The sequence below is a fragment of the Arthrobacter sp. 10L424 genome, assembly GCF_056395325.1.
Map to the genome: position 1 here is coordinate 55,745 of NZ_JBFTJH010000009.1, position 87,304 is coordinate 143,048.

Annotated in this window: 84 protein-coding genes and 1 pseudogene (1 of these 85 only partly in view); 28 read left to right on the plus strand and 57 right to left on the minus strand. The window is 67.5% G+C overall.

Annotated features, from left to right (window positions below; all coding sequences use genetic code 11):
* A protein-coding gene (locus AC1DC5_RS15005; protein ID WP_476865680.1) for an MFS transporter crosses the window boundary here: on the minus strand, window positions 1-1,157 show its 5' portion. It extends 160 nt beyond the left edge of the window; only the first 1,157 of its 1,317 coding nucleotides appear in the window; its start codon is at window positions 1,155-1,157; its stop codon lies beyond the left edge, outside the window.
* Between the two features lie 188 nt (window positions 1,158-1,345).
* Here AC1DC5_RS15005 and AC1DC5_RS15010 point away from each other — a divergent pair, with 188 nt between their 5' ends.
* The 3 genes from AC1DC5_RS15010 (at window position 1,346) to AC1DC5_RS15020 (ending at window position 4,749) form a co-directional block, all read left to right on the plus strand.
* Window positions 1,346-2,440: a thermonuclease family protein gene (locus tag AC1DC5_RS15010; protein ID WP_476865681.1), complete on the plus strand. Its 1,095-nt coding sequence runs from the start codon at window positions 1,346-1,348 to the stop codon at window positions 2,438-2,440.
* Window positions 2,441-2,509: 69 nt separating this feature from the next.
* Window positions 2,510-2,986: a ribonuclease E activity regulator RraA gene (rraA, locus tag AC1DC5_RS15015; RefSeq protein ID WP_476865682.1), complete on the plus strand. Its 477-nt coding sequence runs from the start codon at window positions 2,510-2,512 to the stop codon at window positions 2,984-2,986.
* 275 nt (window positions 2,987-3,261) lie between these two features.
* Window positions 3,262-4,749, plus strand: a complete 1,488-nt coding sequence (locus tag AC1DC5_RS15020; RefSeq protein WP_476865683.1) for a sugar porter family MFS transporter — start codon at window positions 3,262-3,264, stop codon at window positions 4,747-4,749.
* 114 nt (window positions 4,750-4,863) lie between these two features.
* Here AC1DC5_RS15020 and AC1DC5_RS15025 read toward each other — a convergent pair whose 3' ends face one another.
* From AC1DC5_RS15025 to AC1DC5_RS15045, 5 genes are all read right to left on the minus strand, one after another.
* Window positions 4,864-6,090, minus strand: a complete 1,227-nt coding sequence (locus AC1DC5_RS15025) for an MFS transporter (RefSeq protein WP_476865684.1) — start codon at window positions 6,088-6,090, stop codon at window positions 4,864-4,866.
* Between the two features lie 38 nt (window positions 6,091-6,128).
* Complete coding sequence (locus tag AC1DC5_RS15030) at window positions 6,129-6,614, minus strand: MarR family winged helix-turn-helix transcriptional regulator (protein WP_476865685.1); 486 nt, start codon at window positions 6,612-6,614, stop codon at window positions 6,129-6,131.
* 183 nt (window positions 6,615-6,797) lie between these two features.
* Window positions 6,798-7,946: a mannitol-1-phosphate 5-dehydrogenase gene (locus AC1DC5_RS15035; protein ID WP_476865686.1), complete on the minus strand. Its 1,149-nt coding sequence runs from the start codon at window positions 7,944-7,946 to the stop codon at window positions 6,798-6,800.
* Window positions 7,946-9,940 (minus strand): PTS mannitol transporter subunit IICBA, encoded by a 1,995-nt coding sequence (locus AC1DC5_RS15040; protein ID WP_476865687.1) that lies wholly within the window; start codon window positions 9,938-9,940, stop codon window positions 7,946-7,948. The genes AC1DC5_RS15035 and AC1DC5_RS15040 overlap by 1 nt, the downstream gene beginning before the upstream one ends.
* Window positions 9,941-9,998: 58 nt before the next feature.
* The gene (locus tag AC1DC5_RS15045; RefSeq protein ID WP_441405211.1) at window positions 9,999-10,727 is read right to left on the minus strand and encodes a TetR/AcrR family transcriptional regulator; all 729 of its coding nucleotides are present in this window, start codon (window positions 10,725-10,727) and stop codon (window positions 9,999-10,001) included.
* 201 nt (window positions 10,728-10,928) lie between these two features.
* Here AC1DC5_RS15045 and ptsP point away from each other — a divergent pair, with 201 nt between their 5' ends.
* The 3 genes from ptsP to AC1DC5_RS15060 all read left to right on the plus strand — a co-directional run bounded on the left by ptsP (window position 10,929) and on the right by AC1DC5_RS15060 (window position 13,443).
* Window positions 10,929-12,614, plus strand: a complete 1,686-nt coding sequence (gene ptsP, locus AC1DC5_RS15050) for a phosphoenolpyruvate--protein phosphotransferase (protein WP_476865688.1) — start codon at window positions 10,929-10,931, stop codon at window positions 12,612-12,614.
* A 41-nt stretch (window positions 12,615-12,655) separates the two neighbouring features.
* The gene (locus AC1DC5_RS15055; RefSeq protein WP_476865689.1) at window positions 12,656-13,078 is read left to right on the plus strand and encodes a helix-turn-helix domain-containing protein; all 423 of its coding nucleotides are present in this window, start codon (window positions 12,656-12,658) and stop codon (window positions 13,076-13,078) included.
* Window positions 13,079-13,152: 74 nt separating this feature from the next.
* On the plus strand, window positions 13,153-13,443 hold the full coding sequence (locus tag AC1DC5_RS15060; protein ID WP_441405214.1) for a hypothetical protein: 291 nt from the start codon (window positions 13,153-13,155) through the stop codon (window positions 13,441-13,443).
* Between the two features lie 41 nt (window positions 13,444-13,484).
* On the opposite strand, the gene AC1DC5_RS15065 is transcribed toward AC1DC5_RS15060, so the two are convergent.
* A complete protein-coding gene (locus AC1DC5_RS15065) occupies window positions 13,485-14,705 on the minus strand; it encodes a PucR family transcriptional regulator (protein ID WP_476865690.1) in 1,221 nt (406 codons plus the stop codon).
* 256 nt (window positions 14,706-14,961) lie between these two features.
* On the opposite strand from AC1DC5_RS15065, the gene ald reads away from it, so the two are divergent.
* Window positions 14,962-16,080: an alanine dehydrogenase gene (gene ald, locus AC1DC5_RS15070; protein WP_476865691.1), complete on the plus strand. Its 1,119-nt coding sequence runs from the start codon at window positions 14,962-14,964 to the stop codon at window positions 16,078-16,080.
* A gap of 81 nt (window positions 16,081-16,161) precedes the next feature.
* Here ald and AC1DC5_RS15075 read toward each other — a convergent pair whose 3' ends face one another.
* The 6 genes from AC1DC5_RS15075 to AC1DC5_RS15100 all read right to left on the minus strand — a co-directional run bounded on the left by AC1DC5_RS15075 (window position 16,162) and on the right by AC1DC5_RS15100 (window position 24,280).
* The gene (locus tag AC1DC5_RS15075) at window positions 16,162-17,214 is read right to left on the minus strand and encodes a Gfo/Idh/MocA family protein (RefSeq protein ID WP_476865692.1); all 1,053 of its coding nucleotides are present in this window, start codon (window positions 17,212-17,214) and stop codon (window positions 16,162-16,164) included.
* 116 nt (window positions 17,215-17,330) lie between these two features.
* Entirely contained in the window at window positions 17,331-19,043 is a 1,713-nt protein-coding gene (locus AC1DC5_RS15080; protein ID WP_476865693.1) for an ABC transporter family substrate-binding protein, read from the minus strand.
* A 54-nt stretch (window positions 19,044-19,097) separates the two neighbouring features.
* Entirely contained in the window at window positions 19,098-21,350 is a 2,253-nt protein-coding gene (locus tag AC1DC5_RS15085; protein WP_476865694.1) for an ABC transporter ATP-binding protein, read from the minus strand.
* A complete protein-coding gene (locus AC1DC5_RS15090; protein ID WP_476865695.1) occupies window positions 21,347-22,333 on the minus strand; it encodes an ABC transporter permease in 987 nt (328 codons plus the stop codon). The genes AC1DC5_RS15085 and AC1DC5_RS15090 overlap by 4 nt, the downstream gene beginning before the upstream one ends.
* A gap of 2 nt (window positions 22,334-22,335) precedes the next feature.
* On the minus strand, window positions 22,336-23,322 hold the full coding sequence (locus AC1DC5_RS15095) for an ABC transporter permease (RefSeq protein WP_441405221.1): 987 nt from the start codon (window positions 23,320-23,322) through the stop codon (window positions 22,336-22,338).
* 361 nt (window positions 23,323-23,683) lie between these two features.
* A complete protein-coding gene (locus tag AC1DC5_RS15100) occupies window positions 23,684-24,280 on the minus strand; it encodes a TetR/AcrR family transcriptional regulator (protein ID WP_476865696.1) in 597 nt (198 codons plus the stop codon).
* A 125-nt stretch (window positions 24,281-24,405) separates the two neighbouring features.
* On the opposite strand from AC1DC5_RS15100, the gene AC1DC5_RS15105 reads away from it, so the two are divergent.
* From AC1DC5_RS15105 to AC1DC5_RS15115, 3 genes are all read left to right on the plus strand, one after another.
* Entirely contained in the window at window positions 24,406-24,969 is a 564-nt protein-coding gene (locus AC1DC5_RS15105; protein ID WP_476865697.1) for an NAD(P)H-dependent oxidoreductase, read from the plus strand.
* A 135-nt stretch (window positions 24,970-25,104) separates the two neighbouring features.
* Entirely contained in the window at window positions 25,105-26,397 is a 1,293-nt protein-coding gene (locus AC1DC5_RS15110; protein ID WP_476865698.1) for an aminotransferase-like domain-containing protein, read from the plus strand.
* A 51-nt stretch (window positions 26,398-26,448) separates the two neighbouring features.
* Window positions 26,449-26,880, plus strand: coding sequence for a universal stress protein (locus AC1DC5_RS15115; RefSeq protein ID WP_476865699.1), 432 nt, complete (start codon window positions 26,449-26,451; stop codon window positions 26,878-26,880).
* A gap of 42 nt (window positions 26,881-26,922) precedes the next feature.
* Here the strand turns inward: AC1DC5_RS15115 and AC1DC5_RS15120 are convergent, their stop codons facing one another.
* The 12 genes from AC1DC5_RS15120 to AC1DC5_RS15175 form a co-directional block, all read right to left on the minus strand.
* Window positions 26,923-28,521, minus strand: coding sequence for an AMP-binding protein (locus AC1DC5_RS15120; protein ID WP_476865700.1), 1,599 nt, complete (start codon window positions 28,519-28,521; stop codon window positions 26,923-26,925).
* 257 nt (window positions 28,522-28,778) lie between these two features.
* On the minus strand, window positions 28,779-29,363 hold the full coding sequence (locus AC1DC5_RS15125) for a flavin reductase family protein (protein ID WP_441405227.1): 585 nt from the start codon (window positions 29,361-29,363) through the stop codon (window positions 28,779-28,781).
* A gap of 39 nt (window positions 29,364-29,402) precedes the next feature.
* Window positions 29,403-30,176 carry a 1,6-dihydroxycyclohexa-2,4-diene-1-carboxylate dehydrogenase gene (locus tag AC1DC5_RS15130; RefSeq protein WP_476865701.1) on the minus strand — a complete coding sequence of 258 codons (774 nt, stop codon included), beginning with the start codon at window positions 30,174-30,176 and terminating at the stop codon, window positions 29,403-29,405.
* Window positions 30,177-30,286: 110 nt separating this feature from the next.
* Entirely contained in the window at window positions 30,287-31,651 is a 1,365-nt protein-coding gene (locus AC1DC5_RS15135; protein ID WP_476865702.1) for an MFS transporter, read from the minus strand.
* A 161-nt stretch (window positions 31,652-31,812) separates the two neighbouring features.
* A complete protein-coding gene (gene catA / locus AC1DC5_RS15140) occupies window positions 31,813-32,661 on the minus strand; it encodes a catechol 1,2-dioxygenase (RefSeq protein WP_476865703.1) in 849 nt (282 codons plus the stop codon).
* Window positions 32,662-32,834: 173 nt separating this feature from the next.
* Window positions 32,835-33,113, minus strand: coding sequence for a muconolactone Delta-isomerase (catC, locus tag AC1DC5_RS15145; protein WP_056429033.1), 279 nt, complete (start codon window positions 33,111-33,113; stop codon window positions 32,835-32,837).
* A 54-nt stretch (window positions 33,114-33,167) separates the two neighbouring features.
* On the minus strand, window positions 33,168-34,268 hold the full coding sequence (locus AC1DC5_RS15150; RefSeq protein ID WP_476865704.1) for a mandelate racemase/muconate lactonizing enzyme family protein: 1,101 nt from the start codon (window positions 34,266-34,268) through the stop codon (window positions 33,168-33,170).
* Window positions 34,258-35,163 carry a LysR family transcriptional regulator gene (locus tag AC1DC5_RS15155; protein ID WP_476865705.1) on the minus strand — a complete coding sequence of 302 codons (906 nt, stop codon included), beginning with the start codon at window positions 35,161-35,163 and terminating at the stop codon, window positions 34,258-34,260. Before AC1DC5_RS15155 ends, AC1DC5_RS15150 begins: the two co-directional genes overlap by 11 nt.
* Window positions 35,164-35,443: 280 nt before the next feature.
* Window positions 35,444-36,970, minus strand: coding sequence for a dihydrolipoamide acetyltransferase family protein (locus AC1DC5_RS15160; protein WP_476865706.1), 1,527 nt, complete (start codon window positions 36,968-36,970; stop codon window positions 35,444-35,446).
* A gap of 56 nt (window positions 36,971-37,026) precedes the next feature.
* The gene (locus AC1DC5_RS15165; RefSeq protein ID WP_476865707.1) at window positions 37,027-38,007 is read right to left on the minus strand and encodes an alpha-ketoacid dehydrogenase subunit beta; all 981 of its coding nucleotides are present in this window, start codon (window positions 38,005-38,007) and stop codon (window positions 37,027-37,029) included.
* Entirely contained in the window at window positions 38,007-39,254 is a 1,248-nt protein-coding gene (gene pdhA, locus AC1DC5_RS15170) for a pyruvate dehydrogenase (acetyl-transferring) E1 component subunit alpha (RefSeq protein WP_476865708.1), read from the minus strand. The genes AC1DC5_RS15165 and pdhA overlap by 1 nt, the downstream gene beginning before the upstream one ends.
* 147 nt (window positions 39,255-39,401) lie before the next feature.
* Window positions 39,402-40,520, minus strand: a complete 1,119-nt coding sequence (locus tag AC1DC5_RS15175; protein WP_476865709.1) for a histidinol-phosphate transaminase — start codon at window positions 40,518-40,520, stop codon at window positions 39,402-39,404.
* A gap of 97 nt (window positions 40,521-40,617) precedes the next feature.
* On the opposite strand from AC1DC5_RS15175, the gene AC1DC5_RS15180 reads away from it, so the two are divergent.
* On the plus strand, window positions 40,618-41,004 hold the full coding sequence (locus tag AC1DC5_RS15180; RefSeq protein ID WP_441405237.1) for a phage holin family protein: 387 nt from the start codon (window positions 40,618-40,620) through the stop codon (window positions 41,002-41,004).
* Between the two features lie 40 nt (window positions 41,005-41,044).
* Here AC1DC5_RS15180 and AC1DC5_RS15185 read toward each other — a convergent pair whose 3' ends face one another.
* Together AC1DC5_RS15185 and AC1DC5_RS15190 are read right to left on the minus strand one after the other, a co-directional pair.
* A complete protein-coding gene (locus tag AC1DC5_RS15185) occupies window positions 41,045-42,391 on the minus strand; it encodes a hypothetical protein (RefSeq protein WP_476865710.1) in 1,347 nt (448 codons plus the stop codon).
* Window positions 42,392-42,474: 83 nt separating this feature from the next.
* A complete protein-coding gene (locus AC1DC5_RS15190; RefSeq protein ID WP_476865711.1) occupies window positions 42,475-42,858 on the minus strand; it encodes a hypothetical protein in 384 nt (127 codons plus the stop codon).
* Between the two features lie 162 nt (window positions 42,859-43,020).
* On the opposite strand from AC1DC5_RS15190, the gene purB reads away from it, so the two are divergent.
* From purB to AC1DC5_RS15210, 4 genes are all read left to right on the plus strand, one after another.
* On the plus strand, window positions 43,021-44,463 hold the full coding sequence (gene purB, locus AC1DC5_RS15195) for an adenylosuccinate lyase (RefSeq protein WP_476865712.1): 1,443 nt from the start codon (window positions 43,021-43,023) through the stop codon (window positions 44,461-44,463).
* Complete coding sequence (locus AC1DC5_RS15200; protein ID WP_476865713.1) at window positions 44,460-45,146, plus strand: histidine phosphatase family protein; 687 nt, start codon at window positions 44,460-44,462, stop codon at window positions 45,144-45,146. The genes purB and AC1DC5_RS15200 overlap by 4 nt, the downstream gene beginning before the upstream one ends.
* Before the next feature lie 94 nt (window positions 45,147-45,240).
* A complete protein-coding gene (locus tag AC1DC5_RS15205) occupies window positions 45,241-45,744 on the plus strand; it encodes a GNAT family N-acetyltransferase (RefSeq protein ID WP_441405241.1) in 504 nt (167 codons plus the stop codon).
* A 116-nt stretch (window positions 45,745-45,860) separates the two neighbouring features.
* On the plus strand, window positions 45,861-46,295 hold the full coding sequence (locus AC1DC5_RS15210) for an acyl-CoA thioesterase (RefSeq protein ID WP_441405242.1): 435 nt from the start codon (window positions 45,861-45,863) through the stop codon (window positions 46,293-46,295).
* A gap of 55 nt (window positions 46,296-46,350) precedes the next feature.
* Here the strand turns inward: AC1DC5_RS15210 and AC1DC5_RS15215 are convergent, their stop codons facing one another.
* Window positions 46,351-46,743 (minus strand): nuclear transport factor 2 family protein, encoded by a 393-nt coding sequence (locus AC1DC5_RS15215; protein ID WP_441405243.1) that lies wholly within the window; start codon window positions 46,741-46,743, stop codon window positions 46,351-46,353.
* 277 nt (window positions 46,744-47,020) lie between these two features.
* Between AC1DC5_RS15215 and AC1DC5_RS15220 the strand changes: the two genes are divergently transcribed.
* The 3 genes from AC1DC5_RS15220 (at window position 47,021) to AC1DC5_RS15230 (ending at window position 51,074) form a co-directional block, all read left to right on the plus strand.
* Window positions 47,021-48,103 (plus strand): extracellular solute-binding protein, encoded by a 1,083-nt coding sequence (locus tag AC1DC5_RS15220; RefSeq protein ID WP_476865744.1) that lies wholly within the window; start codon window positions 47,021-47,023, stop codon window positions 48,101-48,103.
* A gap of 92 nt (window positions 48,104-48,195) precedes the next feature.
* The gene (locus AC1DC5_RS15225) at window positions 48,196-49,263 is read left to right on the plus strand and encodes an ABC transporter ATP-binding protein (RefSeq protein ID WP_476865714.1); all 1,068 of its coding nucleotides are present in this window, start codon (window positions 48,196-48,198) and stop codon (window positions 49,261-49,263) included.
* A gap of 38 nt (window positions 49,264-49,301) precedes the next feature.
* Window positions 49,302-51,074: an ABC transporter permease gene (locus AC1DC5_RS15230; protein WP_476865745.1), complete on the plus strand. Its 1,773-nt coding sequence runs from the start codon at window positions 49,302-49,304 to the stop codon at window positions 51,072-51,074.
* On the opposite strand, the gene AC1DC5_RS15235 is transcribed toward AC1DC5_RS15230, so the two are convergent.
* Window positions 51,071-52,135: an FUSC family protein gene (locus tag AC1DC5_RS15235; protein ID WP_441405245.1), complete on the minus strand. Its 1,065-nt coding sequence runs from the start codon at window positions 52,133-52,135 to the stop codon at window positions 51,071-51,073. The two genes, AC1DC5_RS15230 and AC1DC5_RS15235, sit on opposite strands and share 4 nt — an antisense overlap.
* 218 nt (window positions 52,136-52,353) lie before the next feature.
* On the opposite strand from AC1DC5_RS15235, the gene mscL reads away from it, so the two are divergent.
* On the plus strand, window positions 52,354-52,842 hold the full coding sequence (mscL, locus tag AC1DC5_RS15240) for a large conductance mechanosensitive channel protein MscL (RefSeq protein ID WP_441405246.1): 489 nt from the start codon (window positions 52,354-52,356) through the stop codon (window positions 52,840-52,842).
* 63 nt (window positions 52,843-52,905) lie between these two features.
* Window positions 52,906-53,814: an ACT domain-containing protein gene (locus tag AC1DC5_RS15245; protein WP_476865715.1), complete on the plus strand. Its 909-nt coding sequence runs from the start codon at window positions 52,906-52,908 to the stop codon at window positions 53,812-53,814.
* Window positions 53,815-53,850: 36 nt separating this feature from the next.
* On the opposite strand, the gene AC1DC5_RS15250 is transcribed toward AC1DC5_RS15245, so the two are convergent.
* The 10 genes and pseudogenes from AC1DC5_RS15250 to AC1DC5_RS15295 all read right to left on the minus strand — a co-directional run bounded on the left by AC1DC5_RS15250 (window position 53,851) and on the right by AC1DC5_RS15295 (window position 64,963).
* Window positions 53,851-55,743: a glycosyltransferase gene (locus AC1DC5_RS15250; RefSeq protein WP_476865716.1), complete on the minus strand. Its 1,893-nt coding sequence runs from the start codon at window positions 55,741-55,743 to the stop codon at window positions 53,851-53,853.
* Window positions 55,744-55,753: 10 nt separating this feature from the next.
* On the minus strand, window positions 55,754-56,350 hold the full coding sequence (locus AC1DC5_RS15255; RefSeq protein ID WP_476865746.1) for an acyltransferase: 597 nt from the start codon (window positions 56,348-56,350) through the stop codon (window positions 55,754-55,756).
* A gap of 90 nt (window positions 56,351-56,440) precedes the next feature.
* Window positions 56,441-56,830, minus strand: a pseudogene (locus AC1DC5_RS15260) (VanZ family protein); the annotation flags it as partial.
* Between the two features lie 2 nt (window positions 56,831-56,832).
* The gene (locus tag AC1DC5_RS15265) at window positions 56,833-57,966 is read right to left on the minus strand and encodes a DegT/DnrJ/EryC1/StrS family aminotransferase (protein ID WP_476865717.1); all 1,134 of its coding nucleotides are present in this window, start codon (window positions 57,964-57,966) and stop codon (window positions 56,833-56,835) included.
* Window positions 57,963-58,622 (minus strand): acetyltransferase, encoded by a 660-nt coding sequence (locus AC1DC5_RS15270; protein WP_476865718.1) that lies wholly within the window; start codon window positions 58,620-58,622, stop codon window positions 57,963-57,965. The genes AC1DC5_RS15265 and AC1DC5_RS15270 overlap by 4 nt, the downstream gene beginning before the upstream one ends.
* Complete coding sequence (locus tag AC1DC5_RS15275) at window positions 58,615-59,745, minus strand: DegT/DnrJ/EryC1/StrS family aminotransferase (RefSeq protein WP_476865747.1); 1,131 nt, start codon at window positions 59,743-59,745, stop codon at window positions 58,615-58,617. Before AC1DC5_RS15275 ends, AC1DC5_RS15270 begins: the two co-directional genes overlap by 8 nt.
* A gap of 38 nt (window positions 59,746-59,783) precedes the next feature.
* Window positions 59,784-60,779 (minus strand): NAD-dependent epimerase/dehydratase family protein, encoded by a 996-nt coding sequence (locus AC1DC5_RS15280; protein ID WP_476865719.1) that lies wholly within the window; start codon window positions 60,777-60,779, stop codon window positions 59,784-59,786.
* Window positions 60,776-61,888: a Gfo/Idh/MocA family protein gene (locus AC1DC5_RS15285; protein WP_476865720.1), complete on the minus strand. Its 1,113-nt coding sequence runs from the start codon at window positions 61,886-61,888 to the stop codon at window positions 60,776-60,778. The genes AC1DC5_RS15280 and AC1DC5_RS15285 overlap by 4 nt, the downstream gene beginning before the upstream one ends.
* A gap of 17 nt (window positions 61,889-61,905) precedes the next feature.
* On the minus strand, window positions 61,906-63,432 hold the full coding sequence (locus AC1DC5_RS15290) for a sugar transferase (RefSeq protein WP_476865748.1): 1,527 nt from the start codon (window positions 63,430-63,432) through the stop codon (window positions 61,906-61,908).
* Window positions 63,433-63,973: 541 nt separating this feature from the next.
* A complete protein-coding gene (locus AC1DC5_RS15295; RefSeq protein WP_476865721.1) occupies window positions 63,974-64,963 on the minus strand; it encodes a diacylglycerol/lipid kinase family protein in 990 nt (329 codons plus the stop codon).
* A gap of 221 nt (window positions 64,964-65,184) precedes the next feature.
* Here AC1DC5_RS15295 and AC1DC5_RS15300 point away from each other — a divergent pair, with 221 nt between their 5' ends.
* Window positions 65,185-65,424, plus strand: a complete 240-nt coding sequence (locus AC1DC5_RS15300) for a hypothetical protein (protein ID WP_441405255.1) — start codon at window positions 65,185-65,187, stop codon at window positions 65,422-65,424.
* Between the two features lie 6 nt (window positions 65,425-65,430).
* On the opposite strand, the gene AC1DC5_RS15305 is transcribed toward AC1DC5_RS15300, so the two are convergent.
* The 12 genes from AC1DC5_RS15305 to AC1DC5_RS15360 all read right to left on the minus strand — a co-directional run bounded on the left by AC1DC5_RS15305 (window position 65,431) and on the right by AC1DC5_RS15360 (window position 76,994).
* Window positions 65,431-66,246, minus strand: a complete 816-nt coding sequence (locus AC1DC5_RS15305; RefSeq protein WP_476865722.1) for an IclR family transcriptional regulator domain-containing protein — start codon at window positions 66,244-66,246, stop codon at window positions 65,431-65,433.
* Between the two features lie 47 nt (window positions 66,247-66,293).
* Window positions 66,294-66,974 (minus strand): 3-oxoacid CoA-transferase subunit B, encoded by a 681-nt coding sequence (locus tag AC1DC5_RS15310; RefSeq protein ID WP_476865723.1) that lies wholly within the window; start codon window positions 66,972-66,974, stop codon window positions 66,294-66,296.
* Between the two features lies 1 nt (window position 66,975).
* Window positions 66,976-67,635, minus strand: a complete 660-nt coding sequence (locus AC1DC5_RS15315) for a 3-oxoacid CoA-transferase subunit A (protein ID WP_476865724.1) — start codon at window positions 67,633-67,635, stop codon at window positions 66,976-66,978.
* 11 nt (window positions 67,636-67,646) lie between these two features.
* Window positions 67,647-68,870, minus strand: a complete 1,224-nt coding sequence (locus tag AC1DC5_RS15320) for a thiolase family protein (protein ID WP_476865725.1) — start codon at window positions 68,868-68,870, stop codon at window positions 67,647-67,649.
* Window positions 68,867-69,337, minus strand: coding sequence for a 4-carboxymuconolactone decarboxylase (gene pcaC, locus AC1DC5_RS15325; RefSeq protein ID WP_476865726.1), 471 nt, complete (start codon window positions 69,335-69,337; stop codon window positions 68,867-68,869). The genes AC1DC5_RS15320 and pcaC overlap by 4 nt, the downstream gene beginning before the upstream one ends.
* A complete protein-coding gene (locus tag AC1DC5_RS15330; protein ID WP_476865727.1) occupies window positions 69,334-70,152 on the minus strand; it encodes an alpha/beta fold hydrolase in 819 nt (272 codons plus the stop codon). Before AC1DC5_RS15330 ends, pcaC begins: the two co-directional genes overlap by 4 nt.
* Window positions 70,145-71,635, minus strand: coding sequence for a lyase family protein (locus AC1DC5_RS15335; RefSeq protein WP_476865749.1), 1,491 nt, complete (start codon window positions 71,633-71,635; stop codon window positions 70,145-70,147). Before AC1DC5_RS15335 ends, AC1DC5_RS15330 begins: the two co-directional genes overlap by 8 nt.
* Before the next feature lie 59 nt (window positions 71,636-71,694).
* A complete protein-coding gene (gene pcaG, locus AC1DC5_RS15340) occupies window positions 71,695-72,261 on the minus strand; it encodes a protocatechuate 3,4-dioxygenase subunit alpha (RefSeq protein WP_476865750.1) in 567 nt (188 codons plus the stop codon).
* A gap of 7 nt (window positions 72,262-72,268) precedes the next feature.
* On the minus strand, window positions 72,269-73,165 hold the full coding sequence (pcaH, locus tag AC1DC5_RS15345) for a protocatechuate 3,4-dioxygenase subunit beta (protein WP_476865728.1): 897 nt from the start codon (window positions 73,163-73,165) through the stop codon (window positions 72,269-72,271).
* 40 nt (window positions 73,166-73,205) lie between these two features.
* The gene (locus AC1DC5_RS15350) at window positions 73,206-75,119 is read right to left on the minus strand and encodes a bifunctional sugar phosphate isomerase/epimerase/4-hydroxyphenylpyruvate dioxygenase family protein (RefSeq protein WP_476865729.1); all 1,914 of its coding nucleotides are present in this window, start codon (window positions 75,117-75,119) and stop codon (window positions 73,206-73,208) included.
* A complete protein-coding gene (locus tag AC1DC5_RS15355) occupies window positions 75,119-76,000 on the minus strand; it encodes a shikimate dehydrogenase (protein ID WP_476865730.1) in 882 nt (293 codons plus the stop codon). The genes AC1DC5_RS15350 and AC1DC5_RS15355 overlap by 1 nt, the downstream gene beginning before the upstream one ends.
* A 148-nt stretch (window positions 76,001-76,148) precedes the next feature.
* Window positions 76,149-76,994, minus strand: a complete 846-nt coding sequence (locus AC1DC5_RS15360) for an IclR family transcriptional regulator (protein ID WP_476865731.1) — start codon at window positions 76,992-76,994, stop codon at window positions 76,149-76,151.
* Between the two features lie 225 nt (window positions 76,995-77,219).
* On the opposite strand from AC1DC5_RS15360, the gene AC1DC5_RS15365 reads away from it, so the two are divergent.
* Window positions 77,220-78,539, plus strand: coding sequence for an MFS transporter (locus tag AC1DC5_RS15365; RefSeq protein WP_441405266.1), 1,320 nt, complete (start codon window positions 77,220-77,222; stop codon window positions 78,537-78,539).
* 142 nt (window positions 78,540-78,681) lie between these two features.
* On the opposite strand, the gene AC1DC5_RS15370 is transcribed toward AC1DC5_RS15365, so the two are convergent.
* Complete coding sequence (locus AC1DC5_RS15370) at window positions 78,682-79,758, minus strand: ATP-dependent DNA ligase (RefSeq protein WP_476865732.1); 1,077 nt, start codon at window positions 79,756-79,758, stop codon at window positions 78,682-78,684.
* Window positions 79,759-79,964: 206 nt separating this feature from the next.
* On the opposite strand from AC1DC5_RS15370, the gene AC1DC5_RS15375 reads away from it, so the two are divergent.
* Window positions 79,965-80,201 (plus strand): hypothetical protein, encoded by a 237-nt coding sequence (locus AC1DC5_RS15375; protein ID WP_476865733.1) that lies wholly within the window; start codon window positions 79,965-79,967, stop codon window positions 80,199-80,201.
* 5 nt (window positions 80,202-80,206) lie between these two features.
* Here the strand turns inward: AC1DC5_RS15375 and AC1DC5_RS15380 are convergent, their stop codons facing one another.
* The 4 genes from AC1DC5_RS15380 to AC1DC5_RS15395 all read right to left on the minus strand — a co-directional run bounded on the left by AC1DC5_RS15380 (window position 80,207) and on the right by AC1DC5_RS15395 (window position 82,337).
* Window positions 80,207-80,494 (minus strand): MoaD/ThiS family protein, encoded by a 288-nt coding sequence (locus tag AC1DC5_RS15380; RefSeq protein WP_476865734.1) that lies wholly within the window; start codon window positions 80,492-80,494, stop codon window positions 80,207-80,209.
* Between the two features lie 6 nt (window positions 80,495-80,500).
* On the minus strand, window positions 80,501-81,649 hold the full coding sequence (locus AC1DC5_RS15385) for a WD40/YVTN/BNR-like repeat-containing protein (RefSeq protein ID WP_476865735.1): 1,149 nt from the start codon (window positions 81,647-81,649) through the stop codon (window positions 80,501-80,503).
* Window positions 81,650-81,711: 62 nt separating this feature from the next.
* Entirely contained in the window at window positions 81,712-81,912 is a 201-nt protein-coding gene (locus AC1DC5_RS15390) for a hypothetical protein (RefSeq protein ID WP_441405271.1), read from the minus strand.
* Window positions 81,913-81,989: 77 nt separating this feature from the next.
* A complete protein-coding gene (locus AC1DC5_RS15395; RefSeq protein ID WP_476865736.1) occupies window positions 81,990-82,337 on the minus strand; it encodes an ArsR/SmtB family transcription factor in 348 nt (115 codons plus the stop codon).
* 128 nt (window positions 82,338-82,465) lie between these two features.
* On the opposite strand from AC1DC5_RS15395, the gene AC1DC5_RS15400 reads away from it, so the two are divergent.
* From AC1DC5_RS15400 to AC1DC5_RS15420, 5 genes are all read left to right on the plus strand, one after another.
* On the plus strand, window positions 82,466-82,975 hold the full coding sequence (locus tag AC1DC5_RS15400; protein WP_476865737.1) for a universal stress protein: 510 nt from the start codon (window positions 82,466-82,468) through the stop codon (window positions 82,973-82,975).
* 23 nt (window positions 82,976-82,998) lie between these two features.
* Window positions 82,999-83,241: a hypothetical protein gene (locus tag AC1DC5_RS15405; RefSeq protein WP_476865738.1), complete on the plus strand. Its 243-nt coding sequence runs from the start codon at window positions 82,999-83,001 to the stop codon at window positions 83,239-83,241.
* A gap of 256 nt (window positions 83,242-83,497) precedes the next feature.
* A complete protein-coding gene (locus AC1DC5_RS15410; RefSeq protein ID WP_441405288.1) occupies window positions 83,498-83,821 on the plus strand; it encodes a metal-sensitive transcriptional regulator in 324 nt (107 codons plus the stop codon).
* 64 nt (window positions 83,822-83,885) lie between these two features.
* The gene (locus AC1DC5_RS15415) at window positions 83,886-84,116 is read left to right on the plus strand and encodes a heavy-metal-associated domain-containing protein (protein WP_476865739.1); all 231 of its coding nucleotides are present in this window, start codon (window positions 83,886-83,888) and stop codon (window positions 84,114-84,116) included.
* Between the two features lie 67 nt (window positions 84,117-84,183).
* Complete coding sequence (locus AC1DC5_RS15420) at window positions 84,184-86,685, plus strand: heavy metal translocating P-type ATPase (protein WP_476865740.1); 2,502 nt, start codon at window positions 84,184-84,186, stop codon at window positions 86,683-86,685.
* Window positions 86,686-86,706: 21 nt separating this feature from the next.
* Here AC1DC5_RS15420 and AC1DC5_RS15425 read toward each other — a convergent pair whose 3' ends face one another.
* Window positions 86,707-86,979, minus strand: a complete 273-nt coding sequence (locus tag AC1DC5_RS15425) for a DUF2277 domain-containing protein (RefSeq protein ID WP_441405277.1) — start codon at window positions 86,977-86,979, stop codon at window positions 86,707-86,709.
* Between the last annotated feature and the right edge of the window lie 325 nt (window positions 86,980-87,304).

The window sequence follows — 87,304 nt, forward strand, 5'->3', positions numbered from 1 at the left end:
CCCAGGTCCTTGCCCCGGTTTAGCGCCGCCGGGAGCACCTGCGTGATGAGGGCGAAGTCCACCGCTAGGTAGCAGCCGAAACCGATGCCCAGCACCGAGGCGCCCAGCAGGGCGCCGGTCCAGTTCGGCGCGAATGCGAGGATCAACGAGGCCACCGCAATGACCACCGAGGAGATGATCACGAGCGGCTTCCGCTTTCCCATCCGGTCGCTCAGCCGGCCGCCGATCACACTGGTGATGATCACCATCACCGCGTACAGCCCGGTCAGGATCAGCACGCCGAGCTCCGGCGCGATGCCTTGGGTCTCTTCGAGGTGGACGGCGTCCTTGAGGAAGAACAGCAGGTAGAGGGTGACCATGTGGTTGCCGATGTTCACCAGGAGCCGGGTCAGCCAGGCCCAGGCGAAGTCCGGGTAGAGCACCGGGGAAATCCAGAAGCCCCTGGCGAAGCCGGCCAGACTGAACGGCGGGCGCGCCCCCGCGGGGAGCGGGACGTCGTCGTTCCTGAAGAAATACAGCACGACGCCGGCCAGCAGCGCCACGGCGCAGACCAGATAGCCGACGGCGAAGTTCCCTGTCACCGCCGCGGCGATCACCGCGCCGGCAAGGATGCCGACCGTCTGTCCCATGGCGGCCAGGCCACCCACCGTGCCGCGCTGGGCCACCGGAACGCGGTCCGGGATGGCGGCGGTGATGGCGGCATAGGCCCCGTTGCAGCCGGCCTGGACGAGGCACCAGAGCAGGGTCATGACGGCCACGTTCGGCGCACCCGCCAGCGCAATCAGGGCCGCGGCGCCGAGGACGGCCCCGAAGAGGACCCACGGGACCCTGCGGCCCCGGCGGGACGTCGTGCGGTCGCTGAAAGCGCCGAACAGGGGGTTGGCCACGAGTGACACCGCCGCACCGGCACCCGTCACGAGGGCGAGGATCGCTTCCTTGTCGCCTTCGCTGAACGCTGCGGCCTGCTGGCCGAGGAGCACCTGGATCGGGCCGAAGAATGCCGCGTTGATGCCCAGGTTGACGAGGACGACGCCGGCAATCCAGACCGGGCGGACGGCCCGTTCGGGTTCGGCGAGCGCCACCGCCGTCGTGCTTTCGGCGGCGAGACTGGCGCGGGCAGGGTCCGGTGCTGCTCCGGGCGTATCGGACAGGCTCATGGAATTCGGTTCCCCCCGGAAACGGATGACGCAGACTGAAGATCAGTGTGGAGCCAGACTATCGTGGGGATCACGATCCGCCCCGTATGGATGGATAGGTTTCAGATCCGTCGCAGTATTGTCAGAGGCATCTGCGAAACTCCACTCGGTAGTGAACGCACATCATCCATTCCTGGGGGGAATAAATCTTGCTGTCAGAATCATCAGGCAACGCCACTCGTACGAAGGCCGTCGGGCTGGCAATTGCCACCGTCTTGGCGCTCTCCGGCTGCACCGCTGGATCGGCCAACGACGGGAAGAAAGTCGCCGAAGCAGCAACGGACTCCGCCGTCGACCAGGCAGTTGTTGTCCGCGTTATTGACGGAGACACCTTCGAGGCAGCCATCGACGGCGAGCAAAAGACAATCCGATTGTTGAATGTGGACACGCCAGAAACCAAGGATCCTAAGAGCCCTGTCGAATGCATGGGTCCGGAGGCCACGAAGGCTCTTGAGGAACTCCTGCCAGTCGGTTCCAAGGTCAGGCTGGAACTGGACAAAGAACCCCTGGATAAATACGGCCGCACTCTCGCCGGCGTGTTCGACTCAGGTGGAAAGCTGGTGAACGCAGAGATCGCCCGGTTGGGCTTTGGAGTTCCCGTTCTCTTCGAACCCAACAGGAAGTTCCATCCGCCGGTCGTCGCGGCCTTCGAAGATGCCCAGACTAGAGGTGTCGGCCTCAATTCGGCTGACGTTCCCTGCTTGCCCGCCCAACAAATCGAGCTGGCCGCCGAGGCTGTGGAAACGATCGTTGCGGCACCGCTTGCTGATGTTACCGCCGACCTCGACAAGAGCCACGCTGGGCTGGTCGTCGCGTTGGCCACGATTGCCGCGCTGAAAGCCGCAGCGAATGCCAAGAACCACGTCCAGTGGGCCGCTTACAAGCCGGCTCAACTGACGGCAATGGTGAGCAGGTTGGATTCGGCCACCAAGGACGGTACGGCACGGCAGACTGCAATCGGAGCTAAGAAGACAGCTCTCGCAGATGCCGCAGCCGCCGAGGCTGCCCGCCAGGCAGCGGAAGCCTCGGCTGCAGCTGCGGCCGCCGCCGAGGCTGAGCGGCTACGAAAACTGCCCGCTCCGGCCCCCTATGTTCCGCCAGCGTACGTCCCGCCTGCTTACGTGCCCCCGGCCTACGTACCCCCGGCGGCTCCGGCCCCCGCCCCCAACCCCTACCCGGGATACAACGGTCCTCGTTGCTATGCCCCGGGAGGCAAGAGCTGGACGCCATGTAGCAAGAAGTAGTTTGGACACGGGATTCCTAAAGAATCCCATTGTCCCCCTGACAGGGTCGCATAAGAACCAGGAGAACCGATGGCCGCATCCGCCGTTAATACCGCCGACCTCTTCGACGAACGCGGCGAGGAGCTTGACTCCGTGGCCCTGCAGTTCCAGTCGCTGGGCGGCCACACGCACTTCAGCGGCCCGGTGCGGACCATCCGCTGCTTCGAGGACAACGCCCTGGTGAAGTCCACCCTCGCCACACCCGGCGACGGCGCGGTCCTTGTCGTGGATGGCGGCGGATCGCTGCGCACGGCGCTGATGGGGGACCTGATCGCTGCGAGCGCCGCGGCTAACGGCTGGGCCGGCGTCGTCATTAACGGTGCCATCCGGGACCGGACGGCAATCGCCGGGCTGCCGCTCGGGGTGAAGGCGCTGGGGAGCAACCCGCGCAAGAGCGCCAAGACCGGTGCCGGCGAGGCCGACGTCGAACTGGAGATCGACGGCGTCGTCCTCCGGCCCGGCGCGATGATGTGGTGCGATCCGGACGGGATCCTGGTCGAGCGGTAAGTCCGTGGCGTCACGGCAGGCAGCTTTTCGATGTGCCTGCCGATGCGGATCTGCGGAGTCACGGGGAATGTGCGGGGTTGAGCGGCCAAAAGAGTGCGCCGCGTGACGTTCCCGGTTCACCTCGAAGCGGACGACGGCGGAGCCCGCGCGCCGCGCCCGGCAACTGTATGTTTCCTCTCACTTTTTGCGGCGTGTGACACGCGTCGCTTCGGCTCTGGTGTAAGACTGGATAGCTGCGGCGCAGGCCGCGGAACGCGAAATGCCGAGGGAGCCAGATGACCACCACCCAAGACCAGACCGCAGCCAAGATCCCCCAGCGGGTCATTTGGCTGGCCGTGGCGGGCGCCGTGGGCGGCTTCCTCTTCGGCTTCGACTCTTCGGTGGTCAACGGCGCCGTCGACGCCATCAAGGACGAGTTCGCGCTCAGCGAGGCCGTGACCGGCTTCGCCGTGGCCGTGGCCCTCCTCGGCTGCGCGGCGGGCGCCTACCTAGCCGGCAAGGTTGCAGACCGCTATGGCCGCATCCCCGCCATGAAGGTCGGTGCGCTGCTGTTTCTGGTCAGCGCGATCGGGACGGGCTTTGCCTTCAGCGTGTGGGACCTCATCTTCTGGCGTCTCATCGGCGGCCTGGGCATCGGCCTGGCCTCCGTGATCGCGCCGGCCTACATCTCCGAGATCTCCCCGCGCCACGTCCGCGGACGCCTGGCGTCGCTCCAGCAGCTCGCCATCACCACCGGTATTTTTGCCGCTCTGCTTTCGGACGCCCTGTTCGCGAACTTCGCCGGCGGTGCCGACCAGGTCCTCTGGTTCGGCATCGAGGCCTGGCGCTGGATGTTCCTCGCCGGCGCTGTGCCCGCCGTCGTGTACGGCTGGATTGCCTACACGCTGCCCGAGTCACCGCGGTTCCTGGTGTTCCAGGGCAAGGATGAGGAAGCCCTGAAGGTCTTCCAGTCCATCGCTCCGGACGAGGACACGGACCGCCACCTGCGCGACATCAAGAAGGCCATCGAGGAGGACAAGGTCTCGGGCCAGAAGGGTTCCCTGCGCGGCAAGGCCTTCGGCCTGCAGCCCGTGGTGTGGATCGGCATCATCCTGTCGGTGCTGCAGCAGTTCGTCGGCATCAACGTGATCTTCTACTACTCCACCACCCTGTGGAAGGCTGTCGGCTTCCAGGAGAAGGACTCCCTGACGATCTCCGTCGCCACCGCCGTCACGAACATTCTGGTTACCCTCGTCGCGATCGCCCTCGTGGACCGGATCGGCCGGCGGCCCATCATGCTCGCGGGTTCCATCGGCATGGCCGTCTCCCTCGGCACCATGGCCGTGGCCTTCGGATCCGCCACCGGGACCGGCGACGCGATTTCGCTGCCCGGCGCGTGGGGGCCGGCCGCCCTGGTGGCCGCCAACGTCTTTGTGATCAGCTTCGGCGCCTCCTGGGGACCGCTGGTCTGGGTGCTGCTGGGCGAGATCTTCCCGTCCCGGATCCGCGCCCGCGCCCTGGGCCTTGCCGCAGCCGCGCAGTGGATCGCCAACTTCGCCATCACGCTCAGCTTCCCGGTCATGGCGGCTGCCTCGCTGCCCCTGACGTATGCCATGTACGCGACGTTCGCGGCGGCCTCGTTCTTCTTTGTGAAGTTCAAGGTGCCGGAGACCAACGGAATGTCCCTGGAACAGGCCGAGACCCTGTTTGTGCCCAAGGGTTCGGCGAAGGGTTCGGCCAAGGGTTCCCCGAAAGACCCCTCGAAGGCAGCCTCGAAGGCCTGAGCCGGACCGCGTAAGGTCGCCCTGCACCCGGCGACACGACACGAACGCCCATGCTTCCCTGGAGGCATGGGCGTTCTTCGTCATGGCTGCGGCTTCTGCATGAAGCCAGGCTTGCTAAAGCACGTGCGGCTCGTGCGCCGTGAGGTAGCGCCTCCCGCCAAAGACCACAGCAATCGCGGCCACCATGGCCACGGCGCCGGCGAAGAAGGGCACCTGCGGGCCGAAGTGCTCGCCCAGCTGCGCGGCGGCAAAGGGTGCCAGGGCGCCGCCCATCCAGCGCACGAAGTTGTAGCCGGCGGAGGCCACCGGCCGCGGCGAATCGGAAACACCCATGGCCAGCTCTGTGTAGATGGTGTTGTTGACGCCCAGCAGCGCCCCCGAAATGACCACGAGGACGACGACGGCGGGAACCGAGTGCCCGGCGGCCAGGCCCAGCCCCACCAAATCCAGCATCAGGAGGACCAGGGTGCCGGTCAGGACCCGGACCGCTCCGAAGCGGTTCTGCAGCACAGGGGCGGCGAACACCGAGAAGACAGCGACCGCGACGCCCCAGCCGAAGAACACCCCGCCGATCCCGTAGGCGTCCATGCCCAGGATGAAGGGCGTGAAGGCGAGGACGGTAAAGAAGCCGTAGTTGTAGAACAGGCCGCTGGCCGCCGTCGTCCGCAGCCCCCTGTGCCCGAGGGCCAGCAGCGGATCACGGAGCCGGACTTTGCGTTCGGGCAGCGGGGTCTTGGGCAGCAGGGCAATGAGGGCGATGAACGCGGCGGCCATCAGCACGGCCGTGCCGAAGAACGGGGCACGCCACTGCCAGCCGCCCAGCAGGGCGCCCAGCAGCGGGCCGAGGGAAATCCCCAAGCCGAGGGCGGCCTCGTACAGGATGATCGCCGTGCCGGCCCCGCCGCTCGCGACGCCGACAATCACCGCCAGCGCCGTGGCCACGAACAAGGCGTTGCCCAGCCCCCAGCCGGCCCGGAAGCCGATGAGCTCAGCAACACTGCCTGAGGTGCCGGACAGCGAGGCGAACACAACGATCACTGCCAGTCCGATCAACAGCGTCCGCTTCCCGCCGATCCGGGAGGAGACGTAGCCGGTGATCAGCATGGCGACCGCGGTCACCAGGAAATAGCTCGTAAAGAGCAGCGACACCTGGCTCGGGGAGGCATCCAGGTTCTTGGCGATCGCCGGCAGGATGGGGTCCACCAGCCCGATGCCCATAAAGGCGAACACCGCCGCGAGGGCCGTCGCCCACACCGCCTTGGGCTGTTTGAGTAGCGAGGTCTTCTCGGCCTCGAGCGTGACTTTGGCTGCCGGCAGGGTGTCGGCGGGGTGGCCGTCCATGGGCGGAACTCCTAAATGATGGAAACTTCGGTTGGATATTAGGCCTGGAGCGTCGCGTTTATCCGGCCGATGACCGGAAGGGCGGCGGCCAGGGCGGCGCGGTCATCGTCCGAGAGGGACGAGAGGATGCCGGCCATGACGGCGTTGCGGCTCTCGTTGGCGGAGGCGACGGCGGCGAGGCCGGCTTCCGTAAGGGTCACACGGACGGCGCGGGAGTCGTCGGGGTCGGGTTCCCGCCGGGCTAGGCCGGCACGCTCGAGCTTGATGATCTGCTCGGTGGCGCTGGGCACTTTGACGCCGAGGTTCCGGGCGATTTCGCCCACCCGCACTCCGCCGGCGGAGGAAGCACTGCCATCTGGGCCGGGTGCGGCGTCCAGCAGCATCTTGAGCATGCTGAGCTGGGCGGCGCTGAGTTCGCCGTCGGCGTCGAGACGGCGGACGAGGTAGATGCTGTGGCGGAGGGCCTCGCGGAAGTCCTGGGCGAGGGCGAGGAGGCCGGGGTCAGCCGGTTCACTGGCGGTCATAGTTAGGTAGCCTAACAGTTAGGCTACCTAATGGTCAAGGATCCCCCGGGGTTGCCCTATCACTCTGAGTGGCCAAACCCGCCGGATGGCAACCCAGAGTGATAGCGCAACGGCTTAAAAACGCCGACGCCGGAACTCGGGGGAGCTCCGGCGTCGGCGGCATGCTTCGGCGATGGGAACAGACTAGACGGCGGCCTTGGCCTCCTCGACGAGAGTGGAGACGGCCGGGAACAGCGGGTGGTCCGGGGCCAGGCCCGTGATCTTCGCCGCTGCCTCGTCCGCGCCCGTGGAGGCCAGGATCTTCCCGAGCTCCACTGCCTCGTCGTCGGCCGGGTCGTTGAAGCGCAGGGCTGCGGCGATCGCGCCGAGCAGGGCCTCCGGGACGATCCCGCGCTCGGCCAATTCCGCCGCGGGCCCGATGAAGCGTTCATGCCTGCTGAGCTTGCGCAGCGGCGCCCGGCCGACCCGTAGCACGGTGTCCGGCAGGTGTGGGTTGGAGAAGCGGCCCAGGATCTTCTGGACGTACGCCTCCTGCTCCTCACGGTTGAACCCGTGCTTGGCCACCAGGAGCTCCTTGGTTTCGTCCAGGACGGCGCGCACGTCGGCAGCGACGTCCTGATCGGCCATGGCCTCGGAAATCTTGCCGAGGCCCGCCTCGAAACCGAAGTAGGCCGCCGCGGCATGCCCGGTGTTCACGGTGAACAGTTTCCGCTCGATGTACGGTCCCAGGTCATCGACGAAGGTCGCGCCCGGAATCACCGGTTCCTTGCCCGCGAACGGGGTCCGGTCGATGACCCATTCGTAGAAGGTCTCCACGGTAACGTCCAGGCCCTGCCCGGCCTCCTGGTTGGGCACGATCCGGTCCACCGCCGTGTTGGCGAACACGGCGGCGCCATCCAGGGCTCCGGCGGCCGGATCCCACTGGGCCGCCACTTCGGATTTCAGGATGTCGGTCGCGTTGATGGCGTTTTCGCACGCCATCACCTGCAGCGGGGCCAGCCCGGCGGCCCGGGCTGCGATCCCCTTGGCGATCACCGGCGCCACGAACTTGAGGATGTGCGGCCCCACGGCGGTGGTGACGATGTCCGCCGTCGCGATTTCCGCGATGACGTCCGCCTCCTGGGTGCTGGAGTTCAGCGCGCGGAAGTTCTCCACGGCGCGGACTGCGGGGTTGTCCCCCACCTCGTGGACCCGGTAGGAGTCCGCGGCGGCAAGCTGGTTGATGAGGGCCTCCGCGACGTCCGCGAAAACCACCTCGTACCCCGCCTCGTGCAGCAGCAGGCCTACGAAACCGCGGCCGATGTTGCCGGCTCCGAAATGGACAGCCTTCACTATGAATTGACCTTTCCGAAGAGGGCCAGGACTTCCTCGACCGTGGTGGCCGCCTCAAGCTGGGCCACCTGGGCCTTGTTGGTGAAGACCTTGGCGATCGAGGACAGGATGTGCAGGTGTTCGTTGTTGACGCCGGCCACGCCGACCACGAACTTCACTTCCTTGCCGTTCCAGTCGATGCCGTTCGGGTAGCGGATCACCGATACCGCGGACTTCATGATGTGGTCCTTCGCGGCGTTGGTGCCGTGCGGGATGGCGAGGAAGCTGCCCATGTAGGTGGAGACGGATTCCTCGCGTTCGTGCATGGCGTCGACGTAGCCGGAGTCCACGGCGCCGCGGTCCAGCAGGAGCCGGCCGGCCTCGTCGATCGCGGCGTCCCGCGTGGTGGCAGTGCCGCTGAGCACGACGCTCTCGGCCACCAGGATCCCCGCGGGACCCGTTTCCTCAGCAGCTTCCGGCGCCGGTGCGACGGCAGGTGCGCCAGTGGCCGAGTCGGTTTCCCCGTCCGTGTTGCTTGACCTGACCAGTTCCACGATCTCGTCGTACCGGGGGCTGTTCATGAAGTTGTCCACCGAGACGTGCACGGCGCTGGCGGTCACCGGCTTCGCGCGCTCCGTCAGGTCCTGGTGCGTGATGACGACGTCGTACGTGTCGCTGAGGTTGGCGATCGCGGAGTTGGTGACCTTGACGTCCGGGAAACCGGCCGCCTTGATCTTGTTCCGCAGCACCGAGGCGCCCATCGCGGACGAACCCATGCCGGCGTCGCACGCAAAGACGATGTTCTTGACCGGTCCGGCGAGGACCGCGACGCCGGACGCGGATGCACCGGACCCCGCGAGCATGGAGGACACCGAGCTCTTCTTGCCCTTCATTTCCTCCATCCGGTGCGTGGCCTCGTCGAGCTCTTCCTCGGCGGGCGCCTTACTGGCCTTCAGGATTACCGAAGCGATCAGGAAGGAGACCGTGCAGGCCAACAGCACGGAGAGCGTCACGCCGAAGTAGCTGTTCGCCGGCGTCGCGGCCCAGACAGCGATGATGCTGCCCGGAGCAGCCGGGGAGCGGAGGCCGGCGCCGGTGACCACCAGTGTGAAGATTCCGGTCATACCGCCGCCGATTGCGGCGAGGATCATGATCGGCTTCATCAGTACGTACGGGAAGTAGATTTCGTGGATGCCGCCGACGAACTGGATCAAGGCAGCGCCGGGCGCGGTTGCCTTAGCCAGGCCCTTGCCAAAGATCGAGTAGGCGAGCAGGATGCCCAAGCCCGGACCGGGGTTGGCCTCGAGCAGGAAGAGGACGGACTGTCCCTGTGCCAGCGCCTGCTGGATTCCCAGCGGGGTCAGCACGCCGTGGTTGATGGCGTTATTAAGGAAAAGGACCTTGGCGGGTTCGATGAAGATGCTGGTCAGTGGCAGGAGTCCGTTGTTGACCAGGAACTGGACCACGTTCCCGGCGGCTTGGCTGAATGCCGAGACCAATGGTGAGATGCCGAAGAAGCCCAGCATCGCCAGCAGCGCGCCCCAGATACCAGCGGAGAAATTGTTCACCAGCATCTCGAAGCCGGGACGGATCTTCCCTTCCCAGATGGAGTCGATCTTCTTCATGCTCCAGCCGCCGAGGGGACCCATGATCATGGCGCCAATGAACATTGGGATGCCGGCGCCAACGATGACGCCGGTGGTGCCGATCGCGCCGACTACGCCACCGCGGTGGCCGTAGACCATCTTGCCGCCGGTGTAGCCGATCAGGAGGGGCAGCAGGAACGTGATCATCGGACCGACGAGGCCCAGATTCGGCTCGCCCGCGGCGTTGGTGCCGTAGCCGCCAAGCTCGGGGACGGGTAGCCAACCTTTCTCGATGAAGAGCGACGTGATGATGCCCCAGGCGATGAACGCCCCGATGTTGGGCATGATCATGCCGGACAGGAAGGTCCCGAATTTCTGGACGTGTACCCGCGCGCTGGTGCGTGGTTTCGCAACTGTCTCTGTTGCCATGTGAGTTCCTAACCGTCGTTCCCGCAGCTTTGCAGGATGGTCCGATAATTTCGCCGAGCTAGCTGGTGGAGCTGGTGGAGATCCGGTGGAGCCATTCGAGGAAAAGCTTGAGTTCCGAGCTGGAGAGCTGGTCCGAGTGCGATGACTGCAGGGCCGCATTCAAGGCGATGGCCGCCACCACCACCGAGGATTTGCCGGAGTCCTCCGGGCCGCTGTTCTTGGCCTGGTCCGAGGACACCGCAAAGATCATGGCGTCCCGGGTCATGGTGGACAGCTCGAGGTTGCGCTCGGGCGCCTTCTCCGTGATCAGCATCAGTGTCACGCCCACGTTGGCAGCCAGGATGCTCCTGGCAGCTTCGCGCGGGGGGACGTTGAGCTGGCCGGCGACGGCGGCCTTGTTCAGCATCTCCTCCATAAGGCCCTCGGCGTCGGCGACGACGGCCGGGCGGCTCTCGGGGCGGATATTGCCAAACATAACCAGGTACAGTTCCGGCTGCTTGAGCCCGAACTGCACGTGGTTGTCCCACATCCGCCGGATGTCTTCCAGCGGTTGTCCGGACGGCGCGAAGTCGCGTTCGCCCGCCACATACTCTTCAAAACCTGCCGCGACGACTGCGTCGAACAGCCCCTCCTTGTCACCGAAGTGGTGGTAAAGGGTCGGTGCGGTGACGCCGGCCAGCTGCGTGATCTGGCGGGTGGAAACGGTACCCCCGGCGGAGCTGGCCAACAACTCGGCGGCTGCACGGAGCAGCCGCGTCTTAGGCGGAAGCTGGCCATCGAAACTCATAACCGCTACCCTAGCACCTATAGCAACGCTATATGAAGTGCATCACATACAATTTTTTCAGGTGCCGGATCCGTCTGCCGACGTAGCTGTCGGCGGGCGCCGCCGGACGATCCGGGAGGGAACCTCCGGCCCGGTTCGGACGGCTCCGGCGTCACCTGACTTAATGGCTTACCGGCCCACGGCAGAGAATGAGGACCTTCAATGCAGAACTTCCCAGGAGTAGGCGTCAGCCCCGGCCGCATCATCGGAACGATCCGCCAGATGCCCAAACCCGTCAGCGAACCGCCGGCCGGGGAACAGTTGCCGGCCGGCGTCACGGCCGAGGATGCGACGGCGGCCCTGAAGGCCGCCGCGAAGGCCGTCCACGATGAGCTGAAGGCCCGGGCCGAGACGGTCAGCGGCGACGGGAAGGCAGTCCTGGAGGCCACTGCACTCATGGCCACGGACACCATGCTCCTGAAATCGGCGGCCAAACTGATCGGCCGTGGCACGTCCGGCCAGCGGGCCATCTGGGAGGCCGGCGGCTCGGTCTCGGAAATGCTGCACAACCTGGGCGGCTACATGGCGGAGCGCGCCACCGACGTCCTGGACGTCCGGGCCCGGATCGTGGCCGAGCTCCGCGGCGTCCCGGCCCCGGGCATTCCCTCCTCCCCCACCCCGTTTATCCTGATCGCCGAAGACCTGGCTCCGGCGGACACGGCCACCCTGGATCCGGAGAAGATCCTGGCGCTGCTCACGGCCGGCGGCGGACCGCAGTCCCACACCGCCATCATTGCCCGCTCGCTGGGCCTCCCCGCCGTCGTGGCCGCCGCCGGAGTGGACCAGCTTCCGGACGGCACGGAAGTGTATGTGGACGGCGCCGCCGGCCTGATCACGGCGGACCCGGATGACTCCCAACGGGCCGCCGCCGAACACTGGGCCGCCACCGCCTCGCTACTGGCCGACTTTGACGGCACCGGCGCGACGGCGGACGGGCACCTCGTGCCGCTCCTCGCCAACGTCGGCGGGGCCAAGGACGCCGTGGCCGCCGCGAAGCTCAACGCGCAGGGCGTGGGGCTTTTCCGGACCGAATTCTGCTTCCTCGAGCGGGACACCGAGCCCACCGTGGACGAACAGGCCGCCGCGTACAAGGGCGTCTTCGACGCCTTTCCGGGCAAGAAGGTGGTGCTCCGGACGCTCGACGCCGGCGCGGACAAGCCGCTGCCCTTCCTCACCGACGCCACCGAACCGAACCCCGCCCTCGGCGTACGAGGTTACCGCACCGATTTCACGACGCCGGGCGTGCTGGAACGCCAGCTGCAGGCCATCGCCCGGGCGGAACAGGAATCCGAGGCGGACGTCTGGGTGATGGCGCCGATGATTTCCACCGCGGAGGAGGCCGCCCGGTTCGCCACATTGTGCGCCGAGGCCGGGATCAAGACCCCCGGAGTCATGGTGGAAGTACCGTCCGCGGCGCTCACCGCCGAGGCCATCCTCCGGGAGGTCGGGTTCGCGAGCCTGGGCACCAACGACCTCACCCAGTACGCCATGGCCGCCGACCGCCAGCTCGGCCCGCTCGCGGCCCTCAACACGCCGTGGCAGCCGGCCGTCCTGCGGCTGGTCGGGCTGACTGTCGAGGGTTCCGCCGCGGAAGGCTCCAGCAAGCCCGTCGGCGTGTGCGGTGAGGCCGCCGCGGACCCGGCCCTCGCCGTCGTCCTGACCGGGCTCGGCGTCTCGACGCTGTCCATGACGGCCCGGTCGCTCGCCGCCGTGGCCGCGGTGCTGAAGACCGTCACCCTGGCCGAGGCGCAGGAGCTGGCCAAACTGGCCCTCTCCGCACCGAGCGCCACCGAGGCCCGCGCCTGGGTCCGGGCCAAGCTGCCGGTCCTTGAGGAACTGGGCCTGTAACCGAAGCGCGGGCCCCCGCCCGGGGCGCTAGGATGCACTCCATGACACTGATTGCTCCCCGGGTGGCCGCCGCCCTTCCGGCCGAGGACGCACAGAAACTCCAGTACGCCCTCAACGGCAGCGACGACATCACGGTGTTCGTCGACGGGACCGTGCACCGGCTGCCAGCCCAGGCGCGGGACGCCGTCGTCGACCTGCTGGCGCGCTTCAGCCGGGGCGAGGCGGTCACGGTCAGCAGCGTGGAGGAAATGCTGACCACGTCCCGGGCCGCGGAGCTGGCGGGAATCTCGCACACCTATCTGCGGAACATGACGGACCGCGGCGAAATCCCGGTGGAGTACCGGGGCACGCACCGGCGGATCCGGCTCGCCGACATCATGGCCTGGCTGGAAAAGCAGAAAAAGAACAATTCCGCCGACGATGCACCGGGCCCCGGGGATGACGGTGCCGCCGATGCTTCGTGACGGCGTGATAAGGATCAAACAACGATCCCGGCCCGGCGCGGAGGAGCGCGGAGGGCCGGGGTTACGCTTGGATTGTGGGTAAGTTCAGAGGGTGGCACATCGTGGCAGGCATTGCCGCCATGGTGCTCACCGGCATCCTCGGAACCGCGATGGGGTTGAATAATACGGCGGCCTTTATGTCCAGCTGTGTGGCGTTTGTGGCTGTCGCGCTGTGGACGGACAGCCGGATCACGCTCCGCAGGAGACAAAGGGCGCGCGCACTGGCGCGTGAGACGGCGGAGGCCGCCGGCCGTGACGACGTCCGCCCCGAGCAGGACCGCCAGTTCGGCGCCGAACCTCCGAACCGCGAGGGCCGCGGCACCTGAAGCCGCCAGATCCAAAACCGCCGGACCCAAAGCCCATCGGGCTAGATCCGGGGCCGGTCCGCCCAGCGCCGCGCCTTCAAGGCCGCGTGGAGTTCCAGCCGCACCATTCCCTTGAGCGGATCGACGCCGAGCAGCTGCCGGATCCGGCCCAGCCGGTTGTAGATGCTGCTCCGGTGCAGATGCAGCTTGTCCGCCACTCCCTGGACTGAGCCGTCGTTGTCGTAGAAGAGTTCCAGGACGGGCAGCAGTTCGTGGTTCCGGTCGTGGTCCTCCAGAAGGCGGAAGTAGACCGAGCCGGCGTCCGCCCACGCCCCCGCTCCGCCGCCCGCCGAGGCCAGCAGCTGGTAGATTCCGGTGGCGCGGCAGTCCACGAGTTCCCCCAGTTGGGGATCCACCGCCGCCGCCTGGGCGGCCTGACGGGACTGCCGGTAGGCGTCGGCCAGTTCCCGCGGCCGGGCGAAGCCCTCGGAGGTTCCGAGGATGATCCGATGCACCGCCCGGCCGGAGCGTTTGGCCAGCTCCAGCTGGTAGTGGACCAGCACCTGGGCGTGGTCCGCCCGGCCGGTGGACTCCTTGAACAGGACGACGGAGTGGGTCTCCGTGCCGGCGCTGAACAGGGCGGCATCCACACCGATGGTGGCCTGCAGCGCCGCGGAGCGGTGGATCAGCGTGGAGGCGATCGGGTCCGATCCCTCCGCCCAGCCGTCGGCGTCGAGTACTGTCACGAGCTGCCAGGGACCGCGCCCCTGGACTTCCTTCCAACCGCCCACGGCCGCGACGGCGTTGGACTCGCCCCGGCAGGCGGCCAGGAATTCCTGCTCGCGGCGGCGGCGGAACTCGGATTCGGCGGTGTTGGATTCCAGCAGGAGGGTTGAGAGCTGTTCGAGTTCCGGTGCCACCTCGGGCAGCTGGGCGAGGACCGACGTCGCGTTTGGCTCGTCGGCTTCCAGCTGGACCCAGAGGTAGCCCACCCGGAAGCCGCGCAGCAGCAGGGGAACGCAGACGCGGCCCAGCATCCCGAGCTCCTCGTTGGCCGGCACCACCACAGGCCGAACGGCCGTCGCGATCCCGTGCGAGAGCTGCCAGGCGCTGACGTCCAACGCGACGCGTTTGGTGAGCAGGAAGTTCACCCGGACGCGGTCCGCGTGCGATTGGTTGGAGCTGTAGGCGAGCAGCAGACCGTCGAGATCCTCGAGGGAGAGGCCGCGGCCCAGTTTTAGTGCGACCTGCTCCACGAGCTGTTCGACGTCCTGCTGCTGCATCCTGCAACATTACTGCCGTTTCCTCCCCGGCTGGGAATGCGGCGGCTAACACCCCCTCAACGGACAGCAGGCGACACCTGACGTTTGGCGCTTCGACATTTGTCCAGCCCGCTAATTGGAAAACCCCGGAATTCCGCGAAATCCTCGTGCTGCCGTCCGGCCGGGCCTGTAGCCTGCCTCACAGTGGGATTTATTCTGGAAGTACGACTTCCCCCACACATCCAGGCCCACAAGGCCGCCAGCAATGGAGCCCCACATGATCATCGGTGTCCCCAAAGAGATCAAGAACAACGAATTCCGCGTCGCCATCACGGCTGCCGGCGTCCACGAATTCCGCACCCACGGCCACTCGGTCCTGGTGGAGCGCGGCGCTGGTCTGGGCTCGGGCATCACGGATGAGGAGTACGCCATCGCCGGCGCCGAGATCGTCGTCGAAGCCGATGACGTCTGGGCCCGCGCCGACATGGTCCTGAAGGTCAAGGAGCCGGTCAAGGCCGAATACCACCGCTTCCGCAAGGGCCTGGTCCTCTTCACCTACCTGCACCTGGCGGCCGAGCCCGAGCTGACCCAGGCGCTGATCAACAGCGGCGTCACCGCCATCGCCTACGAGACCGTCCAGGAAGGCCGCGCCCTGCCGCTGCTCGCCCCGATGTCCGAGGTCGCTGGCCGCCTGTCCGTCCAGGTCGGCGCCACCTCGCTGATGGCCCCGGCCGGCGGCAAGGGTGTGCTGCTCGGCGGCGTCCCGGGCGTCCGCCCGGCCAAGGTGGTTGTCCTCGGCGCCGGTGTTGCCGGCACCAACGCCGCCGCCATGGCCCTGGGCCTCGGCGCCGACGTCACCATCCTGGACATCAACATCAACCGCCTGCGCGAACTGGATGCCCAGTACCAGGGCCGCTTGAAGACCGTGGCGTCCAACGCCTACGAGATCGAGAAGTCCGTTGTCGACGCCGACCTCGTGATCGGTTCCGTGCTGATCCCCGGCGCCAAGGCCCCGAAGCTGGTCACCAACGAGCTCGTCTCCCGCATGAAGCCCGGCTCCGTGCTGGTGGACATCGCCGTGGACCAGGGCGGTTGCTTCGAGGACACGCACCCCACCACGCACCAGGAACCGACGTACAAGGTCCACAACACGATCTTCTACTGCGTTGCCAACATGCCGGGCGCCGTCCCGAACACCTCCACGTACGCGCTGACCAACGTCACCCTGCGCTACGCCGTCGCCCTGGCCAACCTCGGCGTCAAGGCCGCGTTCGAACGCGACGCCGCCCTCGCCGCCGGGCTCAACATCGCTGGCGGCAAGGTGGCGCACCGCTCGGTCTCCGAGGCGCACAACCTGCCCCTGGTTGCCGACTGGCACGAGCTCGTCTCCGCGTAACCAGCCGCCAAAACAGCATCGGCTGTTCCGTTACCGCCCTTTTGGACCCCAAAAGGGCGGTATGGGCCAGTCGATTGCTGTTTAAGCCAGAGACCGGGCCTGTTCGATCAGCTGCAGGACCTCCACGGGCCCGGCCGGGTCCACGGGGACGGGCAGTGACGATCCCGCCCCGCCGCCGATGATTTTCTCCGCCAGGATCCGGTAGAACTCCGGGTAGGCTCCGCGCTCGGTGGGCAGCCGGTCCAGGTGCCCGTCCCGGCCGAGGTGCCCGGCCCACTCGCGGTCTTCGACCCCGTAGTCCGGGTCAAGCGGGCTACCGCCGGCCACGATGAAGGGTTCCTGCGGGTCAATCCCGTGCTTGGTGAAGGCGCCGTCGCTGCCCAGCAGCCGGAAGCGCGGCGCCTGCTGGGCGCAGAGCATGTTCATCCACAGGTGGCTCGTGACGCCGGATTCGTGCCGCAGGGCGAGGAACACGTCGTCGTCGGTCTTCTCCCCCGCCCGGCGCGCCGCCAGCTCCGCGTGGGTGACCGTGGCGGGTCCGAAGAGCTGCACCGCCTGGTCCAGCAGGTGGGTGCCGAGGTCGAACAGGACGCCGCCGCCGTCGTCCGCCGTCGCGTCCGCTTTCCAGGCCTTGGCGACCGTCGGGGACCAGCGTTCGAAGCGGGATTCGAACCGGGCGACGGTTCCGAGGGCACCGCTGTCCAGCAGCCCGCGGACGGTCAGGTAATCGCCGTCCCAGCGCCGGTTCTGGAAGACCGTGAGCACGCGGCCCAGCTGCTTTGCGAGCCGGATGAGTTCCTCGCCTTCCGCGCTGCGCACCGTAAAAGGCTTGTCGACGACGACGTCAAGCCCGGCTTCCAGCGCTGCCTTCGCGAGCGGGTAGTGCGTGGCGGGCGGGGTTCCCAGGACCAGCAGGTCCAGTTCTCCGGCGAGCTCAAGGATGCCCGCAGGGGTGTCCACGATCCGGGCGCCCGGATACCGGTCGGAAGCGGCGGACTGCCGGCCGGCGTCGGAAGTGGAGATCACGTCGAGCGAGTACGCGGGGTTGGCCGCGAGGAGAGGCGCGTGGAAGACGCTGCCCGATAGGCCGAAGCCGGCCACGGCAGCTCGGATGGGCCGGGAGTCATTTGTCATGGCTCCCACGCTACTCCCGCGCGCCCAGTCACGCGGCGTGTTAAGCGGCGAAGGCCGGCACCCCTGGAAGCCACGGGTGCCGGCCTTGCTTTTTCAGCTGTTCCTACTTCTGGGTGTTACTTCTTTTCCCAGCCGATGGTGGTCCAGTCCGGAACCTGGGACAGGCTCTTGAACAGGGACGGGCCGTAGTTGGCCAGGCCGGTGCGCACGAAGGAGATCTGCGGACCGTTCATAACGACACCCATGGAGAAGTACTTCTCCATGTGCTTCTTTTCAACTTCCATGGCTGCCTTGTTGCGCTCGGCGTTGTCGGCAATGGTGGAGAGCTTCTTGATTTCGGCGTCCAGTTCGGCGTCGCCCAGTTCGTTCTCGTTCGTCTTGGAATCGTAGAACTGCTTGACGGCGTCGGTCGCGTCGGCGCCCACGGTGTAGCCGGAGACGCTCATGAAGAAGTCGCGGCTGCCCAGGACCTTGCCGAAGTCGGCGGAAGCCCGCTGGTCGATGCCGACATCCATGCCGCCGGCCTTGAGCTGGTTCTGCAGGGTCTGCGCGAAGGCCAGGGTGGTGGGATCGTCACCGAAGTTGCTGATCTTGAAGGCGGCGGGGACGCCGTCCTTCTCCATGACGCCTGCGGCGTTGGCTGTGTAGCCGGCGTCGGTGAGGACCTTCTTGGCGGCCTCGGCGCCGGTTTCCTTGACCGGGTAGTTGTCCTGGTAGTACTCGGAGAACGGCAGCAGCATCATCGATCCGGAGCTGGTTTCTTCCCAGTTCAGGCCGTTGAAGCGGACCTTGCGCAGCGCTTCGCGGTCGACGGCGGTGAAGATCGCCTTGCGGATCGCGACGTCGGTCATCGGCGCTTTCTGCGCGTTGAGGTTCAGGCCGCCTGCGAAGAGGCGCTGGCCGCGGCGGATTTCGGAGTTCTTGGTGCCGTCGAGCTGCTTGTACGGGGTGATGGTGTTTGCGGAAACGCCATCGATTTCGCCGTTCTTGAAAGCGGCGATTGCGGCGCTGCTCTCAAGCTGGCGGAAGACCACCTTTTCCAGGACCGGCTTGGTGCCCCACCACTTGTCGTTCTGGGCGAGGGTGACAGTCTTGGCGGCGCTGTCGTACTGGTCCAGCTTGAACGGGCCGGCCATCCATTCCGGGTGCATGTCCCCGGTGAAGCCTTCGTTGAAGATCGCCGGGGTGTTCACGGCCGGGTGGATCAGGCCGGTGAAGAGGGCGTCCAGCGGGTAGACCGGCTGGGTGGTGGTGACAACGACTTCCTTGGCGCTGGAACCGGCCTTGACGGAGTCAACGAACTCGTACGCGCCGGAGCTGACGATGTCGATGTCCTTGTTTTCACCCTTGAGCATGTTCCAGGTGTTCTCGAAGGCCTTGACGTCGATCGGCGTGCCGTCGTTGTAGGTGGCCTTCTCGTTCACCTTGATGGTGATGGTCTGCTTGCCGTCCTTGACCTCGCTCTTGACGTCTTCGCAGAAATCCTTGTTCGGCGTGGCGGTGCCGTCGAAATCGAAGTTCCAGCAGCCCCAGGTGCCGGCCTGGTCGATCGGGCGGTGCAGGGCGGTGTTGTCCGCGCTGTTGCCGTTGTTGGAGAAGCCGTTGAAGTCCGGACCGATGTTGCCCAGCGGCAGGGTGACGGTGCCGCCCGGCTGCAGGTCCTTGGCGTCCTTGGCGTTGATGCTGACGAGCTTGGCCAGGTCGCTTCCTGCGTCCTGGCCCTTGCCGGCGTCGGGACCTGTTGCGGCGCCGCCGCCACCGCCACAAGCGGTGAGCGCAAGCGCTGCCACGACGGCGGTAACGCCGCCGATCTTGGTCAGATTCTTCATGAGTTCCCCTTCATTCCATTTTTGGTGCGAGTTGTGCTGCGTGTGACTGGTAGGTCAGGTGGTTTCGTGGACAACGAGCATGTCCGCGTCCAGTTCGCCGTCCGGGTAGAAACAGGCGAATTGCTGGTCTGTGGGGGCTGCCGGGGCGGCCCGGCGGCCGGGGGCCTGCATGGTGGACGCCGCTGTTTCCAGCGACGGCTCCTGGGTCAGGCATTTCTCCTGCCGGGCCGGCGGCAGGGCCGCGAAGACGGGGCAGCGGGTGGCGAAGTTGCAGCCCTTGGGCGCCTCGAGCGGCGAGGGCAGGTCGCCCTGCAGGATGATGCGTTCGCGGGTGCGTTCCAGGACGGGGTCCGGGACGGGAATCGCGGAGAGCAGGGCCCGGGTGTACGGGTGGCGCGGGTTATCGAAGACGCTGTCCACGTCCCCGATCTCCACGATCTTGCCCAGGTACATGACGGCCACCCGGTTGGAGATGTGCCGCACCACGGACAGGTCGTGGGCCACCATGAGGTAGCTCAGCCCGAGTTCCGCGCGGAGCTGGTCCAGGAGGTTGATCACGCCGGCCTGGACGGACACGTCCAGGGCGGACACCGGCTCGTCGAGGACCACGAGTTTGGGGTTCACGGCGAGGGCGCGGGCAATGCCGATGCGCTGGCGCTGGCCGCCGGAGAACTGGTTGGGGAAGCGGTTCACGTGGTCCGGCTGGAGGCCCACGAGTTCCATCAGCTCCATGATCCGCTTCCGGATCTGGGCCTTTGGCATGCCCGCGTTCTCGAGCGGCTCGGACAGCACCTCAAAGACGGTGAAGCGCGGATCGAGGGCGCCGGTGGGGTCCTGGAACACCATCTGGAGTTCCTTGCGCATGGCGCTCTTGGTCCTGGCGTCCGAGGCTTCCTTGTTGCTGAGCCCGCCGATGACCACCTCGCCGTCCTGGTCCTTGTGGAACTCCATGATTTCCAGCAGGGTGGTGGTCTTGCCGCAGCCTGACTCGCCAACGATCGAGAAGCACTCGCCCTCGCGGATGTCGAAGCTCAGCCCGTCCACCGCCTTGACGGTGCCGATCCGGCGCTTGATCAGGGCACCCTTCAGCAGCGGGAAGTGCTTCTTCACGTCCCGTAGCTCCAGCACGGTCCGGCGTTCCGCGCGGGGGATCGCGTCAAAGCGCGACACCGGCACCGCCGGGGCCTTGAAGATTTCGCGGACGTCCACTTCCAGGCCGAGGGAGTCGGTCTTGATGCAGGCGGCCCGGTGCGGCAGGCCGCCGTCGAGGTTGTCCCCGGCGACGGGCCACAGCTCCGGTTCGCCCTGCAGGCAGGCGTCGCTGACCAGCGGGCAGCGCGGCGCGAAGGAGCAACCCGTGGGGGTGTGGATGAGGTTCGGCGGGATGCCCTCGATCGGCACCAGCGAGGACTTCTCTGCCACGTCGACCCGGGGCACAGCACCGAGCAGACCCATCGTGTAGGGCATCCGCGGGTTGTAGTAGATGTCGTCGACGCTGCCGGTCTCCACCGGCTTGCCGGCGTACATCACCATGATGTCGTCGGCCATGCCGGCCACCACGCCCAGGTCGTGGGTGATCATCACGACGGCGGCGCCGGTCTCCTCCTGCGCGGTGTGCAGCACCTCGAGGACCTGCGCCTGGATGGTGACGTCGAGCGCCGTCGTCGGTTCATCGGCGATCAGCACGCGCGGGTTGTTGGCGATCGCGATGGCGATCATGACACGCTGGCGCATGCCGCCGGAGAACTCGTGCGGGAAGGCCTTGAGCCGGTCCTTCGGGCTGGGGATGCCCACCATGCCGAGCAGTTCGGCGGCGCGCGCCTCCTTGGCCTGCTTGCTCATCGTGGGGTTGTGGACGGTGAGCGCCTCAATGATCTGGGTGCCCACCGTGTAGACCGGGGTCAGGGAGGACAGCGGATCCTGGAAGACCATGGCGATGTCGTTGCCGCGGTGCTGGCACATGGCCTTGTCGCTGAGGCCAAGGAGTTCCTTGCCTTGGAGCCGGACCGATCCGGTGATCTCCGCCGTCGGGGGGAGAAGGCCAAGGATGGCCAGGGAGGTGACGGATTTCCCGGACCCCGACTCCCCAACGATGCCCAGCGTCTTGCCGGCGCGGAGGTCGAAGTCGATGCCGCGGACAGCGTGCACCACGCCGTTCTCCGTGTTGAAGCGGACGTTCAGGTCCCGGACGGAGAGCACCGCATCGGTGGGGGCGTGCAGCCCGGCGACGTGCAGGCGCTCAGCGGTGGAGAGATCGGCGGCGGACAGCCCGGAAGATGCGGGGCTGGCGGTCATTTCGTGGCTCATGCGGCACTCCTCTGTGTCTTGCCGGTTCGGCCCTTCTTCTTGGCGCTGCCGACGGAGCTGGAGCTCGGGTCGAATGCGTCCCGCAGGCCGTCGTTCATCATGGCGAGCGAACCGGTCAGCAGGAACATGACGGTCAGCGGGACCCAGAACATCCACGGGAAGGTGGACACCTGGGAGGTGGCCTGGCCGATCAGCACACCCAGGCTGACATCCGGGACCTTGATGCCGATGCCGATGAAGGAGAACGCCACCTCGGCCAGGATCGCGCCGGTGATGCCGCGGGTGATGTCGAGGACCAGGAGCGAGCCGATGTTCGGGACGAGGTGCCGCCAGACGATGCGCCGCGGCGGGATGCCCATGTACTGGGCCGCCTTGACGAAGTCACGCGACATCAGGGACATCGAGAGCGAGCGGATGAGGCGGGCGGTGCCCATCCAGCTGAAGACCAGCAGGACGATGATCAGCAGCAGCCAGCTCGGCAGGCTCTTTTGCAGGCCGTCGCCGCCGCCGCTCGTGGCCACGGCGACCACCAGCAGGGCCGGCATCATGATCAGGGCTTCGAGGACGAACAACATGACCTTGTCCACCTTCCCGCCGAAGTAGGCCATGGTGCAGCCGTAGACGGCGGCGATCAGGACCGAGACGAGGCCGACGACGAGGCCGATCAGGATCGAGATCCGGGTGCCTTCGACCGTGAGGGCGTAGAGGTCGATTCCGGCCTGGGAGGTGCCCAGCAGGTGCTCGGTCGATGGCGGCATGCCGATGTTGAACGGGTCGATCGTCTCCTTGTCCCAGCTGGTGAAGAAGCCGCCCACGAAGGAGAACAGGGTCAGCGCCAGGAAGACGACCAGGCCGACGACGGCTGTCTTGTTGCGCAGGAAGCGGCGGAGGATGATCGAGGACTTCGCGATGACGACGTCGTTGTTCTCGATCTTGGCCTCGCCGGCGACGGCGGCCGGGTCGATGGTGTTGAGGTTTGTCATGGTTACTGCACCCGCACTCTCGGGTCGACCAGGGTGGTGGCGAAGTCAGCGAGGATCGCGCCGATCGCGAAGATCACGGAGCCGTAGGCGAGGGTCGCCGTCGCGGCGTTGACGTCCTGCAGGGCGATCGCGTCGATGCTCCAGGACCCGACACCGTGCCAGGCGAAGATCTTCTCGGCGAAGAAGCCGCCGGCAAAGATGGCCGGGATGGTGAAGGCGATGCTCTGCGCCACGGGGATGAAGGAAACGCGCAGGGCGTGGCGGCTGATGGCCTGGTTGCGGGTCAGCCCCTTGGCGCGCGCGGTCCGGACGAAGTCGGCGTTGACGTTGTCCAGGAGGTATTGGCGCTGGGCGATCTGGTAGGCCCCCCAGCCCACGATCGTGATGGCGAAGGTCGGCACCGCGTAGTGCGCCAGCATGTCGATGAATTGCGCCCAGCCGTCGCCGTCGAGCCCCGGTGTGGAGATCCCGGTGACAAAGAAGATACGTTCGCCGACCGTCTCGTTGATGTTGATGGCACCGAGCTGCACCAGGAAGTAGGCGATCGGTGCGGGCACAATGTACACGAGGTAGCTGTAGGAGGTGATGACCCGGTCCGAGGCCTTGTACTGCCGCGCCGCCGTGTAGACGCCCAGGGCGATGCCGATGATCAGGGTCAGGATGATGGATGCAATGAACAGCCGGGTGGAGATCCAGACCCGGTCGCCGAATTCGGCGTTGATGAACGCGCCGTTGGGGCTGCGTCCCCAGTCCCAGCGGGTGACGATTGCCGTGAGCCAATCGACGTAGCGTTCCCACGGGCTGAGCTCGGGATCGAGGCCCTTGAGCCGGAAGGAGTTGGCCACCTGCTCGGGGGTGGGCCGCGGGATCCGCTCCTGCTCCAGCAGCGCGGGCTGCAGCGTGTTCACAGCCAGGAAGTACCCGGCTGTGGTGGTCAGGAAGATCATGAAGACGTACGTGATGGCGCGCTTGGCGAGGTATCGGAGCATGGGATGACTAGTTCTGGATCGCCGTTGCCTGTGCGGTGCCTGCCGCGGCCGGACCGGCTGAAGCAGCCTCGACGCACGCAGGATTCTTGACAAGATTCACTACTTGATCCTTCCGTAGTCCCCATCCGGCAGGGGATTACCGCCGCCGATCCGGGATCTGGGCCAGCGGGTATCTGGCCGCCTGCAGGCCTTTCGGCGAGTCCTTGTGGACTATGTTGCAGGTCACATTCCAGAGGAAACTATCACATGGACACCGCCGCCGAATGCCGCACTCCCCGGCATTCCGCGAGTCAGGTATCAGATCGTTATGAATAATTCCGGGGAATGGATTAGGTGGGGCGCGGCCGGCGGCCGGATCGACCTAGGCGCCGCGCACTACGCGCGAGACGAGCTCGCCCCAGGACGCGACGAGGCGCTGCGGGTCGATGTGGTGGACGCGGACGGCATGCAGGATCCGCTCCGGCTCCAGGACCGCACTCAATGAGGTGGCCATCAGCCAGGGGTCCGTTGTGACACCAGCCTCCCGCAGCAGCATCTCCAGGTGCCGGTGCCAGAGCACGGCCGCCGGCACGTCGAACCGGTTGTAGGCCGACACGTCCGCGGCCCTGGCCAGCTCGCCATATTCGAGCACCCAGGCAATGCGCTCCTCGCCAAACGCGATGAGCCTCTCCCGCGGCGGGGCCCCGGGGCCGAGCGGCGGCGGGCCGAACATAAAACGCCCCTGGAACTGGGCCTCGGCGTCGCTCAACAGGGTCATCATGAGCCCCGCCCGGCTGCCGAACCGCCGGAACACCGTCCCCTTGCCCACGCCGGCCCGCTGCGCCAGCGTGCCCATGGTCAGCCCGTCCGCGCCGCATTCCTCGATGAGCTCGCGGGCAGCGAGCAGCAGCAGCTCGCGGTTCCGTGCGGCGTCGCGGCGCTCAGGCTCCAGGCCCGGTCGGATTGGGATGAGGCTCACACCGCACATTCTAGCCCGGGGGAATAGAACCGGACCGCAGTCCGTTTTGATCTGTGAAGGCCGGCAATGGCCTCCATGTCCAGCCAGCCGCAGGACCATCCGCGGCGCGACACCCAGGAGTTCACATGTCCAAGAACACCGTACTCACCCTGGTCGGCAGCCTGCGCGCCGGCTCCACCAACCAGAAGCTCGCCGAAGCCATCCAGCTGAACGCGCCGGAGCAGGTCGAGGTGCTCATCCACGACAGCCTCGGCAACATCCCGTTCTACAACGAGGACATCGACGTCGAGGGCCAGGTCCCGGCCGCCGCAGCCGCCCTGCGCGCCGCCGCGAACGACGCCGACACCCTGCTCCTGGTCACGCCGGAGCACAACGGCACGGTCCCGGCCTCGCTCAAGAACGCCATCGACTGGCTGTCACGCCCCTTCGGCGCAGGCGCCCTCAACGGCAAGCCGACCGCCGTCGTTGGCACCGCCTTCGGCCAGTTCGGCGGCGTGTGGGCCCAGGATGAGGCCCGCAAGGCCGTCGGCATCGCCGGCGCCCAGGTCCTGGAGGACGTCAAGCTGGCCGTCCCCGGTTCCATGGTCCGCTTCGCCGAGGTTCACCCGAAGGACGACGCCGAGGTCGTGGAGCAGATCAAGGGCGTCTTCGTCGCGCTGGAAGAATCCCGCACGGCTTCCGCAGCCTAGCTTTCCCGGCGATCTCGCGCCGATTTCAGACAGCCGCTACGTGGTTCCACGTGGCGGCTGTCCGTTTCCGCAGCGAAAAAGCTGCTTGGAAACAAAAGTTTCCCCCGCAGCAACAAGGGTTGTATTCTGGGAGATGTGACCCACGAAACACTTGATGCCGCCGTAGAAGTACTTCCGGCCGAGGCAATTGACGCTATCGAACGTGCGGCTACGTCCGCCCACCGCCACGAGAACCTGTTCTCGGAGCGCGCAGCAAACATCAAGCAGTCGGCAGTCCGCGATGTCTTCGACATCTCGATGCGCCCCGGCCTCGTGTCGCTGGCCGGCGGAAGCCCGTACCTCCAGTCCCTGCCGCTGGAACGGCTGGGCCAGACCGCCGCGAAGATCGTCGCCGAACAGGGCATGACCGCCCTGCAGTACGGCGGCGGGCAGGGCACCGAGGAGCTCCGGACCCAGATCTGCGAAGTGATGGCCGCCGAAGGGATCCTGGACGCCAAACCGGAAAACGTGGTGATCACCGCGGGTTCACAGTCCGCCCAGGATGTTGCGACCAAGGTCTTCTGTAACCCCGGCGACGTGGTGCTGGTCGAGGATCCGACGTACGTCGGTGCCCTCAACACCTTTGAGGCCTATCAGGTGGAGGTCGCCACCGTGCCGATGGACGAGGACGGCATTGTCCCGGACCTCCTCGAGGCCAAGATCGCCGCACTGCAGACGGCCGGCAGGAGCATCAAATTCCTGTATACGATCCCGAGCTTCAACAACCCCTCGGGCATCACCCTGTCGGCGGAGCGGCGGCAGCAGGTCGTGGATATATGCCGCAATGCGAATATCTTGGTTCTGGAGGACAACCCCTACGGGCTGCTCCGGTTCGACGGCAAGCCCCTCACCCCGCTGCGGGCCGACAATCCGGACGACGTGATCTACATGGGGTCCTTCTCAAAGATCTTCGCGCCGGGCCTGCGGATCGGCTGGGCCCTCGTCCCGGCACACCTCCAGCGCCGCTACTACCTGGCTTCGGAGGCGGTCACCCTGTGCCCGCCCACCCTCAACCAGATGCTGGTCTCCGCCTACCTCCGCGACTACGACTGGCGCGGCCAGATCGAGACGTACCGGGGGCTGTACAAGGAACGCTGCGATGCGATGCTGGCCGCCCTCGACGAGTACATGCCGGAGGGCCTGAGCTGGACCCGGCCGGAAGGCGGCTTCTTCGTCTGGGTCACCCTGCCCGAGGGCGTGGACACCTACCCGCTGCTGACGAAGGCAATCGACGCCGGGGTGGTCTTCATTCCGGGCGCGGCATTCACGCATTCCGACGACCCCTCCAACAAGATCCGGCTGGCGTTCAGCGCCGTCCCGCCGGAGTCCATCCGCGAGGGAGTCCGCCGGCTGGCACCGGTCCTGCGGGAAGCCATCGCCGCCCTGTAGCCTGAGTCAATGGTGTATGGCCAGCCGTTCGTTGACCTCAAGGAGTAATTCATGACCGGAATTGTTGTTGTCGGTGTTGATGGCAGCGAGACTGCCCTGAAGGCAGCGCACACCGCCCGTGACCTGGCCGCTTCGCTGGGGGCCACCCTTCACGTGGTCAGCGCCTTCGACAGCGACCGGACCGAGATCTACGGCAGCGGCAGCGACAAGTGGATCGTTTCCGACGCCGGCGACGCGGAGAAGGTCGCCCGAAGCGTCGCCGACAGCCTCCGTACCCCGGCGCTCCATGTCACGTACGCGGCCGCCCGCGGCAAACCCGCCGAGGCCCTGATCGACGAAGCGGCCCGCTCCGGCGCCCAGCTGATCGTGGTCGGCAACCGGCGGATGCAGGGACTGGGCCGCGTGCTGGGAAGCGTTGCCAACTCCGTGGCCCACAACGCACCCTGCGACGTTTACATCGCCAAGACCGACTCGTCCAGCTAGGCAGCGCCGGCGGCCCGGCGCTGCCTAGGGGTGGCTCCGTGCCTACCCGGCTGCCGCCCCTGCGGTCTTGAGCATCCGGCGCAGGATCTTGCCGGAGGCGGACTTCGGCACGGCGTCGATGAACTCCACCCGGCGGATCTTCTTGAAGGGCGCCACCTTGGCAGCCACGTAGTCCATCACCGCGGCCTCGTCGAGCGGCTCGCCGCCGTCCGCGGGCTGGAGCACCACGAACGCCATCGGCACTTCCTGGCCGTCGGCGTCGGGCGTTCCGATCACCGCGGCATCCGCGATGCCGGGGTGCGTCAGCAGCAGCGCCTCCAGCTCCGCCGGAGCGATCTGGTAGCCCTTGTACTTGATCAGTTCCTTGAGCCGGTCGACGATCGTAACCACGCCGTCGGCGTTCACGGTGGCGATGTCCCCGGTGTGCAGGAAGCCGTCGGCGTCGAGGGTGTCCGCCGTTTCCCCGGGCCGGTTGAGGTAGCCGAGCATCACGTTTGGTCCCCGGCAGAGCAGGTGGCCGGCCGCGCTGGTGCCCTCCGCCGGGACCTCAATTTCGTCCCCGGTGGCGGGATCCAGCAGCCGGCAGTCCATGTTGGGAACGGTGTAGCCGACCGAGCTGACGGGCAGGTCCGCGGCGTCCACCGGAATCAGGTGGGACACCGGGCTCATCTCCGTCATGCCGTAGCCCTGCAGGACGCGGCAGCCCAGGCGTTCGGCCAGCCTGCCGCCCAGTTCGCCGTCGAGCGGCGCCGCCCCGGACAGCGTGGTGTGCACGGAGCTGAGGTCGTACTCGGCCACCATCGGGTGCTTGGCCAGGGCCACGGCCACCGGCGGTGCGATGAACAGGTAGCTGCACTTCTGGTCCTGGATGATCCGCAGGAACTCGGCCAGCTCGAACTTCGGCATCGTGACCAAGCAGGCACGCTGGCGCAGGGCGAGGTTCAGCAGCACGGTCAGCCCGTAGATGTGGAAGAACGGCAGCAGTGCCAGCAGGCGGTCCTCCGGGGTGACTTTGAGCAGCCCGCGGGACTGCTCCGCGTTCGCCACGAGGTTCCGGTGGCTGAGCATCACGCCTTTGGGCCGGCCGGTGGTCCCGGAGGAGTACGGCAGCACGGCCACGTGGGTGGAAGGGTCGAAGCTTACCTCCGGTACCGGCGCACCGGAGGTCAGCAGGTCCCGCAGCGACGGGTGGCCGGCGGCGCCGTCGAGGACGACGAGCCTGCCGGCCGGGATCCCGGCCCGGGCGGCGGCTTCCTGGGCTGCGGGGAGCAGGGCCGAGACGGTGAACAACCACTCCGCGCCGGCGTCGGCGAGCTGGAGGGCGATCTCGTCCGCCGTGTACAGGGAGTTGACGGTGGTGACCGTCGCGCCAGCGCGCAGGAGCCCGTGGAAAACCACAGCAAAGGCCGGGATATTGGGGCAAAGCATCGCCGCGACGCCGTGGACACCCAGCCCCTGGGCCGCCACGGCTCCGGCGACGGCGTCGATCTGCCCCACCAGCGTCCGGTAGCTGGTCTCCGCACCACTCGTGCCGTCGACGACGGCGATCCGGTCCAGGTCCGCCTCCTCCAGGCCGCCAAAGAGGTAGTCGTAGAGGCTGACATCGGGAATTTCCACATCGGGGAACGGGCTGGAAAACACGCAACATCTCCTTTGATCCGCGTCCGCCGGGCTGGCGGGGGCTGGTGCCACTCTAGTGCCGGCGTGCCTGCGTGGACAGGACAGTGCCGCCGTGGACAGGACCGGCCGTTGACGCGGGTCACCACGCCCGGTGGCCGCGGGCAGGCGTGTCAGCCTGCCCGCACCGCGGAATTGCGCGGGCGCCGGGTGGGCAGGGCCGAGGTAACCGGGCAGGAGCGTCGCGCCCGGGCTATGGCAACCCTGCACGACCCGGCAGGCTAGGGGGACTTTGGGGCATGCAGCGGCGTGAAGGAGTTGGATCCCGCGAACCAGCCCGATTCGGAGTCATCTTCGGTGTGATGCCACCGGGCTCCCCCGACTGGGCGTCCCATCGTGCGGAGCTCACCGCCGAAGAACACGAGCGGTTCCCGCTGGGTGATCTCCATGGCAATGACCTCACCGACAACGATGATGTGGTCGCCGCCGTCGTAGATGTTCCAGGGCCGGCACTCAAGCGTGGCGGCATTCCCGGCCAGCACCGGTACGTTGCCGTCCAGAGTCCATTCCGGTTCCGCGTCGACGACTTTGCCGGCAAAGTGCCGGGCCGCATCGACTTGTTCGAGGGAGAGGATGTTGATGGCGAACGGGGCACCCTCCAGGTACCCTGCGGCGCGCGAGGCCCGGGTCAGCGTGACCTGGGCAAGCGGCGGGTCGAGGGAAACCGCCGCGAAGGCGTTGACCGTGGCGCCGTGCGGAACGCCGTCGTCCGTCCGGGTGGTGACTACGGTGACACCTGTAGCGAACGTGCCGAATACCTGGCGCAATTCCCGCTTTTCGATGCTTCCCATGACGTCCTGCGTCATCGATATCTCCTTCCTGCTGTTTCTTCGGACCGGGCGGAGTTATCCGAGGTCCCCTCCGCCCACCGGCAGGACAACACCAGTGATGTAACTGGCGTCGTCAGAGGCCATGAACAAGATCGGGGCGGCTTGCTCGTCAAGGGTGCCGTACCGCTTGAACAGGGTGCTTTCGGTGGTCTGGTCGACGATCTGCTGATACCAAATCGCTTCCTGGTCCGACTGCGCGTTGGGATTGCGGGGCACCTTGCGCGGCGGGGCCGCTGTGCCGCCGGGCGCCGTCGCCACTACGCGGATTCCGTGCGAAGCGGCTTCGAAGGCCAGTGACGCGGTCAGCGCGTTAACCCCGCCCTTTGCCGCCGCGTACGGCACGCGGTTGATGCTGCGCGTGGCTATCGAGGAGACGTTCACGATGACCCCGGCCGTCCGCTCGACCATGTGCGGCAGCACGGCACGGCAGCACCACAATGTGGGGAATAGGGAGCGCCGCACTTCGGCCTCGATTTCGTCTTCCTGATAGTGCTCGAAGGGCTTGGCCCAGATCGTGCCGCCAACATTGTTAATGAGGATGTCGATCCGTCCAAACTCCGCCAGCGCAAAGGCCATCAGGTCCGCGGCGCCCGCATAAGTTTCCAGATTGCAAAGGAAATACCGGGCGGGAGCACCACCGGCAGTCAGCTCGGCACACACCTCCGTGACCAGCTCCGACCGGTCCGCCAGCACCACGCTGCCGCCCTCGGCGGCAATCTTCCGGGCGACGACTGCGCCGATCCCTTGGGCGGCACCCGTAACTACTACAACCTTGTTGGTAAAACGCATTGCTGTGTGTCCTTGCTTGTCAGTTGCTGCCGATTCATGGCTGGCAGGTGCCCGCCGCGCGTATCCTGCTACCGCTGCGGCGGGCACTGCTCGTCGGTCTCCTGCCCGCGCTAGCTGACTGCTTCACGTTCCAGTGGCGTCGCCGTCGGTGCAGGATCGGCCTGGACAGCCGTGCTTCGCACCAGGAGAGTGGCCAGTCCGGCGAGGACCAGCGGAACAGCGAGAGCCATGAAGTATCCGGAGACGCCCAGTCCCGTAAGGATGACCCCTCCGAGGGCTGAGCCCACGATGGAACCAAGACGGCCAATGCCGATTCCCCAGCCGGTAGCCGTGGCACGAAGTTGAGTGGGGTAGGCGTTGGCGATCAGGTAGTTCAGGGCCAACTGCTGGCCGCCAATGCCGAAGCCGGCCAGCCCGATCAACACGAACACCAGCGCAAAGTTGGAGCCGGCCAATCCAAGTCCAATCGCGATGAGGATTCCCGCGCCAAACATGACCAGGAGCAGCTTCCGGGGGTTTACCTTGGGCAGGATGATGGACAGCGGGATGGCAAAGAGGATGAACGCGCCGTTGACGGTCACGGTCCCCATGGCGGCCTGGGAGCCTGCCAGCCCCAACATCTTGAGTGCGGTGGGCATCCAAAGCAGCAGCAGGAACCACGCGATCCAGTTGAGCAGGTAGGTGGCAAAGACTGCGATGGTAACCATCCGGTACTTGGCTGAGAAGAGTGCTGCAACGGAACTGCGCTCCTCGGCTTTGTCATTTGTCGTCAGTACGGCGTCAGGGCTGACCGGGCCGCCGGAGACCGCCGCCATGATCTGGCGCGCCTCTGCGTCGGCTGTGGGCGTGCCCTTGGCTGCCAGGAAGACCGGCGACTCGGAGAGCATCCTCATGCAGATCAGGACCATGATCAGGGGCAGCACGCCTCCGACCAGGAATATTCCGCGCCAGCCCAGGACGGGGAGCCAGGCCGCTGCCACAAGCCCGCCGAGCAGCGCGCCGCCAGGCAGGCCCAGCAGCACCAATGTCATGAACGTGCCGCGTCGGGATTTGGGGCTGTACTCTGCCGTCAAAGCCAGCAGGGCAGGCGTGGCGCCGCCCATGCCGAGGCCAATGAGGAAGCGCAGAATGACAATCTGCTCCAGCGATTGAGCGAAGGCGCCAGCAAGGGAGAACACGCCAAAAAGTGCAAGGGCGAGCAGGATGGTTTTCTTGCGACCGATTCGGTCCCCGAACGTGCCAAGGGACATGGCGCCCACGCACATGCCAACAGTGCTGGCGGTGATCACCCAGGTCATGTCAGTGGCCTTCAAGCCAAAGTCTTCGGCGATCGCCGGACCGATGAATGCGATGGACTGCGTGTCGAATCCGTCCAGCAATGCGATCACGAAACAGAGGACGACGATGGACCATCGTTTGAATCCCATGGGCGTGTTGTCGATAACGTCCTGGACGTTATAGGCGAGTTTTGTCACCGGTAACTCACTTTCGTGTAAATGTTCTGGCCCGACTGATCCGGGATCCGTGCGGCTGCGGCAACTGCATTTTGGGCAGGGGGCATCGCGGCGGGTGTTGGGAATGAATTTGGGTCGACCCCGGGGCGGGAACATTCCGGCCCCGGGATCGGGAAAGGGGCTTAGTCCTGGGGGTCGAGAACGAAGTTGTAAGTGACTTCGCGGCCCTTGCCGTCCGCCCGCTCAGTGGGCGCGAGGACGAGTTCAGGCTTCACGGCCGAGGCGATATCGTCAGCCACGTGTTCGTCGCCTTCGAAGTAGAGCTGGGTGGTGATGAGCTGGTACTCGGGGGCGGAGACCTTCAGGTGCAGGTGGGCGGGCCGCCATGCGTGCCAGCCGGCGGCCGCGATGAGGGCCCCGCATGCACCGTCGGTGGGGATCTGGTACGGCGCGGGCTGCATGGTGTTGATCTGGAAGTTGCCCTGGGCGTCGGCGGTGATGGAACCGCGGAGGTTCCATTCGGGCAGTCCGGGGGCGAACTGGGAGTAGAAGCCGAGGTCATCCGCGTGCCACAGCTCGATCAGGGCCCCGGCGAGCGGCTCGCCGTCGACGTTCGTGACCTGGCCCTGGAAAAGCAGCGGAGTGCCGGGTTCGTCGTCGCGCATGGGCAGGGTGGCCGGGGTGTTGAGCGAGGGGGCGTCCGGGATGTAGTAGGGCCCTTCGATGCTGCCCTTGGAGCCGTGGCGGCTGGAGTTGGCTACTTCCTCGACGGAGTGTTCCACCCAGACGTCCAGGAACAGCGGCCACTCGCCGTCCTCGCCGACCTGGATGAGCCAGGCTTTGAAGGCGTTGTACTCGTCGTAGGTGACTTTCTCGTCCAGGACGGTGTCGTTGATTGCCTTGATGACCCGGCCGGCGAGGGTGCTGACCCGCTCCTGGCCGGCGCTGGCGGCGATCTTCTTGTTCTCCCGGAAGCGGGCAGTTGCCCCCGCGCCCGAGGAGGCTGCTGTGGCTTCGGTTTCCGTGGTCATGGTGACTCCCTTGTCAAAAGAACGATGGTAAAAACGCTTGTCGATGGGCGCCGGACTGCGCGTCGTGCGGTGGATCACATCCGGTGTTGCTTCCACGGTAGGCCCGGAATTGATCGGGGGGAAATACCTATTTCGCTCTCATTGAAAGCTTTTGGATATGAATCCGGCGGGGCCTATTCGACGGCGGACGGGTGCTTGGCGAGCGGCGTCACCTTGATGTCCATGAACGGGAAGAGCGGCAGTCCGGAGAGCAGGGTGTGCAGCTCGTCGTTGTCCGCGACGTCGAACACCGAGTAATTGGAGTACTCGCCCACGACCCGCCACAAATGAGCCCAGCGTCCGTCGCGCTGAAGCTGCTGGGAGTACTCCCGTTCCTCCGCCTTGATAGCGTCTGCGCGCTCCTTGGGCATGTCCAGCGGAATGTTGACGTCCATGCGGACCAGGTAGAGCATGTGGTTCTCCTTGCGGTGTGGGGAAATCGGAGGGAAGGATGCGGGCAGGACGGCCTAGTCCTGGCGGTACTTTCGCAGTTTGTCGGCGTCGATGGCCGCGCCGACGCCGGGGACCTCACGGACCCGGATGGCGCCGTCGGCGATTTTCAGCGGCTCGGCAAGGAGGTCGTCGGTCATGTCCAGGTAGTTGGAGAGTTCCCCTGCACGCCGGGAGGTGGCTTCGAATGCCGCCCCAAAGGTGACCGTGGCGAGGCTGCCGACCTGGGTGTCGATCTGGTTGCCCATGGTGACGTCCACACCGAGCCCCTCACAGAGGCCGAGGATCTGCTGGGCTTCGGTGAAACCGCTGCGCGCGGTCTTGATGCAGATCGCGTTGCTGCCACCTGAAAGCAGCTCCCGGGAGACGTCGCCCAGGGTGGGAACACTTTCGTCGCCCACAATCGGGATGCTCGAGTTCTGCACCAGCCGGCGGCGGCCCAGGGCCTCTCCGGCGTCGCACGGTTCCTCCAGCATGGACAGGCCAAGGCCCTCGGTCCGGCGGAGGACCTCCATGGCCTCATTCGCCGTCCAGCCGCGGTTGGCGTCGAGGTAAATCTCTGTGTCCGTTCCGAGCCCTTCCCGCAGGACATGGCAGGCCTCCACGTCCAGGGAGAGCGGCCGCCGCCCGGTCTTCAGCTTGAACGTGTTGATGCCGTAGGTTTCGCGGAAGCGGAGCGCTTCTTCGAGGAGCTCTGCGGCGGGCTTGAAGCCAAGCATGTGGGAGACCCGCATGCTGTCCGTGAATCCGCCCAGCAGTTTGTGCACCGGCGTGCCCAGGGAGATTCCGATGAGATCCCAGAGCGCGATGTCCAGGGCGCCCTTGGCCGTGGGGTTATTGACCGTGCGGCGGAGCAGCTGCTGGACCTTTGAGCGGTCCAGTGGGTCCAGCCCGATGAGCTGCGGGGCAAAGACCTTGGTCACCACCGAGACGATAGAGTCCTGGGTTTCGCCGTACGTGTAGGGCCGCGGCGGGGTGTCGGCGACACCACAGATGCCGGTATCCGTGTAGATCCGGACCAGCACGTGGTCCGCGGAGGTCACCTCACCGCTGGCGAACTTCAGCGGGCGCGCGTAGGGAATCGAGTACGGGATGGCCTCAATACGTTCAATTTTCACGGCTGGGTTCCTTTGGCGCGGCTGTGGGCAGGGAGTCGAAAAGTTGCAGGAAACTGCGCAGGAGGGGCGTTTCGGTGTTGCGGTTCCACGCGACCGCGAGGTCGACCGGCGGCGGATTGCGCAGCGGGCGGAACACCACGCCCTGGAAGGAGAACATCCTGGACGTCATTGGCACCAGGGCGATCCCCATCCCGGCGGCAACGAGCGAGAGGAGAGTCGAGGTCTCCCTCGCTTCCTGGACAAGCCGGGGCTGGAACCCGGCCTTGCGGCAGGCGTCCACCACGATGCTGCTGACGGCGGAGTAGCTTGGATAGCCGATGAAGTCCTGGCCGGCGAGGTCCGCCAGCTCGAGGATCCCGGTGTCAGCCAGCGGTGAATCGGCCGGGAGTGCGGCAACAAGCTGATCCTGTTCCAGGAGTTTGAGCGCGACATCTCCGGAACGGACCGGCGGCCGGAGGACAGCGACGTCGATCCGGCCCTCCTCCAGCGCGGACTCCATTTGTGGTGTCAGCATCTCGCCCTGAACGGTGATGCGGAGGCCAGGAAGGGCGCGGCGGGCGGCCTGGACGATGCTGGGCATGAGCCGGTAGGTGGCGGTCCCGGTGAAGCCGACGCGGATGACGCCGGTGGCGCCGGCGCCGACCTGCTTGACGTCCTCCTCGAGAGACTCGAGTTCCTGGAGCAGCAGCCGCCCCCTGTCCAGGAGGACCTGCCCGGCAGGTGTGAGGTCAACCTTGCGGGTGGTGCGCAGCAGCAGGGTCGTGCCGAGCTGTTCCTCGAGCTGCCTGATCTGCTGGGACAGCGGCGGCTGGGCCATGTGCAGCCGCTGGGCCGCGCGGCCGAAATGGCGTTCCTCGGCCACGGCAATGAAGTACTTGAGGTGGCGCGTCTCCATTGAAGCTCCCGGGCAGCTCGGAGCAGGCGAAATGCCGTGCTCAGATCAGCTTAGGAGGACCTATTAGTAAGGGGAAATATCTATTTGGAAGCTATTGGGACGTTTTGCATATCAAATTAGCGGACCTCGCGACGTTCCTGCCCGGTTACCGGCCGCTGGTAAGCGTTCCAGCCCCGGCGCGCCGTGGAAATGCGCGGGCGCCGGGTGGGCAGGGCCGAGGTAACTGGGCAGGAGCGTTGCCGACGGGCCGAGGGCCGAGCAGCCAGCCCGGGCCCGCGGATCAGTCCAGGAGCAGGGCAGGCTCTTCCAGGATCGACGCGACGTCGGCCATGAACCGTGCCGAGAGGTCGCCGTCCACCACGCGGTGGTCGAAGGAGCCGCCGAGGGTGGTGATCCAGCGCGGAATCACTTCGCCGTCGAGGACCCAGGGCTTCTGCTTGATGGTGCCGAAGGCCACGATGGCGACCTCGCCCGGGTTGATGATCGGCGTGCCGGTATCGATCCCGAGGGCGCCGATGTTGGTGACGGTCAGGGTGCCGCCCTGCATCTGGGCGGGCTGGGTCTTGCCTGCCCTGGCGGTGGTGGCGAGGTCGTTCAAGGCCAGCGCCAGCTCCTTGAGCGAGAGGTCCTGGGCGTTCTTGATGTTGGGGACCATCAGGCCGCGGGGCGTAGCCGCAGCGATCCCGAGGTTCATGAAGTGCTTGACATGGATCTCGGCGGAGTCGGCGCCGTCCGGGTCGTCCACCCAGGTCGCGTTGACGCTGGGGTTACGGGCCGCTGCCCAGATCACCGCCTTGGCCAGGATCAGCAGCGGCGAAACCTTGATGCCTTCGAAATCGCGGGAGGCCTTGAGCCGCTTGACGAACTCCATAGTCCGGCTGGCGTCGACGTCAACGAAGATGCTCACGTGCGGGGCGGCGAAGGCCGACTCGACCATGGCCCTCGCGGTGGCTTTGCGGACGCCCTTGACCGGGATCCGTTCGATCCGCTGTTCCTGCGGCCGTCCGGTCTTGCCCCAGAAGCTGTCCGCCTTGTCCACCTCCGCGTCGCGCTGGGCCTGGTAGCTGACCAGGTCCTCGCGGGTCACTTCGCCGCGGGCGCCGGTGGGGATGACGTCCGACAGGTCGATGCCGAGGTCGCGGGCGATCTTCCGCACGGGCGGCTTGGCCAGGACCCTGCTGACGAGGCCGCTGATGGCGCCGCCGAGGGTGGGGCGCAGGTCGATGCTCTCCGCGGCTGCCGGGCGCTCCGCGTGGGCGACGGATTCCGGGCTGATCCGGATGTCGTGCGCCTCCACCGGCTCGGCCGGCGGGACGGGAGCGGCGACCGGGCCGGTCCCGGCCGCAGGCTTCGCCGCCGGGGCGGCGACCCGACGGCGGCGCTTGACAGCGTCGGCCTTGGGGCCCGAACCGACCAGCGGACCGCCGGCCGGGCGCCCGGCGGATTCCCCGGCGTCGGGCGTGTCCGCTTCCAGCTTCCCGTACATGGGTGCCTCAACCGGCGCAGTAGCGGGCTCGACGGCGGCAGCCGGGGCGGCGGGGGCGGCGGGGGTGGCGCCGGAGGGCGCTGCGTCGCTCACACTGATGATGGGGGTTCCGACGTCGACTGTCACCCCCTCCTTGACCAGCAGTTCCGTGACGGTTCCGGCAAACGGGGACGGCAGTTCGACGAGGGACTTGGCAGTCTCGATCTCACAGATGACGTCATTGACGGCCACAGTGTCGCCCGCCTTGACCTTCCAGGAGACGATTTCGGCCTCGGTCAGCCCCTCGCCCACGTCGGGGAGGTTGAACTTATGGAGAGTCATGGTGTCCTTGATTTGGGAGGCGTCTCATTACGGGGGCGTCAGCAGTAAAGGGCCGGTCAGTAGGAAAAAGCACGGTCCAGTGCCTCAAGGAGGCGGTCGATGTCCGGGAGGTAGTCTTCCTCCACCTTCGCCACCGGGTAGGGCATGTGGAAGCCGCCGACGCGGATGACGGGCGCCTCGAGTGAGTGGAAGGCACGCTCGCTGATCCGGGCAGCGATTTCGCCGCCGATTCCGCCGAAGGTCGGGGCCTCGTGGGCCACAATCAGCCGGCCCGTCTTTTTGACGGATTCGGTGACGGTGTCGAAGTCGATCGGCGAGATGGAACGCAGGTCGATCACCTCGACGCTGTGGCCGTCCTCGGCAGCGGCGTTGGCCGCGGCCAGGGCCACCGGTACCAGCGGGCCGTAGACCACCACAGTGGCGTCGGTGCCTTCGCGGAGCACGTGCGCCTTGAACGGGTCCGCGGAGTGTCCGGGGGCTTCCGTGTCCACCTCGCCCTTCAGCCAGTAGCGGCGTTTCGGCTCGAAGACGATCACGGGGTCCTGGCAGTTGACGGCCTGCTGGATCATCCAGTAGGCGTCGTGCGGGTTGGACGGGGTGATGATGCGCAGGCCGGCGGTGTGCGCGAACAGCGCTTCCGGGGACTCCGAGTGGTGTTCGATCGAACCGATTCCGCCGCCGTACGGGATCCGGATGACCACCGGCACGGTCAGGTTGCCGTTGCTGCGGGAGTGCATTTTGGCCAGCTGGGTGGTGATCTGGTTGAAGCCCGGGAACACGAAGCCGTCGAACTGGATCTCGCAGACGGGGAGGTAGCCGCGCAGCGACAATCCGATCGCGGTGCCGATGATGCCGGACTCCGCCAGCGGGGTATCAACGACGCGGTCGGCGCCGAACTCGGCGATGAGGCCGTCGGTGACCCGGTAGACCCCGCCCAGGGGTCCGATGTCCTCGCCCATCAGCAGGGCACGGGGGTTGTTGGTCAGCGTTGCGCGCAGGCCTTCGTTGATGGCCTTTGCAATGGTCATGGTGGTCATCAGTTGGCCGCCTCCGTGTCGGCAGGTTCCGTCTCGTCGGCGAATCCTGCGCTGTACTCCTCGAACCAGGCCAGCTCCTCGGCCACGAGCGGGTGGGCCTCAACGTAGGTGTTGGCGAAGGCCGTCCGGATGTCCGGAGTCTCCAGATCGTGGGTGGTCTTGCGGACATAGGCGGCGAGTTCGTCGCCGTCGGCCCTGACCTGTTCGAAGAAGGCGTCGTCGGCGAGACCTTCGGCGCGGAGGTACTTCTCGAGGCGCTCCAGCGGATCCTTGGCCCGCCAGCGGCCTTCCTCGGCGGATTCCCGGTACTTGGTGGGATCGTCGGCCGTGGTGTGCGCGCCGACGCGGTAGGTGAAGGCCTCGATCAGCACGGGTCCCTCGCCCTGGCGGGCACGTTCCAGCGCCCACTCGGTGACGGCGTGGACGGCGATCACGTCGTTGCCGTCCACCCGGATTCCGGGGAAACCGTATCCCTTGGCGCGGTTGGCGAGCGGGATGCGCGTCTGCACGGAACTGGGGACGGAGATCGCCCAGTGGTTGTTCTGGCAGAAGAACACCACGGGGGCCTTGTAGGAGGAGGCGAACACCATGGACTCATGGACGTCGCCTTCGGAGCTGGCCCCGTCGCCGAAGTAGACCATCACGGCAGCCTTGGGCTCCGCCGTCTGGCCGGCTGTTCCGTCGGCGAGTGCGGCGGACGCGGCGAACTTCTGGTCGCGTTGGATGCCCATGGCGTACCCCACGGCATGCGGGGTCTGGGCGGCGAGGACCAGGGTGTAGAGGTGGAAGTTGGTGTCCTTGGGGTTCCAGCCGCCGTTGGAGACCCCGCGGAACTGGCGCAGCAGCTCGGCCAGGTCCACGTTGCGGGTCAGCGCAACGCCGTGCTCGCGGTAGGTCGGAAAGATATAGTCCTGCGGCTGGCTGGCACGGCCGGAGCCGATCTGGGCGGCTTCCTGCCCGGTAAGCGGAACCCACAAGGCCAGCTGGCCCTGCCGCTGCAGGGCGGTTGCCTCCACGTCGAAGCGGCGGATTTTCGCCATGTCGGCGTAGAAACCGCGCAGTTTTGCCGGGTCGAGCCGCTCGGCGTATTCCGAGAAAACGGGATCGGAGCCGAGCGTGCCGTCGGGAGCAAGGAGCTGCACCATCGGCTCGGCGGGATCGCCCATGCGGGCTTCGGCTTCCGCCTCGCGCTGGTCCTCTATGTCGGTTCCGTCGAACTCGGTAGAGGGCAGATGTGTGGCGCCCATACCGTCTCCTTGCTTGCCGCATCCGAATGCGCCGCAATCGCTGGGATATATGCCGGACCGGTAATACATTCCCGGTCCGGCATATATTTTGGCTTACTCGTCCCTACTTTAGCCGCAGCGGGGCGGCCGCGGCCGTCATGTTAAGCGCTAGGAACGCCGCGGCGCTTTTGTATAGATCGCACAGAGTTCCAGGAAGCGGGTGTTGGCTTCGGCTTCGCCGATGCTGACCCGTACCCCCTCGTTGGCGAAGGCGCGCACGGACAGGGCCCGCTCCCCTGCAAGGGCGGCGAATTCCGCGCTGTCGGCGCCGAGGTTGAGCCACACGAAGTTGCCCTGGGCCTCGGGCACGAACCAGCCCAGGTCCCGCAGTCCGGCGGTGACACGGTCCCGTTCGTCCACGAGGCTTTGTACCCTTTCTACAACCTCGCCGAAGTGCTCCAGCGACGTCACGGCCGCGGTTTCGGCGATCTGGGAAACGGCGAAGGGCGTGGCTGCGACGCGCAGGTGCTGCGTGAGGTCGGGCTGGGAAACGCTGTAGCCGACCCGCAGCCCGGCAAGGCCGTGGGCCTTCGAGAAGGTCCGCAGGACAACAACGTTGGGGTACTTCCGGTACATTTCGATGCCGTCGACGGCGTGCTCGTCGCGGACGAACTCCTGGTACGCCTCGTCGATGACCACCACAACGTCGGAGGGGACCCGCTTGATGAAGGCCTCAGTTTCCTCGGTGGTGAGGATCGGACCGGTGGGGTTGTTGGGGGTGCACAGCAGGATCATCCGGGTGCGCGCGGTCACGGCTTCGGCCATGGCGTCGAGGTCGTGGCGGCCGTCGCCGGTCAGCGGGATCCGGACGCTCTCGGCGCCGGCCAGCCCGACGCAGATCGGGTATGCCTCGAAGGAGCGCCACGCGTAGATGACCTCGTCGGGCTTGCCGTCGTCGTTCTGCCCGGCAAAGGTGGTCAACAGCTGGTTGAGTGCCCCGAGGCTTCCGGCGCCCGTGACGATGTCCTCGGCGGGGACGTCCAGGAACTCGGCCAGCTTTCCGCGCAGCCTGCTGCTCAGCGGATCCGGGTAGCGGTTGAAGTCGGTCTGCGCCGCGATGGCCTGCTGCACTGCAGGGATCGGGGGGAGCGGGTTTTCGTTGGAGGAAAGCTTGTAGCTGGCCAGGCCCTCGACGGGGACGGGCGGCTTGCCGGCCGCGTAGCGGGGAAGAAGGTCTACCACCGGGCGGGGCCGGATGCCCCCGGCCGTGTTCTCTGATGAAGTCATGCCAACCAGCCTACTTCGGGACCGCCCCGCCGTAGTCGGCCGGAATAGGGGGACATGGTCCCTGCCGCTGCCGGTGGGGATATGACAGCATTGCCCCATGCGCTCATTCATCGTTCGCGTCATCATCAACGGGCTGGCCCTGGCAATCGCGTGCTGGATCCTCACCGGCCTGGATATAACCACTGCGGGCAATGGCACCATGAGCATCATCCTGGGCTACTTGTTCATCGGCCTGATCTTCGGCCTCGTCAATGCCTTCGTCAAACCCATCGTCAGCCTGTTGTCGCTGCCGATCACCATCCTTACCCTGGGCCTCTTCACGGTGGTCATCAACGCCGGCATGCTCTACCTGACGTCCTGGATCAGCAGCTACACCACCGTGCATTTCACGATTGACAGTTTCTTCTGGACCGCGGTGCTGGCGGCCCTCATTATCAGCGCCGTGTCTCTCGTGGCGAGCTTTCTTCCCGCGGTCGATCGCTAGGCCCCTCGAACGCCAGGCACAGAAACAGGACCAGCCCGGGCTACGCCACAGGCTTCTGCGTGCGGTCCGCGGGCGTCAAGCCCGGACTCCGCCGTGGGCCCGGTGCTTCGGGCCCTCCCCGCCCCGGCGGCATCGCTTCACGCCGCAGGGAAAACCGCGTCACGGTGGCCGCGCCGCCCGCCCCGACCACGGCAGCGAGCGCGGCGGTCGACGCCTCCAGGGATGGATCCCGGCTTGCCACGATGTCCCGGGCGCCGTCTGCGTACCGGCCCATGGCGTGGCCGGGACCCAGGCCCGGCCCCAGCCATTCCGGTCCGGGGATCGGATTGGTCAGAGTGACAGTCACGCGGTCCTTTGTGTCCGGGTTGGGCAGTCCGTCCGCCCCGGGCACCCAGTCCGCTTCATGCTCCAGGTGCAGGCTGCCGATGCCGCCCGCCGGCTCGATTCCGCCCACCGGGGACCCCGCGGTCAGCACGAACTTCAGGTTGTAGTCGGCCAGGAACGCCTTGTCCCGGCCCAGGTTCATGGCATGGATGCCGCCCTGGCTGTATCCGACGGCGGCCACCTGGTCCCCCGCCTCGGCGCCGGCTTCCGCCAGCGCCCGGCGGACGGCCGCGGCGGTCTCGGCCGAGTCGTAGCCGAGGCCCTCTGCGATGCCGCCGGCGTCGAAGGGGTTGGTGCCCTGCGGCAATCCGTCCAGCTGCGTTCCCGGGATAACCACCACCCAGGCGCGGCTGCCGGGCTCCCCCAGCCCGAGGACCTCGATATCCCCGCTGTTCCGGCCGACGGCTTCGGCACGCAGCAGCAGCCCGGCCGGTGAGACGTCGGCCTCCTCGCTCCAGCTTTCCTTGCCGATGATCCGGACCGGCCGGGGGCGCAGGAACTCCAGACCGGGAGCGTCCGCCAGCCCGCGGACCGCGCCCCTCACGCCGCCGTCGGGCCCTCCTGCCGCGGTCTGGCCGGGAGGCAGCCCGAGCAACAGCGCCAGCCTTGCCGGCGCCAGCCCTACCTCGTCCTCGACTGTGTCGCGCAGCGTCACCGGAGGCAGGCCGAAAAGCCCCCACAGCGGCCCGTACGCAGGTCCGGTCCGGCCGATCCGCAGAACCAGCGCGTTCCGCGCTTCCGCGAACTCGTACTCCCGGTGGCTCGCCCGGACTGCGCTGACCAGGCCCTCGAGCTCCATCCGGACGCGACGGACGTCCCGGGCCGCCTCCCCGACGGCGATAATCGCAGTGCTGCCGCTGGTGTACGAGTCGTACTGGTACGCAAACAGGGCACGGCGCACGGCTTCCGCCTCCTCGTCCACGGCCGTCAACTCCTGCACGATCCCGTCCAGGGCCGATGCCCCGGCGAGCAGTTCCTCGAACTGGAAACTGAGTCCGCCCACTCCACCCCGGATCCGCAACATCCCGTCCACGGCCGGGACTGGAACGGGCGCAGCACCGGAGCCCGCCGGCGTGGCTTCCGCCATCAGCCCGGCCGGCCCGGGAACTGCACCACGTTCTGGGCATGCCGGAGGACCAGGGTGACAGCCTCCTGCAGGGCCGTCCGGCTGCGGCGCAGGGATGCGGCTTGCAGGGACAGGGCAGTCCGGTAAGCCCGGCCCGCCGGGGACTGCCAGTTCCCCATTTCCACGCTGGCCAGCCGGGCCAACACGGCGTCGGCGTGGTCCGCACAGGCGGCCACACGGGCAGCCAACTGCTGGACCTCGTAGCTCCGCGATGCGCACGCCGCGGCGTCGGATGCCAATACGGCCCCGGCCGTTCCGCCACTGCCTGTGCCGGTACTGCCCGTGCCGGCGCTGCCGGTCGAGCTTCTTGCGGCGGCGCTGATACTAGCTACTCCGGTGGTCATACCAGCGACGCTAGGGCCCCTGCCGCGCAGGCTGAAGTACCCCGCTACCCCATGTGGACAACCCGGCAGGGCACCGCTTGGCGAACGGGGTACAAACCCGTCCCGAAGTCACATGGATCAGCGCACTTAAGGCCCGGCGGGACTTCGTGAAAGAATCGGGACATGCCTGAAACTGCCGCCACAGCTGACACCCGCACGCCGTCCGGACGCCTGGCCCTCGCCGCGTCCGCAGAACAGATCGCGCTCGGCCCGCTGGACGGCCGGTACCAGTCCGCCGTCGCGCCGCTGGTCGACTACCTCTCGGAGGCCGCCCTCAACCGCGACCGGGTCGCCGTCGAGGTCGAATGGCTCATCCACCTCACCAGCAACAATGTGCTGCCCGGCGCCGGACCGCTGACCGCGGAGCAGCAGGACAAACTCCGCGCCATCGTCACCGAGTTCGACGCCGGCTCGGTCGCCGAACTGGCCGACATCGAAGCCGTCACCGTGCACGACGTCAAAGCCGTCGAGTACTACATCGGCCGCCGCCTGCCGGGCATCGGCATCGAACACCTGACCGCACTGGTGCACTTCGGCTGCACGTCCGAGGACATCAACAACCTCTCCTACGCCCTGGGCGTCAAGGGCGCCGTGGAGGATGTCTGGCTCCCCGCCGCCCGCAAGCTCGTCGCGCAGATCAGCGCGATGGCGGAGGCCAACCGGGCTGTGCCGATGCTCTCCCGCACGCACGGCCAGCCGGCCACCCCCACCACGCTCGGCAAGGAACTGGCCGTCATCGCGCACCGCCTGACCCGCCAGCTGGACCGCATCGCCCGCACCGAATACCTCGGCAAGATCAACGGTGCCACCGGCACCTACGCCGCGCATGTGGCTTCCGTCCCCGGCGCCGACTGGGAGCAGGTCGCCCAGGGCTTCGTTGAAGGCCTGGGCCTGAGCTGGAACCCGCTGACCACGCAGATCGAAAGCCACGACTGGCAGGCGGAACTGTACGCCGACGTTGCGCGGTTTAACCGGATCCTGCACAACGTCTGCACCGACATCTGGAGCTACATCTCGATCGGCTACTTCGTGCAGATCCCGGTCGCGGGCGCCACCGGCTCCTCCACCATGCCGCACAAGGTGAACCCGATCCGCTTCGAAAACGCCGAGGCCAACCTGGAGATCTCGTCCGGCCTGCTGGACGTCCTGGGCTCCACCCTGGTCACCTCCCGCTGGCAGCGCGACCTCACCGACTCCTCCTCGCAGCGCAACATCGGCGTCGCGTTCGGCCACTCGCTGCTCGCCATCTCCAACGTCGCCAAGGGACTGGACCGGCTCAAGGTTGCGGAGGACGTGCTGGCCGCGGACCTCGACACCAACTGGGAAGTCCTGGGCGAGGCCATCCAGATGGTCATGCGCGCGGAGGCCATCGCCGGCGTCGAAGGCATGGAAAACCCGTACGAGCGGCTGAAGGACCTGACCCGCGGGCAGCGCGTTGACGCCGCCAGGATGCAGGAGTTTGTCCAGAGCCTGGGCCTGTCCGCGGACGCCGAAGCCCGGCTGCTGGCGCTCACCCCCGGCAAATACACCGGCATCGCGGACAAGCTGGTGGACCACCTCGCATGAGGCTCCTGCTCATCCGCCACGGCCAGACGCCCGGAAACGTCCTGGGCCAGCTGGACACCGCCCACCCGGGGCCCGGGCTGACCGAGCTCGGCGAGCGGCAGGCCGCCGCCCTGGCGCGGTCGCTGGCGAATGAGCAGATCGACTCCCTTTATGCCTCCACGCTGATCCGCACGCAGATCACGGCCGCGCCGCTCTCGAGCGTCCGGGGCCTGGAAATCGAGGTGCTGGATGGTCTGCACGAAATCGAAGCAGGGTCCCTGGAGAAGCTCACCGACAAGGCATCGCACCTGCGCTACCTGGGAACGGTGTTCGGGTGGGCGGACGGGGAACTGGATCGCAGGATGCCCGGCGGTCCCAGCGGGCACGAGTTCTTCGAGCGCTACGATGCCTCGATCGCCCGGATCGCGGCCGCAGCAGCGCCCGGCACAGGCGCGGCGTCCGGCACAGGCGGAACGGTGGCCGTGGTCAGCCACGGCGCCGCGATCCGCGTCTGGGCGGGCCTTCGGGTCCGCGACATGGAGGCGGGCTTCGCCGCCCGCCATGTCCTCGCCAATACCGGGATTGTCGCGCTGGAAGGGGATCCCGACGCCGGCTGGCGGCTCATCCACTGGGACGACAGCCCAGTGGGCGGCCTGGCGCTGGTGGATCCGACGGCGGAGGACCCCACCGGCCGCACGCTGTAGCCGAATTCTCCGAATCCTAACGCGCAGGAAACACGGCCGAAACCGGCGCTGCCTAGCCTTAATCTGCATAACCCTTCGGCAAAGCGAGGCAGCCATGCAGACGAATCCGCGGCTCAACATCCGGCAGGTCACCTGGGCCAACCCGGTGGGCGCGGACCTCCGCGCCGCCCAGCAGGCCGAACTCGATGCCCGCTTTGGCACGAACGACCACGAACCCGGCCCGCCGCCGTCGGAGGCTGACACGGCAGTGTTCCTCGTCGCCCACGACAAGGCGTCCGGGCAGCCCGTGGGCTGCGGCGGCCTGCGCATCTTGGACAAGCACACGGCCGAGATCAAACGGCTTTATGTGCTCCCGTACACCCGCGGCTCGGGCGTGGCCAGCTCCATCCTCGCGGCCCTGGAGGCGCATGCCCACTCGCTCGGCATCACGTCCATCACCGCGGAGGCCGGCTCGGTGCAGACCGACGGGCGGCAGTTCTACGAGAACTCGGGCTTTGTCACGGTGCCAAACTTCGGGCCGTACATCGGGGTGGAGCACTCCTACTGCTACGCGAAGGCCATCGACTCGCACAGCGCAGCGCACACCGCCATGGCCTGAGCGGCGTCAGCGTTCGACGGCGGCAGCGCCCCATGGTCTGTGGGACAGCCGCCGCCAGGTACCGCAGGGTCCCGTCACACAGGGCCCGCCGGGCCGCCGTCGGCTAACCTCGCACTATGGAACCGGCCGACATCACCTTCCGCACCCGCAAGTGGGTGCGGCCCGAAGACCTCAACGCGAACGGCACCCTGTTCGGCGGAAGCCTCCTGAAGTGGATCGACGAGGAAGCCGCGATCTACGCGATCCTGCAGCTCGGCAACGGCCGGGCCGTCACCAAGTACATTTCCGAAATCAACTTCGTGAGCTCGGCAGTCCAGGGCGATCTGATCGAGATGGGGCTGACCGCCACCCGCTTCGGGCGGACGTCACTGACCATGCGCGCCGAGGTCCGGAACATGATCACGCGCCAAAGCATCCTCACCATCGAGGAGATTGTCTTTGTGAACCTCGACCCGCACGGCAAGCCCACGCCGCACGGGTACACCGAGATCACCTATGACCGGGACCGGATCCCGACGCACCACCTCACCGAGACGCTCGAAGAGGACTAGGCAGGAAGCCGGGCGCTCCGATACCGCTCCGGTGCCCTGAACGCGGCCCGCGGGATTAGACCCAGAAATCGTCAGCCTTCGCCGAGTCTTCGAAGAACTCCCGGCCCTCGGCGATCTTCCCGTCGCGGACCACGAACGTGATGACGGTTCCCATGTCGAGGGTTTTGCCGTTGTTCTCGGCCTGGGTCTGCTGGATCGCGACCGTGTGGTTTTCCCCGGCGACGATTTCCTCGACATTGGCCCGGAAGTTGCCCTGGGTGCGCGCTCCCAGTTCGCCGAAGTACGCCAAGATGGCGTCACGGCCCGTTTTCGTCCCCGACAGCACGCCGCTTCCGGCCACGTGCCACACTGCGTCCTCCGCGAACAGCTCGCTGAGGGTCGCCATATCCCCCGCGTTAAAGGCCTCGTACCCCCGCCGGACCAGTTCTGCATTCTCTGCGGTTCCCATTTCGGGCACCTCCGTCTTCCTCGTCGGGTTTTTTTGGACGGCTTAAGGCTATTCCCGGCTCGTGGGCCTGTCGATGGCCCGGATGTTCACAGCGTGTTTGGACCCGGGGCGCACAACGTTTACCCGGACACACCAGACTCGACAGGCAAGGACAGCTATTTTATCGATTTGATAGTCATAACCCCTCGATTTGGGTGGCGTCCGCTATAGGCTGGCCGGACAAATGCCATCTGGCCCCGTTCAGAAATGAGTCTCACTCGTGCGCAGATTGAAAACCATGGTTGCCGGCGCCGTCGCCGTCGCCCTTCTTTCCGGTTGTGGAGCGGGCGCCGCGGCCCCCGCCCCGTCCGGAGCCGCTACCGGGCCGGCCGCCGTCGCCCCCTCGGGACCGCCGTCCGGCGAGACGCTGATCGTCTACACCAACTCCAACGGTGAAGGCCGGGGCGAGTGGCTGACGAAGAAGGCGGCGGAAGCCGGCTTCAAGATCGAAGTCGTCGGCGCCGGCGGCGCGGACGCCACCAACAAACTGATTGCCGAGAAGAACAACCCGATCGCGGACGTAGCCTTCGGCTTGAACAACATGTACTTCGAGCAGATCAAGGCCGCCGGCGCGATCGCGCCGTACACGCCGTCGTGGTCCGGGGACGTCGACACCGCCAAGGGCGACAAGTCGGACAGCAAGGCTTACTGGCCGCTGGTGCAGCAGGCCATCCTCCTCGGCTACAACTCCGAAAAGTTCAGCAAGGACGAGGCCCCCAAGGACTGGACCGACCTGTGGGCCCAGGACAAGTTCAAGTCCCGCTACGAGCGCGTCACCGGCGTGGGCACCGCCACCGCACAGCTGGTCTTCGCCAGCATTCTGACCCGATACAAGGACGACGGCGGCGATCTGGGCGTCTCGGACGAGGGCTGGAAGCAGATCGAAGGCTACTTCAAGAACGGCACCCCGGCAGTCGCCAAGACCGACCTCTTCGCCCGCATCTCCTCGGGAGAGACGGACATGGGCCAGATGCCGTCATCGATCATCACCGAACGCGAAAAGACGTTCAAGGTCAACGTCGAGACCGTCATGCCGTCCGTCGGCGTACCGCTGGCCATCGAGCAGGTGGCCCTGGTCAAGGGGACGGACAAGCAGGACGAGGCCCTCAAGTTCATCGACTGGTTCGGCAGCGCCAAGACCCAGGGCGAATTTGCGCAGCAGTTCAACTCGATGCCGGTCAACAAGGCAGCGGTCGCGCAGGCCAAGCCGGAGGTCGTCGAGTTCTTCAACACGCTCAAGCAGCAGGACATCGACTGGAACTTCGTGCAGGAAAACATGGGCAAGTGGGTTGAAAAGATCGAACTGGAATACATGAGCTGACCTCGGGCGGGGGGCGGCCGGCCAGCCGGCCGCCCCCCGCGCCTCTCTTCATTGACAACTCCGCTTCGCCGCTCAGCACAAGACAGGCTGCCATGATCCGTTTCGAGAACATCAAAGTCACCTTCGGCGACTTCACCGCCATTCCCAACCTTGATCTCCAGGTGGAGCCGGGGGAATTCTTCACGCTGCTGGGACCCTCAGGCTGCGGAAAGACAACCGCCCTGCGAACGCTGGCGGGGTTCATCGAGCCGTCCGCCGGCGAGGTATTCGTCGACGGGAAGGCGGTCACCCGGCTGCCGAGCGACAAGCGCCAGGTCGGCATGGTGTTCCAGAACTATGCGCTGTTCCCCAGCATGAGCGTGTGGGAGAACATCGCCTTCGGTCTCCGCGTCCGCAAGGAGAAGCCGGCCGAGAGCGACCGTCTCGTCCGCGATATCGCCCGGCGGGTCGACCTGTCCGAAGAACAGCTGCGCAAGAACGTGGCCGAGCTGTCCGGCGGGCAGCAACAGCGCGTCGCCGTCGCCCGGGCGCTTGTGCTGCAGCCCAAGATCCTGTTGCTCGACGAGCCGCTCTCCAATCTGGACGCCAAACTGCGCCACCAGCTCCGGCAGCAGCTCAAGGACCTCCAGAGCGAATTCGGCATCACCACGGTCTACGTCACCCATGACCAGGACGAGGCTCTTGCCATGAGCGACCGGGTGGCCGTTTTCAACAAGGGGGTAGTGGAGCAAATAGGCACTCCACAGAGCATCTACGATGAATCGGCCACCGAATTCGTCTGCAATTTCATCGGGGACAACTCCCGGCTCACCCCCGAGTTCGTCGCGGAGCTGAACCGGCAATCAACTCACGCCCTCGATCCCGCGGCCAACTCCTACCTGCGCGTGGAAAAGGCATCACTCGACCCCGCCGTGGGCAACGGCACAGCTGTCCCGGTGCAGGGAACCGTGGTCTCGAAGACTTACCACGGCCTGCACAGCCGGTACGTCGTTCGTTGCCACGGCGCCGATATCCGGCTGCTGGTCAAGGAAGACGGCGGGACCCACCCCGCCACCGGCAGCACCGCCGCGGTTTACGTCCAGCCCGCCCACGTCCTCCAATACCACCCGGGCACAGGGGCCGCCCTCGGGAGCCGGCTGCAGGAAGTGACCAGCCTGTGAGCACAGCGGGCGGCACGAACGGCCCCGGCGCCAGGAGCATGCTCCGCTCCCCCGCAGTCCTGATCGTCGGGGTGGTGCTGACCTGGTTCATCGCGGCTTTCCTCGTCTGGCCCAACGCAAATGTGCTGATCCAGACATTCTTCCCGGACGGGACCTTCTCCGGGCGCGCCGCCGAAAAGCTCTTCTCCTCCCAGCGGGCAATGAAATCACTGGGCAACAGTTTCCTGCTGGCGGTCGCCTTATCCATCACTGTGAACGTGGTGGGGATCTTCATTGTGCTGGTCACGCAGTACTTCAAGATCCGCGGTTCGAGGATCCTGTTCCTCGGCTACGCCACCACCTTCATCTACGGCGGCATTGTGCTTGCGGCGGGCTACAAATTCATCTACGGGGACAAGGGCATCGTGACCGGCTTCCTGCTGGGATTGTTCCCCGGCATGAATCCCGGGTGGTTTTCCGGTTTCTTTGCCGTCCTGGCCGTCATGACGTTCGCCACCACGACGAACCACATGCTGTTCGTCACCAACGCGCTGAAGGGCGTGGACTACCAGACCATCGAAGCGGCACGGAATATGGGAGCCTCCACGTGGACCATTCTCCGGCGGATCGTCCTGCCGATGCTCAAGCCGACGCTCTTCGCCGTCACCATCCTCTCGTTCCTGACCGGCCTGGGAGCCCTCAGTGCACCACAGGTCCTCGGCGGCCGGGATTTCCAGACCATCACGCCCATGATCCTCACCTTCAGCAACAGCCCGACGTCGAGGGACCTCGCCGCCCTGCTCGCCGTGATCCTCGGCGTGGCCACCATGCTGATGCTGGCGTTCATGACCCGGATGGAAAAGGGCGGAACCTACTTCTCGGTTTCAAAAGTCTCCTCCGGACTGCAGAAGCAGCAGATCCGCAACCCGGCGGCCAACGCCGTCGTCCATGTCCTCGCGTACCTGCTGTTCGCCGTCTACACGCTGCCCGTTGTCCTGATTGTGCTGTATTCCTTCGCCGACGGCGCCGCGATCCAGACCGGCCAGCTGTTGCCGGGGAGCCTGACCTTCGACAACTACATCCGGGTTCTCACCCAGCCCTCGGGCCTACGGCCGTTCATCATCAGCATCGTCTACAGCGCGCTGGCCGCACTGATCGCCGTCGGCGGCCTGCTCTTCGTTGCCCGGCTCCTGCAGAAGTACCGGAACTGGGTGACGTCGGTGTTCGAGTACCTTCTCCACATCCCGTGGATCCTCCCGTCCGCACTCCTCGCCCTGGGCCTGATCCTCAGCTATGACCATCCAAACCCGCTGGTGGGCGGCGCCGTCCTGACCGGGACCACGGTGATCCTGCTGATCGCCTTCGTGACCGTCAAGATCCCGTTCACGCTGCGGATGCTCAAGGCCTCCTTCGCCTCGGTCAACTCCTCGCTCGAGGAAGCTGCCAGCATCATGGGCGCCAAGACGCTGTACGTGTTCCGCCGGATCCTGCTGCCGATTGTCCTGCCGGCCGCGGCCGCGATCACGGCACTGAACTTCAACAGCATGCTGGATGACTACGACACCGCCATCTTCCTGGCCCACCCGCTGTTCCAGCCCCTGGGACTGGTGATCAAGGCCAACACGGACGGCGCCGAGGGCGTGGACGGCGTCTCGAACACGTTCGTCTACACAGTGCTGCTGATGGTCATCACCGGTGTGACGATGTACCTGGTCTACGGCCGTGCGGGCCGGAAGTCCGCCAGAGCGGCGAAGGCCGGTGCGGACGGGAAGGAAGGAACGACGCCGGCCCTGGTCGAAGCCGCGCCGGCCGAGTCCGTGCGCGTCCCCTAGCCCGCCCGGGCCGCGGTGCGCAGCCGCCGCCACACCGCCGGAGCGAGCACGACGGCGATGCCGACGGCGGCACCGATGACGGTGTCGAAGATCCGGTCCCGCAGCAGGATGCCCGGCGCGGACGGAACCACCAGCAGGGTGGAAATCAGTGCCAGCGGCGTCACGAAGATCTGGGCCAGGACGTACTGGCGGGCGATGAACATCTCTGCCCCGAACTGGCAGGCGGCGATCACCAGCACGGTCTGCCAGGGCGCGGGCTGCAGGAGCAAGATTCCCGCGAGCAGCACCAGCCCGATCGCCGTGCCCACAATTCTTTGCAGCCCGCGGCTCACCCGGTGCCGGGTGCTGTGGCCGACGAGAGGGACGACGGCGGCCACCATCGCCCAGTAGTTATGGCCAAAGCCCAACTGTTTCCCCAGCAGCGTCGCCAGGGTTCCGGCGAGGCCGGCCGCCACGAGATAGCCGATGCTTTCGAGCAGGGCCGTCCGCTTTTCGCCCGTTGTGAGTGGTGCGGTGGCAGGCAGGATCCACGGTGTCCGGCGGCTCCGGAGCATGCGGGAGGACAGGCCGACCAGCAGGGAGAAGGCGACGGTCAGCACCGCCACCAGCATGGCCTGCCAGAGCGGGGGCTGGTTGGGGATGGAGGCTATCGCGGCGAAGGCAAAGATGTGGAACAGCGATCCCGCGGGCCGGAGCCGCCACCACGCGACGATCAGGGAGCAGCCTCCTGCCACCAGGGTGGTGGCGGCGACCTGGAGCCACACGGTGTCCGCGGCGGACAGGCCCAGGGCCACCCCGGCGCGGGCGGTGAGGGCGGCCAGCAGAATGACCACCAGCATCAGCGTCCCGGCGCGGAACTGAAGGAGGAACCGCTTGGCGTGCGGTTCGTTGCGGCCGTAGATGCCGGCGAAGGCGCCGAAAGAAGCGTAAATGGCCAGGTCCAGCCGGTCCAGGAACACCAGCGTGATCAGCGGGACAAAGACACCGACGGCGCAGCGGATGGCCACCTGGTGGTCCTTGTTGCCGGGAGCCATGGTGAACATCTCGGAGAGCATCTTCACGGGTGGGAGGCGCCTTTCTCGCGGTCGGGTAGTACGGCGGCGGCGCTGGCATCCACGCCTGATTTTACGCCCGGAAGGGCGCGGAGCGGGCCTGGTCATCCATTCATTGGAATCGGACCCGACGGGAGACCGGACCCGAGAGGTGATAGCGTCTAGCGGTTGATCCCGGCGCCGGGGTCACGGCACACAGAGTTACATCAAGGCACACGGAGGACCCCATGCTCAAAGGATTCAAGGACTTTATCCTGCGCGGCAACGTGATCGAACTGTCCATCGCCGTCGTGGTCGGCACCGCATTCACCGCCCTGGTCAGCGCTTTTACCTCGAACATCGTGAACCCCATCATCGCAGCGGCCGGCGGCGTCGAGACCAAGGGCCTGGGCTTTTGGATCTGGCCGGGCAATGACAAGACGTTCGTCAACTTCGGTGCGGTCATTACCGCGTTCGTCACATTCCTGATCACGGCCGGCGTCGTCTACTTCATCTTCGTGGCGCCGATGAACCGGATCAACCATATGGTTAAGAAGCGCCTCGCCACCGCGGAGCCGGAAGAGGAGCCGCTTCCGGCCGACACAGCCCTGCTGGCCGAGATCCGGGACTTGCTGACCCAGATCGCCGGCCCGGAGCACGCCCGGACGGGCGACCACACCGCCCCGGAGCGGGTGGGCGACCGCGCTGTCGAGGCCGCCGGTGAGCGCAGCCGCTAGGCAGAACGAATTCTTCACGGCCCGGCAATAGGTCCGTAACAGCGGGCGGACATCATGGGACCCATGAAGCCCTCAGCCCGTGGCAGAAGACAAGGCAAAACACCGGCCCCGGCCGCCTCCGAGCTGAGCTGCGAAGTCTGCGGCCAGATGCCCGAACCCACCAAGACCCGGCTCACCCTGGCCAACGTCGCCGTGATGTTGCCCGTCGAGCTCCTGGTCCACGCGGCGGTGGTGGGAACGCACCTGCCCTATGTGGCCAAGGTCCTCGTCCTGACGCTGACCGCCACCATCCTGGTCATCTGGGTGGCGGAACCATCCGCGACGCGAATGCTGCGGACCTGGCTGCACGCCCCCGCGTTGCGGCACCGCAGCCGGCTCGGCGACGCACCTGCCCTGTGGCGGGCCCGCACCGTGCTGAAGGACCGGCCCGGTTCGCTGCAGAAGCTCACTCAGGCGCTGGTGCGGCTGGACACCAACATCCTGAGCATCCAGGTCCACCCGGTCCACGGCGGCGTGCTGGACGAGTTCGTGCTGTCCGCGCCCGGCGGCCTGCGCGAGGCGGAACTGCTCAAAGCGCTACGCGACGGCGGCGGAAGCGACCCGCATGTCTGGCCCACCACGGCGCTGGCCATGGCCGACGGGCAGACCGGGGCGCTGAGCCTCGCGGCCAGGATCGCGGCCAACCCCGAGGAACTGCCACTTGCCGTGGCTGAACTGCTGCACGCACGGATCGAAACTGTGCCGGATACGGACACGGCACATGTAGCCAAAGCGGCTCCGCGGACCGGAGCGGGGAAGGCGGGCACGGCGCTGCCAACGGGCGGGAGTGTGCTGCGGATCCCGACTGCCTGGCACGGCCCGATCACCTTCAGCCGCCCCGGCGAGCCATTTACTCCGGCGGAATCCGCCCGGGCCCACCGGCTGGCTGAGCTCGCCGAAATCCTCGCGCACCGCCCCGTTTCCGGGCGGTGACGGCGGCGCCGTCCCACGGCTTTCAGCGTCCGGGGGTCAGGGCTTATTGCCGCCCTCGGCCGGCTGCCGGGTGCTGGTGTCGCGTTCCCATTCCCCCGGGCGCCGGCTGCCCCGGCGGCCGGCAACGGCAAATGCCACGTACACCAGGGCATGGGCAGCGGACAGCGGACCGCGGATTGAGCGGGCTACCTCTGCCAGTGCGTGGCCGGCCGTGCTGTGCCCTCCGCCGTGCCCGCCGTTCTGCTGGGCGTTGCCGCGGTAAACGCGGTGCAGCACGGCCACCTGGTCCTTGGGCGTCCGGGGCGGGCGGACGACCACAGGTTCGACGTCCAGTACGGCCTTTTCCGCGGGTTCGAAGAGCCGGTCCACGAACAGGTCATCCCCCGTCAGACCGGGGAACTGCCGGAAGCGCTGCCGCCCCTCCCGGGAGAGGCCGTAGACGCCGGCGCCCCAGAGACCGGCGCGGGCGGACGGAAGGCGGAGTTTGGTCCGGTAGTAGGAGCGGATCAGCGGGTGGGCGTCCTGCAGGTCGAAGCGGGCCGCAGGTCGCGCGGCCAGTACCGGGCCGGAGCTGAGGGCGGCAAAGACCGCGCGCACCGCATCCGGACTGATCTGCACATCCGCGTCGAGGTAGAGCCGCGGCCACTGTGAGGCGGCGGCGTCCCCCGCGTTGAGGGCGGCAGCCTTGGACGACTGCTCCAGTTCCAGCACGGTGACGCCGTCGAATCCCCGCGCGATCACGGCGGTGCGGTCGGTACAGCCGTTGCAGGCCACGATGACCTCCAGCTGCTGCGCGGCGGCCAGCGGCGCCAGCGGAGCGAGCGTCCGCGCAATCACGGCGGCTTCGTTGTGCGCCGGGATAATGACCGAACCCTGCGGGAACCCGCCGGAGTCCGCGCTGTCCGCAGCGTACCTGCCCGGGCCGGGCAGGTCAGTCCAGCTCCGCTCGTCGAGCACCGTACGCAGAACACCCCTGCGCTCCGGTTTCCAGCAGCGCAGGAGTTCCGCCAGGGCAACGGCCCCCCGGAAGACCGTGGCGTACGCGGGGGAATGGTATTTGCGGATGTAGCGGATCCGGTTCACGGCCATCAGGGCGTGCAGGCCTGCCGAAGTGCCGGAGCCCCCACCCTCATGGGTCACGGTGGCGGAAGGTTCGTACCAAACCGTCCCGCCGCAGATCCGCAGACGGCGGAAGAAGTCCGTCTCCTCCGAGTAGAGGAAGAAGGACTCGTCCCACGCCACGGCATCGGCCAGCCGGCGGTTGACCATCAGCGCGGCGCCGCTGGCCCAGTCGGCTGTGTGCGCGTGGGCGTAACTTTCCGGGTGGAAATCCGTAGACGCGAGCCACCCGGGACGCCCGGCCACCCGGCGCCCCAGGAAGGCGTCGCCGAGGGCGCGGCTGATGCCCGGTTCGCGGTGCAGGGTGGGGCTGGTGGCACCGTCCTCGGCCAGGATCCTGGGAACCACAGCGCCCGCGTTCGAGCTGCGCAGACGGTGCAGCATCGCCTTCAGGCAGCCGCGCCCCACTGTGAGGTCCGGGTTGAGGACCACGATTGCCTCGGCGTCGCCGGCCCTCTGCAGGGCGGCGTTGATGCCGGCGGCATACCCCAGGTTGCCGCCGGTTGCGAAGGCGATGACATCCGGGTGCGTTTCACGAACGATCCCGAGGGTGCCGTCCCGGGATGAGTTGTCGGCAAGCAGCACCCGCAAAGTCAGGTCGGCCGTCTCCGCCCGCAGGCCCTGCAGCATGCGATCAATGTCACCGGCGTTGTTGTAGGTAACGACCACGACGGCGGCATCCGCGGAGCCGTCCGGCCCCGCGAACCGCCCGGGGGTCGGGGGTGTGGGGGCTGGCGCGGACGTCGCGGAGTCCATCATGTCGACGGGCGTTCCGCCCAAGACCACTTTGCTGCCGGCCGGTTGCTCCATGATTTCCCCCTCAGCCCGCTGCAGCGGGCGCCAGTTGACCGTTGTTCTCGACATATCGGCGGCCCGTGGCGGGGCACAGCCAACGGCCGGCGTCGTCCTGTTTCAGCGGATGCCCGGCCTCACCCACCCAGCCCGCCTGCCGGGCCGGAACGCCGACAACGACGGCGTAGTCGGGTACGTCCCTCGTGACAACCGCACCGGCGGCCACCGTGGCCCATGCGCCGATCGATACGGGGGCAACGCAGACGGCGCGGGCGCCGATGGAGGCGCCCGTGCCGACGGTCACACCGACGGCTTCCCAGTCCTCGGAGCCCTTGAGCGTTCCGTCGGGTGTCACCGCCCGGGGGTGCAGGTCGTTGGTGAGTACCGCCGCGGGGCCGACGAAGACTCCGTCGGCCAGGCGCGCCGGTTCGTAGACCAGCGCGTAGTTCTGGAGCTTGCAGTTCGGGCCGATGACGACGCCGGGACCCACATAGGCGCCGCGGCCGATGTTGCAGTTGCCGCCCACCGTGGCGTCCTCGCGGACCTGAGCGAGATGCCAGATCCGTGTTCCGTCTCCGATGACGGCGGTTTCCGCCACGTCTGCGGTTTCTGCAATGGTTTTCATGACATAACTCCTTGTTGCGGGATCGGCAGCGGGATCTGTGCCGGGTGCCTGCGCGGTCTCCCTCGCGGGGTGGGTCCGGATGATCCGAATGGCCGCTGCCCCCAGCAGGGCGCCCAGTGTGTTGTTCAGGACGTCGCCCAGGCTCGCCGTGCGCTGGCTCAGGGCCAGGTACTGGACGGCTTCGATTCCGGCTGAGGTCAGCGCGCCGGCGACCGCCGCGAGCCACCACCGGCGGGTCGGCAGGAGCAGAGCGACGATCAGCCCCAACGGAACAAAGAGCAGGACGTTGGCTGCCCCCTCGACGTGCATATACGTGATGCCGGCCGTCAGGGGGTAACCCCGCACCGCGTCAATGACCTGCCGCATGAGGCCCGCCAGAGGGCGGTCCACCGGCGTCGGCCAGCCGCCGACAAACGCCAGGCCGACCAGGTACAGGGCCAAGGCGGCGAGGAGGACCCCCCGGCGTGTCTTCGGGCTCATCGTCACTGCCGGCCCAGGGCTGCCCGCAACTGGTCCGCCACGTACTGCTGTTGCGCTTCGCTGATGTGCGGAAAGATCGGCAGCGACAAGATCGCCCCGGCGGCCTGCTCTGCGACAGGGAAGGACCCGGGGCCAAGCCCCAGTCCCCGGTAGGCGCCGCTGAGGTGCACCGGAACCGGGTAGTGGATTCCCGCGCCGATGCCGGCGTCGTTCAAGGCCGCGAGCACGCGGTCCCGTTCCGCGACGCGGATGACGTACAAATGCCAGACGTCGGTGTTTCCCTCGGCGCTGCGCGGAAGCACGACGCCGGGCAGGTCCGCGAGGAGTTCCTGGTAGCGGTCCGCGGCCTGCCGCCGGCGTTCGTTCCAGCCGGCCAGCCGGCGCAGTTTGGCGTTGAGCACCACCGCCTGGACGGTGTCGAGGCGCGAGTTCATGCCCACCGCCTCGTGCTGGTACTTCTGTTCGCTGCCATGGGCGCCGAGCATCCGCACCCGGGCCGCAATGTCCTCGTCGTCCGTCACTACCGCTCCGGCGTCCCCCGCGGCACCGAGGTTCTTGCCCGGATAGAAGCTCGTGCCGGCCACCAGCCCCAGCGTGCCGGCGAAGCGGCCATTGCGGGTGGCGCCCTGGGACTGGGCGGCATCTTCGACAATGACGGCGCCGCAGGATGCCGCAATCGGCACCAGCCGCTCAACAAAAGCCGTTTGACCGAACAAGTGGACGGGCATGATGGCCTGGGTCCGGGATGTCACAGCCGCAGCCACACGGCCGGGATCGATCAGCAGGTGCTCCGGGTCGACGTCGACGGGCACCGGGACCGCGCCGATCCGGCTCACCGCCTCGGCGGTTGCGATGAAGGTGTTGGCGGGGAGGATGACTTCCCCGCCCGCCGTGACCCCGGAAGCCCGCAGTGCCAGTTCGAGGGCATCGGTTCCGTTGGCCACCCCCACGCAGCTGCCGGCGCCGAGGAACCGGGCATATGACTGCTCGAATTCGGCCACGGCGGGGCCTCCAATGAACGAGGCCTGCGTGAAGACGTCCTTCAGCCCCGCCTCGACTTCATCCGCTATCTCGTCCTGCTGGGCGCCCAGGTCGACCATCGGGACGGAAACTTTGACGCTCAGGGTCCGGGTCATCGCGCACCGCCGGCCACGGCCGCTGCGGGCTCCAGCACCCGTGCCGGGACGCCGGCCCAGGTCTCCCCGTCGGGCACGTCGCCCAGAACGGCGGCTCCCATGCCGATCCTGCTTCGGGCCCCCACCCTGGTGCCTTCCCGCACGGACGAGTTCATGCCCAGATACGCCGCACGCCCGATCAGGACGCCGCCGCCCAGCGACACGCCGGCAGCGAGAGTGGCGAAGTCATCCACGACGTCGTCGTGGGTCAGCGTCACACCGGGCATCATCACAACATGGCTCCCCACCGTGATTCCGGTGGTCAGGGTGACATTGCCGAGCAGGATGCTCCCGGGGCCGATGTCGCAGCAGGACGGGACCCGGACCGAAGGTTCGACCACCGTCGCGTAGCGGTAGCTCGGAAAACCCAGGCCGGCGAGCCTGGCGACAACCCGTTCGCGGCCCCTCCCCGCACCGATGCAGACGACCACCCGCGCCTCCGGATAGCGCAGGGCGTGGCTTGCGGGACCAAGGATCGGGGCGCCGTCCAGGGTTGACCCTGCCAGGGATTCGTCGTCGTCGAGGACGCCGACGACGTCGAATTGGCCGTTTTCGCGCACGCAGGCCAGCACCTCCCGGGCCAGGCCGCTGGCGCCGATCAGCAGCAACTCAGTCATCGGATTTCCCCGCAGCCTTCAGAATCGAATGGATGACCCGGGACTGCTCGTCCAGGGTCAACTGGTGGTAGACCGGCAGGATCAGGGTGTGGTCCGTGAGCCGTTCCGTCACGGACAGGTCCGCCCCGCCGGTGTCCCGCCCTGCGTAGGCGGGTTGCCGGTGTGCGGCCATGATGCCGCGCCGGGCAGAGATCCCGTCCCGCGCCAGCCATTCCAGCAGTTCCTCCCGCCCGAGGGCGAAGTCCGGCAGGACCTCCACCCAGAAGGACTGGAAGTTGCTGGTGCCGTAGAGCGGATCCTGGCTGAAGCGTAGGCCTTCCACGCCGGCGAGTGCCTTCCGGTACGCGGCGGCGATTGCCCGGCGGCGGGACACCGCCTCCCCCAGCCGGTCCAGTTGCACGAGCCCGACGGCGGCCTGCATGTCCGTCATCCGGTAGTTGAACCCGATCTCCGCGTATTCCTCGGCCGGGGCCAGGACCGCGGCGTGCCGGTCGTTGGCCGAGACGCTCATGGCGTGTTCGCGGAGCTTCCGGGCGCGGTCCGCCCAGGCCGGGTTTCGGGTGGTCAGCATTCCGCCTTCCCCGGTGGTGAGGATTTTGCGCGGGTGGAATGACCAGGCCGCGAGCTCGGCACCCGCTCCGACCGGCCTGCCCCGGTAGGTGGAGCCCGCGGCACAGGCCGCGTCCTCGATGACGGTGATGCCCAGACCCTCGCAGAGCGCCCGGATCGGGTCCAGGTCCACGGGCATGCCGCCCTGGTCCACCACGATCACGGCGCGGGTGGCCGGCGTAAGGGCCGCGGCGAGTGTCCGCACGGACACGTTCCCGCTATCAGCCTCGACGTCGGCGAAGACCGGCCGGGCACCCACGTAGGTGACGGCGTTGGCGGTGGCAATAAAGGACAGGGAGGGCACCACGACGTCGTCACGGGGTCCGATGCCGGCAACTTTCAGGGCCAGGTGCAGGGCAGTGGTGCAGTTGGAGACCGCGACGGCGTGGCTGGCCTGCTGAGCGGCGGAGAAGGCCTCCTCGAAGCGCGCCACACGGGGTCCCTGCGCCACCCAGCCGGAGGCGATCACTTCGGCCACCGCAGCGGCTTCCTCCGGCCCGAGCCACGGCTTCATCACGTTGATCCGGCTCAGGGCCCGGTCCTGGTTCACCGTCACCGCGCACCGCCGACCCGGGCGTCCGCGATTTCAGCGCGCAGCGGCCGCCACCAGTCGACGAGTTCGCGCAGGCCCTCCTCGAGTCCGGTTTCGGCACTGAAGCCGAGGTCGTTCCGGGCCGCAGAGGTGTCCGCCTGCCGCCTGACGACGCCGTTGACGGCCCGCTCCGGGCCGTGTTCCACGGGCAGTTCCGAATCCATGGCCCGCAGCAGCGCCCGGGCGAGTTCCAGCAGGCTGGTCTCTGCACCGCTGGCGACGTTGTACACGCCCTCGACCACACCGCTGCCCGCGGCCAGGATGTTGGCCCGGGCCACGTCCCTGGTATGCACGAAATCCATGGTCTGCAGTCCGTCGCCCAGGATCAGCGGCGGCAGCCCGTCCTCGATCCGCTCCATCCAGCGCACCAGCACCTCGGTGTAGAGGCCATGGACGTCCATCCGCGGCCCGTACACGTTGAAGTAACGCAGCAGAACATAGTCCAGGCCGGACATGGCCCGGAAGCTGCGTGCCATGCCTTCGTTGAACGACTTGGCCGCGCCGTAGAACGTGTCGTTGTTGTGGTGGTGGTGGCGTTCCGGCGTCGGAAACGTCTCCGCCATGCCATAGACCGAAGCGCTGGATGCCGCCACGAGCTTGCCGACCCGATGGGCCGCCGCGGCTTCGAGCACATTGAAGGTCCCGTCCACGAGTACCTCGAGGGCGAGCCGGGGTTCTTCGGCACACTGCGTGATCCGGATCGCCGCCTGATGGAAGACGATGTCCTTGCCCCGGGTCAGATCGTGGACCAGGTCCCGGTCCCGGAGGTCCCCTTCGACGAGTTCGACCCGACCGCTGGCGATCGCCGGGTCGAGGTTGGCCCGCCGGCCACGGACCAGGTTGTCGAGCACCTGGACCCTGCCGGCGCCGGCGTCGAGCAGGTGGTCCACGACCGTGGATCCGATGGTTCCCGCCCCGCCCGTGACCAGGACCTGCGCGCCCTGCAGGATGCTCATCTGCTTGCCTCCAGCTGGGGTTCATTTCCGACGACGATGCTGGCTTTCCCGTCCGCGCTGAGGCTGTCGCTGACGGCCTCCAGCACGGACAGCACGCGGAGGCCGGCGGCTCCGCTGGTCCGGGCGGGCCGCTGCTGCCAGATGCTGTTGGCAAACTCGGCCACCATCTCCCCGAGCGCCTCGTATTCGGGCAGTGCCGGCGACCACGTGTCGCCCAGCCGGTAGGAAATGGCGGACTTCTTTCGGTCCGCCGCCGACGGCGACTGCCGGTCAAGGCTGACCCCGCGGTCGTAGACGCTGAGCCGCTGCTGCGGATTCAGGTCATCCCAGACCAGGGTGCGCCGGGAGCCGCCCACCACGAGCTGACGGATCTTGGTGGGGCTCAGCCAGTTAACGTGGACGTGGGCCATGGCGTCGTTGGCGAGGGCGAATGTCAGGTGCCCGACGCAGGCCTGACCCGTTCCCAGAGGGTCCGCGCCGTGCGCTGTCACCTCCACCGGCCGCAGCCCGTCGGGAAGAATGAAGTCGAGAATGGACAGATCATGCGGGGCGAGGTCCCAAAAGACGTCCACGTCCGGCTGCACGAGGCCCAGGTTAATCCTGACTGAGTCGATGAACAGGATGTCGCCGAGGGACCCGTCGGCGATCAGCTCCCTGATCTTCAGCACGGCCGGCGTGTAGCAGTAGGTATGGTCCGCCATCAGGACCAGACCGCGTTCCTCCGCTTCCTCGACCATCTCCAGCCCCTTGGCCCGGCTGTCCGCGAGGGGCTTCTCGACCAGCACATGCTTCCCTGCCTTCAGTGCCGTCAGGGCAATGCCGTGGTGCGTGTGGGCCGGCGTCGCAATCGCAACAGCGTCGACGTCGGCCATGTCCAGCAGCTCGTCTATGGAACTGAAGACGGGAACGCCGCCCTGGGCGGCGGCGAGCTTGGCGGCACGTCGCTGGTCCAGGTCCACGATTCCGGCCAGCTCCCAGTCGGGGCTGGCCGTGAAATTCCGTGCCAGGTTGGGTCCCCAGTAGCCGGCGCCGATCACGGCCACCTTCAGCTGCATCCCGGATGCCGCCGGGTCCAGGCCGCGGGAGTACCCCGAGCGTGATTCAGTCATTTTGTATCCTTACTCAGTTAGTACGCGCCCGCGGGCGCACACATAGCCCTGAAGGTGCGCCACATGATGATGACGTCGCCCATGATCGACCAGTTTTCGACGTAATAGAGATCAAGCCGCACGGCCTCATCCCACGGCAGGTCCGAGCGGCCGTTGACCTGCCACAGCCCGGTGATTCCCGGTTTGATCAGCAGCCGGCGGTGCGTGTGCCGTTCATAGCCGCCCACCTCGCGCTGCAGCGGCGGGCGGGGCCCGACCAGGCTCATCTCGCCGGTCAAGACGTTCCAGAACTGCGGCAGTTCGTCCAGCGAGTAGCGGCGCATCCAGCGTCCGCAGCCGGTGACCCGGGGATCGTTGTGCATTTTGAACAGCACACCAGCGCCCTCGTTCTGCGCTCCCAGCCCGGCCAGCGCAGCTTCGGCGTTGACCACCATGGACCGGAATTTGAGCATCCGGAAAGGATTCCCGGCTTTGCCGACGCGCTCCTGCCGGAACAGGACCGGCCCCGGGCTGTCGCGTTTGACGATGATCGCCAGGGTGAGGAGCACCGGCGAAAGCAGGACCAGCGCCGTCCCGGCCACCGCGATGTCCAGCAGCCGCTTGCAGGCATGCTTGGCGCCCTCGTAGCGGGGCACATCCACGTGCATCAACGGCAGTCCCTCCACCGGACGCCAGTGGATCCGGGGACCGGCAACGTTGGTCAGGGACGAAGCCAGCACAAGCTCAGCTTGATGCTCTTCCAGCCCCCAGCCCAGTTCGCGGATGTATTGGTTGCCGCCGGGCACCGGGCCGGCCACGATGACCGCCTCCGCCCCGCAGCGGCCAACCGTCCGGACGACGTCATCCGTGGAGGAGAGGACCGGCACGCGGCGGCCTTCGACGTCGAGCGTCGTCCCCCTCCGCCCACCGGGCATCGACACGCCGAGGATTTCGTAGAAGGCGCCGGACTTGCGGGCGATTCGCTTGAGCACGTACCGCACATCCTCGGCCTGGCCAATCACAATCGCCTTGACGAGAAACTGCCCCTTGGCCTGCCGTGCGTTGTACCAGCGGCGGGCAATCCAGCGGCTGCCCGGCAGGAGGATGAGACCCAGCGGGAGGGACACGAGGTAAAAGGCCGACGCCGGCTGGATGCGGAACGCCACCAGCAAGACGGCAAGCAGCCCGAAGACCGCACCGCTGGCGGCTGCCACCCGCTTGTATTCGCTGCTTCCGGTGCCCAGGATCTTCGGGTCCCTCGTTCGGTAGAGGTCCAGGGCTGCAACCCACATCACGCCAAGGACAGCCGCGATGAAGGCCCCGGTGGGGTCTGTGGACGTTCCGGCGAAGGACTGGCCGCCCTCGACGTGGATGAGGAACCCAGCCATGACCGAGACGATGACCAGAAGGGAATCCGTACCGCGCAGGAGGCGGCGCAGGAACTGCGCCCATTCCCGTCCGGAGAGCCTCGCCCGGGTGGACTGAGCAGCGGCTGGTACGCCAGCCGGCGCGCCGGAGGCGGCCGCAGGGGGTCGCGGGGCTGAGGGCCGCCACTGGGGCGCCAGCGTTGCGGTTGCGCTGTGGGCGGCAAAGGGCGTGGGAAGGGTGTGCGACGCGTAAGCGAGGTCGGCCACCGTCGCCCCGGGAGGGACGGCACGGGGGGCGGCACGGGGGATGGCACGAGGGACGGCACTGAGGTCGGCCCTGCGTCCGGCACCATGGAGGGCGAGCTTAAGGGATGTGCCCTCGGCCCGCGGTGTCACTGGGGCCGCCCGCAAAAGTCCGTGGGCCGCGGTCCGGCCGACGTTTCGACCGCACAAAAAAAGGCTGTTCGGTCGATTGACCGAACCTCCATGACGACAGGGAACATGCGTGCCATTGCGACTCCCTCCAAAAGGCAATTGGCTGCATCACTTGATGCCTAAGCCAATCCAAGTTGGTGGGAGCACCCCGGTCACGAGTGGTGGATACCCGAGTTGATACTTGCCTTTACGAACTAGCCTTCGGCGGCGGTGTCCGGGTAGTACTCACTACCCGGACACGGCTCCGTGCGTTGGCGCCGGATATCGGCAGACAAGTATCTCCCGGCGCCGGCGGGAGGTATTCCTAGTCGGCCATCCGGATTTTCAGGGCGTCGCGCTCGACGGCGACGGCGAGGTGCGTTCCAGTGCCGAGGTGGTCACCGTCCAGCTGGAATTCCTGCTCGTGCTCCAGGGTGATCTCGGCCGACTTTCCCTGGAAGTACTCCACGGATTCGGTCTCGTTCTTGTTCCGGCCGAAGATCCCGGCCACGACTCCCAGCCAGCCCAGCCGGCCGCGCGGGGCCAGGACCAGCAGGTCCAGCACGCCGTCGTCGATCTTGGCATCCGGGAAGATCTCCACGCCGCCCATGATCCGGCCGCAGTTTCCGATCATGACGCTGCGGATCCTGCGGCGGACGGGCTCACCGCCGTCGACGCTGATCTTGGCTTTGACCGGCTTGCCGGGGAGCTTGCGGATGCCCGCCTCAACGTACGCGAGCCACCCCATCCGGTCCTTCAGCGCATCCACGGTGTCGGCCATAATGGCGGCGTCGTACCCGAGTCCGGCCATGACCAGGAACACCTGTTCGTCGTCCGAGTGGTCCAGCCGGGCCTTAACGACATCGATGGCCTTTTCGCTGCCGTTGAGCACGTCGTAGCAGGCTGACACCGGATCGGAGATGTCCACGCCGAGGTTGCGGGCCAGAAGGTTTCCGGTTCCCAGCGGCACCAGGCCCATGGGCGTTCCGGTGCCGGCGAGCACCTCCGCGACGCAGCGCACCGTGCCGTCGCCGCCGGCGGCAATCACGACGTCGACCCCTGCTTCCAGCGCCTCGCGTGCCTGCCCGGTTCCAGGGTCTTCAACGGTGGTTTCGAGCCAGAGCGGCTCGGCCCAGCCCTGCGTTTCGCACAGCCGGTAGATCGCACCCTTGAGCGCGGAACCACCTGACTTGGCGGGGTTGATGACGACGGCGGCGCGCCTGAGCTCGGCTGTGCTGTCGGAGGTTGTGCTGTCGGGCGCGGTTTTGCTCTCAGATACGGTCTGGCTGTCAAGCGTGTTGGTGTTCTCTGGCATGGCGTCCTTCGAAGGCAAGGGGGCGTGGTGTGTCCCGGTTTGAAATCCTAGCGGGGTTCCGCGTTTTGCACCGGCAGCCGGGCGCGATCCGTGGACGCTCGTGCGCCGGGTCACTAGACTGGCCATGCTCAAGTACTGGAGCCTGCCGGCCCAAGCCATCTGCCGGGGCCTGTCCGGATCAGCCTGACGGGCAGCACTCCAGGGGCGGGAAGCAGGAGCTCATGTCCGAACCACAGGAGAACTACTCGGCCGAGGCCGAGGCGTCCAGCATGGATCCCCACGACTGGGGCCGGGCTATGGCCTTGGCGGTCACACGGCTGGCAGAGCAGCTCGCCCCGGCAGACAGCGACGACATCCATGCCTCGCTTGTGGGCAAGGACCTGCACCTCAAGATCCGTGACGACGCCGCGGGCGTCATCATCACGGTCTCCACGGCACCGGTTTCGGGGCCTTCCAGCTAGCCGGCGTCAGTGTCCGGCGGACAGGTCGGCGGAAATGAGTCCGGCGGCGGCCACGGTTGCCGCCCGCACGACGTCCAGGTAGGCCTCCGGGTCCGGCCGGGCCGCAACCGACTGGGCCTGCAGTGACACGTTGATCGCCGCGACCGTCTTGGGCCCGTCATGGACCGGCGCGGCAACAGACATCAGGCCGAGCTCAAGTTCCTGGTTGAGCAGGCACCAGCCTTGGTTCCTGACCGTGGCCAGTTCCGCGAGCAGCCCCTCCCGCGTGCCGATGGCGTGCGGTGTCAGGGGCTGGATGTCAGCGCGGGCGAGGTATTCCTCCAGCTGGGCGGGCGTCAGGGCCGCCAGAAGCACCCTGCCCATCGACGTGGCGTAGGCCGGGAAGCGGGTGCCGACGGTGATGCCGACGGTCATGATCCGGCGCGTCGCCACCCGGGCGATGTAGGCGATGTCCGTGCCTTCCAAAACCGCGGCCGACGTCGACTCCCCCAACTGCAGGGACAGCTCCTCGAGGTGGGGCTGGGCGAGCTGCGGCAGCGACAGCCCCGACAGGTAGGCGAAGCCCAGCTGCAGCACCTTGGCGGTCAGGGCGAAGATCTTGCCGTCGGTGCGGACGTAGCCCAACTCCACGAGCGTGTACAGGAAACGCCGGGCGGTGGCGCGGGTGAGGTCCGTCCGGGCCGCCACCTCGGTCAGCGTCATCTTCGGATGGTCCGTGTCGAAGGCGCGGATCACCGCCAGCCCGCGCGCCAGCGACTGTACGTACTGGTCACTGGCCGCGGGCGGGCCATCGGCCCGGGCGCCCTTTGCTGCGTCAATCATTTCCATACCTTCCGGTCCCGCATCACTTTATCCGGGCGAGCGGCCAGTCAGCTTCCGGCGGCGGGCGCGGCCTGGAGCGGCACGGGGACCATTTCCTGGAGTTCCTCGAGCGTGCAGCCGAAGGTTTCCCGCACCTGCACCCCGTCCGGGCCGGTCAGGAAGACGGCCTTGTCCGTGTAGATCCGCGTCACGCAGCCGATGCCGGTCAGCGGGTAAGTGCAAAAATCCACGAGTTTGGAGACTCCCTCACGGGTCAGGAGGGTCATCATAACGAAGACGTCCTTGGCCCCGGTGGCAAGGTCCATCGCGCCGCCGACGGCCGGGATCGCGTCCGGCGCTCCGGTGTGCCAGTTGGCGAGGTCGCCGGTGGCGGAGACCTGGAAGGCCCCCAGCACGCAGATGTCCAGATGCCCGCCGCGCATGATCGCGAAGGAATCGGCATGGTGGAAGTAGGAGGCCCCGGGCAGCTCGGTCACCGGGATCTTGCCGGCGTTGATGAGGTCGCCGTCGATCTGGTCTCCGGTGGCCTCCGGGCCCATGCCGAGCATGCCGTTTTCGGTGTGGAGCGTGATGTTCTGCTCCGGCTCGAGGTAGTTGGAGACCAGCGTGGGCTGGCCGATGCCGAGGTTCACGAAGGAGCCGGGCTGGATGTCACGGGCCACCAGACGGGCCAGGTCGTCGCGGCCCAGCGGCTTTTCCGAGGTCTGGATACCGGTCTTGATACTCATCTCAGGCCACCTTCACAATGCTGTTGACGTAGATTCCGGGGGTCACGATATTCTCCGGGTCGAGCCCTCCGGCGGGGACGATTTCGGCGACCTGGACCACAGTGTGCCTGGCCGCGGCGGCCATGATGGGGCCGAAGTTCCGGGCCGTTTTGCGGTAGACGAGGTTGCCCCTGGCGTCGGCCGTGAGCGCCTTGATGAGCGCGACGTCGGCGTGGATGGGGGTCTCGAAGACCTGGCCGCGGCCGTCGAGGATGCGGGTCTCCTTGCCTTCGGCCAGCATGGTGCCGTAGCCGGTGGGGGTGAAGAAGCCGCCGATTCCGGCGCCTGCGGCCCGGATCCGCTCGGCCAGGTTGCCCTGCGGGACAAGTTCGAGCTCGATCTCGCCGGCGCGGAACTTGGTGTCGAAGTGCCAGGAGTCGGACTGCCGCGGGAAGGAGCAGATCATCTTCTTCACCCGGCCTTCCTTGATCAGCAGGGCCAGGCCCTGGTCGCCCTGGCCGGCGTTGTTGTTGACCACGGTGAGGTCCCTGGCGCCGCAGTCCATCAGGGCGTCGATCAGTTCGAACGGCTGCCCGGCGTTGCCGAAACCGCCGATCATCACGGTGGAGCCGTCCTTGATGCCGGCGACGGCCTCGTTGACGTTGTCTACGAAGTTCAGCATGTCCTGGCCCTTTACTGGTTTGCCGACGGTGATTTAGCCGGGGCGGCGGATGAGGTGACGTTTTCGAGGACGACGGCGAGGCCCTGGCCGACGCCGATGCAGATCGCGGCGACGCCCCAGCGCTGCCCGGAGGCCTGCAGGGACCGGGCGAGGGTGCCGAGGATCCGGCCCCCGGAGGCGCCCAGCGGGTGGCCCATGGCGATCGCGCCGCCGTGCCGGTTCACGATCGACGGGTCGATGCCCCAGGCGTTGATGCAGGCCAGGGACTGCGCGGCGAAGGCCTCGTTGAGTTCGACGGCGCCGACCTGGTCCCAGCCGATGCCGGCCTTCGCGAGGGCCTTGTTCGCGGCCTCGACCGGGGCGTAGCCGAAGTACTGCGGGTCGTTCGCGTGCGCCCCGCGGCCGGCGATGCGGGCCAGCGGGTCCAGACCCAGGATACCGGCGGCGTTTTCGGAGCCGAGCCACGCCGCGGAGGCGCCGTCGGAGAGCGGGGAGGCGTTCCCGGCGGTGACGGTGCCGTCCCCGGTCCGGAACACTGTCTTGAGCCCGGCGAGCTTCTCCGCGGAGGACCCGGGCCGGATGCCCTCGTCCCGGACCAGGTCCGTGCCCGGGACCGGGGTGACGAGCCGGTCGTAGAAGCCCGCGTCCCAGGCCGCGGCGGCCAGGTTGTGGGAGTTGGCGGAGAACTCGTCCTGCGCCTGGCGGGTGATCCCGTACTTCTCCGCCAGCCGTTCGGTGGCCTCGCCCAGGGACACGGTCCAGTCCGGGCGCATCGCCTTGTTCACCAGCCGCCAGCCCAGCGTGGTGGAGACCAGGGCCATGTCCCCGGCCGGGTAGGGCTTCTCGGTTTTGGGCAGCACCCAGGGCGCGCGGGACATCGATTCGGCGCCGCCGACCAGCATCAGCTCCGCGTCGCCGGTGTTGACCTGGCGGGAGGCGATGATCGCGGCATCCAGCGACGACCCGCACAGCCGGTTGACCGTGGTGCCCGGGACCGACACGGGAAGCCCGGCCAGCAGGGTCCCCATCCGGGCGATGTTGCGGTTCTCCTCGCCCGCGCCGTTCGCGTTGCCGAACACCACCTCGTCGATCCGTTCGACGTCGAGCTTCGGGGCATGCTTCACCATCTCACCAATCACGTGCGCGGCGAGATCATCCGGGCGGACCCCGGCGAGACCGCCGCCGAACTTCCCGAAGGGCGTGCGCACGGCGTCGTACAGATAGGCCTGGTTCATGGCGTGGTGTCCGTTCCTGCGTTGTCCATGGCTGCGTTGTCCATGGAATGGAACACCTGCTGCGCGGTCTTGAAGGCGGTATTCGCGGAGGGGACCCCGCAGTAGATGGCGGTCTGCAGCAGGATCTCCTTGATTTCGTCCCGGCTCAGGCCGTTGGTGATGGCGGCGCGGAGGTGCATGGCGAGCTCTTCCCAGTGCCCGTGGGCCACCATCGCGGTGATGGTGACGGCGGAGCGCATCTGCCGATTCAGGCCCGGTCGGGTCCAGATGCCGCCCCAGGCGATCCGGGTGATCATGTCCTGAAAGTCCTCGGTGAAGGAATCCTTGTTGGCATTGGCGCGGTCCACATGCGCGGCGCCCAGCACTTCGCGGCGGACCACCATGCCGCCGTCGTAGATCTCCTGGCTGGTGGCGTCCGGCTGGACAACTCCGTTCCGCGCTGTGCCGCCGTGATCTGCCCCGCTCACTCTGCTACTCCCGTGGATTCGGCCCAGTTGATGAGGCTCCGCATCAGCCCGGCGACGTGGCCGGGCGCCTCGAACGGTGCCAGATGTGCCACGCCCTCGAGGGTGGCGGCATTGGCAGTGCCGCCGCCGGCGGTGATTCCTTCGACGATCTCCGCGGCCAGCGCCGGCGGGGCCACGCCGTCTTGGGCGCCGGCGATGGCCTGCGTGGGGACGCTGATGCTGCCGAGTTCGTCTCTGACGTCGTAGGCGGCGAGGGCTTCGCAGCAGAACGCGTAGCTGAAGCGGTCGGCGTCGCGCAGGCTGTGCAGCAGCCGGCCGCTGAGCTCCGGCTGGTGCTCCATGAAGCCGGGCGCAAACCAGCGCTCCGCCGATCCCTGGATCATCACCGGGGTTCCCTGGGTGCGCACGGTCTCGGCGCGTTCCAGCCAGCCCTCCGGTGTGCCCAGCTTGGCGCCGGTGCACTGCACGGACAGGCTCTTGAGGCGTTCGCCGTGCTTGATGCCCAGCTGCAGCCCGGTGGCGCCGCCGAGGGAGACACCCGCGTAATGGAACCGCGCGCCGGGGGCGATCGAATCGACCAGTTCGACGACGGCGTCGGCGAGTTCGGCGACGGTGAAAGATTCCGTGGCGGCCGGTGAGATGCCGTGGCCCGGCAGGTCCCAGGCGACGACGTCGACGTCGTCCCCCAGCAGGGCGCCGGCCTGGCTCCACAGCAGCGTGGACGTCCCCAGGGACGGGCCCGCCAGGAGGAGGGGTTTGTCCCCCAGCGGACGCTGGGGCGACAGCAGTACTGCCTTGACTGTTGGTCTAGCCACGGGAGGCTCCGTTCAGCTGGGGGGTCGGTGATGGCGCGGAAATTGATGGCTCGGGGGCGCTGTATTCCGGGTAGGCCGCGAGGATGCGGCGGGAGATTTCGGCGGCCTGGCCGAGGTATCTGGACGGATCCAGGAGCTCCTCGAGCCGGGCATCGGAAAGCAGCTCCGTCGGGACGGCGGCGCGGAGCAGCCTCCGGTAGGTGGAGGCCCGGTCTTGGGCCGGGACCCGGAGGGTCTGGTCGACGACGGACTGCAGCCGCTGCTTGCCGTCCGCAGCCGAGGCTCCGGCGGCGGCTTGTCCGGCGGCCGGTCCAGCCAGGAGCGGTGCGACGGCGGCCGTGACGGCCTCGCTGAGCAGCAGCGGTCCGGACAGTTCCAGGTTGCGCCGCATGGCGTCGGGGAAGACCTGCAGGCCTTCGGCAAGTTCCCGCAGCTGCACGGCAGCGCCGAGACCGAGCCGGAGGAGCTGGCGGAGCGCCGGCCATTCGCTGTGCCAGGCGCCGTCGGGGCGTTCATCGTTGAAGTTGGCGGCGGCCAGGTGCAGCTGGGCGGCCTGGCCGGGTGCCTGCAGGGCTGCGCTGCGGACCAGCACGGACAGCACGGGGTTCTGCTTCTGCGGCATGGCCGAGGACCCTCCCCGTCCTGCGGCCCGGGGTTCGGCGAGCTCGGCGACCTCCGGGCGGCTCAGGAAAAGCACGTCGGAGGCGATCTTGCCTGCCGCGTCGGTCACGGCTGCCAGCGCGTCGCCGAGGGAGGTCACTGCCAGCCGGTTCGTGTGCCAGGGCGCCGGGACGGCGGCGAGGCCGAGTTCTGCGGCGAGCCGGTCGGCGAGCTCAAACGGGCTGACCCCCGAGTCCGCCGTCAGCACCGTGGCGGCCGCGAGGGTTCCCGCCGCTCCCCCGGTCTGCACCGGGAACTCGAGGGCCTCGAGGCGGCGCGCGGCCGCGGCGAGTCCGTGGAACCACTGCGCCGCCTTGAGCCCGAAGCTGAACGGCAGGGAGTGCTGCGTGAGGCTGCGGCCCACGCAGAGCGTGTCCGCATGCTGTTCCGCGAGGGCGGCCAGCGCCGCCGTCGTGGGCTTCAGCTCGGCGAGCAGTCCGCGGACAGCGTCCCTGGCCAGCAGGATCAGCGCCGAATCGAGCACGTCCTGGCTGGTCAGCGAGGTGTGCACGGCCTTCGACGCACCGATCCCCGCAGTGTCGAGTGCCGCAACGTGCCCGCGGAGGTCCGCCAGCAGCGGAATCACCGGATTGGCGCCGCCCTGGGCGCGCACGGCGATGCCGGCGAGGTCGTAGCGGCCCACCTCGGCGGCCGCAGCGACCACCGCCGCGGACCCTGCGGGAGCCAGGGAGGCACCTTCCAGGACCGCGGCCCAGGCGGCCTCCACCCGGAGGATGGCGGCCAGGACGGCCCGGTCCCCGGTCAGCGACGCCACGAGGGGCGACGCCGTCACGGGACTGAGCAGGCCAACGTCACCCTGCAGGCCAACGTCACCCTGGCTTCCGGCGCCGCCATCAGCGGCTCTGCTGGTTGCATGAGAGGTCACTTCGAGGGGCCCTCGAAGTCAAGGAACACGGTTTCGCCGTCGCCCTGGAGCCGGAGGTCCCAGGTCAGGCCGCCGTCGGGATCGCGGCGTGCGATCAGGGTCTTGCGGCGTTCCGGATCCAGCGAGGACAGCAGCGGATCGGCGGCCAGCGCCGCCCCGTCCTCCGGCAGGTAGATCCGGGTGAAGAGCCGGTTCATCAGGCCGCGGGCGAAGACCGCCACGGCGATGAACGGCGCCGCGCCGTCCTCGGTGGGGCCGGGGTTCACCGTGGTGAAGGTGAACACGCCGGTGTTGCCGACAGAACTGCGGCCGAAACCGGTAAAGGTGTAGCCGTCGCGGACCAGGGAACCGGTGTGCTGAGGGATCTGGCCCGCGGCGTCGGCCTGCCAGATTTCCAGGATCGCGTCCGGGATGGGGTGCCCGGCGCCGTCGTACACGGTGCCCTGCAGCCGGATGGAACCTGGGGAGCCGGGGGCCAGCAGTTCGCGGTCCTTGGTGTAGGGAAGCGCGTAGCCGTAGAAGGGGCCCACGGTCTGGCCGGGGGTCGGGGCGAGGTTACTCATGCTGGTCTTATTCATCGTCGTCTCCTGCTGCGCCCAATGCCTCGTTCTCGGTCCAGGTCCGCTTCGACCCGGTCAGGACGATGTCCCAGGTGTACGCCAGGGCCCACTCGGGTTTGGTCTGCTCGTGGTTGTAGGTGGCGACGAGCCGGTCGCGGGCGTCCTGGTCCACGATCGACTGGTAGATCGGGTCCAGCGGGAAAAGCTGGTCCCCGGGGAAGTACATCTGGGTGACGATCCGCTGGGTGAATTCCTGGCCGAACAGGGAGAAGTGGATGTGGGCCGGGCGCCAGGCGTTGAGGTGGTTCTTCCACGGGTAGGCGCCGGGCTTGACGGTGGTGAAGCTATAGGCACCGTCGGCGGCCGTGATGCAGCGGCCGACGCCGGTGAAGTTGGGGTCCAGCGGTGCGGGGTGCTGGTCGCGTTTGTGGATGTAGCGGCCGGCGGAGTTCGCCTGCCAGATTTCGACGAGCTGGCCGGCGACGGGGCGGCCGTCGCCGTCGAGGACCCGGCCGGACACGACGATGCGTTCGCCCAGCGGTTCCCCGTTGTGCGCGATGGTGAGGTCCGCTTCCAGCGCGTGCACGTCCATGTGCCCGAATGCGGGAGAGTGCAGCTCGATGGTTTCCGGGTCCGCGTGGTGCAGGTCCTTGGTGGGGTGCCGCAGGACGCTGCTGCGGTATGGGGCGTAGTCCAGCCGTGGCTGGACCTCGGCCGGGGCGCCGTTCCTGAGGGCCTGGGCGTAGGCATCGCCAATGGCCTTCATCTCGGCGCTGAGGTCCGCCTGGGACTCTGCGGCCGCATCGAGTGGCGCGTACGTCTTCGGTGCGGCCTCCGTGGCTTCGTCGGACACGTCCTCGGTGAGCGGATCCGCGTTGTAGGTCTCAAGGTTCACTTCTTCAGGCACAGCAGCCTCCTTTCGTTGGGTGTTGGTGTTGCCGGGTCGGTCAGGGGGTGGCAGTCAGCTGGTGCAGGTGGTCGTACTGGACGGCGTGCCGCACCGGGGCGTTGGGCGCCCCGTAGCCGTCGTAGGCTCCGCGGCGCTCGACCATTTCGAAGAACACGCTGCCCACGGTGGCGGTATAGAAGTGCAGGAACTCGCCGTCGGCGTCGCGGTCGTAGAGGAGGTTGAGCTCCCGGAGGGTCGCCAGGAAGGCCTGGTCCAGGCCGAACCGGGCGTCGAGGTCCTCGTAGTAGTTGTCCGGGATCTGGAGGAAATCAAGGCCCCGCGCCTTGGCCGCCCGGGCGGTCGCGACGAGGTCATCCACCGCGAAGGCGATGTGTTCCGCACCGTCGCGCTGGACCAGCGGGGCAAGGTTCAGCACGAGGCGGACGCCGCGGTCGCGGGTGGCCATCACCTGGGACCGGACCAGGCCGGTGGGGCTGGCCACTTCCGCGTAGGGCTGCGGTTCCAGGGCCAGGGCGCTGGTGTAAAAAAGCACGGCTTCGTCGAAGTGCTGCCAGGGCTGTGCGAGGTTGACGTGGTCAATCACGGCACCCTGCGCCCCTGCCCGGCCGGCCGGCGGGGCGTCGAGTCCTTCGCCGAATTCGCGGGTCCACACGGCGGTGCCGTCGGGGCTGCCCTGGCACAGGAAGATCTCGGTGGAGTCCGGGGCGGCGAAGCACTGGAAGATTTCCTCGTTGGCCTGGCTCTTGCGCGGCACGGCCGGGGCCTTGAGCTGCTGCGCCCGGGCCGCGGCAATCACCGGGGAATCGACGTCGAAGCCGAGGGCGGAAATTGCGGGGGCCGTGGCGGCACCTGAGTCGCGGAATTCCTGGGCGGAGTCCTCGTTGATGATCACCCGGGCGTGGCCCATGGTCCACAACTGCACGTTCTTGGTCCGGTGGCGCCCGTTGAACGCGAAACCCAGCTGGCCCAGCAGGGTTTCCACGCCCCCGGTGTCCACGGCCCCGACCTCGGCGAAGTTGAAGCCGGCGGGCTCGGCCACCTGCGGAAGCGTGGCCAGCTCCATCGGGTACCCGCGGCGGCCTGTCGCGGCGGTGCCGGCACCAGCGGTGCCGGTTTCCGCCGCCGGATTCGCGTCCAGCCACTTGGCGCCCTGTTCCTCGAGCCAGATCAGCGACCGCATGGCGTCCACGGCGGTGCGTTCGACGTCGGACTGGCGGAAGACGTCGTTGAAGACCTCCAGCGACACCGGTCCGGTGTAGCCGGCCCGGACCACGTGGCCGAGGAACTTGGCGAGTTCAAACTGGCCTTCGCCCGGGAACACCCGGTAGTGCCGGCTCCAGGACAGCACGTCCATGGAGAGCTTGGGAGCATCGGCCACCTGGACGAAGAAGATCTTCTCCGGGGCGAAGGCCTCGATCGGGGCAGTGTCCCAGTCGCGGGAGAGGATGTGGAACGAGTCCAGGCAGGTGCCCAGGCTGGGGTGGTCCACCGCGGCGACCAGCCGGTGGGCGTGCTCGTAGTCGTTGACGTACTTCCCCCAGGCCAGCGCCTCATAGGCCACCTTGACGCCGTGGTCCTGGGCGAGGGCTGCGAGGGCTGCGAGCTGTTCGGCCCGGAGACCGTCGTCGTCGATGCTGGCGGTGGCCACGTTGGAGCAGACCAGGATGGTGTCCATGCCGAGGCGGGACATCAGCCGGAACTTGGCGTCCGCGCGGCGGAGGTTGGCGGCGAGCAGGTCCGCGGGCACGCTGTCGAAATCGCGGAACGGCTGGTACAGATCCAGGCTCAGGCCCAGGTCCGCTGCCATCTTCCGGACGTCCTCCGGGCTCAGCGGTGAGGTGACGAGGTCCTGTTCGAAGATTTCGATCCCGTGGAAGCCCGCGGCGGCGCAGGCCCGCATCTTTTCCCGCAGGGTGCCGGAGAGGCAGACGGTGGCGATTCCGGTGCGCATCAGGCGGCCACCTCTTCGGCGGCGACGAGTTCCAGGAAGTGGGCCCGCATCCGGTCCGCGTCGGCCTCGCGGCCGGTGAAGATCCGGAAGGCGTCGGCGGCCTGCCCCACGGCCATCCGGCCGCCGTCGAGCACTTCGCAGCCCTTGGCTCGGGCTTCACGGACAAGTTCGGTCTCGATCGGCCGGTACACAATGTCGGCGACCCAGTGCCGGGCCGTTACGAGGGACATGTCCAGCGGGACGCCGGGGTGGGCGGCCATGCCGACCGGGGTGCAGTGCACCAGGCCGTCGGCCAGCGGCATCAGGTGCGGGAGCTCCGCCGTCGTCCGCGCGGTGACCAGCTGGTCCGGGAAGAAGCCGGCAAGTTCCGCGGCGCGTGCGGCGCAGCGGGCGGGATCGGTGTCCACCAGGTCCAGTTCGCGGACACCGGCGGTCAGCAGCGCGTAGGCGACGGCGGAGCCGGCACCGCCGGCACCCAGCTGCACCACGCGGTTCAGCTTGGCTCCCGGCAGGCCGGAGGCGAGGGCTGCGGCGAAGCCGGAGAAGTCGGTGTTGTGGCCGATGAAGCGGCCATCCCGGATGGTCACCGTATTGACCGCGCCGAGCCGCCGGGCGTCGGGGGTGACCTCGTCCAGGTAGTCCAGGACCAGTTGCTTGCACGGGTGGGTGATGTTCAGCCCGTTGAAGCCGAGGCGGTAGGCGCCGGTCAGGAGTTCGCCGACGCTCTGGCCGGGAAGCCCCAGTTCCGTGAGGTCGATGGGGCGGTAGAGGTACCGGAGGCCCTGCACGTCGCCTTCGCGTTCGTGCATCGGGGGCGTGAGGGACGGCATAACGCCATCGCCTATCAGGCCCACGAGGAAGGACTCTGCTCGATTGCTCATCCGTATAGCTCCTTTGACAACGGCACTCGGCGGGCGGAGAGGCGCTGGGCGCCGGCCGCGGGCCGGGTGTTGGGGATTACATTACCGCAATAGTTCATATGTTGCACCATTGTTCTACTAGCGAACAATGCATGACTTTTCGGCCGGTTCACTGCTGGGGCAGCCGGGCGGAAAGCTCGGCCGCCGCCGATTGGAGCAGCGGAACCAGGGCCACGAGGGCGTCGACGCTCATCCTGAAGACCGGGACCGCGGTGGCCAGCGAGGCGAAGGCGTGGCCCTGGGCGTTGAACACCGGGACGGCGACGGCCCGCATGCCCAGCTCGTTTTCCTGGTCCATCACGGCGAAGCCTCGCTTGCGGACCAGTTCGATCTCGGCCCGGAAGGCTTCCCGGTCCGTGATGGAAAATTCGGTCAGCGGCTCCAGCTCAAGACCTTCCACTAGCTGGGCGCGGGTGGCCTCGTCGGCGAAGGCCACGAGCGCCTTGCCGACGGAGGTGGTGTGGAGCGCGCCCAGATGTCCCGGGTCGCTCGTGACGCGGAAGGTCTGGGGTCCGTCCACTTTGTTGACGGTGAGGTGGTGGTTTCCGTCGCGCACGGACAGGATGGTGGCCTCCCCCGTCTCCTCCGTGACCCGCCGCAGGATCGGCAGCGCAGTGCCGGCGAATCCGTGATGGTTGGATACGCGCTGCCCGAGCTGGAAGATGCGCAGGCCAAGGTGGTAGCGGCGCCCGTCCGGCTCGTAGTCCACGAAGCCGTCCCGGGTCAGGGATCCCAGCAGGCGGTAGGTGGTGCTGAACGGCAGCTCGGCCCGACGGGACAGCTCGGCGGCACTCGCACCCCGCGGCTCGTCGCCGAGCAGGACCAGCAGGCCCAGGGCCTTGCCGACCATGTCCGTGCGGGAATCCTCCTTGGAGGGGGCCTTTGCGCCCTTGGCGGCAGGGGCTGGCGGGGTGGCTGCGGCGGCGGCCACGTCTGTGTCTTGATTCACACTCATGGCTCAATGCTCTCACATGGTGAGAGCTATTTCTAGATGGTGATTATTTTTGTTGACAAGTGATCGCCCTCACAGTCATGATTGCTACATCGCACAAGTAGCTCCCACCATGTGGCTACTCGTCCGGGTCTTTCCACGAACCTTCTGCTGCCACACACTTAAAGCCAGCGGCGGCTGAGACCTTCCTGATCCATCCGCGACAATGTCGTCACACAAAGGAACACCATGAGCCAGACACTCCCGTCTACGACTCCGGGCACTGACGCACCGGCAGGGACGCCAAAGAAGGCAGCCCTCGCCAGTTTCCTGGGCAGCGCCGTCGAGTACTACGACTTCTTTATTTTCGGATCCGCCGCCGCGCTGATCTTCCCCACGGTCTTCTTCCCCGACGCCGGCGCCAATGCGGCGATCATGTCCTTCGCGACTTTCGGCTTCGCCTACGTCGCACGGCCCGTCGGTGCCGTCATCCTGGGCCACTTCGGTGACCGGGTGGGCCGCCGCAAGGTCCTGATGTTCACCCTCCTGCTCATGGGCGCCTCGACGTTCGCGATCGGCTGCCTGCCGGACTTCAACACCATCGGCTGGTGGGCCCCGGCCCTGCTGGTGCTGGCACGGCTCTGCCAGGGCCTCTCCGCCGCCGGCGAGCAGGCCGGCGCTTCCTCGATGACACTGGAGCACGCACCGGACAACCGCCGGGCCTTCTTCACCTCCTGGACGCTCACCGGGACCCAGGGCGGCCAGATCCTCGCCGCCCTCGTCTTTATCCCCGTCCTGGCCCTGCCGGATGAGATCAAGTACGGCATTGGCTGGCGCATCCCGTTCTGGCTCAGCGCCGTCGTGGTGATGGTTGCCTTCTTCATCCGCCGCACCCTGCACGAGCCGCCGGCGTTCGAGGAAGCCCAGAAGAACGCCGAGATCTCCAAGCTCCCCGTCGCGGACCTGCTCAAGCACCACTGGCGCGATGTGCTCCGCGTCGTCGCCTGTGCCTTCATCGCCGCCGTCTCCACGGTGTTCGGCACGCTGGCCATCGCCTACGCCAAGAACGTCGCCGGCGTGGACGGCACCACCACCCTCTGGCTCGTCGTCGGCGCCAACCTGGTGGCCCTCGGCACCCAGCCGCTTTTCGGCAAGCTCGCTGACCGGATCGGCCGCAAGCCGGTCTTCATCTACGGCGCCCTGGCCAGCGCGGTCCTGACGCCGGTGTTCCTGCTCAGCCTGGAGACTGGCACCGTCCCGCTGATGTTCCTGTCCGCGATCGGCTTCTTCTCCTTCGGCTACGCGGCCGCCAACGCCGTGTGGCCCGCGTTTTACGCCGAAATGTTCAGCACCAAGGTCCGCTTCTCGGGCCTGGCCATCGGCACGCAGCTTGGCTTCCTGATGGCAGGGTTCGCCCCGGCGATCGTCGCGGCCATGGGCGGCATCAAGCCCGGCGGCTGGGTCCAGATCAGCATCTTCACCGCGGTAATCTGCCTCATCTCGGCTGTCTCGGCCATGACCGCCAAGGAATCCTTCAAGATTCCCACCAAGCAGCTCGGGATGAAGTAACCCGGACGCAGCGCTCCTGCCCGGTTCCTGCGGACCGCACCACCGAAAAGCCCGGCGTGTTCATGCGACACGCCGGGCTTTTCGCGTGTCTTTTTGCGCTTCCCGCGACTCCCGGAAAAGCAACCGGGCAGAAGCGCCGGAGTCAGGCCTTGCCGGCACCCAGCACCGCGCCCAGATCGTACTTGACCGGTTCCTCGAGCTGCCCGTAGGTGCAGGTCCGCGGGTCCCGGTCCGGGCGCCAGCGGACAAACTGCGTCGTGTGGCGGAACCGTTCGCCTTCCATGTGGTCGTATTTCACTTCCACCACACGGTCCGGCCGGAGCGGGGTGAAGGAAAGGTCCTTGCCCCCGCTCCACCGGCTGCCCTGCGCATTGCGCGGCGTCCGGGTCCCTTCCTCCTGCCGGGCCCATTCCCAGGGGTGGTCCTCGAAACTGGTCACGAGCGGCTGGAGTTCCTCGAAGAGCTCTTTGCGGCGCTGCAGCGGGAAGGCCCCCACCACCCCCACGTTGGCGAGTTCGCCGCCATCGTCATAGAGGCCCAGCAGCAGTGAACCGATCCGGTCCGGTCCGGAAGTGTGCACGCGGTACCCGGCGAGGACGCAGTCGGCGGTGCGTTCGTGCTTGATCTTGAACATGGAGCGCTTGTCGGGCAGGTACGGCCCGTCCAGCGGCTTGGCCACGATCCCGTCGAGGCCGGCCCCCTCGAACTGGTGGAACCATTTCTCGGCAGTTCCCCTGTCCCGGGTCGCGGCGGTGAGGTGGATCGGCGCAGCGATCCCGGCGAGCACGCGTTCCAACTCCCCGCGCCGCTCGGCGAAGGGCCGCCCGGTGAGGTCCTCGTCGTCGAGGGCCAGCAGATCGAAGGCGACAAACCTGGCCGGGGTCTGTTCGGCCAGGAGCCGGACCCTGCTCGCCGCGGGATGGATCCGCTGCTGCAGCGCGTCAAAGTCGAGACGGTCGCCCGAGGCGCCGACCAGGATGATCTCGCCGTCGAGAACGCACCGCGGCGGGAGGTTGGCCTTCAGCGCCTCGACGAGTTCAGGGAAGTAGCGGGTCAGGGGTTTGCCGTTGCGGCTGCCGATCTCCACGTCCCCGCCGTCGCGGAAGATGATGGACCGGAACCCGTCCCACTTCGGCTCGAACATCACCTCGCCCTCGGGCAGGCCTTTGACGGGCTTCGCCAGCATGGGCGCGATCGGGGGCATCAGCGGCAGTCGCATAGGCCCCATTCTGGTCGCCAGCCCCGCCGCCCGCCAGAGTTCTCCCGGGAAATCTGCCCGGGTCCGACGACCCGACGCCGGTAACGGCCGCGGCGCCGAACGCTTACCCACCCCTTACCGGGCCGAAACGCGGCGGCAACATTGGCGCAGGACACTGGAAGGGCCGGCAAGAGCAGGCACCACTCTCCCGTCCAGGAGGCCCCGCCATGTTGAAGGAAGCCACAGCCCATGTAATCCGTATCCGCGCCCTGGATCAGCTGCACCGCGGCGACGAGATCGAAGCCCGGCTGAAGGTCGGCCCCAACTACGACGACGTCGTGATCCGCCGCGGCAGCGTCCAGGAAACCGCGCCCGGGATCGGCGTCGTATGGATCATGGACCGGCAGTCCGGCACCCGGAAAGCCATCAACACGGACGAATGCAGCCTCTGGCGGGTCGCCTGAGGCTGCTAGCCGCCCGCGACGGACTGGATGATCAGGACCTCCCCGCCGGGTAAAACCTCGGTGGCCAGGCCCTGCAGCCGGCGGATCTCATTCCCGTTGACGTATATATTCACGTAGCGTCGGACTGCCCCGGTTTCATCCCGCAACCGCCTCGACAACGCCGGGTATCCCCCGGTCACCGAGTCCAGCACCCCCTCCACCGTCACCGCCGTTTCTGCGGGCGCAGTCAGGAAGGACTGCCCGCCGGCGAGCGGCTGGAGCACACTGGGCAACACCACACTGACCCCGGCCACGGGGCCTCAGGCATTCACGGTGGCGCCGGGCGCCGTCGAAGCGGGCACATGGGCCGCGGACACGGCCGAGGCCCGCACACACAAGACGTCCGGCAGGTGCGAGGCCATCTCGGTGAAGTGTTCGCCCTCGTCGGCGCTGGCGTAGACGCTGCCGCCGCGGGTGCCGAAGTACACGCCGGCCGGCTCTGCCGCGTCGACGCAGGCGGCGTCCCGGAGCACGGCGTTGAATTCGGACTCGGGCAGTCCGTCGTCCAGGCGCTTCCAGCTCGCGCCGGCGTCGTCGGTTCGGTGGACGGCCAACTTACCCTCCGGCGGGATCCTCTCGCCGTCGGCCTTGAGCGGGATCACCCACGCGGTGCCGGCCCGGCGGGGATGGGTGAGCATAACGAAGCCGAAGTCCGCCGGCAGGCCTTCCGCAATCGATTCCCAGTTCTCGGCGTCGTCGTCGCTGCGGTAGACGCCGTGGTGGTTCTGCGCATAGAGGCGGCCGTCGACGGCGGCGTCGGCCGCGATCTTGTGCACGCACTGGCCGAATTCCGGGTTGGGGTCGGGCATGAAGTAGGCCGAGATTCCCTTGTTCCGCGGCTCCCAGGAACTGCCGCCGTCGAGCGAGCGGTAGACGCCGCCGGTGCTCATGGCAACGTGGACCTTCTCACCGGTGTGGTCGAGAACGATCGAGTGCGCCGCGGCGCCGCCGTAGCCGGCCCCCCATTCACCGCGGTGGGGGTGGTCCCAGAGGCCGCGGTTGAGCTCGAAGTGTTCGCCGCCGTCGGTGGATTTCCAGACCGAGATCGGCTCGCAGCCGGCCCAGACGACGCCGGGGCGGGACTCGGCGTCGGGGTGGATCTGCCAGACGCGCTCCAGGGCGGCGTCGGTGCCCTCGGGGAAACGGATGGCGCCTTCTTCGGGCTCGCTCCACGTTCCGCCCAAATCATCGGAGTGGAAGACGGTGGGACCCCAGTGCTCGGAACGGACGCCGACTAGGATCCGGGTCCGGCCGTCCCGGGTGTCGATCCCGATGCTGGGGACTTCGCTCATCAGGAAATGCGGGCCGGAAAGGGACCAGTCTTTGCGGTCCGGGCTCGTCGCCAGCCAGAGACCTTTCTTGGTGCCGATCGCCAGGACATAACTCTCTGCGGTAGCCATGCCCCCCATGCAACCATCCCGGGGGGATCGCCGCAATGGTTCTTTCCGCTGATTTGGCGCCTGAAAGGGTGTCAGTCCACGAATTCGGACTGCGTCTCGATGAAGTCCCAGTCGGCACCGGTCAGCACACCGGCAACGTCATCCGGATGGGGGCCGCCGGCCTCGGCGATGCCCTGCAGCACTGGCAGCGGCAGCTCGGCGACCCGCAGGTTTTCCCGTAGCCACTCCTTGCTCGCCAGATCCAGATCCAGCCACCACATGAAGATTTCCACGGCGGTCACCCTTTCGTCAGTTCTTCAACGTTAGGCCCCGCACTGGAGGTGTTCAAGAGCCGCCTGGCTCTGGCGGGCTACAGGTCCGCGAGCAGGCCCGCGGTCCGCTCCAGCGCGCCGGGCACCAGTGAGTAGTAGGCCCAGGTGCCGCGCTTTTCGCGGTGCAGCAGGCCGGCCTCGACGAGGATCTTGAGGTGATGGGAAACCGTGGGCTGACCGAGGTCCAGCGGCTCGGTGAGGTCGCACACGCAGGCTTCGCCTCCGTCGGACGACTTGACGATGGACAACAGCCGCAGCCGGTTCGGGTCGGCGAGGGCCTTGAACAGCTGGGCTTTGTCCTGGGCCTCTTCAGCGCCCAGCACGGTTAGGCCGGACGGGGTGCAGCAGGCATCCGCCGCCGGCTCAACAATCTGGAGTGCTGTCATACAGCCATTATGCCTCAATATTGACGGGCGTCGATATGCGTTCGCGGCGCCCGCCAGCGGCATACGCGGCGAGCTGGGCCGGGGAGTAAGCCCCTGTTCAGGGCCGCGGGGACGGAACACAATTGGATATGTCCGCCGAGAGCAGTGGTACGCCGCCCCTCGTGGCAGGCGTGCTGCCAGGACAAAGCCCCGAAGTGCTGCAGGCTGCCGGCGCGCTGGCAAAGGCCCTCGCCGCCCGGCTGGTCTGCGCCTACGTGGATGAGGCGAGCTATCTGGTGGAGTGGGATCCGGCGCGGTCCGCGCACCGGCTGTCCCTCCATCCCGAGACCGACAATGCCGAAATCCGCGCCGTGACGCAGGAGCTGCGGAGCAGCATCGCCTCGTCCTGCAGTCCCCTTGGCATCGACTGGACCCTCCAGCTGCTGGCCGGAGACCCGGCCCGGGCGCTGGGCAAGCTGGCCGGCGATGTAGGTGCCGCAATGATCATCGTGGGCACGCCCGAGCCGGGTCTGGGCCACCGCATTTCCGCTGCCCTCAACGGTTCGGTGGCGGCGTGGCTCAGCCACCACCAGGACCGTCCGATCCTGATCGTCCCGGTCCGGCCGCCAGTCCACCACCGGACAAAACATGGTTCCTAATAGGGCAGCGGGGGGAGGGCGCCGTGACCGCGCCGCCCGGGCCCCTTGACCGGGCCGTCGTCGTTGCGGGCTACCGGCGCAATTGCGCAGCCGCCCCACCCGAAGCGCTGCGCCGCCTCAGCTCAGGCACCCGCTGGGACCCCTTCTTCCAGGAGACCGTGACGCTGGCAGACGTCTACGCCTACCCTGTGGCGCACTTCGATTTCCATGCCGCCCAGCTGTCCCTCGACGGGACACCGGGCGCCACGGGAGGGCCCCGAAAGTAAAGCGAAAGTAGTTATTCGAGGTGCTGGCTTTCCCTGGCTACTGCCAAGTAAGCTTGAATCCGTAGGCTAGAGATCGACCGCCTGCCCAAAGTCCGCTCCGGAGTGCGTATCCCCCAATAACGCACTCCGGAGCTTTTTTGTGCCCCGACCTTTACCCGCGGGGCCTTGCCGCAAATACCCCCGCAGGGTACTTGCGGCATACCCCCATGGGGTATATGTTGTGCTTATGAACGAGCCTGAAGTACCGGTCCCCGTGATGGAATCCGCCGACGCCGGACCGCACCAGCAGCACGGCTACTCCCCCCACAAGGAGGCCTACCTCCTCCGCCTCAAACGGATCGAGGGCCAGGTGCGGGGCATCGCCCGGATGGTTGACGAGGACAAATACTGCATCGACATCCTCACCCAGGTCGCCGCCGTCACCAAGGCCCTGCACGCCGTCAGTCTCGGACTGGTGGAGGAGCACATCGGTCACTGCGTCGTCGGGGCGGCCTCCGAACCGGACGCGGCGCTGCGGGCTGAAGCCATCGATTTCAAGGTCAAGGAGGCCACCGAAGCCATCGGGCGCCTGCTGCGGTAGCGGCAACACCACTCACCACACCATCGGGCTGATGAACCAGCCGTCCACTCACCAGGAGCAAGCCATGAGCACCGTTTCCACTACCGTCAACGTTTCCGGCATGACCTGCGGCCACTGCGTGTCCTCCGTCAGCGAAGAGCTCGAGACCCTCGCCGGAGTCGAGAAGGTCGACGTCGACCTCAACACCGGCGGAATTTCCACGGTCACCATCACCTCGACCGGCCCCCTGTCCACCTCCGAGATCGGCGAAGCCGTGGCCGAGGCGGGCTACCTGGTCGTGGCCAACGAGGCCTGAGCACCGCCGGCCGGACCACCACCGCGCAACGGACGGGCGCGCCGCACCAGAACAGACAGGGAACACCGTGAGAACAGAGCAACTGCTGGACCAGCCCGGAACCCGGGTAATAGAGCTCGACATCGACGGCATGACCTGCGCCTCCTGCGTCAGCCGCGTCGAACGCAAGCTCGGAAAGCTCGACGGCGTCACGGCCACGGTCAACCTGCCCCTGGAAACCGCCCGCGTCACAGTCCCCGCAGCCATTACGGACACCCAAATCACCGCCACAGTAGCGGCAGCCGGCTACACAGCCACAATCCGCACCCCCCGGTACCCAGCCACGGTGAGTGAACCCGCCGACAGCGGCGGCCGCAGCGGCGCCGCCGCCCTGGGAGGAACAACCGAGCAAGCGGAGCATGTGGCCGATGGCGCCGCGCCCGGTGAGGGTGACAACAGCGGCGCCGCCGGGGGCATGCGGAAGCGTGCGTCTAAGCGAGGAACGAGCGAGCACGCGGAGCATGTGGCCGGTGGCGTCGCGCTAGGTGACCACCCCGCAGCCCACCCGGCGTCGTCGGCGGCAGCCAAACTCCGCCCGCGCCTGATCGTCGCGGCCATCTTCACCATCCCGGTGTTCCTGATTTCGATGTTCCCGGCCTTCCAGTTCGCCGGCTGGGGCTGGGTGGCAGGACTTCTGGCCCTGCCTGTGGTCACGTGGGCGGCGTGGCCGTTCCACCGGGCCGCGGCCATCAACGCCCGGCACTTCGCCTCCACGATGGACACGCTGGTCTCCATCGGCGTGACCGCGGCCTACACCTTCTCGGCGTGGCAGCTTTTGGTGGACCCGGGGATGACGGATCACCCGGGGATGGAGGGGATGGGTTCCGGCGGGCTCTACTTCGAGGTTGCCGCGGTGGTCACCACCTTCCTGCTGCTGGGCCGGTACCTGGAGGCCAACGCCAAGCAGAAGGCCGGAGACGCCCTCAAGGCTTTGCTGAACCTGGGCGCCAAGGATGCCACGGTTCTTAGGGACGGCCGGGAACAGCAGATGCCGGCCGATCAGCTGGCCGTGGGTGACGTCATCGTGGTCCGCCCCGGCGAGACAATCGCGACCGACGGCATCGTCGTCGAAGGGTTCTCCGCCGTCGACGCCTCGCTGGTCACCGGCGAATCCGTGCCGGTGGAAGTCGGCCCGGACAGTCCGGTCACGGGCGCCACCATCAACACTTCCGGCCGGCTGCTGATCCGGGCCACACGCGTCGGCGCCGAAACGACCCTGGCGCAGATGGGCCGACTGGTCTCCCAAGCGCAGACCGGCAAGGCTCCCATCGCCCGCCTCGCGGACCGGATCAGCTCGGTCTTCGTCCCCGTGGTCCTGGCCATCGCCGTGCCGACCTTCGGCGCCTGGCTGCTGGCGGCCGGGCCGGCGATCAGCGACGCCGAACTTCGTGCCGCCTTCACGGCCGCCGTCGCCGTGCTGGTCATCGCCTGCCCCTGCGCCCTGGGCCTTGCCACCCCGGTGGGGCTGCTCACCGGAACCGGCCGGGGGGCGCAACTGGGCATCCTCATCAAAGGCCCGCAGGTCCTCGAGGACACGCGGACCGTGGACACCATCCTGCTGGACAAAACCGGAACCGTGACCACCGGTCACCTGGCCGTCAGTGGCACCGCAGCGTTCGAAACACTCACCCCGGCGGAGGTCCTGCGGCTGGCCGGAGCGGTCGAAGACGCCTCAGAGCACCCGATCGCCCGCGCCGTGGCCGCTGCCGCCCTTTCGGCGGAATGCGGAACCGGCAACGGATTCGGCAACACGGGCGACGGCGCCGGGGCGCTGCCCGCCGTCGTCGACTTCCGCTCCGCCCCCGGCGGCGGAGTCCAGGGAAGCGTCGAGGGCCGGCTCGTCACGGCCGGCCGGACGGGCTGGCTGCAGGAGAACGGCATCGACCCCACTCCCGCGCAGCTGGAGGCCTTCAGCCGTGCCGAAGGCTCCGGAGCCACCGCCGTCTGGCTCGCCGTGGATGGAGAGCCGGCCGGCATCATCAGCCTGCGCGACACGGTCAAGACGGGCTCGGCCGCCGCCATCTCACGGCTCCGCGGCCTCGGGCTCCGGCCGATCCTCCTGACCGGGGACAACGCCACGGTGGCCGCGCAGGTGGCAGCCGCCGTCGGCATCGCTCCGGAGGACGTATTCGCCGGGGTACTGCCGGAGGGCAAGGTCGAGGCCGTGCGGAGGCTGCAGGCCGCCGGCGCCACTGTCGCCATGGCGGGCGACGGCGTGAACGACGCCGCGGCGCTGGCGCAGGCAGACCTCGGCATCGCGATGGGCTCCGGCACCGATGTGGCGATCGAGGCGGCCGACCTGACGGTCATGGGCAACGACCTCGGCCAGGTCGCGCAGTCCATCGAGCTGTCCCGCCGGACCCTGGCGACGATCAAGACGAACCTCTTCTGGGCCTTCTTCTACAACGCGGTCGGGATCCCGGTGGCGGCCCTGGGTCTGCTCAACCCGATGATCGCCGGCGCGGCGATGGCTGCCAGCTCCGTGCTGGTGGTGGCCAACTCGCTGCGGCTGCGCAGCTTCGGCAAGTAGGCGTCCCTCCGCGGGACGCCCTCAGGCCGCGCCGAAGCGGACAGCGGCCCTGGCTTTGGCCTTGGCAGCTTCCTCTCCGCGGTCCTTGGCCGGGGCGTGGGTCACCAGCGCGTCGAGCAGATGCTCGGTGGCGTGGGCGATCTCCTGCACGGCGCGGTTGAAGGCCTCTTCGTTGGCCTTGGACGGCTTGGTGCTGCCACTGATCTTGCGCACGTATTGCAGCGCCGCGGCTTGTACCTCGGCGGACGTGGCGTGGGGTTCAAAATTGTGGAGGGTCCGGATGTTTCGGCACATATCCCCATGCTAGGTGACCTTGCGTCCGGGATCGAGGGCATGGGGAGGGCTGCCCATCGACACTTTTTCGGCAGGCAGGATAGTTTGGGGTCACTGGATCTTCCGGAGCAGCCGGGATCCGAGGGGGACGCCGGCAGGGTCCGCGTCCGTTTTCTATGACTTGAGGAGATTTTCGAATGGCTATTTGGGGCGCAGACATTGCTCAGCTCAAGACTCTTGGGACCAAGCTGCAGGCCGGTTCGTCCGAGATCGACAAGCAGAGGTCGCTGCTGACCAAGGTGCTCGAGGGCACCGACTGGAAGGGCCCGGACGCCGACAAGTTCCG

What these genes read in the sequence shown, in the direction of transcription:
- rraA (WP_476865682.1), top strand. Translation starts at nt 2,510, where the DNA reads ATGGCCGCATCCGCCGTTAATACCGCCGACCTCTTCGACGAACGCGGC.
- AC1DC5_RS15020 (WP_476865683.1), top strand. Translation starts at nt 3,262, where the DNA reads ATGACCACCACCCAAGACCAGACCGCAGCCAAGATCCCCCAGCGGGTC.
- AC1DC5_RS15025 (WP_476865684.1), bottom strand. Translation starts at nt 6,090, where the DNA reads ATGGACGGCCACCCCGCCGACACCCTGCCGGCAGCCAAAGTCACGCTC.
- AC1DC5_RS15030 (WP_476865685.1), bottom strand. Translation starts at nt 6,614, where the DNA reads ATGACCGCCAGTGAACCGGCTGACCCCGGCCTCCTCGCCCTCGCCCAG.
- AC1DC5_RS15040 (WP_476865687.1), bottom strand. Translation starts at nt 9,940, where the DNA reads ATGGCAACAGAGACAGTTGCGAAACCACGCACCAGCGCGCGGGTACAC.
- AC1DC5_RS15045 (WP_441405211.1), bottom strand. Translation starts at nt 10,727, where the DNA reads ATGAGTTTCGATGGCCAGCTTCCGCCTAAGACGCGGCTGCTCCGTGCA.
- ptsP (WP_476865688.1), top strand. Translation starts at nt 10,929, where the DNA reads ATGCAGAACTTCCCAGGAGTAGGCGTCAGCCCCGGCCGCATCATCGGA.
- AC1DC5_RS15055 (WP_476865689.1), top strand. Translation starts at nt 12,656, where the DNA reads ATGACACTGATTGCTCCCCGGGTGGCCGCCGCCCTTCCGGCCGAGGAC.
- AC1DC5_RS15065 (WP_476865690.1), bottom strand. Translation starts at nt 14,705, where the DNA reads ATGCAGCAGCAGGACGTCGAACAGCTCGTGGAGCAGGTCGCACTAAAA.
- ald (WP_476865691.1), top strand. Translation starts at nt 14,962, where the DNA reads ATGATCATCGGTGTCCCCAAAGAGATCAAGAACAACGAATTCCGCGTC.
- AC1DC5_RS15075 (WP_476865692.1), bottom strand. Translation starts at nt 17,214, where the DNA reads ATGACAAATGACTCCCGGCCCATCCGAGCTGCCGTGGCCGGCTTCGGC.
- AC1DC5_RS15080 (WP_476865693.1), bottom strand. Translation starts at nt 19,043, where the DNA reads ATGAAGAATCTGACCAAGATCGGCGGCGTTACCGCCGTCGTGGCAGCG.
- AC1DC5_RS15085 (WP_476865694.1), bottom strand. Translation starts at nt 21,350, where the DNA reads ATGAGCCACGAAATGACCGCCAGCCCCGCATCTTCCGGGCTGTCCGCC.
- AC1DC5_RS15090 (WP_476865695.1), bottom strand. Translation starts at nt 22,333, where the DNA reads ATGACAAACCTCAACACCATCGACCCGGCCGCCGTCGCCGGCGAGGCC.
- AC1DC5_RS15095 (WP_441405221.1), bottom strand. Translation starts at nt 23,322, where the DNA reads ATGCTCCGATACCTCGCCAAGCGCGCCATCACGTACGTCTTCATGATC.
- AC1DC5_RS15105 (WP_476865697.1), top strand. Translation starts at nt 24,406, where the DNA reads ATGTCCAAGAACACCGTACTCACCCTGGTCGGCAGCCTGCGCGCCGGC.
- AC1DC5_RS15115 (WP_476865699.1), top strand. Translation starts at nt 26,449, where the DNA reads ATGACCGGAATTGTTGTTGTCGGTGTTGATGGCAGCGAGACTGCCCTG.
- AC1DC5_RS15125 (WP_441405227.1), bottom strand. Translation starts at nt 29,363, where the DNA reads ATGACGCAGGACGTCATGGGAAGCATCGAAAAGCGGGAATTGCGCCAG.
- AC1DC5_RS15130 (WP_476865701.1), bottom strand. Translation starts at nt 30,176, where the DNA reads ATGCGTTTTACCAACAAGGTTGTAGTAGTTACGGGTGCCGCCCAAGGG.
- catA (WP_476865703.1), bottom strand. Translation starts at nt 32,661, where the DNA reads ATGACCACGGAAACCGAAGCCACAGCAGCCTCCTCGGGCGCGGGGGCA.
- catC (WP_056429033.1), bottom strand. Translation starts at nt 33,113, where the DNA reads ATGCTCTACCTGGTCCGCATGGACGTCAACATTCCGCTGGACATGCCC.
- AC1DC5_RS15155 (WP_476865705.1), bottom strand. Translation starts at nt 35,163, where the DNA reads ATGGAGACGCGCCACCTCAAGTACTTCATTGCCGTGGCCGAGGAACGC.
- AC1DC5_RS15160 (WP_476865706.1), bottom strand. Translation starts at nt 36,970, where the DNA reads ATGACTCTCCATAAGTTCAACCTCCCCGACGTGGGCGAGGGGCTGACC.
- AC1DC5_RS15165 (WP_476865707.1), bottom strand. Translation starts at nt 38,007, where the DNA reads ATGACCACCATGACCATTGCAAAGGCCATCAACGAAGGCCTGCGCGCA.
- pdhA (WP_476865708.1), bottom strand. Translation starts at nt 39,254, where the DNA reads ATGGGCGCCACACATCTGCCCTCTACCGAGTTCGACGGAACCGACATA.
- AC1DC5_RS15175 (WP_476865709.1), bottom strand. Translation starts at nt 40,520, where the DNA reads ATGACTTCATCAGAGAACACGGCCGGGGGCATCCGGCCCCGCCCGGTG.
- AC1DC5_RS15180 (WP_441405237.1), top strand. Translation starts at nt 40,618, where the DNA reads ATGCGCTCATTCATCGTTCGCGTCATCATCAACGGGCTGGCCCTGGCA.
- AC1DC5_RS15190 (WP_476865711.1), bottom strand. Translation starts at nt 42,858, where the DNA reads ATGACCACCGGAGTAGCTAGTATCAGCGCCGCCGCAAGAAGCTCGACC.
- purB (WP_476865712.1), top strand. Translation starts at nt 43,021, where the DNA reads ATGCCTGAAACTGCCGCCACAGCTGACACCCGCACGCCGTCCGGACGC.
- AC1DC5_RS15200 (WP_476865713.1), top strand. Translation starts at nt 44,460, where the DNA reads ATGAGGCTCCTGCTCATCCGCCACGGCCAGACGCCCGGAAACGTCCTG.
- AC1DC5_RS15205 (WP_441405241.1), top strand. Translation starts at nt 45,241, where the DNA reads ATGCAGACGAATCCGCGGCTCAACATCCGGCAGGTCACCTGGGCCAAC.
- AC1DC5_RS15210 (WP_441405242.1), top strand. Translation starts at nt 45,861, where the DNA reads ATGGAACCGGCCGACATCACCTTCCGCACCCGCAAGTGGGTGCGGCCC.
- AC1DC5_RS15215 (WP_441405243.1), bottom strand. Translation starts at nt 46,743, where the DNA reads ATGGGAACCGCAGAGAATGCAGAACTGGTCCGGCGGGGGTACGAGGCC.
- AC1DC5_RS15220 (WP_476865744.1), top strand. Translation starts at nt 47,021, where the DNA reads ATGGTTGCCGGCGCCGTCGCCGTCGCCCTTCTTTCCGGTTGTGGAGCG.
- AC1DC5_RS15225 (WP_476865714.1), top strand. Translation starts at nt 48,196, where the DNA reads ATGATCCGTTTCGAGAACATCAAAGTCACCTTCGGCGACTTCACCGCC.
- AC1DC5_RS15230 (WP_476865745.1), top strand. Translation starts at nt 49,302, where the DNA reads ATGCTCCGCTCCCCCGCAGTCCTGATCGTCGGGGTGGTGCTGACCTGG.
- mscL (WP_441405246.1), top strand. Translation starts at nt 52,354, where the DNA reads ATGCTCAAAGGATTCAAGGACTTTATCCTGCGCGGCAACGTGATCGAA.
- AC1DC5_RS15245 (WP_476865715.1), top strand. Translation starts at nt 52,906, where the DNA reads ATGAAGCCCTCAGCCCGTGGCAGAAGACAAGGCAAAACACCGGCCCCG.
- AC1DC5_RS15250 (WP_476865716.1), bottom strand. Translation starts at nt 55,743, where the DNA reads ATGGAGCAACCGGCCGGCAGCAAAGTGGTCTTGGGCGGAACGCCCGTC.
- AC1DC5_RS15255 (WP_476865746.1), bottom strand. Translation starts at nt 56,350, where the DNA reads ATGAAAACCATTGCAGAAACCGCAGACGTGGCGGAAACCGCCGTCATC.
- AC1DC5_RS15265 (WP_476865717.1), bottom strand. Translation starts at nt 57,966, where the DNA reads ATGACCCGGACCCTGAGCGTCAAAGTTTCCGTCCCGATGGTCGACCTG.
- AC1DC5_RS15270 (WP_476865718.1), bottom strand. Translation starts at nt 58,622, where the DNA reads ATGACTGAGTTGCTGCTGATCGGCGCCAGCGGCCTGGCCCGGGAGGTG.
- AC1DC5_RS15275 (WP_476865747.1), bottom strand. Translation starts at nt 59,745, where the DNA reads ATGAAGCCGTGGCTCGGGCCGGAGGAAGCCGCTGCGGTGGCCGAAGTG.
- AC1DC5_RS15280 (WP_476865719.1), bottom strand. Translation starts at nt 60,779, where the DNA reads ATGAGCATCCTGCAGGGCGCGCAGGTCCTGGTCACGGGCGGGGCGGGA.
- AC1DC5_RS15285 (WP_476865720.1), bottom strand. Translation starts at nt 61,888, where the DNA reads ATGACTGAATCACGCTCGGGGTACTCCCGCGGCCTGGACCCGGCGGCA.
- AC1DC5_RS15295 (WP_476865721.1), bottom strand. Translation starts at nt 64,963, where the DNA reads ATGCCAGAGAACACCAACACGCTTGACAGCCAGACCGTATCTGAGAGC.
- AC1DC5_RS15300 (WP_441405255.1), top strand. Translation starts at nt 65,185, where the DNA reads ATGTCCGAACCACAGGAGAACTACTCGGCCGAGGCCGAGGCGTCCAGC.
- AC1DC5_RS15305 (WP_476865722.1), bottom strand. Translation starts at nt 66,246, where the DNA reads ATGATTGACGCAGCAAAGGGCGCCCGGGCCGATGGCCCGCCCGCGGCC.
- AC1DC5_RS15310 (WP_476865723.1), bottom strand. Translation starts at nt 66,974, where the DNA reads ATGAGTATCAAGACCGGTATCCAGACCTCGGAAAAGCCGCTGGGCCGC.
- AC1DC5_RS15315 (WP_476865724.1), bottom strand. Translation starts at nt 67,635, where the DNA reads ATGCTGAACTTCGTAGACAACGTCAACGAGGCCGTCGCCGGCATCAAG.
- AC1DC5_RS15320 (WP_476865725.1), bottom strand. Translation starts at nt 68,870, where the DNA reads ATGAACCAGGCCTATCTGTACGACGCCGTGCGCACGCCCTTCGGGAAG.
- pcaG (WP_476865750.1), bottom strand. Translation starts at nt 72,261, where the DNA reads ATGAGTAACCTCGCCCCGACCCCCGGCCAGACCGTGGGCCCCTTCTAC.
- AC1DC5_RS15350 (WP_476865729.1), bottom strand. Translation starts at nt 75,119, where the DNA reads ATGCGCACCGGAATCGCCACCGTCTGCCTCTCCGGCACCCTGCGGGAA.
- AC1DC5_RS15355 (WP_476865730.1), bottom strand. Translation starts at nt 76,000, where the DNA reads ATGAGCAATCGAGCAGAGTCCTTCCTCGTGGGCCTGATAGGCGATGGC.
- AC1DC5_RS15360 (WP_476865731.1), bottom strand. Translation starts at nt 76,994, where the DNA reads ATGAGTGTGAATCAAGACACAGACGTGGCCGCCGCCGCAGCCACCCCG.
- AC1DC5_RS15365 (WP_441405266.1), top strand. Translation starts at nt 77,220, where the DNA reads ATGAGCCAGACACTCCCGTCTACGACTCCGGGCACTGACGCACCGGCA.
- AC1DC5_RS15370 (WP_476865732.1), bottom strand. Translation starts at nt 79,758, where the DNA reads ATGCGACTGCCGCTGATGCCCCCGATCGCGCCCATGCTGGCGAAGCCC.
- AC1DC5_RS15375 (WP_476865733.1), top strand. Translation starts at nt 79,965, where the DNA reads ATGTTGAAGGAAGCCACAGCCCATGTAATCCGTATCCGCGCCCTGGAT.
- AC1DC5_RS15385 (WP_476865735.1), bottom strand. Translation starts at nt 81,649, where the DNA reads ATGGGGGGCATGGCTACCGCAGAGAGTTATGTCCTGGCGATCGGCACC.
- AC1DC5_RS15395 (WP_476865736.1), bottom strand. Translation starts at nt 82,337, where the DNA reads ATGACAGCACTCCAGATTGTTGAGCCGGCGGCGGATGCCTGCTGCACC.
- AC1DC5_RS15400 (WP_476865737.1), top strand. Translation starts at nt 82,466, where the DNA reads ATGTCCGCCGAGAGCAGTGGTACGCCGCCCCTCGTGGCAGGCGTGCTG.
- AC1DC5_RS15410 (WP_441405288.1), top strand. Translation starts at nt 83,498, where the DNA reads ATGGAATCCGCCGACGCCGGACCGCACCAGCAGCACGGCTACTCCCCC.
- AC1DC5_RS15415 (WP_476865739.1), top strand. Translation starts at nt 83,886, where the DNA reads ATGAGCACCGTTTCCACTACCGTCAACGTTTCCGGCATGACCTGCGGC.
- AC1DC5_RS15425 (WP_441405277.1), bottom strand. Translation starts at nt 86,979, where the DNA reads ATGTGCCGAAACATCCGGACCCTCCACAATTTTGAACCCCACGCCACG.